This is a genomic window from Shinella zoogloeoides (assembly GCF_003574625.1).
GTDB classification, from domain to species: Bacteria; Pseudomonadota; Alphaproteobacteria; order Rhizobiales; family Rhizobiaceae; genus Shinella; species Shinella zoogloeoides_A.
The window spans coordinates 167,076-277,959 of the sequence record NZ_QNUJ01000009.1 but is presented as its reverse complement, the minus strand read 5'-3'; the positions used below and the strand labels follow the sequence as shown (position 1 = coordinate 277,959).

Genomic DNA, 110,884 nt, shown 5'->3' with positions numbered 1-110,884 from the left:
GGCCCAATTCTCACCAGCTTCTCAAGGAAACCCTAGAGCGAGTTCGTCGGCCGCCAGAAGCGCCGCCGCTCTCGTTCGATGAGCGGCGTTATAGGCCCAACGTTTCAGGCCGTCAACAGGCATAATCACAAAAATGCAAAAAACATTCAAGATATTGAAATTCAACGGATATCTTCGCTGTCAGCTGCTTTGATGGCTTGAATAGCTCAGGAAATCCATCGAAAATCTTGTCCAGGTGGTAAAATTGACCGTCCGGATCGTTTTACGTGTCCTCGCCGCCGCATAGAGACCCTCCGCCCCTTCTCTCGGCTATCGGAGCCGGCTATTCAGGCGGAGGAAACAGAAGCGGAGAAATCCATGTCCAGCCTTGCAGAAGGCACCTTCCTCACCGATCGATGCATGCAATGACGGTATCTCTTATAGACCGCCTGCCGCGCCTGCCCGTTTCGGAGGCTCTCCCTTCCCTGGGCAAAGCGCTTCATGTGGGCACGCGCGTGGTGCTTTCCGCGCCGCCCGGCGCGGGCAAGACGACGCTGGTGCCGCTCTTCCTGCTCGACGCCACCTGGCGGGGTGACGGGAAGCTCATCCTTCTCGAGCCGCGCCGGCTTGCCGCCCGCGCGGCGGCGGGCCGCATGGCGGAGCTGCTGGGTGAAAAGGTGGGTGAGACGGTCGGCTACCGCATGCGTCTCGATAACCGCGTCTCGGCGAAGACCCGTATAGAAGTCGTGACGGAAGGCGTCTTCGCCCGGATGATCCTCGACGATCCCGAACTGTCGGGCGTTGCCGCCGTGCTCTTCGACGAATTCCACGAGCGTTCGCTGGATGCGGATTTCGGTCTCGCGCTGGCGCTGGACGTGCAGGCGGCTCTCCGGGACGATCTTCGCCTGCTCGTCATGTCGGCAACGCTCGATGTGGAACGGGTCTCGGCGCTGCTCGACAATCCGCCGGCCATCGTCAGCGAGGGGCGGAGCTTCCCGGTGGATGTGCGCTATCAGGACCGCCCGGCGGGCGAGCGTATAGAAGCCGGCATGGCGCGTACCATTACAGAGGCGCATCGCAGCGAAAGCGGGTCGATCCTCGCCTTTCTGCCGGGGCAGGCCGAGATCACCCGGACTGCCGAGCGGCTGGAGGGCCGGTTCGGCCCGGAGACGGCGATCGTGCCGCTCTACGGCAATCTCAGCCAGAAGGAACAGGACGCCGCAATCCGCCCCGCCCCCGCCGGTACGCGGAAAATCGTGCTGGCAACTTCCATTGCCGAAACCTCCATCACCATCGACGGCGTGCGCATCGTCATCGACAGCGGCCTGCAGCGCCTGCCGGTCTTCGAGGCGGCGACCGGCATCACGCGACTGGAGACCGTGCGGGTGTCGCGCGCCTCGGCCGACCAGCGCGCCGGCCGCGCCGGGCGAACGGAACCGGGCATCGCGATCCGGCTCTGGCATGCCGGCCAGACGGCGGCGCTGCCCGCCTTCACGCCGCCGCAGATCCTTTCCAGCGACTTTTCCTCCTTCATGCTCGATCTTGCCCATTGGGGTGTGACCGATCCGGCTGACCTCCGGCTCGTCGACCAGCCGCCGGCAGCGGCGGTGGAGGAGGCACGCAACCTGCTTCGCCTGCTCGGTGCGCTGGATGAGGCGGGTGCGCTCACCCCGGCAGGCAAGCGCATTCGCGAACTGGCCTTGCCACCGCGGCTGGCCGCGATGATCCTGCACGCCGCCGGCGATGGCCAGCAGGCGGCAGCCGCGCGGCTCGCCGTGCTGCTCACCGAACAGGGTCTCGGCGGCTCGGCAGTGGATATAGAAGAACGCCTGCGGCGCTTCGCCAATGAGCGTGGCGAGCGGGCCGAAGCGGCGAAGCGATTGGCGCAGCGCATGGCGGATGGTTTCGGCAAGGCCGCCTCCCCCTCCGCGAGCACGCCGGGCGCGCTACTGCTGCACGCCTTTCCCGATCGCGTCGCCCTGCAGCGCGGCGGACGCGGGCGCTTCGTCATGGCGAACGGGCGCGGCGGCGAGTTGCCGGAGACGGAACGGCTGGCGGGCGCGGAGATGATCGTCGTTGCCGACCTTACCGGGCAAGCGGGCCGGCAACGCATTCTCGCGGCGGCGGAAATCGACCGATCCACCGTCGAGGCCGAGCTTGCCGATAAGATCGTGCGCGAGGACCAATGCGTCTTCGACCGGGCGAGCCGGCAGGTGCGGGCGCGGCGGGTCGTGCGGCTCGGCGCGATGATCCTCGAGGAAGCGCCGCTTCCGCGGCCGGGCGGGCCGAAGGCGGCGCAGGCGCTTGCCGAAGGAGTGCGCCAGCTCGGCCTGCAGGCCCTGCCCTTTTCCCGCGAGGCGGCGCAATTGCGCGACCGGATCGGCTTCCTTCACCGTTCCATCGGCGAGGCCTGGCCGGACACGAGCGACGAGGCGCTGCTTGCGCGGCTCGACGACTGGTTCGTTCCCTTCCAGGAGACGACGCGCGGCATCGACGACATTTCCTCGGGCAGCCTGCAGGAAGGGCTGCTGGCGCTGGTGCCCTATGAGGTGCAGCGCGACCTTGCACGGCTCGCGCCCACGCATTTCGAGGCGCCGACCGGCCAGCGCCATCCGATCCGCTATGACGGCGCGGAGCCGGTGCTGGCGATCCGCGTGCAGGAACTGTTCGGCTTGAAGCAGCACCCGGCCGTTGCCGGCGGACGTCTGCCGCTGCTCCTGGAGCTGCAATCGCCCGCGCACCGCCCGATCCAGACGACGCGGGACCTGCCCGGCTTCTGGGCCGGTTCCTGGCGGGACGTCAGGGCGGACATGCGCGGGCGCTATCCGAAACATCCCTGGCCGGAGGATCCGGCCGAGGCCATGCCGACGACGCGCGCCAAGCCGCGTGGCACTTGAGGGCGACGATATTCAAAGGAGACGAAGCATGACAGGCTATCAGGATATCGATTTCGAGGGCTCCGGCCGGCGGCTTCGCCTCGAAACGCTCATTCGCCTGCGCTGGCTGGCGGTGGCCGGCCAGACGATCAGCGTCGTCGTCATCGCGCTGTGGCTGAAATTCCCGCTGCCGCTGCTGCCGGCCCTCGTGCTGATCGCTCTGCTGGCGGCGGTGAACTTCTTCCTGGCCGTGCGCTTTGCGCCGGCCCATCGCCTGACGCCGCCGTCCGCCTTCCTGCTGCTCGCCTTCGACCTTTGCCAGCTGACGGCACTGCTCTTCATCACCGGCGGCCTTGCCAACCCCTTCGCGCCGCTCGTCTGCGTGCCGGTCATCATCTCCTCCTCGCTCCAGCCGGTGCGCTTCAGCCTGACGCTCGGCGGGCTCGCCGTCGCCGGCATCACGGCGCTCGCCTTCACACCCTTCCCGCTGCCCTGGTATCCGGGCACGCTGCTGGTCGTGCCGCCGGTGCTGACGGCCGGCTTCTGGTTCGCCATCGTCTCGACCACCGCTTTCGCGGCCTTCTACTCCTACCGGGTATCGCGCGAGGCGGGTGAGCTTTCCGATGCGCTGGCAGCGACGGAACTCATCCTCCAGCGCGAAAAGCACCTTTCCCAGCTCGACGGACTGGCGGCGGCGGCGGCCCACGAACTCGGCACGCCGCTCGCCACGATCAGCGTGGTCGCCCGCGAGATGGAACGGGAGCTCGGCACCGACGACCGCTTCAGGGAAGACGTGCAGCTCCTGCGCAGCCAGAGCGAGCGCTGCCGCGACATCCTGCGCCGGCTGACGACGCTTTCCACCGAGGACGAGGCGCATATGCGCGTTCTGCCGCTCTCCTCCCTCATGGAGGAGGTGCTGGCGCCGCACCGCGAATTCGGCATCAGGCTCAATCTCGTCGAGAACGGCGAGCGGGAAAGCGAGCCGGTCGGCAACCGCAATCCCGGCATTCTCTACGGCCTCGGCAATCTGCTCGAAAACGCCGTCGACCATGCCCGCGAGGAGGTCACCGTCACCGTCAGCCACACGCCGGAGCGGGTGACCATCGTCATCGAGGACGACGGCGACGGCTATGCGGCGGATATCCTCCAGCGCATCGGCGACCCCTATGTCACCAAGCGGCAGAAGGACGAGCGGGCCGGCGGGCTGGGGCTCGGGCTCTTCATCGCCAAGACGCTGCTGGAGCGCTCGGGCGCGAGGCTCACCTTCGGCAACCGCACGGGCGACCGGCCGGGCGCGCGCGTCTCGGTCGATTGGCCGCGGGCGCGGATGGAGGCGAAGGGTGCGAAATGACTTTACCCGCACCATCTTACAGGTGATAAGCTGACCGCGATCAAGAATGGACGAAAATCGGCCACGGAAGACGAAAATGGCAGAAAACACCGAACCGCAGACCGCAGCCGACGATATCGGCCCCGATCCCTCGCTCCTCCTGGTCGATGACGACGCACCGTTCCTGCGCCGGCTCGCCCGCGCCATGGAAACGCGCGGCTTTGCCGTCGATACCGCCGAATCGGTGGCCGAGGGCATCGCCAAGGCCAAGACGAGCCCGCCGAAATACGCGGTCGTCGACCTTCGCCTCGGTGACGGCAGCGGCCTCGACGTCATCGCCGCCATCCGCCAGCGCCGCGACGACACGCGCATCATCATGCTGACCGGCTACGGCAATATCGCGACGGCCGTGAACGCGGTGAAGCTCGGCGCGGTCGACTATCTCGCCAAGCCCGCCGATGCCGACGACATCTTCGCCGCGCTGACGCAGCGCCCTGGGGAAAAGGTCGAACTGCCGGAAAACCCGATGTCGGCCGACCGCGTGCGCTGGGAGCATATCCAGCGCGTCTACGAGATGTGCGACCGCAACGTCTCCGAAACGGCCCGCCGCCTCAACATGCACCGCCGCACGCTCCAGCGCATCCTCGCCAAGCGCGCGCCGAAGTAATCAGGCCGGCTCGTCCCGGCGTCCGGAGACGATGGCCGAGATGTCCGGCCCGTCCCGCCGGGCATCCATGGAGAATTCCGCAAGCAGCAGCCGGCCCGCGGCGACGCGGGCGAAGGCGAAGGTCACGGCCTTGCGCGTCGGGGCGGAGAGCCTGTGCTCCGGCGCCTCGCGCAGCATATGCGCGCCGTAGCCGTCGGAAAGGATGAGGCCGCACTCCTCCGGGAAGATGTCGAGCGGCACGTCCTTGTGGGTGGCAAAGAACAGCCGGTCGCAATGGCGGCGGTAGTCCGGCCATTTGCGGTCGACGCGAAAGTCCTCGATCGACGTCTTGATCTCGATGATCCAGATCTCGCCCTTGTCGGACAGGCTGATGAGGTCGGCGCGCCGGCCGCTCGCCAGCGTCAGCTCGGGCAGGACCGCATGGCGCATGTCCATCAGCATGCGCTGGACACCCCGGCGCACCATCATGGCGCGGTCGGACTGGCGGCCGTCGAGCAGCGGATTGTCGTTGTGCAGCGAAACGATCGTCATGGGGTTCCTCGGCGAATCGCAGTCTAGCGCGAATCGCCCGGCCTGAAAAAGTTAAGAGAGGGCCGCCGCCGGATCATGCAGCAAGGCTTCGTTAACCGCGCGAAAAGGTTCCTGTGCGATGACGGGTCAGCCGGCGGAATGACCGTTGAACGGCGCGTGAAGGCGTGCTTGGCAAGGAGCCGGGGCCAGCGAAAGCGGCAGTCGACCGGCATTGTTGTTGCAAAAAAACACTTCTCCGGTTTTTTGCTTGCGCGCGAGCCCGCACCATGCCGCACAGACTTGCATTGACCGGTTTAATCGAAAATAAACCATAGTCGATAAAAGTTCTGCGTCTCGGAACTTCTTAATTCCTGATCCTAAGAGAATCACATGCGCTTCCGCAATGCCCTCCTTCTGTGCGGCCTGGCAGCGGCCGTCACCCTCGCTGGTTGCTCCACCGCCCCGTCCGACTCCGCGCCGGGCGAAAAGGTGGCGACAAATGCCATCTTCACATCGGATTATGGCCCTGTTGAGGACAACGGCTACGCCCTGCCGGCGATTCCGATCAACAAGGTGAACACCAAGTTCCACCGCCAGATCGTCGATTACGCCACCAGCGAGAAGCCGGGCACGATCATCGTCAACACGCCGAACCGCTTCCTCTACTACGTGCTGCCGGGCGGCAAGGCCGTTCGCTACGGCATCGGCGTCGGCAAGCAGGGCTTTGCCTGGCAGGGCGAGGCCTATGTCGCCTGGAAGCAGGAATGGCCGACCTGGCATCCGCCGAAGGAAATGGCGGACCGCAAGCCCGACGTCGCCCGCTACGTCAAGGACGGCATGGGTCCGGGCCTGAAGAACCCGCTCGGCGCCCGCGCGCTCTACCTCTTCAACGAGAAGGGCCAGGACACGCTGTTCCGCCTGCACGGCACGCCGGAATGGGCCTCCATCGGCACCGCCGCCTCGTCAGGCTGCATCCGCCTGATGAACCAGGACATTATCGACCTCTACAAGCGCGTCCGCCCCGGCCACAGCGCCCGCGTCGTCGTCCAGCAGTAAGCGCAGGACACCGCATTCATGAAAAAGGCCGCCGGTCATCCCGGCGGCCTTTTTCTTTGCGGCGTTGCCCCTCATCCGCCTGCCGGCACCTTCTCCCCGTAGACGGGGAGAAGGGATATGCCGCACCGTTTTCCGCATTACGGGAAGCCTTTGCCTCCTTCGCCTTCTCCCCGCTTGTGGGGAGAAGGTCGCGGCAGCGGGATAAGGGGCGAAGCGGTAGGGAACTTCCCCGCCGTCACATTCTCAGGCGTCCGCAGCCTTCAGCTCCAGTCGGCGGCGATGGAGGACCGGCTCGGTATAGCCGTTCGGCTGCTCGCGGCCCTTCAGGACGAGGTCGAGCGCGGCCTTGAAGGCGATCGAGGTGTCGAAATGGCCGGCCATCGGGCGGTAGAGCGGGTCGCCGGCATTCTGTCCGTCGACGACCGCGGCCATGCGCTTCATCGTCTCGAGGATCTGCGCCTCGGTGACCACGCCGTGGTGCAGCCAGTTCGCCATGTGCTGGGCGGAGATGCGCAGCGTGGCGCGGTCTTCCATCAGGCCGACATTGTTGATGTCCGGCACCTTGGAGCAGCCGACGCCCTGGTCGATCCAGCGTACGACATAGCCGAGGATGCCCTGGGCATTGTTGTCGAGCTCGCGCTGGATCTCCTCCGGCGTCCAGTTCGGGCGAACCGCGACCGGGACGGAGAGGATATCGGAGAGCTTTGCACGCGGACGCGAATGCAGCGAAGCCTGCACATCGGCGACATCGACCTTGTGGTAGTGCGTCGCATGGAGCGTCGCGGCCGTCGGCGAGGGAACCCAGGCGGTGTTGGCGCCGGCCTTCGGATGGGCGATCTTCTGCTCCAGCATCGCCGCCATCAGGTCCGGCATGGCCCACATGCCCTTGCCGATCTGCGCATGGCCGGACAGGCCGCATTCGAGGCCGATATCGACGTTCCAATTCTCGTAGGCGCCGATCCAGGCGGCCTGCTTCATGTCGCCCTTGCGGATCATCGGGCCCGCTTCCATCGAGGTATGGATCTCGTCGCCGGTGCGGTCGAGGAAGCCGGTATTGATGAAGACGACGCGGTCCTTGGCGGCGCGGATCGCCTCCTTGAGGTTGACCGTCGTGCGGCGCTCCTCATCCATGATGCCCATCTTCATCGTGTTCGGGGCCATGCCGACGGCGGCCTCGACGCGGGCGAAGAGCTTCGAGGCGAAAGCGACCTCTTCCGGCCCGTGCATTTTCGGCTTGACGACATACATCGAGCCGGCGCGCGAATTCTGACGGCGGCCGTTCGGACCGACGTCGTAGAGCGCGATCAGCGCGGTGACCATGGCGTCCATGATGCCTTCCGGCACCTCGTTGCCGTCGCGGTCGCGGATCGCCGGATTGGTCATGAGGTGGCCGACATTGCGCACCAGCATCAGCGAACGGCCGGGCAGCGTCAGGGTCGAGCCGTCGGGCGCGGTATAGACGCGGTCGGGGTTGAGCCGGCGGGTGAAGGTCTTGCCGCCCTTGACGACCTCTTCGGAAAGGTCGCCCTTCATCAGGCCCAGCCAGTTGCGATAGACGACGACCTTGTCCTCGGCATCGACGGCGGCGATGGAATCCTCGCAGTCCATGATCGTGGTCAGCGCCGATTCGATGACGACGTCGGCGATATGCGCCGCATCGTCCTTGCCGGTCGGCGTGGAGGCGTCGATGCCGATATCGATATGCAGGCCGTTGTTGCTCAGGAGGACATGGGTCGGGGCGGAGGCATCGCCGACATAGCCGGCGAACTTGTTCCCGTCGGCAAGACCCGTCTTGCCGCCGCCGGTCAGCGCGACGACGAGCTTGCCGCCCTCGACCGCAAAGCCCGCCGCATCGCGCCAGGAGGCGCCGGCGAGCGGCGCGCTTTCATCGAGGAAGCCGCGCGCCCAGGCGATGACCTTCGCGCCGCGCACCGGATTGTAGCCCTTGCCCTTTTCCGCGCCGTCCGTTTCCGGGATCGCGTCCGTGCCGTAGAGCGCATCATAGAGCGAGCCCCAGCGCGCATTGGCGGCGTTCAGCGCATAGCGTGCGTTCATGACGGGTACGACGAGCTGCGGGCCGGCAAGGCTCGCGATCTCCGGATCGACATTCTCCGTCGTCACCTTGAACGCGCCGCCCTCGGGCAGCAGATAGCCGATCTCGCGCAGGAAGGCCTCGTAGGCGGCCATGTCGCTCGGCGCGCCGTTCTCGCGGTACCAGGCATCGAGCTTTTCCTGCAGCGCGTCGCGCGTCTTCAGCAGCGCGCGGTTTTCTGGCGCGAGGTCATGCACGATGGCGGAGAAGTCGGCGAAGTAGCGCTCTGCGTCCACGCCCGTACCCGGCAGGGCCTCGTCGACGAGGAAATCATAAAGCGCGCTGTCGATCGAAAGACCGGCTTTTTCGGTAAAAGGCATCTGAAAAACTCCGAATGACGGGACGAAGGGGGAGTATCCCGAATGGTGTCACTTTCAGGAGCTTTCATTCATAGTCAATTCGGCAACAGCATAAAGAATTTATTCCGCTCCGGATAAAATCATATTTTTGCCGGCGCGGGACGGTTGCGGAAATGGCCGGAAACCTTTTCAAAACAGAGCCGCAATGGTGTTATGTCGCGCCCATGCCGAAGAACGAGGAACCGCCCGTGATCGCCCTTTCCCCGCCGCAACGCCCTTCGGGCCGGAAGCCGTTTTCGGCGAGCCTTCTTCTCGCCGCCGCCCTCCTCCTTGCCGGCAGCCTGCCGGCGGGCGCGCAGGAAGAGGACGAAGGCCAGTACCGGGCGCAGATCCCCGATGTCGCGATCTACAAGGCGATGCTGGACGCCAACAAGCAGACGGGCTGGGTGCAGTTCCGCGAATTCGCCGGCCAGCAGCTCATCTATTTCACGGCCTTGCAGACCATGCATTGCCGGCTGAAGGAAGTGCGCTACTCGATCAATTCCGACGCGCTCGACAAGACCTTCCCGATGGCGGAATGCGATCCGGAGCTGCCCTTCAACCTGCCGTCGGACGACAGCCAAAACTGGCTCTACCTGAACCTCAAGCCCGGCGAGGCCGAGACCATCGCCGTGCAGGCCGTCTGGGACGACGGCAGCGGCAGCGAGATCGTCGTCTACCAGCCCTGCAAGAACCCGGAGGCGACCTGCGCCTCAATCAAGACGATCAAGAAGGCGAAGAAGCGCTCCGACGAGCCGTCACCCTCAACGCCAGCCCGTTAGCCGGCTGCGTCGTCAGGCGCTGCACCGGCCAGGGCTTTGTCTGCGCCGTCATGTCGAAGCGGAAGCGATGCATCAGCACGCCGAGCGCGATGATCGCCTCCTGCATGGCGAAGGTCGCGCCGATGCAGATGCGCGGCCCGGCGCCGAAGGGCAGATACTGGAAGCGGTGGATCGCCTCGCGGTTCTCCGGCAGGAAGCGCTCGGGCATATAGGCACGCGGCCTCTGCCACAGCAGCTCGTGGCGGTGCAGCGTCCAGGGCATGACGAGGATGGTAACACCCTTGGGGATTTCCACCGCCTCGCCGGAGAAGCTGGTCCACACATCGTCGGCGATCGCCTCGCGGTTGATCGAGGGCGCGGGCGGATAGAGCCGCATCGCCTCCTCGAAGGCGGCGCGGGTCCAGGGCATCCGCTCCAGCCAGTCGACGGGATCGGCGCCGCTTGCCACGACACGGTCGATCTCCTCCTCCATCGCGTCCCGCACATGCGGGGAATTGGCGAGGCAATAGAGCGTCCAGGCGAGCGCCCGGGCCGTCGTCTCGTGGCCGGCGCCGATGAAGGTGAGGATATTGTCCTCCACCTCCTCCATGGTCAGGCCCTCCGGCCCCGCCGCGCGCAGCAGCAGCGTCAGGAAATCGCTCGGCACCGTCTCGCCGTCCGCCGCTATGCGCTTGAGGCGCAGCTCCATCGTGTCGCGCACGATGCGGCGGAACTTGCCGAGCACCTTCAGGCCGCCGATCCGGGTCACCCGCGGCACCCATGACGGCGCGCGCAACAGATCCATCGGGTCGACGCGGCCCATGGAGTGGAGGAGATCGTCCACGTCGTCGGCGAAATTGTCCGAGGAGGTGACGATCTCGCCGGAAAACAGCGTGTCGGAAAGCACGGCGAAGGCGAGCTCGGTCATGTCGTTGCCGATATCGAAGACCGCGCCCTCCGCGCCCTCGTATTTCTGCGCGTAAAGCTCCGACTGCGCCAGCATCTGCGTGGCAAAGCCCCTGGCGTGGCGCGGCGTGAAGATCGGCGCGACGGCCTTGCGCGAGCGGCGCCAGACCGCGCCCTCGGCCGTCAGCAGCCCGTCGCGCAGGATCGGGCGCAGCACGAGCTGGCGGACGGTCGCCATCCTGTAGTTCTGGGCATTGTCGACGAGGAGATGTTTGATGAGGCCAGGATCGTTGACGATCAGCGTCTTCTCGCCGAAGAAGCTCGTCATGATCCAGGGCAGCGTATAGGAGGGCACGCCCCACAGTTCCAATGGATTGCGGAAGACGGTCCGGATGATCTCGATCTTCGAGGGCGGCACCGTGCGGGGAACGGGCGCGGGCGGTTCGAACGGCTCGGGACGCATGTCCATCGTCTTCTTCCTTTCAATCGGCTTGCCCGGAGTGTGGGCCGAGAGCGAGGCAGAAATCAGGGCAGGCCCCGCAAAAGCGCGCGGCGCCCTTCCGGCCGGACCTGCGGAAAGCTAGAGCAGGCCGCGCAGTTCCGCCAGCTTGTCGTTGATCAGCCAGCCGTAATAGTTCTCTTCCGGCCAGGTCGCCTCGCCGGCCGCGCGGCGCGCGGCGAAGGCCGCGGCGCGGGCATCGGGATTGCCGATATTATAGAGCGTCGCCGTCAGGCCGGGATTTTTCGAAATGTCGACGCCGGCGGTCTTCCTGTAGGCGTCGATGGAGCGGCGGATCGCGGCGGCCATGTAGGCGAGCGAGGTGTCCGGGTCCATGATCGCCTGGTAGACGCCGGCCGCGTCGTTCTCGTCGAGCCTGTCATAGCCGGAGATGCGGGCGACGTCGTCGGTGAGCGTCAGGGCCGTCAGCGGGTTGATCTGGCCGAGGCCGAAGGTCTGGCCCGCATAGAAGGGCTGGAAGAACACCGCGCTGAAGCGGTTGTTCGGATAGGATGTGCCGCCGACCGTCCGGCCCTTGAAGGTCTTGTTCCAGACGCCCTCGCGGCAGGTCCAGAGCGCATAGGAGCCCTTCTTCGACGCGCATTGGGCGAATTCCGGCCGGGCGATGAAGTCGCCGACCGTCTCGCCGTCATAGGCGAAGCGGAAGTTGCCGGTATAGGACGCGGCCTTCACATAGTAGCTCTGCAGCCGGTCATAGGCGTCGACATTATAGGTATGCTCGCCGACGATGGCGCCGACCATGTGGATCGGGTCGATGCCGTATTTCGCGGCGGTCGACTTGATCTTGCCGGTGAGCTGGCGGTCGTTGGCGATGAGGTCGCGCACCTTCTCGTACTTGGCGTCGAAGGAGGTCTTGCCGGCCTTGGTGCGGCGCGTGGAGGCGCCCGGAATGGCCGGCTGCTCGGCATTGCGGTTGCCGGGCGGAACCACGTCGATGGCCAGCGCCGTTGTCTGGCTCTGGACAAAAAGGGCGGCTGCAAGGGCAAGCACAGGCAAGAACTGTCGCACGATTCCGTTTCCCGTCTGGTCAAATCTGTCGGCGGATGGCGGCGACCGATGCACGACGAACATGTCGGAATGATGCCAAGCGCGGCCAAGGCGTAAGGCGGGAGCGCCCCTTCTGTCGAGAGGTCCCGCCTTCAAAAATGCGGCACCGGCGACCCGCTAATGGATCACCGGTGCCGAAACGTCACAGGATGTAGCGCGACAGGTCCGTATTGGCCGCCAGCGTGCCGACATGCTTGCGCACATAGTCGGCGTCGATGACGAGGCTGTTGCCGCCCTTGTCCGGCGCTTCGAAGGAGATCTCGTCGAGCACCCGTTCCATCACCGTCTGGAGACGCCGCGCGCCGATATTCTCGACGCTGGCGTTGAGCTGCACGGCGACGTCCGCCAGCGCATCGATGCCGTCCTCGGTGAAATCGAGCGTGACGTCTTCGGTCTGCATCAGCGCCTTGTACTGGCGGATGAGGCTGGCTTCCGTTTCCGTAAGGATGCGGCGGAAGTCCTCCTTGGTGAGGGCGCGCAGCTCGACGCGGATCGGCAAACGGCCCTGAAGCTCCGGCAGCAGATCCGACGGCTTGGAGACGTGGAACGCGCCGGATGCGATGAAGAGGATATGGTCTGTCTTCACCGGCCCGTATTTCGTCGCGACCGTCGTGCCTTCGACAAGCGGCAGCAGGTCGCGCTGCACGCCCTCGCGGGAGACGCCCGCGCCCATGCCGCCGTCGCGCGCGGCGATCTTGTCGATCTCGTCGATGAAGACGATGCCATCGTTCTCCGCCGAGCGGATGGCCTCGCGCTGGATCTGCTCGTTGTCGAGCAGCTTGTCGGATTCGTCGTCGATCAGGACCTTGTACGAGTCCTTGACCGTCGTCTTGACCTTCTTGGTGCGCCCGCCCATCGCCTTGCCGAACATTTCGGAAAGGTTCAGCACGCCGATATTGGCGCCCGGCATGCCGGGGATCTCGAGGCCGCCGGGCATGCCGCCGGTATCGGCGATGTCGATCTCGATCTCCTTGTCGTCCAGCTCGTTGTTGCGCAGTTTTTTGCGGAAGCTATCGCGCGTCGCCGGCGAGGCGGTCGCGCCGACGAGGGCGTCGAGCACCCGTTCCTCGGCATTCATATGGGCCTTGGCCGTCACCTCGGCGCGCTTCTTCTCGCGCACCAGGCCGATGCCGACCTCCACGAGGTCGCGCACGATCTGCTCGACATCGCGGCCGACATAGCCGACCTCGGTGAACTTGGTCGCCTCGACCTTGACGAAGGGCGCGCCGGCGAGTTTCGCGAGGCGACGGGAAATCTCCGTCTTGCCGACGCCGGTCGGGCCGATCATCAGGATGTTCTTCGGCATGACCTCGTCGCGCAGATCAGGCTCGAGCTGGTGGCGGCGCCAGCGGTTGCGAAGCGCGATGGCCACGGCGCGCTTGGCGTCGTGCTGGCCGATAATGAAGCGGTCGAGTTCGGAAACGATCTCGCGGGGCGAAAAATTGGACATGGGCTTTTCCGTTTCTAGCAACGGTCCCGGGCCATCATCAGCGCCGGGCCGTCCTCAGTCATGCGTTGATCGAAAGCATGGAATCCGGCCTTTTCATAGGCCCGGATGGCATGCGCATTGTCCGGGTGGGGATCGAGCACGATCCGCTCCACACCCTCGTCGAAGACCTTGGCCGCGAAGGCGTCGATCATTGCCGGGCCGTGGCCGATGCCGACCATATCGGCAAGGCCGATGAACTGGTCGATGCCGACAGTGCGGTCCGGCCGGTCGCCGAAGGAGAAATCATCGGCCGCAATCCGGTAGGATTGCAGGTAGGCGAAGGGCATCCCGGCATGGAGAACGATGAAGGACGCCATTGCCGGATCGTCGAAATCCTCGGCGATGCCGGCGACTTCCTTTGCCGGCTCGCCCCACCAGCGCCGGACATGCGGCGCGTTCAGCCAGCGTTCCAGCATCGGCAGGTCGTCCGCCGTCACCGGCCGGAAGGCGTAGAGGTCAGCGGTCGGCATCCAGCGTTTCCACCACGACATTGTGGTTGGTGTAGACGCAGATGTCGCCGGCGATCTGCATGGCGCGGCGCGCGATCTCCTCGGCCGACTTGTCGGTGTCCATCAGCGCGCGGGCGGCTGCATAGGCATAGTTGCCGCCCGAGCCGATCGCCATGGTGCCGTGTTCCGGCTCCAGCACGTCGCCATTGCCGGTCAGCGCCAGCGTAACGGACTTGTCGGCGACCAGCATCATGGCTTCGAGACGGCGCAGGTAGCGGTCGGTGCGCCAATCCTTGGCGAGTTCCACGGCGGCGCGCATCAGCTGGTCGGGGTACTGTTCGAGCTTGGCTTCGAGCCGCTCGAGCAGCGTGAAGGCATCGGCGGTTGCGCCGGCGAAACCGGCAATGACGTCACCCTTGGCAAGCCGGCGCACCTTGCGCGCATTGCCCTTCATGACAGTCTGGCCAAGGCTCACCTGGCCGTCGCCCGCCATCACCACCTTGCCGTCCTTGCGGACGGTGATGATCGTCGTGGCGTGCATGGAAGCGTAGGGGTCGTGTTCACTCATGGATGGACCTTTCGGGCCCGGATACCGGGCGGGGCACCGCCGACGAGGCGGCTTCGTTGTCATCTATGTAAGCAGCGGCTCGGCAATTGCAAACGGAGCAAGCGGCGGGTGATAGCGAGGACCTTTCGTCCTGCGCCGAAGGCCTGTGAAAGACTGGCGTTTTCGTGACAGCCCTGTTAAGGAGCGGCGGTAAAATCACCGGAGAAACCCATGAGCCGCACAGCCAGCGTTTCGCGCAAGACGAACGAGACCTCCGTTTCGGTCACCGTCGATATCGACGGCACCGGCACGTCGACCATTTCGACGGGCGTGGGCTTCTTCGATCATATGCTCGACCAGCTGTCGCGCCATTCGCTCATCGACATGGAGATCAAGACCGAAGGGGACCTGCATGTCGACGACCATCACACGGTCGAGGACACGGGCATCGCCATCGGCCAGGCTATCGCCAAGGCGCTCGGCGACCGGCGCGGCATCACGCGCTACGCCTCGCTCGACCTTGCCATGGACGAGACGATGACGCGCGCCGCCGTGGACGTCTCCGGCCGTCCCTTCCTCGTGTGGAACGTGAATTTCTCCGCCCCGAAGATCGGCACCTTCGACACCGAGCTGGTGCGCGAATTCTTCAACGCGCTCGCCCAGCACGCCGGCATCACGCTGCATATCCAGAACATCTACGGCGCGAACAACCATCATATCTCGGAGACGTGCTTCAAGGCCGTCGCGCGCGTGCTGCGCACCGCGACCGAGATCGATCCCCGCCAGGCGGGCCGCGTTCCCTCGACGAAGGGTTCGCTGGCCTGACCGAAGGCACAGTTGGAGGCCTCCCATGGCCACGTTCCTCGTTCTGATACCGCCGGGCGCCAAGTCCCAAGACGAAAGAGCCCGCATCGTCCGCGACCGTTTCTCCTGGCTCGCGCTTTTCCTGCCGGTGATCTGGCTGCTCTGGCACAGGGCATGGCTCGCCGCCGCCCTCGCCTTCGCGGTGCAGGCGCTCGGCTCGGCCGTTGCCGATCATCCCGTCTTCGGCCTTGCCGGCCTCGGCCTTTGCCTTGCGACCAACCTTCTCGTCGCACTCGAAGGCCCCTCCATGGTCGTCGCCGGCCTCGAACGGCGCGGCTGGACGGTCGATACGGCGATCTCCGCCGATGACCGGGAAACGGCCGAAGCGATCTACTACATGGAAACCCCGGCCGGCGAGGCGGAGACGCGCGACAGCGTTTCCCTGCCGGCCTCCGGAACCTCCGCGCGCCGGCACGCTCCCATGCTCGGCCTCGTCGGTTTCAAGGAAGGACGCTGACATGCGCGTTGCGATCATCGACTACGGCTCGGGCAACCTGCGCTCGGCCACCAAGGCCTTCGAGCGGGCGGCGCGCGAAGCCGGCATCGCGGCGGAAATCGACCTCACCGACAAGGCCGAGCGCGTCGCCTCCGCCGACCGCATCGTGCTGCCCGGCGTCGGCGCCTATGCCGATTGCCGCCGCGGCCTCGATGCCGTGCCCGGCATGGTGGAGGCGCTGCGCGACGTGGTCGAGAACAGGGCTCACCCCTTCCTCGGCATATGCGTCGGCATGCAGCTCATGTCCTCGCGCGGCCTCGAAAAAACCGTGACCCAGGGCCTCGGCTGGATCAGGGGCGACGTCGTGAAGATGACGCCCTCCGATCCGGAGCTGAAGATCCCGCAGATCGGCTGGAACACGCTCGACCGCAGGCACCCGCACCCGCTCTTCGATAGCATCCCGGAAACGCTGCACGCCTATTTCGTGCATTCCTACCATCTTGCCGCGGAAAACCGGGAAGACGTGGTCGCGACCGTCGATTACGGCGGGCCGATGACCGCCTTCGTCGCCAACGGCAACAAAGCCGGCGCGCAGTTCCATCCGGAAAAGAGCCAGACGCTCGGCCTTGCCCTCATCACCAATTTCCTGCGCTGGAAACCCTGACATGATCCTCTTTCCCGCCATCGACCTGAAAGACGGCCAGTGCGTTCGCCTCAAGCTCGGCGACATGGACCAGGCCACCGTCTACAATCCCGACCCGGCCGCGCAGGCGAAAGCCTTCGAGGACCAGGGTTTTGAATGGCTGCATGTCGTCGACCTCAACGGCGCCTTCGCGGGAGAAAGCGTCAACGGCGCGGCTGTCGACGCCATCCTGAAGGCCACGAAGAATCCGGTGCAGCTCGGCGGCGGCATCCGCACGCTCGATCATATCGAAAGCTGGCTGTCGCGCGGCCTGTCGCGCGTCATCCTCGGCACCGTCGCCGTGCGCGATCCGGCGCTCGTCATCGAGGCCTGCAAGCAATTCCCCGGCAAGGTCGCCGTCGGCATCGATGCCAAGGGCGGCAAGGTGGCCGTCGAGGGCTGGGCGGAAGCCTCCGAGCTCGGCGTGATCGAGCTTGCGAGGAAGTTCGAGGGCGCGGGCGTCGCCGCAATCATCTATACCGACATCGACCGCGACGGCATCCTGACGGGCATCAACTGGGCCTCGACGCTGGAGCTGGCCGAGGCCGTCTCCATTCCCGTCATCGCCTCAGGCGGTCTTGCCTCAATGGACGACATAAGCCGCCTCGTCGCCGCTGACGCCCGCAAGCTGGAAGGCGCGATCTCCGGCCGGGCGCTCTATGACGGGCGCATCGATCCGGCGGAAGCGCTGGCGCTGATCCGCGAAGCACGAGGAGAAGCGGCATGACTTTGAAAGCGCGCGTCATCCCCTGCCTCGACGTCAAGGACGGCCGTGTCGTCAAGGGCGTCAGCTTCGTCAACCTCATCGATGCCGGCGATCCCGTGGAATCGGCCAAGGCCTATGATGCGGCCGGTGCCGACGAGCTCTGCTTCCTCGACATCACTGCCTCGTCCGACAACCGCGACACGATCTTCGACGTCGTGGCGCGCACGGCGGACCATTGCTTCATGCCGCTCACCGTCGGCGGCGGCGTGCGCACGGTGGCCGATATCCGCAAGCTGCTGCTCGCCGGAGCCGACAAGGTGTCGATCAATTCGGCCGCCGTCTCCAACCCCGATTTCGTGGCCGAGGCCGCCGACAAGTTCGGCAACCAGTGCATCGTCGTCTCGATCGATTCGAAGAAGGTTTCGGCGGAAGGCGAAGAGGATCGCTGGGAAATCTTCACCCATGGCGGGCGCAAGCCGACCGGCATCGACGCCGTCGCCTTCGCCGAGAAGATGGTGGAGCGCGGCGCGGGCGAGCTGCTGCTCACCTCCATGGACCGCGACGGCCAGAAGGGCGGCTACGACATCGCGCTGACACGGACGATTGCCGACCGCGTCTCCGTGCCGGTCATCGCGTCCGGTGGCGTCGGCACGCTCGACCATCTCGTCGAGGGCGTGCGCGACGGCCATGCGACGGCGGTGCTCGCCGCCTCGATCTTCCACTTCGGCACCTACACGGTGGGCGAGGCCAAGCGCTACATGGCCGAGCATGGCATCGCCATGCGGCTCGACTGAGGAGCATCTCATGAGCACCTTCACCCTCGCCGATCTCGAAGCCATCGTCGCGGCCCGCGCCGCGGCCGACCCGTCGGAGAGCTGGACGGCGAAGCTGGTTGCGGCCGGGCAGCAGAAAGCGGCGAAAAAGCTCGGGGAAGAGGCCGTCGAGACCGTCATCGCGGCCATCGAGGGCAAAAAGGCCGAATTGACGAGCGAAACCGCCGATTTGCTCTATCATCTCATGGTCGTATTGAAAATCGGCGGCGTGCCGCTACAAGATGTCATGGGGGAGCTGGAGAGGCGCACGGGCCAGTCCGGCCTTGCGGAAAAGGCCAGCCGGAAGAGCTGATGATCCAGGCAGCGCGCGACAAGGACCAGGCGGACATACCGGACGATTTCGGCAACCGCGACTATTCTCCCTACCGTTTCTTCCCGGCGGAGGAATGGGCGCGGTTCCGGGCCGATACGCCCCTGACGCTGACCGCCGACGAGGTCCAGCGCCTGCGCTCCCTCGGCGACCCCATCGACCTCGACGAGGTCCGGCGCATCTATCTCTCGCTCTCGCGCCTGCTGTCGGCCCATGTCGAATCCTCGCAGATGCTCTTCGAGCAGCGCAAGCAGTTCCTCAGCCTCTCCGACGAGGCGAAGACGCCCTTCGTGATCGGCATTGCCGGGTCCGTGGCGGTCGGCAAGTCGACCACCGCGCGCATCCTGATGGAGCTCCTGTCGCGCTGGCCGTCGAGCCCCAAGGTCGATCTCGTGACGACCGACGGCTTCCTCTATCCGAACGCCGTGCTCCAGCGCGAGAACATGATGGACCGGAAGGGTTTTCCGGAGAGCTACGACACCGGCGCGCTGCTGCGCTTCCTCTCGGCGATCAAGGCCGGCAAGAAGGACGTCAAGGCGCCGATGTATTCGCACCTCACCTATGACGTGCTGCCGAACAGCTTCCGCACCGTCGACCGGCCGGATATCCTGATCTTCGAGGGGATCAACGTGCTGCAGTCGCGCAATCTGCCGGCAGACGGCAAGATCGTGCCGATGGTCTCGGACTTCTTCGACTTCTCCATCTATATCGACGCGGAGGAGAAGCTGATCCACACCTGGTATGTAGAACGCTTCATGCGCCTGCGCGAAACGGCCTTCAAGAACCCGGATTCCTACTTCCACCGCTATGCGACGATCAGCGAGGACGAGGCGCTGGCCATCGCCGAGGGCCTCTGGCGCAACATCAACCTGAAGAACCTGCACCAGAACATCCTGCCGACGCGCCCGCGCGCTGACCTGATCCTGCAGAAGGGCAGGAACCACCTCATCGAGACGGTTGCGCTGCGCAAATTGTAAGCTGGCTACAGTATTTCCGCATTTCCGAACGCAAAACCGCTTCGCACTTTTGCTGGAAATTCTCTAGGGATTGACCCGGCGAAGCGTCAGATTGATGCGCCCATCCTTCTTCAGGAGCGTGGAGGTGCCCGGATAGATTCGGTCGACGCCGTGGAAGATCAGCCGGCTTTCGCCACCGAAGACGAAGACGTCACCGCTCGACAGCCGGAAGGAGCGCGTCGGATCGCTGCGTGAAACGCCGCCGACGCGGAACAGGCACTCATCGCCGAGCGAGACCGAGACGACCGGGGCGGAGAAGTCGCTCTCGTCGCGATCCTGGTGCAGACCCATCTTCGCATCAGGATCGTAGAAATTGACGAGGCAAGCTTCCGGCGGCCCGGGGAAGCCGGAAACCTCGTTCCACAAGGCCAGAAGCATGTCCGGAATGGCCGGCCAAGGACGGCCGGTCTCGGGATGCGCGGACTGGTAGCGGTAGCCGTGCTCCCTGTCCGTCACCCAGCCGAGCGATCCGCAATTGGTCATGCGGACCGACATCGGCTTTCCCGTCTTCGGCATGCGCGGGACGAAGAGCGGAGCCTCGGCCACGACCTGCCTGATGGCAGCGACGAGCGCTTCCTGCGCCGTCCGGTCGAAACGGTCGGGGAGATAGCGCAGCCCCGGAGCGAGGCCGCGCTCGGCCGTCACGGCTCAGGCTTCCGCGAGATCGGGAATGCGCAGCACCTGGCCGGGATAGATCTTGTCCGGATGCGACAGCATCGGGCGATTGGCGTCGAAGATCACCGTGTGCTTGGCGCCCTTGCCCTTGCCGTACTGGGCCTCGGCGATCTTCCAGAGGTTGTCGCCCTTCTTCACCGTGTAGAAGACCGGCTCCTTGGCCGGAGCGGCCGCCACGGCGAGCGCCTCGGTATCGACCTTGGAAACGCCGAGCGTGTTGCCGACGGCGACGATCGCCTTTTCGAAGACGGTCTGGTCCGCGACGCTGCCCTTCAGCACGACCTTGTCGTCGACCACCTCGACCTGCACCTGATCGGTGCCGAGGCCGTGCGATTCCAGTTCCTTCTTGACCGCCTCGGCATCCGGCGCCTCGTCGTCGCCGCCGATCCCGAGCTTCTTGCCGGCGTTCTTGATAAAGCTGAAGAGACCCATGTCCATCCTCCTGTTTTTCCCGACTTAAGCAGACCTTGTCCGCAAAGGGAAGGCGTCGTTTCCTTTCCACGCATAAACGGCCAAGTTGCGGCGATCATTCGCCCGAGGGCTTCGCCCGCATGCGTTTCACGTCCGACCGGCCGGACTTCGCCTTGAGCCGGCGTTCGACCGAGCCCTTCGTCGGCTTGGTCTTGCGGCGCGGCGGGGGCGGCGGTTCGGCGGCCTTGAGGATCAGTTCCTTCAGCCGTTCGCGCGCATCCTCCCGGTTGCGTTCCTGGCTGCGGAAGCGGCTGGCCTCGATCATCAGCACGCCGTCCTTGGAGACCTTGCGGCCGGCGAGCTTTTCCGCATTCTCTTTCACCCGCTCGCTCAGCGAGGGCGAGTTGCGCAGGTCGAAGAAGAGCTGGACCGCAGTCGAGACCTTGTTGACGTTCTGCCCGCCCGGACCGCCGGCCAGCACGAACTGCTCGGTCAGTTCCCAACCGGCAATCGTGATCGAACGGCTGATATAGAGGGGGTCGCTGGCCATGGATGTTCCTTTCCAGGCCGTTGTAGCGGGCGGCGGGGTGAACGGGAAGCCGCCTGCAGAGACGAAAAACCCGGCCTTGCGGGCCGGGTTTCACGTGAATCATCGCCGAGACCTTACTCGGCGGCAACCTTCAGGCCCGGCGCCGCGTCGCGAACGCTGCCGTCGACCTGGTCCTCGAACTTCCCGAAGTTCGCGATGAACATGTCGACGAGCTTGCGGGCCTGCCTGTCATAGGCGGCGCCGTTCGCCCAGGTCGAGCGCGGGTCGAGGATCTTCGTGTCGACATCCGGCACCGAGACCGGCACCTGGAAGCCGAAATTGTCGTCGCGGCGGAAGAGCGCGTTCTTCAGCGAGCCGTCAAGGGCGGCGGCGAGCAGGGTGCGGGTCGCCTTGATCGGCATGCGGCGACCTTCGCCGTAAGCGCCGCCCGTCCAGCCGGTATTGACCAGCCAGCAATCGACGCCGTGCTCGGCGATGAGCTCCTTCAGGAGGTTGCCGTAGACCGTCGGGTGACGCGGCATGAAGGGCGCGCCGAAGCAGGTCGAGAAGGTGGCTTCCGGCTCGGTCACGCCGCGCTCCGTGCCGGCAACCTTGGCGGTGTAGCCGGAGAGGAAGTGGTACATGGCCTGGTCGGGCGTCAGCTTGGCGATCGGCGGCATCACGCCGAAGGCATCGGCCGTCAGCATGATGATCGTCTTGGGATGCGGCGCGCGGCCGGTCTCGCTGGCATTCGGGATGAAGTGCAGCGGATAGGCGCAACGGGTGTTTTCCGTCAGCGAGCCGTCGTTGAAGTCCGGAACGCCCTGCGCATCGAGCACGACGTTTTCGAGGACGGTGCCGAAACGCTGGGTCGTGGCGTAGATTTCCGGCTCGGCCTCGGCCGAAAGACGGATCGTCTTGGCGTAGCAGCCGCCTTCGAAGTTGAAGATGCCGTTCTCGCCCCAGCCGTGCTCGTCGTCACCGATCAGCGTGCGGTTCGGGTCGGCGGAAAGCGTCGTCTTGCCGGTGCCGGACAGGCCGAAGAACACGGCAGCATCGCCAGCCGGGCCAACATTGGCCGAGCAGTGCATCGGCATGACCTTTTCCGACGGCAGCAGCCAGTTGAGCACGGTGAAGACCGACTTTTTCATTTCGCCGGCATAGTAGGTGCCGGCGATCAGCACGATGCCGCGCGTCAGGTCGCAGGCGATCATGGTCTCGGTGCGCGCGCCGTGGCGGACCGGATCGGCCTTGAAGGTCGGCAGATCGATGATCGTCAGCTTCGGCGCGAAGGCCGCAAGATCCTTCTCTTCCGGGCGGATGAGCAGGTTGCGGATGAACAGCGAATGCCAGGCGAGTTCCGTGACGACGCGGGTCGGCAGGGCGTATTCCGCATCGGCACCGCCGACGAGATCCTGCACGAAGAGATCGCGGCCGCCGGCATGGGCCAGCATGTCGGCATGCAGCGCGTCGAAGTGCTCGCGCGATACGGCCTTGTTGTTGTCCCACCAGATGGCGTCCTCGGTGTTTTCGTCGCGCACGACGAACTTGTCCTTGGGCGAGCGGCCGGTGTGCTGGCCGGTGAGTGCGCGCAGGGCGCCATGGGCCGTCCTGACCGCTTCGCCGCGGCCGAGGGCCTCTTCATAAAGGGCCTCTGCTGCAAAGTTGTACCGGACCGTGCCGCTGGTGTTGATACCCATCGCGGTGAGCCCCAGAGCGGGGTTGCGAACGCCGAGTTCCTGCATGGTCCAGATTTCCTCCGTGGACGAAGAGCCAGGTGAATTTCCGGGGAAGCTAATCCGCGATTGTCACAAAAACAAGAGTGAAATCGAAATTAGGCAATAATATCAAACTATTAATCGATTTAAATATTTGTCCTACTTTTTTAATCGTTTGAATAATCGATTTAAAAAGGAGTGGAAAATACGGCCCGGAACGTCTCCCTTTATCTTTGCCACAATTTGTTCCACCTTTACCCCCAGACAGGCGCTTCATTCGTCCAGGACAGGAACTCGATCCGAGGTCGGGCCGAGGTCGGGAAAGGCGCCCATGAATATGGAGACAAGCAGGATGCAGACGATCGCACTCGTAGACGACGACCGGAATATCCTTACATCCGTGTCGATCGCCCTGGAGGCGGAAGGCTACAAGGTCGAGACCTATACGGACGGCGCGTCCGCGCTCGACGGCCTTCTTGCCCGCCCGCCGCAGCTTGCGATCTTCGACATCAAGATGCCGCGCATGGACGGCATGGAGCTTCTGCGGCGCCTGCGCCAGAAGTCGGACATCCCCGTCATCTTCCTCACCTCCAAGGACGAGGAGATCGACGAGCTGTTCGGCCTCAAGATGGGCGCGGACGACTTCATCACCAAGCCGTTCTCGCAGCGTCTGCTGGTGGAGCGCGTCAAGGCGATCCTGCGCCGTGCCTCGAGCCGCGAGGCGGCCGCCTCGGCGGGTGCGGCCGGCACCGCAAAGCCCGGCGAGATCACGGCCCGCTCGCTGGAGCGCGGCCAGCTCGTCATGGACCAGGAGCGCCATACCTGCACCTGGAAGGGCGAGCCGGTGACGCTGACCGTCACGGAATTCCTCATCCTGCATTCGCTCGCCCAACGCCCCGGCGTGGTGAAGAGCCGCGATTCGCTGATGGACGCCGCCTATGACGAGCAGGTCTATGTCGACGACCGCACCATCGACAGCCACATCAAGCGGCTTCGCAAGAAGTTCAAGATGGTCGACACCGACTTCGACATGATCGAAACGCTCTACGGCGTCGGCTACCGCTTCCGCGAAACCGCCTGAGGCGGATTTTGCTTGCATCGACCGCGGCAGCGATGGCATGCCGCGGTTGGCGGCGTTGCGCCGCATGAAGGATCACCCGCTTGTCGCAGACCGTGCTGGAAAGGGATGGAGAGGACGCCGAAGGCCGGCCCGCGCCGCGCGCCGGACGCCGCTGGACCCATCCCTTCACGCTGGCCCGCCGCATCTTCGGCAATGCCGTCTTCTCGAGCCTCACGCGGCGCATCCTCTTCTTCAACCTCGTCGCGCTGGTCGTGCTCGTCGCGGGCATCCTCTATCTCAACCAGTTCCGCGAGGGCCTGATCGACGCCCGCGTCGAGAGCCTGCTGACCCAGGGCGAGATCATCGCCGGCGCGATCTCCGCCTCCGCCACGGTCGACACCAACTCGATCACCATCGACCCTGAAAAGCTGCTGGAACTGCAGGCGGGCCAGAGCATCACGCCCCTGCCGGGCGACGACGATCTCGAATTCCCGATCAATCCCGAGCGCATCGCCCCGGTCCTCCGGCGGCTGATCTCGCCGACCCGCACACGCGCGCGCATCTACGACACCGACGCCAACCTGCTGCTCGATTCGCGCCATCTCTATACGCAGGGCCAGGTGCTGCGCTTCGACCTGCCGCCCGTGGAGCCGGAGACCCCGAGCCTGCTCGATCAGCTCAACGTCTGGTTCAACCGCATTCTCCAGCCGAGCAACCTGCCGCAATACAAGGAAGCGCCGGGCGGCGACGGCTCGATCTATCCCGAAGTGATGAACGCGCTGACCGGCGTGCGCGGCGCCGTCGTGCGCGTCAACGACAAGGGCGAGCTGATCGTCTCGGTCGCCGTGCCGGTGCAGCGTTTTCGCGCGGTGCTCGGCGTGCTGCTGCTCTCGACGCAGGCGGGCGACATCGACAAGATCGTCCATGCCGAGCGCCTCGCCATCATGCGCGTCGCCGGCGTCGCCGGCCTCGTCAACATCGCCCTGTCGCTGCTCCTCTCCAGCACCATCGCCAACCCGCTGCGCCGGCTTTCGGCGGCGGCGATCCGCGTCCGTCGCGGGGCGAAGGAGCGCGAGGAAATCCCCGACTTCTCCGTGCGCCAAGACGAGATCGGCAATCTTTCCATCGCGCTGCGCCAGATGACGACGGCGCTCTACGACCGCATCGACGCCATCGAGAGCTTCGCCGCCGATGTCAGCCACGAGCTGAAGAACCCGCTGACCTCGCTGCGCAGCGCCGTCGAGACCCTGCCGCTCGCCCGCACGGACGATTCGAAGAAGCGGCTGATGGACATCATCCAGCACGATGTGCGCCGCCTCGACCGCCTGATCAGCGACATTTCCGACGCCTCGCGGCTCGATGCGGAACTGGCGCGCAGCGACGCCCGCAGCATCGACCTCGAAAAGCTGCTCGGCGACCTCATCGACATCTCCCGCCAGGTCAATACGCGCAAGAAGCCCGTCACGCTCGACTTCGTCGTCGACCGCAAGGACAATCCGAAAGCGCGCTTCGAGGTCAGCGGCTACGAGCTGCGCATCGGCCAGATCGTCACGAACCTCATCGAGAACGCGCGCTCCTTCGTGCCGGATCCCGGCGGGCGCATCGTCGTGCGGCTTTCGCGCGGGCGGAACGACCGCTGCATCATCCAGGTCGAGGACAATGGTCCCGGCATCCAGGCGGAAGATATCGACCGCATCTTCGAACGCTTCTACACGGACCGCCCGGCAAGCGAGGGCTTCGGCCAGAATTCCGGCCTCGGCCTCTCCATTTCCCGCCAGATCGCCGAGGCGCATGGCGGCACGCTGAAAGCCGACAACATCGTCGACAAGGCGACCGGCGAAAAGCACGGCGCCCGTTTCACCCTCTCTCTCCCCGCCGACCCGAAGAAATGAGCGGCGCGGTCAACGTGCACGGAACGGCCATCGTGATCGGCGCGACGGGGCTCCTCTTCGTCGGCCCCTCCGGCGCGGGCAAGAGCGCGGCCGCCCTCCAATGCATTCACGAGGCTCGCGGGCGGGGGCTGTCCGCCGCGCTCGTCAGCGACGACCAGGTTCTCGTCCACGAGGAGAAGGGCCGGCTCATTGCGCGGGCGCCCGCCAGCATCGCCGGGCTGATCGAGGTGCGCGGCGCGGCGATAGTCCGGATGGAGACGGTTAGCGAGGCCGTGCTGCACCGGGCCGTGCGGCCCATCGCCCCGCCCTTTGCCGAGCGCCTGCCCCCGGACGGGGAAACGGCGGAGATCCTTCCCGGGCGTTTCCTGCCGCTGACGCGGCTGCCGCTCCTTGCCGGCTGCACGGCTTTCTCGGTATTGGCGACGCTGCACCCGGAAATCCTCCGGGATTGACCGCAAAAGCCCCGGCAAAACGCCAGAACGGGCATTTAGGGCTTGCACTCGGGCTTTTCATTGACATGATGGCCACCCCAACGGTGGACGGAATTGTTGCATTGCGGTAATGGGCCGTCCGTTTGTGTCGGGAAACTGGAGCGACTGCTGATGATCGGACTGGTGCTTGTCACCCATGGCAAGCTGGCGGAGGAATTCCGTCACGCCCTTGAACATGTTGTCGGTCCGCAAAAGGCCATCGAGACGGTCTGCATCGGCCCCGAGGACGACATGGACCAGCGCCGCCAGGATATCCTGGAGGCGGTCAACCGCGCAGACCAGGGCCATGGCGTGATCATCCTCACCGACATGTTCGGCGGCACCCCGTCGAACCTTGCGATCTCCGTGATGACCGGCGAGGGCATCGAGGTGATCGCCGGCGTCAACCTGCCCATGCTGATCAAGCTCGCCGGCATCCGCGGCGAGAACAACATGGAAAAGGCGCTGATCGACGCGTCGGAAGCCGGCCGCAAATATATCAACGTGGCAAGCCGCGTCCTCAGCGGCAAGTAAGGTTCCCTGCCGCCCATGACCGTCTCGAAAGAGCTTCTCATCATCAACAAGCGCGGCTTGCACGCCCGCGCCTCGGCAAAATTCGTCCAGACCGTCGACGGCTACGACGCGGAAGTGACCGTCTCCAAGGACGGCATGACGGTGGGCGGCACCTCGATCATGGGCCTGATGATGCTGGCCGCCAGCCCCGGCTGCAGCGTGCTCGTCACCGCGACGGGCAGCCAGGCCCGCGAGGTGCTCGACGCGCTGGACGCGCTGATTGCCGACCGCTTCGGCGAGGAAATGTAAACCACGCGTCGACATAAGGATATAAAGACTTCTTTATGTCCGGTTGCTCCAGTCGCCGTTTCCTGATAGGAAGCGCCATCACGACTGGAGATTTTTGATGACTACCACGCAGGACTACCACGTCGCCGATATCGGGCTCGCCGATTTCGGCCGCAAGGAAATTCAGATCGCCGAGACGGAAATGCCGGGCCTGATGGCCTGCCGCGAAGAGTTCGGCGCCTCCAAGCCGCTCAAGGGCGCGCGCATCACCGGCTCGCTGCACATGACCATCCAGACCGCCGTCCTCATCGAGACGCTGGTCGCGCTCGGCGCCGACGTCCGCTGGGCCTCGTGCAACATCTTCTCCACGCAGGACCACGCCGCCGCCGCCATCGCCGCCGCCGGCATCCCGGTCTATGCCGTCAAGGGCGAGAGCCTCACCGAATACTGGCAGTATACGGACAAGATCTTCCAGTGGGCCGACGGCGGCCTCTCCAACATGATCCTCGACGATGGCGGCGACGCCACCATGTATATCCTGCTCGGCGCGCGTGCCGAAGCCGGCGAGAACGTGCTGGTCAATCCCGGTTCGGAAGAAGAGGAAATCCTCTTCGCGCAGATCAAGCAGCGCCTTGCCGCCTCCCCGGGCTGGTTCACCAAGCAGCGCGACGCGATCAAGGGCGTGACGGAAGAGACGACCACCGGCGTCAACCGTCTCTACCAGCTCCAGCAGAAGGGCCTGCTGCCCTTCCCGGCGATCAACGTCAACGACTCGGTCACCAAGTCGAAGTTCGACAACAAGTACGGCTGCAAGGAATCGCTGGTCGACGGCATCCGCCGCGGCACCGACGTGATGATGGCCGGCAAGGTCGCCGTCGTCTGCGGCTACGGCGACGTCGGCAAGGGTTCTGCCGCATCGCTGCGCGGCGCCGGCGCCCGCGTCAAGGTCACGGAAATCGACCCGATCTGCGCCCTGCAGGCCGCCATGGACGGTTTTGAAGTCGTGCAGCTCGAGGACGTCGTGTCCTCCGCCGACATCTTCATCACCACGACCGGCAACAAGGACGTCATCCGCATCGAGCACATGCGCGAGATGAAGGACATGGCGATCGTCGGCAATATCGGCCACTTCGACAACGAGATCCAGGTCGCCGCGCTTCGCAATTTCAAGTGGACGAACATCAAGCCGCAGGTCGACATGATCGAGTTCCCGAAGGGCAACCGCATGATCCTGCTCTCGGAAGGCCGCCTGCTCAACCTCGGCAACGCGACCGGCCACCCGTCCTTCGTCATGTCCGCCTCGTTCTCGAACCAGGTGCTGGCCCAGATCGAGCTCTACACCAAGGGCGAGAACTACCAGAACGAAGTCTACATCCTGCCCAAGCAGCTCGACGAGAAGGTCGCGCGCCTGCATCTCGCCAAGCTCGGCGCTCGCCTCACGGAACTCTCCGAGGAGCAGGCCGGCTATATCGGCGTGACGCCGCAGGGTCCGTTCAAGGCCGAGCACTACAGGTACTGATCCTTACCCGGATTATCCACAACATCTAGAGGCGGCGCGCTTGACAAGGCGCGCCGCCTCTTTTTTACCCCCGTCCCTTCCCGACGATTCGTGAAACAAGTATCGTTAAAGCGTTGATTCGGCGTGGAGATGCGGACCTTGCGCGCCGGATTGGGATGTCTTGTCGATCAGGCGGCAAACGGACGGAGACATACCGGGGATGATGGCGGAACAGACACGAGGCCGTTCCGGGCAGGCTTTCAGCCTGCCGGGGCGGGATATGGCGCATAGGCTTGCGCCGCAAAATGCGAATATGGTTAACGGCTGGTTGACGGGCCGCGGCAGGCGCATCCTTGCGGCAGGCTCGGCGCTGGCGTCGCTTGCCCTTGCCAGCCCGGCGCATGCCGCCGGCCATCTCGCCACCACGGAAATCGTTACCGGATCCATGATGCTCGGCGTCCTGTCGGCGGCGATGATCTCGGCGCTCTGGATGATCCGCCAGCGCGGCCGCATGGAGGCCGAGCACCGCGAGCTGCGCGCGCATCTTTCCGACGCACGCCACACCGTTTCCCGCCTGCAGGCGCTGATCGGCGACAAGAACCGCCGCATCGTCATGTGGGACGGCCTTTCCGGCAAGCCGGAATTCCTGGGCCAGTTGCCGCCGGAAACCGGCGCGCCGCAGGCCGACCGCGATTTCCTCGCCTTCGGCCGCTGGCTGAAGCCGGCCTCCGCCGGCGAGATCGAGCGCGCCGTCGAAAAACTGCGCTCGCAAGCCCAGAGCTTCGACCTCGTCGTGGAAACGACCCGCGAGGAAGTGCTGGAAGCGCAGGGCCGTGTGTCCGGCGGACAGGCCTTCGTACGCTTCGTAGCGCTCAACAATCTGCGCGCGGAAGCCGCCGAACTGAAGCTGGAGCGCGACCGGCTGGTCGCGGCGCTGACGACGCTGCAGGGCCTGCTCGACCAGATCGACCTGCCCGTCTGGCAGCGCGCCGCGGACGGTTCGCTCGCCTGGGTGAACGAAGCCTATGCCGAGGCCGTCGAGGCGAGGGACGCTGCCGGCGCCGTCACCGAAGGCCGCGAGCTTCTACCGACCATCGCGCGTGAAAAGATCCGCTCGACCGCCACCTACGACACGCCGTTCCGCGACAAGGTCTCGACCGTCGTCCACGGCAACCGCAGCTTCTTCGACGTGGTGGACGCCCGCAGCGCGACGGGCTCCGCCGGCATCGCCGTCAACGTCTCCGATGTCGAGGCGGTGCGCGAGGAACTGGCGCGCACGCTGAAGAGCCACGCCGAAACGCTCGATCATCTCGCGACGCCCGTCGCGATCTTCGACGGCGACCAGCGCCTGCAATTCTACAACCAGGCCTTCCAGACCATGTGGGAGGTCGACACGGCCTTCCTCGAAGGCAAGCCCGGCAACGGCGAGCTGCTCGATCGCCTGCGCGCCGCAGGCAAGCTGCCGGAACAGCTCAACTGGAAACAGTGGAAGGAAACCGCGCTTTCCGTCTATCGCGCCATCGATACGCAGACCGATCTCTGGCATCTGCCGAACGGCCAGACGCTGCGCGTCTTCGCCACCGCCCGTCCGCAGGGCGGCGCCACCTGGGTCTTCGAGAACCTGACGGAAAAGGTCGATCTCGAGACGCGCTACAACACGCTGGTGCAGGTGCAGGACGAGACGATCGATCACCTCGCCGAAGGCGTCGCGGTGTTCAGCCCGGACGGGCGCATCCGCCTCTCCAACCCGGCCTTCCGGGCGCTATGGGGCATCAGCGAGGCCGAGGCGAAGTCCGGCACGCATATCCGCGCCATCGAGCAGGCCTGCGCGCCCTCCTACGACAAGCCTGACGGCTGGAAGCGCTTCGCGCACATCATCACCAGCTTCGACGACGAGCGCCCCTCCTGCCAGGGCGTGCTGGAGCTGCGCACCGGGCTCATCCTCGACTTCGCGGTCATTCCGCTCTCCAACGCCCAGACGATGCTGACCTTCGTCAACGTCACCGACAGCGTGCGCGTCAGCCGGGCGCTGACAGAGAAGAACGAGGCGTTGCGCAAGGCGGACGCGCTGAAGAACGATTTCGTGCAGCACGTCTCCTACGAGCTGCGCTCGCCGCTGACCAACATCATCGGCTTCGCCGACCTCCTGAAGACGCCGACCATGGGCGATCTCAACGACCGGCAGGCCGAATATGTCGACCATATCGCGACCTCCTCGGCGGTGCTGCTGACCATCGTCAACGACATCCTCGACCTTGCGACCGTCGATGCCGGCATCATGGAACTCGACTATACCGAGATCAACCTGACGGACCTCATCGACGACGTGTCGATGCAGTTCGCCGACCGGCTGCACGACGCGCAGGTGACGCTGGAGATTATCGCGCCCGACAATCTCGGCACCATCGTCGCGGACCAGCAGCGCCTCAAGCAGATCCTCATCAAGCTGCTCGGCAATGCCGCGAATTTCGCGCCGGCCGGCAGCGCCATCGGCTTCCGCTGCTGGCGCGAGGGCAGCGACCTCGTCTTCATGGTCTCCGACCGGGGACCGGGCATTCCGCAGGACGTGCTGAAGACCGTGTTCAACCGCTTCGAAAGCCACGGCCGCCACGGCGGCGCGGGCCTCGGCCTTTCCATCGTGGAGAGCTTCGTCAGCCTGCACCACGGCACCGTCAAGATCGACAGCCACGAGGGCCGCGGCACGGACGTCACCGTGCGCATTCCCTCGGCGACGATGACCTCGTTCGCGGCAGCGGAATAGGCGCATGGCGCTCGACATCGTCCTTGCCGACGAAGCCGCGACCATCCGCTTCGGCGAGGACATGGCCATCGCCCTGAAGCGCGGCGACTATGTCGCGCTCTCCGGCGATCTCGGCGCCGGCAAGTCGACCTTTTCGCGCGCGGTGATCCGCGCCATCGCGGACGATGCCTTTCTGGAGGTACCGAGCCCGACCTTCACGCTGGTGCAGAGCTACGATCTCAGGCTTCCCGTCGCCCATTTCGACCTCTATCGCATCGCGGATGCCGCCGAGATCGACGAACTCGGCTTCGACGAGGCGCTTGCCGACGGCATCTGCCTCGTCGAATGGCCGGAAAAGGGCGAAGGCGCCCTGCCCGCCGACGGCATCACCCTGACCTTCACGCATGAAGGCGAGGGCCGGCGCGTCATCATCGATGGCCCGGCACCGGCGCTTGCCCGCATCGAGCGGTCCCTCGCCATCCGCGCCTTCCTCGACGAAGCCGGCTACCGGGATGCGAGGCGCCGGCACCTGACGGGCGATGCGTCCGTGCGCGCCTATGAGCATGTCACGTCCGGCGGCATGCGCTATGTGCTGATGGACGCGCCGCGCCACACGCCCGGCCCGATCCTCGCCCATGGCAAATATTACCAGCAGATCGCCCATATCGCCGAGGACGTGAAGCCGTTCGTCGCAATCGGCCGGCACCTCGTTTCCCGCGGCCTTCGCGCACCCGCCATCTACGAGACGGATATAGAACAGGGCATCCTCCTGATCGAGGATCTCGGCAGCGAGGGCGTTCTCGATGCGGGGGGCGCACCGATCGCGGAGCGCTATCTGGAGAGCGCCGCCTGCCTCGCGCATATGCACGGGCAAGCTTTTGCACGCGATCTTCCGGTAGCGGATGGCATCGTCCATACCGTGCCGGATTTCGACCGGGACGCCATGCAGATCGAGGTGAGCCTCCTCACCGACTGGTACCTGCCCTGGAAACGGGGCACGCCGGCGAGCGAGGATGAGCGCCAAGAGTACATCGCCATCTGGGACGGGCTGATCGCCAGCCTTTCGGCCGCCGAGCACAATCTCCTGCTGCGCGATTTCCATTCGCCGAACATCATCTGGCGGCCGGAAGCGGCAGGCATCGACCGGGTCTGCATCATCGATTTCCAGGACGCGATGATCGGCCCGTCGGCCTATGACGTCGCCTCGCTGGTGCAGGATGCCCGCGTCGATATTCCCGATGACTTGGCGGACGGCATGCTTGCCCGCTACCTCTCGCTGCGCGAGGAACAGAGCGGCTTCGACCGGCAGCGCTTCTCACGCGACTGGCACGTCATGGCGGCGCAGCGCAATTGCAAGCTGGTCGGCATCTGGGTGCGGCTGATGCAGCGCGACGGCAAGCCCGCCTATATGCGCCATATGCCGCGTACCTTCCGCTATCTGACGCAGGCGCTTTCCCATCCCGACCTCGCCCCCTTGCGCGTCTGGTGCGAAAAGGCTGGAATCCTCGCGACCGAATCATAGCGCGAGTGCCCCGATGAAGATCGAAGACGCCATGGTGCTGGCCGCCGGCCTTGGAACGCGCCTGCGCCCCATCACCGATACCATGCCGAAACCGCTGGTGCCGATCGCCGGCAAGCCGATGATCGACTACGGGCTGGATGCGCTGGCCGAAGCGGGCGTGAAGCGCGCGGTTGTCAACGTGCATCATTTCGCCGAACAGATGACGGCGCATCTCGCCAGTCGGACGGTGCCGGAGATCGTCCTTTCCGACGAAACGGACCGGCTGATGAATTCCGGCGGCGGGCTTGCGAAGGGTCTGAAGCTGCTCGGCCGCGAACCCGTGCTCGTCATGAACGCCGATCTCTTCTGGATCGGCGAAAAACCCGGCCAGAAGACCAATCTCCAGCGGTTGGCGGAAAGCTTCGATCCCGAGACCATGGACATCCTCATGCTCTGCGTGAAGCTGGAGGATACGACCGGGCACAACGGCAAGAAGGACTTTTCGCTCGATACGGAAGGCCGCCTCACCCGCTACCGGGAAGGCAGCGACACACCCGTCGTCTATGCCGGCGCGCTCGCGCTGATGCCGGCGCTGCTCGACGATGCGCCGGACGACGCCTTCAACCTCAACATCTATTTCGACCGCGCCATCGAGACGGGCCGGCTGCGCGGCATCATGCTGGAAGGCCACTGGATCACCGTCGGCACGCCCGAGGCCATCGGCGCGGCGGAGGCCGTGATCGGCGCCTTTCGCGAGGCGGCGGCGTGAGGGCCACAGCCACAGGTCTTCCTAACCGGAGGCAATCATGACGACGCGCGGTGGCGGCCGCATCTATTCGATTCCGGCGAGCCTGCCCTTCCTGAAGACGGTCGCGCAAAGCCTCGTCGACGGGCGGCTCGTTCCCGGCTTCACCTACGATCCCGCCGATCCGCTGGCGCTGGCCGACGTCACCATCTATGTGCCGACCCGGCGCTCTGCCCGCGTCATCCGCTCGGAATTCGTCGATCTCTTCGGCGGACGCTCGGCCATCCTGCCCACCATCCGGGCGCTCGGCGAGACGGACGACGACAGCGGCTTCTTCGACGAGGTGGCCCCCGCCCTTCTCGACATGGCCGAGCCGCTTTCCGGCCCGACGCGGCTTCTCGAACTCGCCCGCCTCGTCCTCGCCTGGCGCAACCGGCTGCCGGCCGCCGTCACGTCCGTCCATGCCGACAGCCCGCTCGTCGCCCCCGCAAGCCCGGCGGATGCCGTGTGGCTTGCCCGCAACCTCGCCGAGATCATCGACGCGATGGAGACGGAGGAGCTCGACTGGTCGGCGCTGGAGAATCTCGACACTTCCAACCATGCGCTCTGGTGGCAGCTCACCGCCGAATTCCTGAAGATCGCCAGCGATTTCTGGCCGGCGCGGCTGACGGAGCTGAACCGCTCCTCGCCCTCCCTGCGGCGCAATGCGACGCTCCACGCCGAGACGGAGCGCTATCGCCATTCGCCGCCCAGTGGCCCCGTCATCATCGCCGGTTCGACGGGCTCCATTCCGGCAACGGCCGGGCTGATCGCCGCCGTCGCAGAGCTGCCGAACGGCGTCGTCATCCTGCCGGGGCTCGACCGCTTCATGTCGGAGACGGAATGGATGCTGGTCGGCCGGCAGGACGGCGCGCAGAAGCCGGATGCCGCCTCCCGCAGCCATCCGCAATACGGCCTCCACCGGCTGCTCGCCCGCATGGGCTGCACGCGCGCCGATGTGGAAACGCTGGGCGCACCGCCCGAGACGCTGGAATACCGCACGAAGATCCTCTCCAGCGCCTTCCTGCCGACGCAGGCGACGGCCGGCTGGGGCGAGGCCCGCGGCACGCTCGATGCCGGCCGGATGGCGCAAGCGTTCCGCGACGTGTCGCTCGTGGAAGCTGCGAACGAACGCGAGGAGGCGCTGGCCATCGCCATCGCGCTGCGGCTCGCGCTGGAGGATAGCGAGGACGCGCAGGCGGCGCTGATCACGCCGGACCGCAAGCTCGGCCGGCGCGTCGCTGCGGAACTCGCCCGCTTCGGCATCGAGGCGGACGATTCGGCCGGCACGCCGCTGCTCTCCACGCCGCAGGGAACGCTGCTGCGCCTCCTCACGGAGGCGGCGCTAAGGCCCGGCGATCCGGTGCCGCTCGTCGCCCTGCTGAAACATCCCCTCGCCCGCTTCGGCCTTGCCGAGACCGAGATGCGCGCGGCCGTGACCGCGCTGGAGCTGACGGCGCTGCGCGGCGGCACGGCGGAGATCGACATTTCCACGCTGGAGCCGCTGCTGGAAGCCGCGATGAAGCAGCAGGCGGAGGATCGGCACCCACCCTTCTGGCGCACGGCGCTGCCGGCGGAAGCCCTTCCGCTGGCTCGTGACCTCGCGCGCCGGATCGCCGAAGCCGCCGAGCCGCTGACCGGCCTCCTCGTACAGCAAAGCCGGACCGGGCGGCGCTTCTCTTCGAAGCTGCCGCTCTCCGACTGGGCGGAGCGGACCGGGCGGGCGCTGGAGGCGGTGGTGGCGGACGCGCGCGGCGACCTTGCCGCGCTCTGGTCCGGCGAGGCCGGCGACAGCCTTGCGAACCTCCTGAAAAGCGTCATCGAGACGGACGGGCAGATCGAGGCCGACGGGCCGCAATGGTGCGATATCATCGAGGCGCTGGCGACGAGCGAGAGCGTCAAGCCGCGCTCCATGCGCCATCCGCGCGTGTTCATCTTCGGTGCGCTCGAATCGCGCCTGCAAAGCGTCGATACCGTGGTGATCGGCGGGCTCAACGAGGGCACCTGGCCGGGACAGGCGGCGAACGACGCCTTCCTCTCCCGCATCATGAAGGTGGAGATCGGACTGGAGCCGCCGGAGCGGCGCATCGGCCAGCTCGGCCACGACCTGCAAATGGCCGCCGGCGCACCGAAACTCATCCTGACGCGGGCGCTGCGCAACGGCACCGCCCCCACCGTCGCCTCGCGCTGGCTGCAACGGCTGCTCGCCGTCGGCGGCCCCGCCCTGGCCGGCGACCTGCGCGCGCGCGGCAGAAGCTTCATCGACTGGGCGAATGCGGTGGACAGGAGCGCGCCGGTGCCGAATGCCCCGCGCCCGGCGCCACGGCCGCCGGCGGAGTTGCAGCCGAAGAAATATTCCTTCAGCCAGATCGGCCGGCTGCGGCGCGACCCATACGCGATCTATGCCCAGCATATCCTCCGGCTCGATCCCATCGCGCCCTTCAATCTCGATCCCGGTCCGGCCGAACGCGGCTCGCTCTATCACCGCATCGTCGACCGTTTCGTGCGGGAGGAGACGACCGGCGAGCCGCTTTCACTGATAAGCCGGATTCTCAAGGAGGAGTTCGACGCGGTCGCCCTGCCGCCGCATATCGACGCCGTCTGGCGACCGCGCTTTGCCGCCGTCGCCCGCGCCTTCGTGGACTGGCACTTGAAGCGGGCAGACAGCGTGCGGGAAAGCCTGACGGAAGTGCCGGCCTCGCTCGACCTCGCGCTGAGCGGCGTCCGGCTCACCGGCATTGCCGACCGCATCGATATCCTGCCGGACGGCAGCGCCGATCTTCTCGACTACAAGACCGGCAGCACGCCTTCCCTGAAGGTGGCGCGCGCGCTGCTCGACCCGCAGCTCGCGCTTGAGGCGGCGGCGATCAAGCGCGGGGCGTTTCGTGGCCCCGGCATCCGCGAGCCGGCGAACCTTCTTTATGTCCGCCTCAAACCCGGCGAACGGTTCAAGGAAGAGCAGGTCAACAACGAGCATGCGAAATCCGCCAATGCGACGCCGAAATCGGCGGCCGACCTTGCCGAGGAAGCGCTGACGGAGCTGGAGAAGCTGCTGACGGGGCTGATCGCGGGGCGCTACGGCTTCGCCTCGCGGCTGATCCCCGAGCAGGAACGGGACTATGGCGGGGAATACGACCATCTGGCGCGCGTCGCCGAATGGTCGTCCGCCGAAAACAGCGGGGAGGGCGAGGATGCTTGAGGAAGACCGGCCCGTCTCCACCGAACCCGCCGCCTGGCTGGACTGGACGACGCGGAAACAGGCGATCGCCTCTGATCCGCGCCGCTCGGCCTGGGTCTCGGCCAATGCCGGCTCCGGCAAGACGCATGTGCTGACGCAGCGCGTCATCCGCCTGCTGCTCGCCGGCTGCCGGCCATCGGCCATTCTTTGCCTGACCTATACCAAGGCTGCGGCCTCGGAAATGTCGAACCGCGTCTTCGAGCGGCTGGCGGAATGGGCGACGCTTTCCGACGAGGCGCTCTCCGACCGGGTGGCGGCCATCGAGGGCGAGCGGCCGGACCTCTTCAAGCTCGCCGAGGCGCGGCGGCTCTTCGCCCGCGCGCTCGAAACGCCGGGCGGGTTGAAGATCCAGACCATCCACGCCTTCTGCGAGGCGCTGCTGCACCAGTTCCCGCTGGAAGCCAATGTCGCCGGACATTTTTCCGTGCTCGACGACCGGGCGGCGGCCGTGCTCCTGGCGGATGCCCGGCGCACGCTGCTGACCGCGACGGCGAGCGAGGACGACCGGGCGCTCGCCGCCGCCTTCGCCACCGTGCTCGACATCGCCGACGATACGGGGCTGGAAAAGCTGATCTCCGACATCGTCGCAAGCCGTGGGCCGATCCGCGAATTCCTCGAAGCCGCCGAGAAGGCGGGCGGTGCGGAGGTGGCGCTTCGCCGGGAAATCGGGCTGGCGCCGGACGAGACAGCGGAGGACATCCTTGCCGCCTTCTGGCCGCTCGACGGCTTGCAGGGCGCGACGCTGGAGAGCTATCTCGCCGCTGCCGAAGCGCTCGGCAGTGAGACGGTGAAGGCAACCGCCGCCGGGCTGCGCGGCGTCGCACGGCTGACGGATGCCGAGGCGCGGCGCTCAACGCTGCACGACCTCTTCTTCACCGGCACCGGCACGCCGCGCAGCCTGGAGCGCTCGTTCTTCTCCAAGAAGGTAAAGGACAGCGCGCCGCATCTCGAAGCGGCGCTGCAGGCCGCGCAGGCCCATGTGATCGTCTGCGACGACCGGCTGCGGCGTTTGCGCATGTACGAGGCGACGCTTGCCGCGCTCGTCATCGCCGAGCGGCTGATCGGCGACTACGAGGACCTGAAGCGCGCACGCAGCCTGCTCGATTTCGACGACCTGATCGACCGCACCGCAGCGCTTCTGACGCGCGAGCGGGTGAGCGCCTGGGTGCATTACAAGCTCGACCAGGGCATCGACCATATCCTCGTCGACGAGGCGCAGGATACCAGCCCGCGGCAATGGCTGATCGTGAAGGCGCTGACGGACGATTTCTTCGCCGGCGAAACGGCGCGGATCGCCGGGCGCACGATCTTCGCCGTGGGGGACGAGAAGCAGTCGATCTATTCCTTCCAGGGGGCGCGGCCGGAACGGTTCGCCGAGGAGGGGCGCGAGGTCTCCCGCCGCACGCAGGTTGCGGAGGCGGCGTTCAGCCCGATCCGGCTGCTGCTTTCCTTCCGCTCGACGCGGGACGTGCTTTCGGCCGTCGACCGGGTGTTTCTCGACCCCGCCAATGCGCGCGGGCTGACGCCGGACGGCGGCGAGATCGTGCATGCCTCCAATCGTGGGCGCGAGCCGGGGGCGGTCGATATCTGGGAGGTGATCGCCGCGCCGCCGGGGCTCGACGAGGAGGACTGGACGGCGCCCTTCGACGCCGTCGCCGAGGAAGCGCCGATCAACGTGCTCGCCCGGCGCATCGCCGATACGCTGGCCGGTTGGATCGGCCGCGAGACGGTGACGGAAAAGGGCAAGGTGCGGCCGATGGAGGCCGGCGACGTGATCGTGCTGGTGCGCAAGCGCGACGCCTTCGTCAACGCGCTGACGCGCACGCTCAAGCAGCGGCACAACCTGCCTGTCGCCGGCGCGGACCGGCTGGTGCTGACGAAGCATATCGCCGTGCAGGACCTGATGGCGCTCGGCCGCTTCGCCGTGCTGCCGGAGGACGATCTTTCGCTGGCGGCGCTCTTGAAGAGCCCGCTGTTCGGGCTCGACGAGGAGACCCTGTTCGAGCTTGCCGCCCGGCGCGGCGGGAAGCAGACGCTCTGGGCGCGGCTTCGCGACGTGGCGGAGACGGATGAGAGGCTGGCGGCGCTCGTTCGCCGGCTTGAGGGCACCATCCGCGATGCGCGCGGCCAGTCCGTGCACGATTTCTATGCCCGCATCCTCGGCGCAGGCGGCGGGCGACGGGCCTTCCTCGCCCGACTCGGGGCGGAGGCGGGCGAGATCATCGACGAATTCCTGACCTTCGCGCTGGAGCAGGAGGATAACGGCCTGCCGGGCCTGCAGGCCTTCGTCTCGACGCTGGAGCTGGAGGCGCCGACCGTCAAACGCGAGCAGGACAAGGCGCGCGGCGAGATCCGTATCATGACCGTGCATGCGGCCAAGGGGCTGGAGGCGCCGGTCGTCTTCCTCGTCGACGGCGGGGCGAAGGCCTTCAGCCACAGCCACATGCCGCAGCTACGCTTCCTTGCAGCACCAAGCCTTGCCGGCGGCCTGCCGGCCTGGCTGCCGCTGAAGGACCTCGGCAACGCCATGACCGAGGCGGATGCCGAGCGGATCAAGGCGGGGGCGGAGGAGGAATATCGCCGGCTTCTCTACGTCGCGATGACGCGCGCGGCCGACCGGCTCGTCGTCTGCGGCTATCGCGGCCGGCAGGAGAACAAGGATACCTGGCACCCGATGATCGCGGCCGCGCTTTCCGCCGATGACGCGCGCTGCGTGGAGACCAACTTCGCGACCGCGAGCGAAAGCTGGCAGGGCCTCGCCTGGCGAGAAGCCGGGGCGGCGGCGGTCGGCGAGGTCATCGCGGCGGCGGCCGAGCAGAAGCCGCAGGCAGCGTTGCCGGAGGCGCTGGGACGTCCCCTGCCGCCGCAGAAATCCCTGCCGCGGCCGCTCAGCCCTTCCGGCGCGGCGGCGGTGATCGAGACGGACAAGGCGGACCTTCTGGTGCCCTCGGCGCTGTTCGGCCGGAAGGGCGGCGCTCAGGGGGCCGGGCTCGCGCTGGAGCGCGGGCGCATCCTGCACCGCTTCCTGCAAGTCCTGCCCGCCTTCGAACCTATGGAGCGCGCGGCGGCGGCGCGGCGCTATCTGGAACGGGCGGCGGCAAACTGGCCGGAAAGCGCGCGGGCCTCGCTCATCGCGGCGGCGCTGGCCGTCATCGATGACGAAAGCCTTGCCGCGATCTTTTCGCCCGCAGCGCGGGCGGAAGTGTCGATCATGGGCACGCTGGCGCTCGGCGGCCGGGACTATGCCGTTTCGGGGCGCATCGACCGCATGGCGGTGACGGAAAGCGCGGTCGAGATCGTCGATTTCAAGACGAACCGCGTGCCGCCGGGCTCGGCGGACGAGGTTCCGTTCGAGCACCGGGCGCAGCTTGCGATCTACCGCGCGATCCTTGCCCCGCTCTATCCCGGACGGGAAATCCGCTGCGGGCTGATCTATACGGAAGCGGCAAAAACCTATTGGCTGGATGCCGCCCGCATGGAGGCGAGCCTTGCCGAACTTGCCTCGAAGTGAGATACCGGAAAGGACGATCCGCCGCCCGGCCGGCCTTGAAACCGGCGGCAGGCAGCATCACATCTTATGCAACGATCACCATTCAAGGAGAGCCTCATGGCTACCGTCAAAGTCGACCAGTCCAATTTCCAGGCCGAAGTCCTCAATTCCGCAGAGCCGGTCGTCGTCGATTTCTGGGCCGAATGGTGCGGCCCCTGCAAGATGATCGCGCCCGCGCTCGAGGAAATCTCCTCGGAGCTGGCCGGCAAGGTGAAGGTCGCCAAGCTGAACATCGACGAGAACCCGGAACTCGCCGCCCAGTACGGCGTGCGCTCCATTCCGACGCTCGCCCTGTTCAAGGGCGGTGAAGTCGCCGACATCAAGGTCGGCGCCGCGCCGAAGACGGCCCTCTCCTCGTGGATTTCCAGCGCCGCCTGAACGGACCGCGATTGGACAAGATCAAGCCCGGCCTTCGTGCCGGGCTTTTTTGCGGCGTTCAACAAATCCGCCCCCCCCCCCCCTCTCCTCCGCCATGCTCGGGCCTGTCCCGAGCATCTGCGACGTCTCGATTTTCCGATGCGTTGGCAGATTCTCAGCATGAGGCCGAGGATAACGAGCAGAAATGGGCTTTCCGTGTTCAGGCCGGCGGCGTGCCGTTGTCGGCGAGGACATCGCCGACGAGATAGAGCGAGCCGCCGATGAGGATGCGCGGGGGGACGGAGTCCTCAGCGGTGATGCGGGCGATTTCGGCGAGCGCCTCTGCGACCGTCGAGAGCGGCGCAGCGTCGAGGCCGGCGCGGGCGGCGTCATCGGCGAGCGAGACCGGGTCGAGACCGGCATCGGAGCCGCGAATCGGCACCGTGAAGACACGCTCGGCAAGGCCGCCGAAGGGTTCGAAATAACCGACCGGGTCCTTGGTGTTGATCATGCCGGTGACGAGGAAGAGCGGGCGCGCCTCGCGCTCCTCGAAATTCGCCATGGTCTCGGAAATCACCTGGCCGGCGCCCGGATTGTGGCCGCCGTCGACCCAGATCTCGCTGCCACGCGGGGCAAGCCGAAGCAGCGCGCCATCCGGCAGCCGCTGCAGCCGGCCCGGCCATTCGACGCGGGCAAGGCCGATTTCCATGGCATGTTCCGAAACCGCAAGGCCCGCCGCCTTGACGGCGCGGATGGCGGCGGCGGCATTGGCATATTGGTGGCGGCCCGGCAGGCGCGGCAACGGCAGGTCGGCAAGGCCGAACTCGTCCTGGTAGACGAGGCGGCCATATTCCTCATGCGCCATGAAATCCTGGCCGTAGACGGCATAGGGGCAGCCGAGCCGCTCGGCGGTCTCGATCAGCACGTCGCGGGCCGCCTCTTCGCTCTGGAAGCCGATGACGACGGGCGCCCCGCGCTTCATGATGCCAGCCTTTTCGGCCGCGATCAGCTCGACGCGATCGCCGAGATAGGCCTGGTGATCGAGCGAGATCGGCATGATGACCGAGACGGCGGGATGCTGAATGACATTGGTCGCGTCGAAGCGGCCGCCGAGGCCGACCTCGATGATCGCGACGTCCGCCGGGTGCTCGGAAAACAGCAGGAAGGTGACGGCCGTCAGGATTTCGAAGACGGTGATCTTCTCGCCGCCATTGGCCTCTGCGACGCGGCGCACCGCATCGGCAAGGACGGCGTCTTCGACGAAGCGGCCACGCCCGCCCTTGACGCCGAGGCGATAGCGCTCGTGCCAGTTGACGAGATGGGGCGAGGTGTGGACGTGGACGGAAAGGCCCTCGGCCTCCAGGATCGAACGGCAGAAGGCCGTGACCGAGCCCTTGCCGTTGGTGCCGGCCACATGGATGACCGGCGGCAGTTTCAGGTGCGGATTACCGAGCGCGGCGAGCAGCCGCGTGATGCGGTCCAGCGAAAGATCGAACCCCTTGGGATGGAGACCGAGAAGCTTCTCGATCTCCACTGCCGCCTCGCTGGCCACCACGCCGGTCATGTCACTGGGCCGCGATGGCGAGGGCGCCGTTCGCTGCCGAGGATGCAGCCGGCTTCTTCATCAGGATTTTCAGAAGGCGGGCGAGCGTATCGGGAATGTCATGACGCTTGACGACCATGTCGACCATGCCGTGGTCGAGCAGGTATTCCGAGGTCTGGAAGCCTTCCGGCAGCTTCTCGCGGATGGTCTGCTCGATGACACGCTTGCCGGCGAAGCAGATTTCCGCGCCCGGCTCGGCAAGATGAATATCGCCCAGCATGGCGTAGGAAGCCGTCACGCCGCCCGTCGTCGGGTTGGTGAGCACGACGATATAGGGCAGGCCCGCTTCCTTCAGCATCTCCACGGCGACCGTGGTGCGGGGAAGCTGCATCAGCGAGAGGATGCCTTCCTGCATGCGCGCGCCGCCGGAGGCAGGGAACATGACGAGCGGGCACTTTTCCGCGATGGCGCGCTCGAAGGCCTTGATGATCGCCTCACCGGCGGCAATGCCGAGCGAGCCGCCCATGAAGGCGAATTCGTGCACGACGGCGACGAGCTTGACGCCGCGCACCTTGCCGACGCCGGCAAGGATCGTGTCTTCCAACTCGGTCTTGGCGCGGCTGTCCTTCAGGCGGTCGGTGTATTTCTTGGAATCGCGGAACTTCAGCGGGTCCTGCGCGACCTTCGGCTGCTGCAGGGACTCGTAGACGCCCTCGTCGAAGAGGTCCTTCAGGCGGGCCTTGGCCGGCATCTTCATGTGGTAGCCCGATGCCGGGATGACCCACTTGTTCTCCTCGAGATCGCGGTGGAACACCATCTCGCCGGTTTCCGGGCACTTGATCCAGAGATTTTCCGGTACATCCCGGTCAGGGCGGCCAAGCATCGAGTTGATCTTCGGCCGAACGTAATTCGTGATCCAGTTCACGGTCTAGCTCCCGTTACAATGGTTCCCATGTGGGAACTTTACTCCGCCGCCGCAAGGCGCGATGCGCGCACGCCCGATGCGAGGCTCATGACCAGCGTCTCGACACCGGCGACGGTGGCGGCGCTTGCCGTGCCTTCCGCCGTGAGGCTGGAGGCGATCTGGTTGACGATGGCGGTGCCGACGACGACGCCGTCCGCCGACGCGCCGATGGCGCGGGCGTGCTCGGCCGTCTTGACGCCGAAGCCGACGCAGACCGGCAGCTTCGTATGCGCCTTGATGCGACCGACCGCGCCGCCGATGAGAGAGGGATCGGGCAGGGCCGAGCCGGTGATGCCGTTCATCGAGACATAGTAGACAAAGCCCGACGTGTTCTTCAGGACGGCCGGCAGGCGCTTCTCGTCCGTGGTCGGGGTCGCGAGGCGGATGAAGTTGATGCCCCTGGCGAGCGCCGGGGTGCAGAGCTCGTCATCCATTTCCGGCGGCAGATCGACGACGATGAGGCCGTCAATGCCGGCTTCCAGCGCGTCGTTCAGGAAACGCTCGACGCCGTAGATATAGATCGGGTTGTAGTAGCCCATCAGCACGATCGGCGTCGCGTCGTCCTCCTTGCGGAAGTCACGGGCCATCTGCAGCGTCTTGGCGAGCGTCTGGCCGCCCTTCAGCGCGCGCTGGCCGGCGAGCTGGATCGCCGGGCCGTCGGCCATCGGATCGGAGAAGGGCATGCCGAGCTCGATGACGTCGGAGCCGGCCTTCGGCAGCGCCTTCATGATCTCCAGCGAGCTCGCATAATCCGGATCGCCGCCCATGAAATAGGTGACGAGGGCCGGGCGGCCTTCCGCCGCGAGATCCGCGAAGCGTTTGTCCATGCGTGCGGTCATCTTAGAGCTCCATGCCGAGGATCTTGCCGACGGTGAAGATATCCTTGTCGCCGCGGCCGGAGAGGTTCATCAGGATGATCTGGTCCTTGCCCATCTTCGGCGCGCGCTTGATCACCTCGGCGACGGCATGGCTCGGCTCCAGCGCCGGGATGATGCCTTCGAGCTTCGTCAGAAGCTGGAAGGCCTCCAGCGCTTCGTCGTCCATGATCGGAACGTATTCAGCGCGGCCGATCTCGTGCAGCCAGGCATGCTCCGGGCCGATGCCGGGATAGTCGAGGCCGGCGGAGATCGAATGGCCTTCCTTGATCTGGCCGTCGGCATCCTGCAGCAGATAGGTACGGTTGCCGTGCAGGACGCCCGGCGAGCCGGCCGTCAGCGAGGCGCAGTGCTCCTCGCCGTCGAGGCCCTTGCCGCCGGCTTCGACGCCGACGATCTGGACGTTCTTGTCGTCGAGGAAGGGATGGAAGAGGCCGATCGCATTGGAGCCACCGCCGACGGCGGCGACGACCATGTCCGGCAGGCGGCCTTCGGCGGCGAGCATCTGCTCGCGCGCTTCCACGCCGATGACGGCCTGGAAATCGCGCACCAGCTCCGGATAGGGATGCGGGCCGGCGGCGGTGCCGATCAGGTAATAGGTATCATCGACATTGGTGACCCAGTCGCGCAGCGCCTCGTTCATGGCATCCTTCAGCGTGCCATGGCCGGCCGTGACGGGACGCACTTCCGCGCCAAGCAGCTTCATGCGGAAGACGTTCGGCGCCTGACGCTCGACATCCGTCGCGCCCATATAGACGACGCAGGGGAAGCCGAAGCGCGCGGCGACGGTGGCCGAGGCGACGCCATGCTGGCCGGCGCCGGTCTCGGCGATGATGCGCGTCTTGCCCATGCGCTTGGCAAGCAGGATCTGGCCGATGCAATTGTTGATCTTGTGCGAGCCGGTGTGGTTCAGCTCCTCGCGCTTGAAGTAGATCTTCGCGCCGCCGAGATGCTGCGTCAGGCGCTCGGCATAATAGAGCGGGCTCGGGCGGCCGATATAGTGGGCGCCGAGGTCCTTCAGCTCCGCCTGGAAGGCCGGGTCGGTCTTGGCCTTGTTCCACTCTTCCTGAAGATCGAGGATCAGCGGCATCAGGGTCTCGGCGACGAAGCGCCCGCCGAAGATGCCGAAGCGGCCGTCCTCGTCCGGACCCTCGCGGTAGGAATTCAGGTTGGGTGACTGGTTCACTTGCCTCTCCCTGCGGCGGCGGTTTCGCGTTCCGCCTGTCGTGCCGCTTCAAAAAACGCTTCCATCAGGCCGAGGTCCTTGACGCCGGGCGCGCTCTCGACGCCGGAACTTGCGTCGATGCCGGGCGCGCCGGTCATCCGGATGGCCTCGGCGAGGTTATCCTTGTTCAGCCCACCCGAAAGCATGTAATCGACGCCGCCGTCAAGCAGATGCATGAGGTTCCAGTCGAAGGAGACGCCGTTGCCGCCCGGAAGCTCGGAGCCCGCCGGCGGTTTGGCATCGAAGAGGAAGCGGTCGGCGATGCCGATATAGGGGTCGATCTTCTTGAGATCGTCCGCCTCGCGCACGGAAAAGGCCTTCATCACCGGCAGGCCATAGACCGCCTTGACGGTCAGCACCCGCTCCGGGCTTTCATTACCGTGGAGCTGTAGAATATCAGGCGAAAGCTGGTCGACGATCTCGTCCAGCGTGTCGCTGTCGGCATTGACGGTGACGGCGACGATCTTCGCGCGCCCGCGCGCCCGCTCCGCCAGCCGGCCGGCATCGGCGGGCTCGATGTTGCGCGGGCTCTTGGGGAAGAAGATGAAGCCGATATGGCTGGCGCCGAGCGCAACCGCCCTGTCGACGGCCTCTTCGGTCTTCAGCCCGCAGATTTTGATGTCGAGTGTCATGGTCGAGGGAGTCGCACGAATCACCAGAAGAGTCGAGCCGAAAGACGGCGGCAAAAGGGCCGGGACCGGCGCCCTTGCATGGGCGGCCAGCGCGCCCATATTGAGAAGAGACCAAGACCGGAGACGACCATGCGGCTCATCATCGCCATCCTCCTGCCCTTTCTGGTGTTCTTCACCATCGGGCGGCCGATTGCCGGCATCATCTGCCTCATCCTGCAGGTGACGCTGATCGGCTGGCTGCCGGCCGCGATCTGGGCGGTCTATGCGCTGGGGCAGTACAATACGGACAGGAAAATCCGCGAGGCGCTGGCCGATCGTCGCTGAAACCTAGCCGAAATCCACCGCGTGCAGCAGACTGCCGTTGCGCTTGAGCCAGCGCTTGGCCTCCTCCGTCGCGGGGCAGAGCTGCGCGCAGAGCGACCAGAAGGCGGGGCTGTGGTTCATCTCGCGAAGATGGGCCACCTCATGGGCGGCGAGATAATCGATGACATGCGGCGGGGCCATGGCGATGCGCCAGGAGAAGCTGAGCGCGCCGTCGGCCGAGCAGGAGCCCCAGCGGCTGCGGGTATCGCGCAGCGTCAATGACTTCACGCGCTTGCCGATGCGCCCGGCATGGACGGCGACCAGCCTGTCCAGCTCCAGACGCGCCTCCTTCTTCAGGAAATCGCTGATCCGGCGGGGAATGCTCTCCTCCATGCCGCCGACGCGCAGCACGGCCTCGTCATCGACGATGACGGCCTCCGTCAGCCCGCGCAACCTGCCCGTCGCCTCGATGCGGTGGGCGATGCCGCGGATCATGACATAGCCACCGTCTTCGAGCTCGTTACTGGAGCGGAATTTAGCCAGCTTCGTCATCAGCCAGCCCTGATGGCGGGCGAGGAACTCGCGGATGTCGCGCTCGGCGATGCCGTTCGGCACCGTCATGCGCAGGGCGCGCCCGCCGGGCTCGATGCGCAGCGTCAGTCGCGTGGCGCGCAGGTCGCGTTTGATGGTGAGCGGCAGGGCCCGGCCATTGACGTCGATCTCGCGCCGTTCCGGCGGAGGCGGGGCCTTCAGGGCCTTGCGGGGCTTGCGAGCCAAGGGAAACATGCTGCCTTTCATAGCCGATTCGGTGGCGGCTGAAACGCCTCGACGAAAAACCGGCGCACGCGGCGCCGGTCGATTTTCAACGGTGGGTCACTTTTCCTCTCCATCCTCAGTTCGAGTCTGGCTCGAGGAGGACGGGAGGACGGGAACGGACTGCCCAGGCGTCCTTACGTGGCCGGAAAACCCGGGACGTCGCTCTGGCCCCTGGCGCGGCGTTCGCGCATGAAGCGGTCGAACTCCTCCTGGTCCTTGGCGCGGCGCAGTTCGCGGCTGTAGGCGTCGAACTCCTCGCGCATCTCGTCGAGCTTGCGGCGCTCCTCGTCGAGGCGGGCGAGCTCGGCGTCACGCCAGTCGTCGAAGGCGGCATTGCCGGTGGCGCTGCGGAAGGCATGGCCACGGTTGCGGCCACCGCGGAACTTGCCGCGGCAGGAGGCGAACATGCCGTCCACGGTGTCGTTGGCGTCTTTCTTGAAGTTTTTCAGGCGGTCGCCGAAGATGATGTAGGCAAGCATGGCAAGGCCGAGCGGCCAGAACACCACGAAGCCGAGCACCATCAGGGCGATGGTCGCAGGCGTCCAGTCCGGACGAATCAGTGCTGACTGGTTCATGTGCAATCTTCCTCACGATCGGCGGAAACCACTCCGGCTTCCGGTGATTCCGATGTGGGCAGACCGGCCCGGGCGTTCAAGGCAATGCCCGGGAGATTCGGGCAAGTGCCTGAAACGAGCCCGGAAAATCAGGCGGCGTCGCCGGATTTCCCGCCCTTGATGACGCGCGGCACCGTCTTTGCCTTTTCGCCCCGGCCATGCGCGGCGATGAAGGAGAGGATGCGCGGCGCGATCTCCCTGCGGAAGCGCGAGCCGTTGAAGACGCCGTAGTGACCGACATCCGGCTGGACATAATGCATCCGCATATGATCCGGGATATTGGTGCAGATGGTCTGCGCCGCCTCGGTCTGGCCGACGCCGGAAATATCGTCGTTCTCGCCCTCGACGGTGAGCAGCGCCACCTTGCGGATCGCCGTCGTGTCGACGGGCCGCGTCCGGTGCATCATCTCGCCCTTCGGCAGGGCGTGCTTCATGAAGACCGTTTCCACCGTCTGCAGATAGAATTCGGCCGTCAGGTCCATGACGGCGAGATATTCATCGTAGAAGTCGCGGTGCTTTTCCGCGGCATCGCCATCGTTCTTCACGAGATGGGCGAAAAATTCCTTGTGCGCGATGACATGGCGGTCGAGGTTCATCGACATGAAGCCGGAAAGCTGCAGGAAACCCGGATAGACCATGCGCATGAAGCCCGGCTGCGGCCACGGCACCGGCATGACGACATTGTCGCGGAACCACTCGATCGGCTTTTCCTCGGCGAGCTTGTTCACGGCGGTCGGGTTGATGCGCGTGTCGATCGGCCCGCCCATCAGCGTCATGGTGGCGGGCGAGAGCGGATCGTCCTCGGCCTCCATCACGGCCACGGCCGCCAGAACCGGCACGGCCGGCTGGCAGACGGCGATGACATGGGTATCCGGCCCCAGCGCATGCAACATCTGGATGACGTAATCGATATAGTCGTCGAGATCGAAGGTGCCCTCGGAGAGCGGCACCATGCGCGCGTCGATCCAGTCGGTGATGTGCACTTCCGCATGGGGCAGCATCGCCTCGACGGTACCGCGCAGCAGCGTTGCATAGTGGCCCGACATCGGCGCGACGATCAGGATCTTCGGATCCTTGCGATGGCCGGCGGGCAGACAGCGCTCGAAATGGATGAGGTTGCAGAAGGGGCGCTGCCAGACGACCTTTTCATGCACGGAGACGGGCTTGCCCTCGATGACCGTGGTATCGAGGCCGAAAGCCGGCTTGCCGTAGCGCCGGGTGGTACGCTCGAGCACCTCGAAGCCGGCGGCCATGGTGCGGCCGAAATAGGTGTGGGAGAGCGGGTTGAGCGGATTGCGGAAGGCAATGCGCATCTGGTCCGCCGCGGCGCGCCAGGGCGCCATCATCGCATGATTGAGTTCGTAGAGCTGGTAGTACATCTGCGCGTTATCCCATTTCCCGGCGGGGACTCATGCCCCGCCGTCTCACCCGGTTTCCGCAATTGCGAAAACACTAACAGGTTTTCGCTGCGTGGCAACATTCCACGGGGAGCATCCTACGCCCGCGAACCTTTCGCCAGAATGAACGGGATTCAGCCGGTCCAGCCGCCGTCGATGACATAGGCCTGGCCGGTCGTGTAGGTGGCGCCGGCAAGGTGCACCGCAAGATCGGCGATCTCCTCGGGCGTGCCGATCCGCCCCATCGGCTGGCGGGCGATGAAGGCGGCGCGGGCGGCGTCATAGTCTCCCCCGGCGCGCATCCGGTCCTGCAGGGAGGGGCTTTCCACCGTGCCGGGGCAGATGGCGTTGCAGCGGATGCCCTTGCCGACATAATCGGCGGCGACCGCCTTGGTAAGGCCGATGACGGCGGCCTTGGTGACGCCATAGGCGAAGCGGTTCGGCACACCCTTCACGCTGGAAGCGACCGAGGCCATGTTGACGATGGCGCCGTCGCCGCGTTCCAGCATGCCCGGCAACACGGCACGGATGGTGCGCACCATGGCGAGCACGTTGAGGTTCCAGGCGAAGGCGAGGTCGTCCTCCTTCATCTCCAGGATCGTGCCGCCATGCACCACGCCGGCGCAATTGAAGAGCACGTCGATGCGGCCGATATCGGCGACAACGGCGGAAACGGCAGCATCGTCGAGAACGTTGAGGAGGCGCGTTGCCATGCCGCTCTCATCCGCAAGGCTGGAGAGCGTTTCCGGGTTGACGTCCGTGGCGATCACCGTCGCGCCCGCGCGCTGGAAGGCCAGCGCCGACGCACGCCCGATGCCCTGCCCCGCCGCCGTCACCAGCACGGTCCTGCCCTGAAGATTGCTCATGGATTCCATTCCTTCCTATGCGGCAGCGCGCACGATGGCCTTGATGCGGCTGGATTTTTCCGTCGCCCGCAGGCAAGGTCAAGAGGGAAGCGGCCGTCACGGATGCTCGAAATCGGCTCCGGGCGCATTGCGACTGCCAATATGGTCGAAAGGGTTCTGCTAGACCCGGTAGACCTCATGCGGATGCACGACGCCCTTCTTCAGGATGATATTGCCGTAAAGGCGGAATTCCGTGGTGGCGACGATATAGGCCGCCTTCTTCGCCATCTCGTAGAAGGCGAAGCGCTCGACGGCGTGTACCGTGAAATCGCCGGCGAGGCGGTTCACGAGGCTCTGGAAGGTCGCGCAGACCTCCGGCACCGCGGCCGGATCGCCCACCACCTCCATGCGCCAGGCGGCCTCGGGAACGAAGGTGTCGAGCGGCATATGCGCCAGAATGGCCTCCGTGATCGCCACCGCATCGACGCCGTCGGCCCGGATGACCTTCGGACCGAGGAAGCTGGAGGGGAAATTGGCGTCCGCGATGACGATGTCGTCTCCATGCCCCATCGTGCGGATGGCATGCAGGAGATCGGGACCGAGCAGCGGGTGAATGCCTTTCAACATGGATTTCGATCCTCCTCGATCGAATGTTATTCGCGGACGGGCTCGAGCCCCAGCTCGGGCGCCACCAGCGTATGAGGCTCGAAAGCCGGGTAAATATCCTTCGGCAGGTCCATGCGCGCCAGCGCCATGTTGCGGCGCAGGCTTTCCGGCTTCGCGGTGCCGAGCAGGACCGAGGTGACAGCGGGGCGGCGCAGCGGAAACTGCAGGGCTGCTGCCGCGAGCGGCACGCCGCGTTCCGCGGCGATCCCCATCATCGCGCCGACCTTTTCCGCGACCTCCGGCGTTGCCGGCATATAGTCGAAATGCGCGCCCTCGACCGGACCCGTCGCCAGGATGCCTGAATTGAAGACGCCACCGACCACCAGCGAGGTCCCCTTCCTCCCGCAGAGCGGCAGCAGTTCCTCCACGGCGGAGCGGTCGAGCAGCGTGTAGCGGCCGGCAAGCAGAATGCAGTCGAGATCGGCCTCGCGCAGGATATCGAGGCAGACGGGCACCTCGTTCACGCCGAGGCCGAAAGCCTTGATGGTGCCGGAGGATTTCAGCTCGGAGAGCGCCTTGAGGCCGGAATCGAGGAGCTGGCGCAGATAGACCGCATTGCGCTCCGCGCCATGCGTATAGACGCCGATATCGTGCACATAGAGGATATCGATCCGGTTGAGGCCGAGCCGGGTATAGCTCAGCTCGAGGCAGCGCATGATGCCGTCATAGCTGTAGTCGTAGCGCGCACCGAAGGGCAGCGGATCGACGAAGCCATAATTCGGCACCGTATCGCCCTCGGCCGGCTGCATGACGCGGCCGACCTTCGTCGACAGCACATAGCTTCCCTTCGGCTTGTCGCGCAGGAAATCGCCGACATAGCGCTCCGCAAGGCCGAAGCCGTACCAGGGGGCGGTGTCGTAGTAGCGCAGGCCCTCCTGCCAGGCGGTTTCCAGCGTCGCCATCGCGACGTCGCGCGGGCAGGCCCGGTAGAGCCCGCCGAGCGGCGCCGTACCGAAGCCGAATTCGGTCACGGCAAGATCCGTCCTGCCGATGGTCCGCGTCTGCATGATGCCTCCCGGCCGGCGTCCTCCCGCCAGCTTGTTTCGTCTTTATCGACAATGGACGGATTGCCGTCAATCGCCGCCTCCGGAGCCCGGTTTCAGTAACCGCCGCCGCGCTTTTCCGTCACGGTCTCGCCGAGGAAGGTGCGGCGCAGGGTCTCGACGGCCGAGACGAGGCAATTGACGTCGGTGCCGATCGCCATGAAGTCCGCGCCGAGATCCCGGTAGACCTCCGCCTGCTGCAACGAGACCGTCATGATGCCGCGCGCCTTGCCATGGGCCTTGGTGCGCTCGAAGATCTTGCCGATCGTCGCCAGCACTTCCGGCGCGCCGGGATCGCCGAGGAGGCCCATATCCGCGGCAAGGTCGGAAGGACCGATGAAGACGCCATCGACCCCTTCGACCGCGGCGATATCGTCGATGGCGGCAAAGCCCGCCCGGCTTTCCACCTGCACGATCAGGCAGACCTCGTCATTGGCCGTCGCCAGATAATCGGGCGTGCGGTTGAAATCGCTGGCGCGGCCGAGGCCGGCGCCGACGCCGCGGATGCCGTGCGGCGGATAGCGCAGCGCGCGCACCAGCGCCTTCGCCTGCTCGGCCGATTCGACCATGGGGATGAGGAAGGTCTGGGCGCCCTGGTCGAGGAGCTGCTTGAGCAGCCAGGCCTCGCCCATCGGCGGGCGCACCATGGCATGAGTCGGCGAATGGCGCAGCGCGCCGATCTGCGCGCTGATCATCGGCATGTCATTCGGGCCGTGCTCGCCGTCGATCAGCAGCCAGTCGTAGCCGCTGGTGGAAAGGATCTCCGCCGCATAGGGACTGCCGACCGCCGCCCACAGGCCAAGCTGGAACCGGCCTTCGCGAAGCGCGGCCTTGAAGGCGTTTTTCGGTGCTGCCACGATATATTCCTCTTCAAAAACCAAACCGGCCGGACGATGCCGGCCGGAAAACAGGATGAAGGCTATTTTCAGCCGATGCCGCCGAGGCAGACATATTTCATCTCGGTGAACTCCTCGATGCCGTATTTCGAGCCCTCGCGGCCGAGGCCGGAGAGCTTGACGCCGCCGAACGGCGCCTCCGCCGTCGAGATGAGGCCGGTATTGACGCCGACCATGCCGTATTCCAGCGCCTCGGCAACGCGGAAGACGCGCGACAGGTCCTTGGCGTAGAAATAAGAGGCGAGGCCAAATTCCGTGTCGTTGGCCTGCGCGATGACATCGTCCTCGTCCGTGAAGCGGAAGAGCGGGGCGACGGGGCCGAAGGTCTCTTCGCGCGCAACCGCCATGTCCGGCGTCACGTCGGCAAGGACGGTCGCCTCGTAGAAGGTGCCGCCGAGCGCATGGCGCTTGCCGCCCTGCACGACCCGGCCGCCCTTCTTCACGGCGTCGGCGACATGCTCTTCCACCTTTTCCAGCGCGGCATTGTCGATCAGCGGACCGAGCACCACGCCCTCGTCGAAGCCGTTGCCGGTCTTCAGCCTGCCGACGGCGGCGGCGAGCTTTTCGGAGAAGGCATCATAGACGGCGTCCTGCACATAGAGCCGGTTGGCGCACACGCAGGTCTGGCCGTTGTTGCGGAACTTGGCGATCAGCGCGCCTTCGACCGCCGCATCGAGATCGGCGTCGTCGAAGACGATGAAAGGCGCGTTGCCGCCGAGCTCCAGGCCGAGCTTCTTGATGGTCGGCGCGCACTGCTTGTAGAGCTCGGCGCCGATTTCCGTCGAGCCGGTGAAGGTGAGCTTGCGGACGGTCGGGTTGGCGGTCATCTCGGCGCCGATCTCGCGCGCCGAGCCGGTGATGACGGAGAAGAGGCCGGCGGGAAGGCCCGCGCGCTCGGCAAGGATCGCAAGGGCGATCGCCGAGAAGGGCGTCTGCGAGGCGGGCTTCAGCACCATGGCGCAGCCGGCGGCGAAGGCGGGGCCGGCCTTGCGGGTGATCATGGCATTCGGGAAGTTCCAGGGCGTGATCGCCGCGACGACGCCGATCGGCTGCTTCATCACGAGGATGCGCTTGTCCTTCTGGTGGCCGGGCATGATGTCGCCATAGACGCGGCGGGCCTCCTCGGCGAACCATTCGACGAAGCTGGCGCCATAGACGATCTCGCCGGTGGCTTCGGCGAGCGGCTTGCCCTGTTCCATCGTCAGGATGCGGCCGAGATCGTCCTTGTTCTCGATCATCAGGTCGAACCACTTGCGCAGCACGGCCGAGCGTTCCTTGGCGGTACGGGCGGCCCAGGCCTTCTGGGCCTCTGCCGCCGCGTCGATCGCTTCCTTCGTTTCCTTCGCGCCGAGCTTCGGCACATGGCCGACGAGCTCGCCCGTCGCCGGGTTCTTCACCGCAATGCCGCTCGCATCCGCTTCGATCCAGCGCGTGCCGACAAGGGCTGCCTGGCGAAGCAGGCTCGGGTCTTTGAGGCTCATCGGATATCTCCCATTTCGCGATGCCGTCTGACGTGTCGCAACGGTTATATTGCGTCCCACCCGGTTTCGACAATGCGACGGGACGGGATTTTCACCTTCGGCCGGCCATCGGCACGTTTCCAATCCGCCGGCTTATTTCATATGCTTGCCGTCGCAAAAACGCTGCGCAACGGGCCGGACTGCTTTAGGTTCAGGCCGCTGATTTGAACATTCGAGGCTTTGCAATGACCCATCCCACCGGCCGCACCGCGGACCACGCCATCGACCCCGTCTTCCTCGACCGCTGGTCGCCCCGCGCCTTCACCGGCGAGGCCATGCCGCACGAGACGCTGCTTTCGCTGTTCGAGGCGGCGCGCTGGGCACCGTCGGCCGCCAACGGCCAGCCCTGGCGCTTCATCTACGGCCACCGCGGCAGCGCGGCCTTCGACGCGATCTACAGCACGCTGGACGAGGGCAACCGGCGCTGGGCGGACAAGGCCTCGGTGCTTGTGGTCATCGTCTCGCAGACCCACCGCAAGGGCGCCGACGGCGAGATGCGCCCGGCCTATACCCACGCCTTCGACACCGGCGCGGCCTGGGCCTATCTCGCCCTGCAGGCGACCCATGCCGGCTACCATGCCCACGGCATGGGCGGCATCGACCGCGCGGAGGCGATGGAGGTTCTTGGCATCCCCGAGGGCTTCCGCGTCGAGGCGGCGGTCGCCATCGGCAGGATCGCGCCGAAGGAGACGCTGCCGGAAGACCTGATGAAGCGCGAGGTGCCGAGCACGCGCAAGCCGGTGGCGGAATTCGTCTCGGAAGGTCGGTTCACGGCCTGAGTGACGGGCGTCTTCCCGCCTTTACTGCGGCAGGCCCACCACGCCATCCTCGGGCTTGCCCGAGGATCACCCCCCGGACGTGGATGGTCGGGTCGGGCCCGACCATGACGGCGGAGAGGGCGGTGCGAAGTGAAGGTGGAGGCGAGGGTCGGTTCAGACCGGCGCAGGCAGAAGAAAGCCGCCTTTCGGCGGCTTTCCTGATCAGATGTCGAGGTTGGCGACGCTGAGGGCGTTTTCCTGGATGAAGTCGCGCCGCGGCTCCACCTCGTCGCCCATCAGGCGGGCGAAGAGGCCGTCGGCATCGGTCGCATCGTTGACCTTCACCTGCAGCAGCGAGCGGACGTTCGGATCGAGCGTCGTTTCCCAGAGCTGCTCGGCGTTCATCTCGCCGAGGCCCTTGTAGCGCTGCATGGAAAGGCCCTTGCGGCCGGCGGCGAAGATCGCGTCGAGCAGGGCGCGCGGGCCGGAAATCTCGACCTGCCCGTCCTTTCGGCGCAGCACCGGCGGCACCATGTAGGTCTCCTTCAGGCGGGCCGAGAGCTGGTCGATATGACGCGCGTCGGACGAGCCGATCAGCGCCATGTCGAGATGGGCGAATTCCTTGACGCCGCGCACCATGCGCTCGAAGCGCAGGCCCCCGTCGGAGGCGACGGAGCCTTCCCAGCCGCGTTCCGTCTCCTCGGCGATGAGGTCGAGACGGCGGGCGACATCCTGAGCCTTCGCGGCATAGGCATCGCGGTCATGGCTGAGCTCGAGGTTCAGTGCACCGGCGATCGCCGCCTGTTCGACGATGGCACGGTTGTAGCGCGAATGCAGGCCGTCGAGCAGCGCGCGCAGGCGCAGCGCGTCCTGGATGAGTTCCAGGATATCCTGACCGGCGCGCACTTCGCCGGAGGAAAGCTCCAGCGCCGCGTCGTCGAGGCCGGAGCCGATCAGGTAATCCTCCAGCGCCTTTTCGTTCTTCAGGTACTGGCCGGACTTGCCGCGCGCCACCTTATAGAGCGGCGGCTGGGCGATATAGAGATGGCCGCGCTCGATCAGCTCCGGCATCTGGCGGAAGAAGAAGGTGAGCAGCAGGGTGCGGATATGGGCGCCGTCGACGTCGGCGTCCGTCATGATGATGATCTTGTGGTAGCGCAGCTTGTCGGCGTTGAACTCGTCCTTGCCGATGGAGGTGCCGAGCGCGGTGATCAGCGTGCCGATTTCCTGGCTCGACAGCATCTTGTCGAAGCGCGCGCGCTCGACATTGAGAATCTTGCCGCGCAGCGGGAGGATGGCCTGGTTCTCGCGCGAACGGCCCTGCTTGGCGGAGCCGCCGGCCGAATCGCCCTCGACGAGGAAGAGCTCGGACTTCGCCGGATCGCGCTCGGAGCAGTCGGCGAGCTTGCCGGGCAGCGAGGAGATATCGAGCGCGCCCTTGCGCCGCGTCAGCTCGCGCGCCTTGCGGGCGGCTTCGCGGGCGGCGGCGGCCTCGACCACCTTGCCGATCAGGGTCTTGGCGTCGGTCGGATGCTCTTCCATCCAGATGCTCAGCGCCTCGTTGACGAGGCTTTCGACGACCGGGCGGACTTCCGAAGAAACCAGCTTGTCCTTGGTCTGCGAGGAGAATTTCGGATCCGGCACCTTCACGGAGAGAACGGCGGTGAGGCCCTCGCGGCAGTCATCGCCCGTCAGCGTCACCTTTTCCTTCTTCATGATGCCGGAGCCTTCGGCATAGGAGACGACCTGGCGGGTCAGCGCGCCGCGGAAGCCGGCCATATGCGTGCCGCCGTCGCGCTGCGGGATGTTGTTGGTGAAGCAGAGCACGTTCTCGTGGTAGCTGTCGTTCCACCACATGGCGACTTCGACGGTGATGCCGTCCTTTTCGCCCCTGATGGCAATCGGCTTGTCGACCAGCGGCTTCTTGGCGCGGTCGAGATAGATGACGAAGGCTTCGAGGCCGCCCTCGTACATCAGCTCGTCCTGTTTGACGTCCGAATGGCGGCGGTCGGTGAGGAGAATGCGCACGCCGGAATTGAGGAAGGCGAGCTCGCGCAGGCGGTGTTCCAGCGTCGAATAGTTGAACTCGATGTTCGAGAAGGTCTGGGGCGACGGCAGGAAGGTGACTTCCGTGCCCGTCTCGTCGCCGGCCTCGCCCGTTACCTTCAGCGGGCCGTCGGCAACGCCATGGGTGAAGCTCATCTCGTGGATCTTGCCGGAGCGGCGGATCTTCAGCTTCAGCGAGACGGAAAGCGCGTTCACCACGGAAACGCCCACGCCATGCAGACCGCCGGAAACCTTGTAGGAGTTCTGGTCGAATTTGCCGCCGGCATGGAGCTGGGTCATGATGACCTCGGCCGCCGAGACGCCCTCTTCCTTGTGGATGTCGGTCGGGATGCCGCGGCCGTTGTCCGTCACCGTCACCGAGCCGTCCGCGTTGAGCGTCACCGTCACGATGTCGGCATGGCCGGCCAGCGCCTCGTCGATGGCGTTGTCGACCACCTCGTAGACCATATGATGCAGGCCCGAGCCGTCGTCGGTGTCGCCGATATACATGCCCGGGCGCTTGCGCACGGCATCGAGTCCCTTGAGGACCTTGATCGAATCTGCGCCATACTCGGCCGGGCCGTTTTCGGTCTCGGGTGTGTCAGTCATTCAAGCGTCTTTCCAGAGGTTTCGCGCCAAAGGTTTCGCGGGTCGGCGGGAGCGCGGCGAATCACCGCTTTCCAAGTCATGGAATATAGGGATTTTGACCCCAAGTTCCAAACCAGAGAGCGGCCAAACACGGCAGAAATCAGGGGATCACCCCGGTTTTACCCGTGAATTGCATGCTTTTTCGAGAATGCCGGCAAGGCGGCGCACGGTCTCGGGCGGCAGGCCGGCGATTTCGGCCGCGAGCCGGTTGGCGAAGGCCGTGTATTCCGGCGGAAGACCGGCCGTGTCGACCACCACGCGGGGGTCTGAAATCTCGGCGATACGGAAGAGTTCCTCGGCCTCGTCCCAGATGACGTTGAAGTAGCCGGCGACGCGCTGGAGGAAATCGAAGCTCGGCATGCCGCGCTTGCCGTGCTCCAGCGCCGAGAGATAGGCGGGGCTGACGCCGAGCGCCAGCGCCATCTCCTTCTGCGAGACGCCCTTGCGGTCACGCAGGTGCCGCACGGCCTTGCCGAAGGGCGTCGTCATCGCTTTTCCCCCGGCAGGCGGGCGAGGCGGACATAGAGCGCGCCCTCGCCGCCATGGTTGCGGGCGGCCGGCTCGTAGGAGGAGATCAGCGGCCGGAACTCCGGCAGCGAGAACCACAGCGGCACCGCCCGCTTCAGCGCGCCGTCGCTGCCGAGCGAGGTGCCCTTGCCGGTGATGACGAGGACATGGCGCAGCCCTCGCTCATGCGCCTTGATGAGGAAGCCGAGCAGGAAGCCGTGCGCCTCGCTCTGGATCATGCCGTGCAGGTCGATGCGCGCCTCGAGAGCGAGGCGGCCCTTGGCGATCTTGCGCTTGACGGGGCGCTCCAGCGGGTGATGGCGGGTATCCCTGCCGCGGCCGATGGTGAGCGCGATGCCTTCCACCGGCTTTTCGGCCTTTGCCGCCTTCGGGGCGGGTTCCGGTTCCTGCTCCACCACCTTCTCGGCGAAGGCCTCTTCGAATTCCGTCAGGGCATCGAGCTTTCCCGGCAGGGCGCGCGTGCTGCGCGCCACCTTGCCCCAGAGAATGCGGTCCTCGCCGGAAAGCGCCTTATCCTTCGGCATGGAGGTAGCGCTCCGCCGCCGCCCTGGGGATGAGGATGTGGAAGGTCGCGGCATTGCGCACATGGCCGGCGAGCGCACCGGCCGTATCGCCCGAGCCGGTGAAGATATCGCCGCGCGCCGGGCCGACGATGGCCGTTCCCGTGTCGAGCGCCAGCATCAGCCGCCGGAAGGGTTTCCCGCCGTCCATATGGGTGAGGCTGTCGCTCGTAATGAAGAAGGGCAGGCCGAAGGTGTGGATCAGCCGGTCGACCGCGAGCGAGCGGCCGGCGACCAGCGGTACCTTGGCGGCGGCGATGGGGCCGAGCGCGGCATCGTCCACCGCCGCTTCCTTGAAGAAGATGAAGGAACGATTGTGCCAGAGCACTGCGTCCACCTGGTCCTCGTGCCGTGCCAGCCAGTCGCGGATCGACGCCATTGAGACGGTTGCTGCATCGATCTCGCCGCGGTCGATCAGGAGCTTGCCGATAGCCGAGAACGGGTGGCCGGACTTGGCCGCATAGGTGATGCGCTTCATCGCTCCGTCGGGATAGACGAGCCGCGCGGCGCCCTGAACATGGGCGAAGAACACATCCACCTTCGAGCGTGCATAGGCGATTTCCAGCCCGCGGCCCTTCAGACAGCCGCGCTCGATCTCGCCGCGGTCCGGATGCTCGACGACGACGCCGTCCTTAGCAAGGCCGAAGGCGTAGCCCGCCGGGAGGCCGGCTGGGCGATTAGCGTCGTCGATGTCGACCAGATCATCGGGCCGGCGGTAGAAGGGATAGCGATAGTCGGCATCCGGCTCGGCCTTCACGGCGACCTCGGGCTCGTAAAAGGCGGTGACGAAGCCGGCAGTGCCATCCGCCTTCTCGATGCGGAAGGGCACGCAATGGGTTTCGAAGAAGGCGCGCACGGCGGCGGCGCCCTCGGGCTTTTCATCCGCGGCGGCATCCAGAAGCGCCAGAAGCTCGCCGGCGGTGATGCCAAGCGAGCCTGTCTTGTAGGGCTTTACAGTGCGGATATGATCGCGGCAGCGGCCCATGGCCGCAAGCAAGGGGGTCGGATCGTCCTCGTCCCAGCCGGGAAGCGCCGAAAACCGGGCCGGGACCAGACGGTAATCCATTGGAGCCTCGCTCAGCCTTCCGACTCGGTTGCGATCAGCTTCCAGTTCGGGTCGCGCGAGCGGATGTCGCGGGCGAAGGTCCACAGGTCGTTGACCTCGGCCACCGTTTCCGCATCGCCCTCGACCAGCGCGCCGGCCTTGTCATAGGTGGCGGAAATCAGCTGGCTGACGATGCGCAGCGTGATGTTGGCCTCGCTGTCCTTGACCTCGGCGGAGACGATGTCGGCCTTCTCGATGCCGACGAAGCTGGAGCGCACGACCTCGCCCTTGGCCTCGCGCTCGGAGATGGCGGCGTCGAAGCCCTCGAAGACCTCGCGTGACAGGAGGTTCTTCAGCGTCTTGCGGTCGCCGTCGGCAAAGGCGACGACGATCATCTCGTAGGCCATGCGGGCGCCGGCGACGAATTCCTTCGGGTTGAAGGCGGGGTCCGTCTTGACGAGAGCGCGCAACTGATCGTTGAGCGGCGTTCCCGGCGCGGCGAAGCTGTCGACGGCGGCGTAGGGATTTTCCTCCTCGTCGACATCGCGGCGCGGCAGCGTGACGACCTTGCCGCGGTCGGGCGAATCAGTCTCGCCCACGGTCTCGCGCTTCGAATAAGGATCGAAGGGCGGACGCTCGCTGCCGGTGCGGCGGCCAAGCACGCTGCGCAATTGCAGGAAGATGACCACCGCAGCCACGAGGAAGAAAATCGTTACAAAGTCGAATGAGCCCATTATCGATCCGCTGCCGGTTCCTATTTTTTATTCCTTTTCCATATAGTCCGCAAAGACGGATCATTCAAATGGCTATGACGTGAATGCGGCGAAGACGCGCGGATATGCAGGCCACGGTATCGGCCCGGGAAAATCTGTGCGAGATTGGACACCATGTCGCGACGTCTCATTCCCCTTATCCTTCTTCTGCTGCCGCTGGCGGAAATCGCCTGTTTCATCCTCGTCGGGCGGCGGATCGGTCTCTTCCCGACCCTGTCGCTGGTCGTGCTCTCGGCCGTCGCCGGCATCGTGCTGATGCGGGTGCAGGGCTTCGCCGTCATCGCCCGGCTCCGGCAATCCGGCCAGGAAGGCCGCGCGCCCGGCAAGGAGATGCTCGATGCGGCGATGATCATGATCGCCGGGATCCTGCTCTTCATTCCGGGCTTCCTCACCGACATTCTCGGCCTTGCGCTCTTCCTGCCGCCGGTGCGCAATTTTCTCTGGAACCGGCTGATCCGCAATGTCGTTGTGGTCGATATCGGCGGAACGGGTCCAAGCCCACGCCCCGAGACGGGGCCGCGCCGCACGATCGACCTCGACGAAGGCGACTTCCATCGCGACGAACCGCGCTGAGCCCAGGGTTGTAAGCCTTTTGCCGAAATGCTAGATGGCCTGACTTTCCAGAGTCCCGAGGATACTCCCATGACCGACGCAGCCACCGACAACAACGCCGCGAGCCCCTCGCTCAACATTCTGGCGCAGTATGTGAAGGACTTCTCCTTCGAGAACCCGGGTGCTCCGCGTTCGCTGCAGGCCCGTGACAAGGCGCCGGCGATCAATATCAGCGTCAACGTCAATGCCAACCCGCTCGCCGAATCGGACTTCGACGTCATCCTTTCGCTGAACGCGGAAGCCAAGGACGGCGACAAGGTGCTGTTCAATGCCGAACTCGCCTATGGCGGCGTCTTCCGCATCACGGGCTTCCCACAGGAGCACATGCTGCCGGTCCTCTTCATCGAGTGCCCGCGCCTGCTCTTCCCCTTCGCCCGCCAGATCATCGCCGACGCCACGCGCAATGGCGGCTTCCCGCCGCTGATGATCGATCCGATCGATTTCGCACAGATGTTCGCCCAGCGCATGGCCGAAGAACAGGTCAAGGCGAAGGTCCAGGCCAACTAAGGCCGCCATTCCCCTAAACGAAACGCCCGGCCGCATCGCAGCCGGGCGTTTTTGTTTCTGGAGATCGTGAGCCGGATTTAGGCGCTGTATTTCACCCAGATCGCCTTGGCGCCCATCTTCTCCACCATGGCCGCATGGGCCGCGCGCTCTTCTTCCGAAATGCGCGGCGGAAGCGGGCGCGGGCGGACGCCGAGCGGAAGGACGACCTCGTCTTCCGCATCGACAAGCGTCTGGCGGCCCATTTCCGCCGAGCCGAGACCGAGCGCCGCCTGCCGGCCGCCGATCATCTCGATATAGACTTCGGCCAGCAGCTCGGAGTCGAGAAGCGCGCCGTGCTTGGTGCGGTGCGAATTGTCGATGCCGTAGCGCCGGCACAGCGCGTCGAGCGAGTTCGGACCCATCGGATGCTTGCGGCGGGCGAGCGCCAGCGTGTCCGTCACCCGGTCGGAGGCGACGGGCGGCAGGCCGATCCGGTCGAACTCGGCATTGATGAAGCCCATGTCGAAATTGGCATTGTGCGCCACCCAGCGGGCATCGCCGAAGAAATCGACGATCTCCTGCGCGACCTCGGCAAAGGGGCGCTTGTCCTGCAGGAACTCGTCGGTGATGCCGTGGACGGCAAGCGCGTCCGGATGGACCTTGCGGTCGCCGGGATTGATGAAGATGTGCAGCGTGCGGCCGGTCGGGAAATGGTTCTCCAGCTCTATACCGCCGATTTCGATGACACGGTCGAGCTTGTTGTCGAGGCCGGTCGTTTCCGTATCGAAGATGATCTCGCGCATCAGTTCCGCCGTTCCGTCAGTCTTGCGATTATCTCTTCCACCTGTTCGCGCGCCGCTTCAAGCCCCCGGCCCGTATCGATGATGAAATCGGCCCGCCGCCGCTTTTCCGCATCCGACATCTGGCGCGAGAGGATGAGCTGGAATTTCTCCTCCGTCATGCCCGGCCGCGCAAGGACGCGCTGCCGCTGCACCTGCGGATCGCAGGTGACGACGACGACCTTGTCCACCCGCTTTTCACCGCCCGTTTCGTAGAGGAGCGGGATATCGAGTAGCACGAGCGGCGCGCCATTCCGGCGCTCGGCATCGAGAAAGGCCGTTTCCCGTGCCCGGACAAGCGGATGGATGACTGCCTCCAGTTCGCCGAACCGTTCCGGGGAACGCGCGAGAACGGCGGAAAGCGCCTTGCGGTCGATGATGCCGTTCTCCAGCGCGTCCGGAAAGAGCGCCGCCACCGGCGCCACCGCCTCGGCGCGGTAGAGATCGTGCACCGTCGCATCGGCATCGTGCACCGGCACGCCGAGATCGCGGAACATCGCGGCCGTCGTCGACTTGCCGGTCCCGATCGATCCGGTGAGGCCGAGAACGATCATCAATGTGTCTCCATGTCCGCGAGGATGAGGTTACGTAGCGCGGCATCGACCGTGGGCCGGACGCCGAACCATTTTTCGAAACCGGGCACTGCCTGATGCAGGAGCATGCCGAGGCCATCGACCGTGGCAAAGCCCTGCGCGGACGCCTGGCGAAGGATCGGCGTCACCAGCGGCACATAGACGATATCCGTAACCACCGCATCGCTTGCGAGCGGCGAGAAATCGAAGTCCGGCGCCGCCTCGCCGTCCATACCGAGCGAGGTGGTGTTGACGAAGAGGCCGGCCCCCTTTTTGACTTCGGCAAGGGCTTCCATGCCATGGGCATGCACCTTCGGCCCGAAGCGGTCGGCCAGTTCCTGCGCGCGGGCGACGGTGCGGTTCACCACATGGATCTCGCCGACGCCGCGGTCGCGCACGGCCTGGATGATCGCGCGGCTCGCGCCCCCCGCCCCGAGGATCACGGCGCGATCCGTCCGGTTCCAGCCGGGCGCCGCCGCATCGAGATTGGCGAGGAAGCCGTAGCCGTCGGTATTGGTGGCGCAAAGCCGACCATCTTCCAGCCAGAGGGTGTTCGACGCGCCGAGCTCCTCGCTGAGCGCATCCGGCCGGTCGGCCAGCCCGTAGGCCGTTTCCTTGTGGGGGATGGTGACATTGCCGCCGACGAAGCCGGATTCACCGCTCTTCAGGCGGGAAATGAAGCCGGCGAAATCTTCGGGGGAAACCTCCTGCCGCGTATAGGATCCCGCAAGCCCCAGCTTTTCCAGCCAGTGGCCATGGATCAGTGGCGAACGCGAATGCTTGACCGGATAGCCGGTGACGAAGGCATGGCGGGCGGATGTTTCACGTGAATCATCCATCGATGGCACCGAGATCGCGAAGTTTAGCCAGCAGCGGAAGAAGCGGCAGGCCGAGAATGGTGAAATAGTCGCCGTCTATCCGCTCGAAGAGCTGCACGCCCTCCCCCTCCAACTGATAGGCGCCGACGCTGGCGAGAACGCGCGTGCCGACGCGGGCAAGATGCCGGTCGATGAACCCTTCCGAAAGCGGCCGCATCGTCAGCCGCGCGATGGAGACGTGGGTCCAGAGGGTTTCACCGTCGCGCACCAGCGCGATGCCGCAGTTCAGGGCATGGGTGCGGCCCGACATCGCCATGAGGTGGGATTTCGCTTCCGCCATGTCGGCGGGCTTGTGGAAGACCCGGCCCTCGAGCGAGAGGGTCTGGTCCGAACCGATGACGAGTGCGCCCGGATTGCGGCCTGCCACGTCCTTCGCCTTCTCGATCGCCAACGCCTCAGCAACGTCCGGCGGGGTGGGATTGCGCGCGGCGAGCGCCGCTTCGGCCGCGCGCTCGTCGATCTCCGCCGCGCGCGCTTCGAAGGCAAGACCGGCATTTTCCATCAGCATGCGGCGGAAGGGGCTTTGCGAGGCAAGGATCAGCGGCGGCGTCATGAAAATCTCCTGTTGCCTTCCGGGTTAACGGAGCTTGGGGCGAAGAGCAACGATGGCGGCGGCCGTTTCCTCGATCGAGCGGCGGGTGACGTCGATCACCGGCCAGTTGTTACGCGCGCAGATGGCGCGGGCATATTTCAGCTCCTCGGAAATCTGCGCCCTATCGATATAGTCGTCGCCGCGAAACTCCTGTGTCTGGCCCAATATCCGGTTCTGCCTGACCTGGGCGATGCGGTCGGTCGTGGCGATGAGGCCGACGATCAGCGGCTTCGTCGCCGCCGACAGCCGTTCCGGCAGCGGCACGCCGAGGACGATGGGCACATTGGCGGTCTTGATGCCGCGATTGGCGAGATAGATGCTGGTCGGCGTCTTCGAGGTGCGGCTGATGCCGATAAGGATGACATCCGCCTCGTCGAGATCGGCCGGCAACTGGCCGTCATCATGGTCCATGGTGAAATTCAGCGCCTCGATGCGCGCGAAATATTCCGCGTTCATCACATGCTGCGCCCCCACCCGCCGACGCGAGGGCGCGCCGAGATAGGACTGGAAGATTTCGATCACCGGCTCCAGCACGGAAACGCAGGGCACCCCCATTTCCCGGCAGCGCTGGTCGATGATCTCCGACAATTCCCGGTCGACGACTGTATAGAGCACGATGCCCGGCGCCCCATCGATGGCATCGAGCACCGGCATCAGCTGCTTGCGATTGCGCACCAGGGGATAGACGTGCTCCAGCGCCTGGGAAGACTGGAACTGTGCCGCGGCAGCCCGCCCGGCAGCAATGAGAGTCTCGCCCGTCGAGTCCGAAATGAGGTGCAGATGAAAGTAGTTTTTGGTGCTTTCCACAATATCCTCCGGCCCCTGTTGATGAACCGGGACAAGCGTGAGCTAAAAACGGGAGGGGCACGGAGGCAAGAGGATAAGTGCCGGTTTTTCCACAATCGGCGAACAGCGGGAAACGGATTCCCCGATGCTGTGGACAAGACTCATGGCCACGTCATAGTGTCGCGCTTGTCCACAAGCTGCCCACAGGAAGGGACTTTCAGGCGCCTCTCGAATCCCTTTGATTCAAAAGCGCGAATCCGGATTTGCCGGATTTGCGCCGTAAAAGCTTTCGCGAACTTTGTGTTTTCCAACCGTTCAGCGTCGGGACGGGGATTTTGTGGACAGGATTTAATCCTTGATAGTCACCGACTCTAAGAAATAGAAACCTTTTCAAAAGAGATTATTTCATGATTGGGAGAACCCCAGCGGTGTCTGCGAAAAGCCGGAAGATCGTCGAAGTCCTGAACGGGAAGACGGTCTCCCCTCCTCCTCTCTGGCTGATGCGCCAGGCAGGCCGTTACCTGCCGGAATACCGGGCAACGCGCGCGGAGGCGGGAAGTTTCCTCGATCTCTGTTATTCGCCGGATCTGGCGACGGAAGTCACGCTCCAGCCGATCCGCCGCTATGCCTTCGATGCGGCGATCCTGTTTTCCGACATCCTCGTCATCCCCGATGCCCTGAAGCGCAATGTCCGCTTCGAGGAAGGCCATGGGCCGCGCATGGACCCGATCGACGCCGATGCCATCTTCGCTCTGAAGGAAGAAGGCGTTCAGGATCACCTCAGGCCCGTCCTGGAAGCGGTTGGCCGCATCCGGCAGGCCCTCCCCGAGGAAACGGCCCTGCTCGGCTTCTGTGGAGCGCCCTGGACGGTTGCGACCTACATGATTGCCGGCCATGGAACGCCCGACCAGGCGCCGGCTCGGCTTTTCGCCTACCGGGAGCCGAAGGCCTTCGCCCGTCTCCTTGACCTCCTGGCCGATCTTTCGGCCGATTATCTCGTGGCGCAGATCGATGCGGGCGCAGATGCGGTGCAGATCTTCGATTCTTGGGCGGGCGTGCTCGGCGAGAAGGAATTTGCCGATTACGCCGTTCGTCCGATGCGGCGCATCGTCGATGCGGTGCGCTCGCGCAGGCCCCAGGCGAAGATCATCGCCTTCGCCAAGGGGGCCGGCCTTCAGCTCATGACCTACCGGCAGGAGACGCGGGCGGATGCGATCGGCCTCGACTGGTCGGTGCCGCTGTCCTTCGCGGCCGAACTGCAGAAGGACGGGCCGGTGCAGGGCAATCTCGATCCGATGCGCGTGGTCGCCGGCGGCGCTGCGCTCGACGAAGGGGTCGACGCCATCCTGCAGGCGCTCGGCAATGGCCCGCTGATCTTCAATCTCGGCCACGGCATCACGCCGCAGGCCGATCCCGAAAACGTCACGCGGCTCGTGGCACGCGTGCGCGGGCAAGCGCGATGAGCGAGCGGCAGACCAGCGAGAGCGCCGGACGCCGCGCCCGTTTGCGGGCCGCGGTGGCACTCGCCGTCTTCGCGCTGGTGGCGCTCCTCCTCGTCCTCCATCCGCCGGAGGATCTCTATCTCTGGATCAAGGCGCTGCACATCGTCGCCGTGATGTCCTGGATGGCGGGACTGCTTTATCTGCCGCGGCTCTTCGTCTATCACACCGATGCGCCGGTGGGTTCCGCCCAGTCGGAGACCTTCAAGGTGATGGAAGGACGGCTCTACCGGACCATCATGCAGCCTGCCATGGGCCTTTCCTGGCTGCTCGGCCTCTACCTTGCCTGGTCGGTCTACGGTTTCCAGGGCGGCTGGCTGCATGCCAAGCTCGCCTTCGTCGTTCTTCTCACCGGCGTGCACGAATATTACGGCCGCGCGGTGAAGGCTTTCGCGGAAGATCGCAACGTGAAAACCGGGCGGCAATGGCGCGTCTGGAACGAGGCGCCGGCCCTCCTGATGGTCCTCATCGTCATCATGGTCGTGGTCAAGCCGTTCTGATCGGCCGCGACAAATCGGACGAAATTGAATCGCCCCCTTGCGGGCCGGCACCGGAACCGCTATTTTCCGCGCATCTCATCTTTCGTGGCATGTGTATTCGTTCAGTGAGCTGCACCAGACCCCGCGCAGTTCGTCCCTGACCCGCACGCCTTTTCCCATCCCGATGACCTGCAGCATGGACCATTCATGGCCGAAATGAAGCTACAAGACCTCAAGAACAAGACTCCGACCGACCTCCTCGCCTTTGCCGAATCACTCGAGGTCGAGAACGCGAGCACGATGCGCAAGCAGGAGCTCATGTTTGCCATCCTCAAGATGCTGGCCTCGCAGGACGTCGAGATCATCGGCGAAGGCGTCGTGGAAGTGCTGCAGGACGGCTTCGGCTTCCTGCGCTCGGCGAACGCCAACTACCTGCCCGGCCCGGACGATATCTACATCTCGCCCTCGCAGATCCGCCGCTTCTCGCTGAAGACCGGCGATACCGTCGAAGGCCCGATCCGCGGCCCCAAGGAAGGCGAGCGCTATTTCGCCCTCCTCAAGGTCAACACGATCAATTTCGACGATCCGGAAAAGATCCGCCACAAGGTCCATTTCGACAACCTGACGCCGCTCTATCCCAACGAGCGCTTCAAGATGGAACTCGAAATCCCGACCTCGAAGGACCTTTCGCCCCGCGTCATCGACCTGGTGGCGCCGCTCGGCAAGGGCCAGCGCGCCCTGATCGTCGCGCCGCCGCGCACGGGTAAGACGGTTCTCCTGCAGAACATCGCCCATTCGATCACCGCGAACCATCCGGAATGTTATCTCATCGTCCTGCTGATCGACGAGCGTCCGGAAGAAGTGACGGACATGCAGCGCTCGGTGAAGGGCGAAGTGGTTTCCTCGACCTTCGACGAGCCGGCGACGCGCCACGTCCAGGTCGCCGAAATGGTCATCGAGAAGGCCAAGCGCCTCGTCGAGCATGGCCGCGACGTGGTCATCCTGCTCGATTCCATCACCCGCCTCGGCCGCGCCTACAACACGGTCGTTCCGTCTTCGGGCAAGGTCCTGACCGGCGGTGTCGACGCCAACGCGTTGCAGCGCCCGAAGCGCTTCTTCGGCGCCGCCCGCAACATCGAGGAAGGCGGCTCGCTGACGATCATCGCGACCGCGCTCATCGATACCGGCAGCCGCATGGACGAAGTGATCTTCGAAGAGTTCAAGGGCACCGGCAACTCGGAAATCGTGCTCGACCGCAAGGTCGCCGACAAGCGCATCTTCCCGGCGATGGACATCCTCAAGTCCGGCACGCGCAAGGAGGACCTCCTTGTGCCGCGCCAGGACCTGCAGAAGATCTTCGTCCTGCGCCGTATCCTAGCCCCGATGGGAACGACCGATGCGATCGAGTTCCTGATCGACAAGCTGAAGCAGACCAAGAACAACGGCGATTTCTTCGACTCGATGAACACCTGATCGAGGCTCGCCTTGGCAAAGACAGCCATGGTCCCGTCGCAAGACGGGGCCATTTTCGTTTGAAGACCCAGAATCGATTCTTATCCGTAACGAACCTCTTCGATTCGCATCCGGAATGTTCATGCCATGCGCGTTGCAGATACGATCTTTGCGCTTTCCAGCGGCGGATTGCCTTCCGGCGTCGCGATCATCCGTATAAGCGGCCCGGAAGCGCGCAACGCTGTCACGAGCCTGTGCGGTCACGTTCCATCCCCTCGCCGCGCCTCCCTGCTTTCGATTCGGGATCGCAACGGTGAGAAACTGGATGACGGAATCATTCTCTTTTTTCCCGGTCCGAATTCTTTCACCGGTGAAGACTGCGCCGAGCTGCAGATTCATGGCGGCCATGCCACTGTAAAAGCCGTGCTGAACTCTCTGGGCGAACTTCAGGGATTGCGCGGCGCGGAGGCGGGCGAGTTTTCCAGACGGGCTTTCGAGAATGGGCGGATGGATCTGGTCGAGGTGGAGGGATTGGCCGACCTGATCGCAGCCGAGACCGAGATGCAGCGCCGTCTGGCCGCCGAACATGCATCCGGCGGTCTCTCCCGGCTTTACGATTCGTGGGCGAAACGGTTGACGCATGCGCGGGCGATGATCGAAGCGGAGCTCGATTTTGCCGATGAGGAGGATGTACCGGGCTCTGTCGCATCGTCGATCTGGGCGGATATGCGGATTTTGGAGAAAGAGATTATTAACCATCTGGGTTCGGCCCGCGCCGGCGAAATCGTGCGCGACGGCCTCAAGGTGGTCATTGCCGGTCCGCCGAATGCCGGCAAATCGAGCCTGCTGAACCATCTGGCCAAGCGCGACGTCGCTATCGTTACGGATATTCCCGGTACGACCCGTGACATTCTGCATATCGATCTCGATCTTTCCGGCTTTGCCGTTCGGCTTTATGATACGGCCGGCCTGCGCGAGACCGAGGATATCGTCGAGCGGGAAGGAATCCGACGGACACGTCTTTCCATGGAAGAGGCGCATCTCGTCCTCCTGCTGTCGGATATGCCGACGAGCGATTGGGCGAGCTGGCTTGGTACCTATCGCGGCCCGGTCATTCGCGTTCACACGAAGGCGGACAAGACAACAGCGACTTGGCCCGATGGCGCTGTGGATGCTACGATCTCTGTTCAGACCGGCGTGGGCATGTCAGAATTGCTGGATGCGATCAGCCGATATCTCCCCGATCTCGAAGCGGGATCTTCCTTGGCGCTTCCGACCCGCCGGCGACATCTGGAGAATTTGCAGGCGGCTTGCGCCGAGATTGCATCGGCGCTTTCGATGATGGATACAGGTCTGGATATTCAAGCCGAACACTTGCGATTGGCGGGCCAGGCGCTGGGAAGGGTGACAGGCCGAGTTGATGTCGAGGATTTGCTTGACGTGATCTTCTCGGAATTCTGCATAGGCAAATGATTCACGTGAAACAATGCAACGTGTGCGAGTCGCGTGGTTTGTTTCACGTGAAACAGGTAGGTGGTATATGAAAGAGACCAGCAATTACGACGTCGTCGTTGTCGGTGGCGGTCATGCCGGCGTCGAGGCTGCTTCCGCCTCGGCTCGTCTGGGAGCAAGAACCGCCTTGGTGACGCACAAGGCGTCGACCATTGGGGTCATGTCCTGCAATCCCGCAATCGGCGGCTTGGGTAAAGGTCATCTGGTTCGCGAAGTCGATGCGCTGGACGGGCTCATGGGCCGCGTTGCCGATCGCGCCGGTATCCAGTTTCGCCTCTTGAACCGGCGAAAGGGTCCGGCTGTGCGCGGACCGCGAACGCAGGCCGACCGAAAGCTCTATCGCGAGGCAATACAGGCCGAGATCGCAGCTATCCCCAATCTCGATGTCATCGAGGGCGATGCCTTCGATCTCGATTTGGTGAATGGTCAGGTGTCGGCTGTGATCATGAAGGATGGGCGCCGCGTGATGTGCCGCTCGGTCATTATTACGACCGGTACGTTCCTCAGGGGTCTCATTCATATCGGAAACGAAAAGATTCCGGCAGGTCGTGTTGGCGAAGATCCCTCCCTGGGTCTTTCGGCCACCTTCGAGCGGCTGGGCCTCGCGCTCGGGCGCCTGAAGACCGGCACGCCAGCTCGTCTGGACGGCCGCACGATTGATTGGAATTCTATCGGGCGACAGGCAGCGGATGAGGATCCCGTTCCCTTTTCCTTCATGACGGATCGTATCACGACCCCGCAGATCGACTGCGGGGTAACGCGGACGACGCCGGCAACGCACCGGATCATTGAAGAGAATATCGGTAAATCCGCCATGTATTCGGGGCAGATCGAGGGTGTCGGCCCCCGCTACTGCCCGTCGATCGAGGACAAGATCGTCAAGTTCGGCGAGCGTGACGGGCACCAGATCTTTCTGGAGCCGGAAGGGCTGGATGACGATACGGTCTATCCCAACGGCATTTCGACCTCGCTTCCCGCGGATGTGCAGGATGCCTTCATCCGGACCATTCCCGGCCTTGAGCGCGTGATCATTCTTCAGCCGGGATATGCGATCGAATACGACCATGTCGACCCTCGCGAATTGTCGGCGACCCTGGAAGTGAAGCGGCAGCCGGGCCTTTTCCTGGCGGGCCAGATCAACGGCACGACGGGTTATGAGGAGGCCGCAGCGCAAGGTCTCGTTGCCGGCCTCAATGCGGCGCGCCGCGCTGCTGGTGCCGAGGGCCACATCTTCAGCCGAACCGACAGCTATATCGGCGTGATGATCGATGACCTCACGTCGCGGGGCGTGACCGAGCCTTACCGGATGTTCACATCGCGCGCGGAATATCGTCTTTCCCTCAGGGCGGACAATGCGGATGTTCGTCTTACACCCCTTGGCATCGATCTCGGTCTTGTACGGGCCGCACGTGAGGAAAGGTTTGCTACGTGGTCGGCCGAGATGGATGCGGCGCGAGATCGCCTCCGTAACCTCCGACTTTCGCCCAACGAAGCTGCTTCTCATGGCATCCGCATCAACCAGGACGGCGTGCGCCGCAGTGCCTATGATCTGCTGGCCTATCCCGATATAGACTATGCGCGCCTTGCGGCTGTTTGGTCCGAGGAACTGAATGTTTTTTCTGCGCGTGTTCGGGACGCTATCGAGATCGAGGCCGGCTATGCCGTCTATATGAACCGGCAGGAGACGGATATTGCCGAGGCACGGCGCGAGGAAGAGCGGCGGATTCCCGATCACTTCGATTTCAGCGCCCTACCCGGACTTTCCATGGAGCTGCGGCAGAAGCTGACCGCGGCACGTCCGGCGAATCTGGCACAGGCGGCGCGGGTCGACGGCATGACACCGGCAGCTTTGACGCTGTTGCTTGCCTATCTCAAGCGTCTTCCCGCCGAAGCAATGAACCGGACTGCAAACGCATGAATACCCTGCCTCGCGAATTGAGTGGCCTGAATGTTTCACGTGAAACTGTGGACAGGCTGCACAGCTTTGTTGCGCTTTTCAAGAAATGGGCAAAGGCCATCAATCTGGTGGCGCCGTCGACCCTGTCCGAGGCGTGGAACCGGCATATCATCGACAGTGTACAAATCTACGCCCTCTCTCCCGGGCCGCGCCAGTGGGTCGATCTCGGCAGCGGTGGCGGCTTTCCGGGCATCGTCACGGGTATTTTGCTGGCGGGTGAAGGCGATGGATGGGTTCATCTCGTGGAGAGCAACAACAAGAAGGCTGCTTTTCTGAGGACCGCCATTCTGGAAACCGGTGCGCGCGCGTCCGTCCACGCGATTCGAATCGAGGAAGCACCGGCGGCGATCGAACGCTGCGATGCCATCTCCGCCCGTGCCCTGGCGGATCTCGATCTGCTGATGGAATTCGGTTTTCCCTGGGCGGAGCGCAATCCGGATCTGCGGTTCTTCCTGCACAAAGGGCGGGATTACCAGCGGGAGATCGATAAAGCGCTTGGTCGGTGGAGATTCGATCTGGTAAAACACGCCAGTATCGTCGAGCCGGATTCGGTCGTGCTCGAACTTTCCAAGCTTTCGCGCAAACCTCAGTGACTGGCGGCGTCCATGATAGGCGAGAAGAACCGGATCATTACCATCGCGAACCAGAAGGGCGGCGTCGGCAAGACGACGACTGCCATCAATCTGGCGACCGCGCTTGCCGCAATCGGCGAGCGGGTGCTCATCGTCGATCTCGATCCGCAGGGAAATGCCAGCACGGGGCTCGGAATCGACCGTCGCAGCCGCGAATTGTCATCCTATGATCTGCTGATCGGCAGCCACAGCGTGGCTGACACCGTTCTCCAAACGGCAGTGCCGAACCTTTCGATCATTCCCTCGACCATGGACCTGCTCGGCATCGAAATGGAGATCGCCCAGCACAACGATCGGGTCTTCCGGCTCAAGCGGGCGCTGGCGGCGGCCGATGCGTTGTCTTACTCTTACGTGCTCGTCGATTGCCCACCGTCCTTCAATCTCCTGACGATGAACGCCCTGGCGGCCGCCCATTCGGTGCTCGTGCCGCTGCAATGCGAGTTCTTCGCGCTGGAAGGCCTCAGCCAGTTGCTGGAGACCGTCGACCAAGTCCGCCGGACGGTCAATCCGCGCCTCGATATCCAGGGCATCGTTCTGACCATGTTCGACTCGCGCAACAATCTGGCGCAGCAGGTGGTCAACGACGTCCGTACCCATCTCGGCGAGAAGGTCTATCACACGCTCATTCCGCGCAATGTCCGCGTTTCCGAGGCGCCCTCCTACGGCAAGCCGGCGATCCTCTACGATCTCAAATGCGCCGGAAGCCAGGCCTATCTTCAGCTCGCCTCCGAGGTGATCCAGCGGGAAAGGCAGCGCAAGGCTGCCTGAAACCAGTATCTGTGAGTGGAATCGATGAACGAAGACAACTCCAAGCGGCGCCTTGGCCGCGGCCTTGCAGCCCTGATCGGTGAAATGGACCAGCTTCCCGCCGCCGATATCGGCGCGGCGCCGGCGGTCAATCCCGATCGGCTGGTTCCTATCGAGTTCGTCGGCCGTAACCCGCGCAATCCGCGTCGCTATTTCGACGAATCGGAGCTGCAGGACCTCGCTTCGTCGATCCGCCAGCACGGCATCGTGCAGCCGGTCGTGGTGCGCACCACGGCGGACAGCCGCTATGAGATCATTGCCGGCGAGCGCCGCTGGCGCGCGGCGCAGCTCGCCGGGTTGGTCGAAATTCCGGTGATCATTCGTGACGTCGATGACCGCACGGCGCTGGAAATCGCCATCGTGGAGAACGTGCAGCGTTCGGACCTCAATCCGCTTGAAGAAGCGATGGGTTACGAGCTGCTGATCGCCGATCACGGCTATACGCAGAACGATCTTGGCGAGATCATCGGCAAGAGCCGCAGCCATGTGGCAAACAGCCTGCGCCTGTTGAAGCTGCCGGATCCGGTGCGTGAGATGCTGGCATCAGGCACGCTTTCGGCCGGCCATGCGCGCGCGTTGATTCCGACTTCCGATCCGGTTGCGCTTGCCAAGGCGGTTGTTGCCAAGGGCATGTCCGTTCGTGATGCGGAGCGGTTGGCCCAGAACGACATCAAGTCGCAAGGCGATCCGAACCATGGGCAGACGCCGCGGAAGGAAGAGAAGGACGCCGATACGATTGCGCTGGAGCGCACGCTGACGGATGTCCTGGGCCTTGAAGTGAGCGTGAACCACAAGGGCAACGGCGGGCATCTGCGCATCGCTTACAAGACGCTGGAGCAGCTTGAGGAAATCTGCCGGCTTCTCGAACGGCGCTGATTTATTTAGCCGGATTCATCGGCGCGCCGATTGCAGCACGGTTGCCAGCATGGTCTGCATGGCGATCGTATCTTCCAGCGCCGGGCGCTGGCGGCTTTGCAGGATGGCGGCCTGGAGCCGCTGGGTTTCCCGGCGAATGGCCGGCCCCGTCCAGCTTTTCAGGGCATTTTCCACGATCGGCTTGCGGCGGAAATGCAGGTGGCGGCCGAGCGTCGCCACGGCTTGGGCGGCGGGAGCGCGCTTTTCATCCATTTCGGCGCGCATCAGTTCCAGAAGCTGGAACTGGCGAAGGCATCCCTGCAGGACGAGGAAGACCGGGGTCTTCGACGAGACGATCTTCTGGATCGCATGCATGAAGCCGTCGCGGTCGCCCTTGAGAACCGCGTCGACCGCATCGTCCGTGGAGATTGCACTGGCATCGCCGACGATTTCCTCCACGTCCTGCTCCTCGACGAGAGCCTTGCCGCGGCAGTAGAGGGCAAGTTTGCGCAGTTCGTTGCGGGAAGCCAGCCGGTCGCCGCCGATGGTCTCGACGAGGCGCTCGCGCGCCGCGGGCGAGATCCGCAGCCCCTCGGCGGCAAGCTCCTGATCGATCAAAGCCTGCAGGGCGCGTCCGTCATCGGCATAGCAGGCGATGGCGACAGCTTGTGAAGAGGATTCGGCGGCCTTGCGGAGCGCGGCGCCTTTCTTCAGGTCACCGGCCTCGATGATGAGCGTGGAGGGGCCGGGGGGCATTCGGGCGAGGATATCGAGCCCGTCGGAAATGCCCTTTTCGCTGCCGGCATTGCGGATCCAGACAAGCCGGTCGCCGCCGAAAAGGCCGATGGCATTCATCTCGTCGACGAGACGGCCCGGCTGGTTGCCGACTTCGCCGGCGTCCAGCTTCACGATGGAGAAGGCATCGTCGAGATCGACACCGCTCGCGGCGGCGAGCGCCGCGGCCCGTTCGGAAACGAGGCCGCGATCCGGTCCGTAAACCAGAAAGAGCCGCACGGGCAGAGGCTTGCGTTTCACGAAAGCGTCGAACTCGTGCGACTTGACCTCAGCCATCGGCGTTTCAGCGGTGGGCGAGCGCCGAGGCGACGTCCGCTCGGATCAGTTCGGCGAGTTCCCGGGCACCACGATTTTCCGCATCGCGGATGGCACGGAGCTTGGCGAATTCCTGGGTCGGGAAATCGACCATGGCGACGGCGGAGCGCTTGCCGGAGGCGAGCGTTTCCCCGGTGTCGGCCTTGGTGAGGTTATAGTCCGCCGAGACGGTCACGCGCCCGGCGCGGGCCGTGTCGCGGGTGGCGTCGTTCAGGACGCCGACGGTGCGGATGCTGACGTCCATCTCGAGATGATAGACCGGGTTCTGTGCTTCGCCCGCGCCACCGCCGAAGAAGAAGATCAGGTCGTTGCGGACCTGCTGCTCGACGCGGGAGGTCGCCTCGGAGATCGAGACGGAGGCGAGCTTGCCTTCCGTTCCCGCCGCGGTGGAATAGAGCGGCCGCACCTGGCAGCCAGCGAGCACGCCGGCAAGGGCGACGCCGGCGAGCACCCTGGCGAGCCGCGAGAGACCGGTTCCGTCAGACAACAACATTCACGATCCTCTGCGGTACGACGATGATCTTCTTGGGGCGCTGGCCGCCGAGCGCGGCCTGGACCGCCTCGAGCGCGAGCACGGCCTCTTCGACCGCACTCTGGTCTGCGTCGCGGGCGATTGTCAAATCCGCGCGCTTCTTGCCGTTGATCTGCACCGGCAGCGTGACTTCGTTTTCCGCCACCAGCCGGTCGTCATAGGCCGGCCAGGCGGTGTCTGCGACGAGGCCTTCGCCACCGATCTCGCGCCAGCATTCTTCCGAAAGATGCGGCGTCATCGGGGCGACGATGCGGATCAGGATGCCCACGGCCTCGCGCAGTGCGGCGGCAAGCTCAGGTGATGCCTTCCCGGCGGCAGCGGTCGTCAGCGGCGCGGCGAGCACATTGACGAATTCGTAGATGCGCGCCACGGCCTTGTTGAAGGCGAGCTTGTCATAGTCGCCCTGCACGGCCTTCAGCGTCTTATGCGCGGCCTGCGAGACGGCGAGGGTCTCGCCTTGCGTGCCCGGACGGGCTTCGGCTGCCTTGAGGGCGGGAGCGGCTTCGGCGACAAGGCGCCAGACGCGCTGGACGAAGCGGTGAGCGCCTTCGACGCCGGCTTCCGACCAGATGACGTCACGGTCCGGCGGGGAATCGGAGAGGACGAAGAAGCGGGCGGTATCGGCGCCGTAGGAGGCGATGATATCGTCGGGATCGACGACGTTCTTCTTCGACTTCGACATCTTCTCGATGGAGCCGATGGCGATTTCTTCGCCGGATTCGAGATGGGTCGCGCGGCGCTTGCCGTCGACTTCATCGATGCGGATTTCCGCCGGCATCACCCATTCGCGCTTGCCGTCGATGGCGCGGCTATAGGTCTCGTGCACCACCATGCCCTGCGTGAAGAGGCCCTTGAAGGGCTCCTTCAGGTCGAGATGGCCGGCGACCTGCATGGCGCGGGTGAAGAAGCGCGAATAGAGCAGATGCAGGATCGCATGCTCGATGCCGCCGATATACTGGTCGACCGGCAGCCAGGCATTGGCGGCGGCGGGGTCCGTCGGGTTGTCTTCCCACGGTGCGGTGAAGCGGGCAAAGTACCAGGAGGAATCGACGAAGGTGTCCATCGTATCCGTCTCGCGGCGGGCGTCCTTGCCGCAATGCGGGCAGGCGACGTGGCGCCAGGTCGGATGCCGGTCGAGCGGGTTGCCCGGCTTGTCGAAGGTGACGTCGTCGGGCAGCTTCACCGGCAGGTCGGCCTTGGGGACCGGGACCACGCCGCAGTCGTCGCAATGGATGACCGGGATCGGGCAGCCCCAGTAGCGCTGGCGTGAAATGCCCCAGTCGCGCAGGCGGAAGTTCACCTTGCGCTCGCCCACCGGCGCATTGCCGAGCGTTGCAGTGATGAGGCGCTTTGCCACCTCCTCGAAGGCTTCCTCGGTGCCAAGGCCATCCAGGAAGCGCGAATTGATCATCACGCCGTCGCCGACATAGGCTTCGTCGGCAATCGCGAAAGTGGCGGCATCCGCTTCCTTCGGCATGACGACGGGTACGACGGGCAGGTCGTATTTGCGGGCGAAGTCGAGGTCGCGCTGGTCGCCGGAGGGGCAGCCGAAGATGGCGCCCGTGCCGTAGTCCATCAGTACGAAGTTCGCGATATAGACCGGCAGCTCCCAGGCGGGATCGAAGGGATGGCGGACGCGGATGCCCGTGTCCATGCCCTTCTTCTCGGCGGTCTCGAGCGCGGCAAGCGACGTGCCGGCGCGACGGCATTCCTCGCAGAAGGCCATGATCTCGGGGTTCTTCGCCGAGACTTCCCTCGCCAGCGGGTGATCGGCGGAGATCGCCAGGAACGAGGCGCCGAACAGCGTGTCGGGGCGCGTCGTATAGACGGTGACGTCCTTTTCGGTCGTCAGGCCGGCGGCGTCGGCGACTTCCCAGCGCACCAGCATGCCTTCCGAGCGGCCGATCCAGTTCTTCTGCATCAGCCGGACCTTCTCCGGCCACTGGTCGAGCGTTTCCAGCGAATCGAGCAGGTCCTGGCTGAAATCGGTGATCCGGAAGAACCACTGCGTCAGCTCGCGCTGCTCGACAAGCGCGCCCGAGCGCCAGCCGCGGCCATCGATGACCTGCTCGTTGGCGAGAACCGTGTGGTCGACCGGGTCCCAGTTCACCTTCGACTGCTTGCGGTAGACGAGGCCCTTTTCCAGGAAATCGAGGAAGAGGTGCTGCTGGCGATGATAGTATTCGACGTCGCAGGTGGCGAATTCGCGCGACCAGTCGAGCGACAGGCCCATGGACTTGAGCTGCTTGCGCATCGTCGCGATGTTTTCGTAGGTCCAGCCCTTCGGGTGGACCTTGTTCTGCATGGCGGCGTTCTCGGCGGGCATGCCGAAAGCGTCCCAGCCCATCGGGTGCAGCACGTTGTAGCCGCGCGCGCGCTTGTAGCGGGCGACCACGTCGCCCATGGCGTAGTTGCGCACATGGCCCATATGGATGCGGCCCGAGGGATAGGGGAACATCTCGAGGACGTAGTACTTCTCGCGCGGGTCGTCGTTCTTGGTGAGGAAGACGTTCTCGTCGTTCCATTTTGCCTGCCAGCGGGGCTCGGCATCGCGCGGATTGTAACGTTCGGTGGCCATGTCTTTGATGTTTCCGGGAGTCTTTTGGAGGTCTTGGCGGGCGATCCGCCCATGCGAATATGGTGCCGAGACCTTCATCATGAAACCGCCGGAGCGTCAAGTTTTCCGGGCCGCGCTTGGCAAGCGGCGCCGATTTCGCTAGGTCCGGGGCGTCATAGCCGATGGAGAGTGACCATGGACCTTCAGGATCGTCTCGAAGATGTTCGCAACCGGATGGGCAAGGCCGCAAGCGAAGCGGGCCGCAAGCCGGAAGCGGTGACGCTGGTGGCCGTGTCGAAGACCTTCGATGCCGAGGCCATCCGCCCGGCCATCGCGGCGGGTCAGCGCGTCTTCGGCGAGAACCGCGTGCAGGAAGCGCAGGGCAAGTGGCCGGAACTTCGCGCCGAGACCGCCGGCATCGAGCTGCACCTGATCGGCCCGCTGCAATCCAACAAGACGGCGGAGGCCGTGGCACTTTTCGACGTCATCGAGACGGTCGACCGGGAGAAGATCGCCCGCGCGATCGCCGAGGAGATGAAGCGGCAGGGCCGGGCGCTGCGGCTCTATGTCCAGGTCAATACAGGGTTGGAACCGCAGAAGGCCGGCATCGCGCCAGACGATACGGTCGCTTTCGTCACCTTCTGCCGCGAGGAGCTCGACCTCACCGTCGAGGGCCTGATGTGCATTCCGCCGGCCGACGAGAATCCGGGTCCGCATTTCGCCCTGCTCGCCAAGCTGGCCGGCCGGTGCAATCTCGACAAGCTTTCCATGGGCATGTCCGGCGACTACGAGGTCGCCATCGGTTTCGGTGCGACCAGCGTGCGTGTCGGCTCGGCGATTTTTGGCACGCGCTGATCCCTCCTTTTGACGAAGGGCAAGGCCGGGGTTTGCCGCCTCAGGCTTTCGTCTGGCTTTGCGGAAAGGTCGCCCTCTCCTATTCTTCCCTTCGGAGGAACCGGCCGCCCGGCGGCCGGCAAGGAGGATGCGATGCAGAAGACCTATGCCGAGATCTATCGTGCCTGGCAGGACGATCCCGAGGCCCACTGGGCCGCGCTCGCCCGGGCCATCGACTGGTTCACCGAGCCGACGGAAATCTTCGATGCCGCGCAGGGCGTCTACGGCCACTGGTTTCCCGATGCGGTGGGCAATACCTGTCACAATTGCGTGGACCGGCACGTGGCCGCCGGGCGCGGCGACCAGCCGGCGCTGATCTATGACAGCCCCGTTACCGGCCGGAAGGCGCGCTACAGCTATGGCGAGCTGCTCACCCATGTGAATGCCATGGCGGCGGTGCTCGCCGATCAGGGCGTCGTCAAGGGCGACCGCGTCATTCTCTATATGCCGATGATCCCGGAGGCGATTTTCGCCATGCTCGCCTGCGCGCGCATCGGGGCGATCCATTCGGTGGTCTTTGGCGGCTTCGCGGCGAGCGAGCTGGCCGCGCGCATCGACGATTGCGCGGCGAAGCTCATCGTTTCGGCAAGCTGCGGCATCGAGCCGAACCGGGTGGTCGCCTACAAGCCGCTGCTCGACGCGGCCATCGACCTTGCCCGGCACAAGCCGGAGCGCTGCCTCGTGCTGCAGCGGCCGGAGCTGGCGGCCGAACTGAGGGACGGCCGGGATGTGGACCTCGGCCCGGCGCTGGCGGCGACCGAGGGGCAAACGGTGCCCTGCGCTCCGCTCAAGGCGACCGATCCGCTCTATATCCTCTATACGTCCGGCACGACCGGCCAGCCGAAGGGTGTCATCCGTGACAATGGCGGCCACATGGTCGCCCTCGCCTGGTCGATGCGCGCGCTCTACGGGATCGAGCCCGGCGAGGTCTACTGGGCGGCTTCCGATATCGGCTGGGTCGTCGGGCATTCCTACATCGTCTATGCGCCGCTTCTCAACGGCAGCACGACGGTGCTCTATGAGGGCAAGCCGGTCGGCACGCCGGATGCCGGCGCCTTCTGGCGTGTCGTCGAGGACTATCGGGTATCGGTGCTTTTCACCGCGCCGACCGCCTTCCGGGCGATCCGCAAGGAGGACCCGGACGGCGCGCTCGTGAAGCGCCATGATCTCTCCAGCCTGCGGGCGCTGTTCCTTGCCGGCGAGCGGGCCGATCCGGATACGGTGCAATGGGCCGAAAAGGTGCTGGGCGTTCCCGTCATCGATCACTGGTGGCAGACGGAAACGGGCTGGGCCATCGTCGGCAATCCGCTCGGCCTCGGCCGGCTTCCCGTGAAGCACGGCTCGCCCACCGTGCCCATGCCGGGCTACGAGCTGCATGTGCTGGACGATGCCGGCCATCCGGTGCCGCCCGGCACGCTCGGCAATATCGCCATCAGGCTTCCCCTCCCCCCGGGCTGCCTGCCGACCTTCTGGAAGGCCGACGAGCGTTTTCGCGCGGCGTGTCTTTCGGAATTCCCCGGCTACTACAAGACGGCGGATGCCGGCTATGTCGACGACGACGGCTATGTCTTCGTGATGGCGCGCACGGACGATATCATCAATGTCGCCGGCCATCGCCTGTCGACGGGGGCGATGGAGGAGGTCTGCGCCAGCCATCCGGACGTCGCCGAATGCGCCGTCATCGGCGTCGCGGATGCGGTGAAGGGCCAGGTGCCGGCGGGCTTCCTCGTCCTGAAGAGCGGTGTTTCACGTGAATCATCGCTGGTCGAGGCGGAGGTCATGCGGCTCGTGCGCGAACGCATCGGGCCGGTCGCGGCCTTCAAGACGGCGATCTGCGTGAAGCGGCTGCCGAAGACACGCTCGGGCAAAATCCTGCGCGGCACCATGCAGAAGATCGCCGACGGCGAGGAATGGAAGATGCCGGCGACGATCGACGATCCGGCCATCCTCGACGAGATAGCGGCAGCGCTGACGGGCCGAAGCCCGAACCCGGCCTGATCGTTCTATCGAGGCAACAAAAAACCCGGCTGCTAAGCAGCCGGGTTCCGATAATCCCAAGGCGGGTCTTGCTCAGAAGTTGTCGTCTTCGTCCTCGTCCGGCGTGGACGACTTCAGCGACTTGAGCTTGGCGAAGACGGCATCGGCGTCGATTTCCTTCTCCTCTTCGCGGTCGGTGCTGTAGGGCAGCTTTTCGGTTTCCTGCGCCGATTCCAGCGTCGCGCCGAGTTCGGCGGCGGTCGGCAGCGGGCGGCCCTTGGAGGCGCGCTCGACTTCGAGGTCGAGGTCGATCTGCGAGCAGAGGCCGAGCGTCACCGGGTCCATCGGTGCCAGGTTCGCGGAGTTCCAGTGGGTGCGTTCGCGGATCTGCTCGATCGTCGACTTGGTGGTGCCGACGAGACGCGAGATCTGCGCATCCTTCAGTTCGGGATGGTTGCGCACGAGCCAGAGAATGGCGTTCGGGCGGTCCTGGCGCTTGGAGACCGGCGTGTAGCGCGGGCCCTTGCGCTTGGATTCCGGCACGCGGACCTTTGGTTCGGAAAGCTTCAGCTTGTGGTTCGGATTGGCTTCCGCGCGGGCGATCTCCTCGCGGGAGAGCTGGCCGGTCGAGATCGGGTCGAGACCCTTGATGCCCTGGGCCGATTCGCCGTCGGCGATGGCCTTCACTTCGAGTGGATGCAGTTTGCAGAATGTGGCGATCTGGTCGAACGACAGCGCTGTGTTGTCGACCAGCCAGACCGCGGTCGCCTTCGGCATGAGCAGCTGTTGAGCCATGGATATAGTCCTTCTGTCCGTCCGCGCCGGTGTCGCGGGCCGTGGGGTGTAACCACTATTTTCCGGGAATTCGGCCCTCTATAACGCCACTGTCGCAGAAATGCAATTCTTCAAGCGCAAATGACCTTTTGTCTAATTGCCCGAAGGCGTTGACCTGTTATGTATGCTCAAGGAGTGGCGGGGGCCGGAGGAGACTGGTTTCCCGCGCATCGCAGTCTAGGGAGGAATCCATGTCCGAAAAGACCTACCCGGTCCTGAAATCCGCAAAAAGCCGCGCGCTGATCGACAACGAAACCTATCAGAAATGGTATCGCGAGAGCGTCGATAACCCGGAGCGCTTCTGGGACAAGCACGGCATGCGCATCGACTGGTTCAAGCCCTATACAAAGGTGAAGAACACGTCCTTCACCGGCAAGGTGCCGATCAAGTGGTTCGAGGACGGCATCACCAACGTCTCCTACAATTGCATCGACCGGCATCTCAAGGCGCATGGCGACGACGTCGCCATCATCTGGGAAGGCGACAACCCGTATATCGACAAGAAGATCACCTACAACGAGCTCTACGAGCACGTCTGCCGCATGGCGAACGTGATGAAGAAGCACGGCGTTAAGAAGGGTGACCGCGTCACCATCTACATGCCGATGATCCCGGAAGCGGCCTATGCCATGCTCGCCTGCGCGCGCATCGGTGCCGTGCATTCCGTCGTCTTCGGCGGCTTCTCGCCGGATGCGCTGGCCGGCCGTATCGTCGACTGCGAATCGACCTTCGTCGTCACCTGCGACGAGGGCGTGCGCGGCGGCAAGCCGATCCCGCTCAAGGAAAACACCGACACGGCCATCGACATCGCGGCCAAGCAGCATGTCATCGTCAACAAGGTGCTCGTCGTGCGCCGCACCGGCGGCAAGACGGGCTGGGCGCCGGGCCGCGACCTCTGGTACCATCAGGAAGTGCTGACGGTGCCGCGCGATTGTCCGCCGGCCAGGATGAAGGCGGAAGACCCGCTCTTCATCCTCTACACATCCGGCTCCACCGGCAAGCCGAAGGGTGTCCTGCACACCACGGCCGGCTATCTCGTCTATGCCTCGATGACGCACAAATACGTCTTCGACTATCAGGATGGCGATGTCTATTGGTGCACGGCGGATGTCGGCTGGGTGACGGGCCATTCCTATATCGTCTACGGGCCGCTTGCCAACCGCGCGACCACGCTGATGTTCGAAGGCGTGCCGAACTTCCCCGATGCCGGCCGCTTCTGGGAAGTGATCGACAAGCACAAGGTCAATATCTTCTATACCGCCCCGACGGCGATCCGCGCGCTGATGGGCGCCGGCGACGACTTCGTGAAGCGCTCGGAGCGTTCCTCGCTTCGTCTGCTCGGCTCGGTCGGCGAGCCGATCAACCCCGAAGCCTGGGAGTGGTATTACCACGTGGTCGGCGAGGATCGTTGCCCGATCGTCGACACCTGGTGGCAGACGGAGACCGGCGGCATCCTGATCACCCCGCTGCCGGGCGCGACGGACCTCAAGCCGGGTTCGGCGACGCGGCCCTTCTTCGGCATCAAGCCCGAGCTCGTCGATAACGAGGGCAATGTGCTAGAGGGCGCTGCTGACGGCAACCTCTGCATCACTGACAGCTGGCCGGGCCAGATGCGCACGGTCTATGGCGACCACAAGCGCTTCATCGAGACCTACTTCTCCACCTACAAGGGCAAGTATTTCACCGGCGACGGCTGCCGGCGCGACGAGGACGGCTATTACTGGATCACCGGCCGCGTCGACGACGTGCTCAACATTTCCGGCCACCGCCTCGGCACGGCGGAAATCGAATCGGCCCTCGTCTCCCACCATCTGGTTTCGGAAGCGGCGGTCGTCGGCTATCCGCACAATCTCAAGGGACAGGGCATCTATTGCTACGTCTCGCTGATGGCTGGCGAAGAAGGCACCGACGCGCTGCGTCAGGACCTCGTCAAGCATGTGCGTAAGGAAATCGGCCCCATCGCGACGCCGGACAAGATCCAGTTCGCGCCCGGCCTGCCGAAAACCCGCTCCGGCAAGATCATGCGCCGCATTCTGCGCAAGATCGCCGAGGACGATTTTGGCGCGCTCGGCGACACCTCGACGCTTGCGGACCCCGCCGTTGTGGACGACCTGATCGCCAACCGGCAGAACAAGGCCGCCGGCTGATCCGGGCCGTAAGACCAAGCGAAACGGCGGCCGATGGCCGCCGTTTTCGTTTGAGGGTTGTTGCAGGAAGCCGATTCCGCCCCCTCCTCCGTCATCCTCGGGCTCGACGTGAGAATCCATATTCTCGCTGCCCCGACAGATGGCCGGGTCAAGCCCGACCACGACGGGAGAAGGGGTCGATCAGGAGTAAAATCATTCGTTCGTGAGCCGGATTCCCGCGCTCAAAAATCAATTGCCCGGCCCTTGATCTCCCAGTCGCCGAAGCGCGCGGGGTCCTCGCCGCCGCGTCCACCGATCTCTGGCGCGCGTTCGACCGGCAGGGTTGCCTTGCGCCGTTCCTCGGCTTCCTTCAGGGCGCGGAGGGCCGCGGGAGGAAGTACCTTCCGGCCGTCGGTGTGATTGTCGTTGTCGTTCTGCATGAAACGCGGCATCCTTCCCGGATATTGAAGAATTCCCTTTGGCTTACCATCATATAGGAGCGTGCCTGCGCTGTGGAAAGCGCTGATTCACGTGAAACATGCCCTTGACAGGAAGGGCCTCGAACGCGGGCGCTAGCCCGAAGGGAGCCGGAAACGCATGAACCTCGTTCGCACAGCCATGCTGCTCGCCGTGATGACGGCGCTTTTCATGGGCGTGGGCCTGTTGATCGGCGGCAAGAGCGGCATGATGATCGCGCTCGTCGTCGCGATCGCCATGAACTTCTTCTCCTACTGGAATTCCGACCGGATGGTGCTGTCCATGTATGGCGCCAAGGAGGTCGACGAGCGTTCGGCGCCGGAATATTACGGTATCGTGCGGGATCTTGCCAAACGCGCCGGCCTTCCCATGCCGCGCGTCTTCGTCATCAACAGCGACCAGCCGAACGCCTTTGCCACCGGGCGCAACCCGCAGAACGCCGCCGTCGCCGCCTCGACCGGCCTGCTCCATGCACTGAGCTACGAGGAGGTGGCGGGCGTGATGGCGCATGAACTCGCCCATGTGCAGAACCGCGACACGCTGACCATGACGCTGACGGCGACGATTGCCGGCGCGATCTCCATGCTGGCCAACTTCGCCATGTTCTTCGGCGGCGGGCACAATCGCGAGAACAACAATCCGCTCGGCTTCATCGGCGTGCTGATCGCCATGATCGTCGCGCCCTTCGCCGCCATGCTGGTGCAGATGGCGATCAGCCGCACGCGCGAATATTCCGCCGACAGGCGCGGCGCGGAGATCTGCGGCAACCCGCTCTGGCTGGCCTCGGCGCTGAAGAAGATCGCGATTGCCGCCGGCCGCATTCCCAACGAAGCGGCCGAGCACAATCCGGCGACCGCGCATATGTTCATCATCAATCCGCTCTCGGGCGAGCGCATGGACAGCCTGTTTTCGACCCATCCCGACACCGAGAACCGCATCGCGGCGCTTCAGGAAATGGCTCGCGGCATGCAGGCGCGCTCGACGGAACCGGTCCGGGCTGATAATCCCGTACGCAAATCGCGCTCCGTACCGACGACTGGCTGGGGACGCGGTGGTTCCGAACCGCCCAAAGGTCCCTGGTCTTGAACGACGATAGACGAAAAAACAAAGCTCATCCGAAACGACATGGCGGCAAGGGGCGGACGCCCGCCGATGCTGCCGCGGCCGCCCCGGAAAAGCCCGGCCTGCGCGCCCGGCAGGCCGCGGCCAAGATCCTTGCCGCCGTCATCGATCGCCGCACGCCGCTCGACGGCATGCTCGATCTGGAGAACGGCAATATCGCCTATCGCCAGCTCGGCGATGCCGACCGGGCGCTGGTGCGCGCCATCCTCAACACGGCGCTGCGCCACCTTCCCCGCATCGAGGCGATCCTCGACACGCTGGTCGGCACGCCCCTGCCGGAAGGCGCGCGGGCGCTGCACCATGTTCTGACGGTCGCCGCCGCGCAGATCCTCTATCTCGACGTGCCGGATCATTCCGCGGTCGACCTTGCCGTCGAGCAGGCGCAGCTCGATCCGCGCAACCGCCGCTTCGCCAGCCTCACCAATGCGGTGCTGCGCCGGCTTTCCCGCGAAAAGGCCTCGCATCTGACGGCCACCCGCGCGGTTTCCGTCATTCCCGCCTGGTTCCACGAGCGGCTTATCGCCGTCTACGGCAAGGAGCACGCCGCGCGCATCGGCGAAGCGCTGCTGGAGCCTTCTGCCATAGACCTGACGGTGAAATCCGATCCGGAAGGCTGGGCGGCGAAGCTCGGCGGCCGCGTGCTGCCGACCGGCTCCGTGCGCCTTCCTGCCGCGTCCGGCGCAATCCCGGCCCTTGAAGGCTTCGAGGCGGGGCAATGGTGGGTGCAGGATGCGGCGGCGAGCCTGCCTGCGAAACTTTTCCGCGATCTTGCCGGCAAGCGCGTCGCCGATCTGTGCGCCGCCCCGGGCGGCAAGACGGCGCAGCTTGCGCTTGCCGGGGCCAAGGTGACGGCGCTCGACCAGTCGGGCAACCGCCTGAAGCGGCTCATCGGCAATCTCGAACGGCTCGACCTGTCGGTCGAGGCCGTCGAGGCCAACATGGCGGACTACCGGCCCGACGAGCTTTTCGATGCCGTCCTGCTCGATGCGCCCTGCTCCTCCACCGGCACGATCCGCCGCCATCCGGATGTGCTCTGGACCAAGGGACCGGAGGATATCGACAAGCTCGCCCGCCTGCAGGAGCGTCTGCTGCGCCACGCGCTGACGCTGGTCAGGCCCGGCGGCGAACTGGTCTTTTCCAATTGCTCGCTCGATCCGGGTGAGGGCGAGGACATGGTGGCGCGCGTGCTGGCCGACAATCCCGACTGGCGGATCGAACCCGTCGAGCCCGCCGACTGGCCGGGCCTTGAATCCGCGGTTTCACCGCGCGGCGAGTTCCGCACCACGCCGGCCATGCTGCCGGCGACCGATAGCCATGCCGGCGGGGTGGATGGCTTTTACGCCGTCCTCCTGCGCAGGAACAATTGAGGCCCGTCATCGTCATCAACAGTCCATCAGCGGTCGATGAATTGACGCCGCTCTCCTCCTCGGCCTACCTATAGGTGAGGAGGCATTCGTTAACCATGCAGCTTTCCGACCGGCAGCGGCTTTCCTATCTGTATATGCGTGAGGGTTGGCGCCGCTTCTCGCGGAGGCTCGCGCTTGGCCGGATCAGCGCCATGCGGTTTTCCGGCAGCGCGCCGGACCGGCTGATCGTCGCGCCGACGGACCTCCACCCGGCCGATTCCTTTGCCGGCGAAGAAATTACCGCCGGGCGCTTCCCGCTCGCGGGCCGCGTTCTCGAATGCGACGGCGAATCGCCCTTCGCGCTGGAGCTTCCATCCGAGGAATTCGCCAACCGGCTGCATTCCTTCGGCTGGCTCCGGCACATGCGGCTGGTCGATCCCGAAAAGGCGGCGCTGACGACGCGCTTCATCGTCGGCGACTGGCTTCAGAGCCATGGACGGGTCATCGGCGGGCTCGCCTGGCGGCCCGATGTGACGGCGCAGCGCATCATCGCCTGGCTTTCCCATTCCCCGGTGGTGCTGAAGGATGCCGATTATCCCTTCTACCGCCGCTTCCTGAAAAGCCTCGCCTTCCAGGTGCGCTACCTGCGCCATGTCGCCGATACGACGCGGGATGGCGAGCCGCGGCTGCGCGTGCGGATCGCCCTTGCCATGGCCTCCATCGCCATGCCGACCTCCGCGTCCAAGATGCGTAAGGCCGCCCGCAACCTCGACGAGGAACTGGACCGGCAGATCTTGCCGGACGGCGGGCATTGCTCGCGCAATCCGCGGGCGGCGCTCGACCTGCTGCTCGACCTGCTGCCGCTGCGCCAGACCTATGTCAATCTCGGTCACGACATGCCCTCGCAGCTCATTCCCTGCATCGACCGCATCTTTCCGGCCCTGCGCTTCTTCCGCCACCAGGGCGGCGAACTCGCCCTCTTCAACGGGGCGACCTATACGCTGGCGAACGAGCTGATGTCGGTGCTGCGCTACGACGAGACCGGCGGCGCGCCCTTCAAGGCCCTCCCCTCGATCAATTACGATCGGCTGGCGGTGAAGGAGACGGTGGTGCTGATGGATACCGGCGTTCCGAAATCCGTCGATCTTTCCGCGACGGCGGCGGCCGGCACGCTTTCCATCGAGATGTCGTCCGGCCGGAACCGCTTCATCGTCAATTCCGGGCGGCCGCGCTTTGCCGGCGATGCCATGCGGCAGATGGCGCGGATGACGGCCGCCCATTCCGTGGCAACGCTGAACGACACCTCCTCCTCGCGCATCTCCTCCTCCCGCTTCCTGGGGCCGATCATCATCGGCGGCGTGGGCAAGGTCGAGGTGTCGCGCAGCGAGCGGGAGTCGGGCGCCGACGGCATCACGGCGAGCCATGACGGCTATCTCAAGCGTTTCGGCCTTCTCTACGAGCGCGACATCTTCGTCGCCGCCTCCGGCAACGAGATCCGCGGGCGAGAGCGCTTCTTCAGGGCGGGCCATCCGGGCGTGCCGGTCGAGCGAGGCGTGGCGGTCGTGCGCTTCCATATCCATCCGTCCATCCAGCTCTACAATGCCTCGGAAAACGAGACGCGGCTCGTGGCGCCGGACGGCGAGGCCTGGGCGCTGACCTGCCTCGACGTCGCGGTGGAGGAAGAGGACGACGTCTTCTTCGCCGATCCTTCCGGCGTGCGTGCGTCCCGCCAGCTCACCCTCACCATGCCGCTTGCCGAGGTGCCCGAGGTTCAGTGGTCGCTCGTCCGCCGGCGATAGCGCCGGCCTCGAAAGCTGCGGCATCGGCGGTTTTCCGCCCTTTCGCGGTTTTCTCGGGACGGCGCCTGTGTTAACGGGGCGCATGACCATCCGGCCCTCCTCCCGGGCCGTCAGAACGGAGCGTCCCATGGCCGTCATTTCCAAGAAAATCCCCGCCCCTGATCGCGTCGCCGTCCGCACGGCTCTGCTGTCCGTGTCCGACAAGACCGGCATCGTGGAGCTCGCCCGGGCGCTTGCCGGAAAGGGCGTGCGGCTGCTTTCGACCGGTGGCACGCACAAGGCGCTGTCCGATGCCGGCCTTGCGGTGACGGATGTCTCGGAGGTCACCGGCTTTCCGGAAATCATGGACGGCCGCGTCAAGACGCTGCATCCTTCGGTGCATGGCGGCCTGCTCGCCATTCGCGACGATGCGGAGCATGTCGAGGCGATGAAGGCGCATGGCATCGGCGCGATCGACCTTGCCGTCATCAATCTCTATCCGTTCGAGGACGTGCGCGCCAAGGGCGGCGACTATCCGACCACGGTCGAGAACATCGATATCGGTGGCCCGGCGATGATCCGCGCCTCGGCCAAGAACCACGCCTATGTGACCATCGTCACGGACCCTGCCGACTACTCCGCCCTGCTCGAAGAGCTTGCCGACGGTTCGACCACCTATGCCTTCCGCCAGAAGATGGCCGCCAAGGCCTATGCCCGCACGGCCGCCTATGATGCGGCGATTTCCAACTGGTTCGCCGAGGCGCTCGACATCTCCATGCCGCGCCACCGCGTCCTCGGCGGCGTGCTGAAGGAAGAGATGCGCTACGGCGAGAACCCGCACCAGAAGGCGGGCTTCTACGTCACCGGCGAGAACCGCCCCGGCGTCGCGACGGCGACGCTGCTACAGGGCAAGCAGCTTTCCTATAACAATATCAACGACACGGACGCCGCCTTCGAGCTGGTCGCCGAGTTCCTGCCGGAGAACGGCCCGGCCTGCGCGATCATCAAGCATGCCAATCCCTGCGGCGTCGCCACCGGCAGGACGCTGAAGGAGGCCTATGCGCGGGCGCTCGCCTGCGACCCGGTCTCGGCCTTCGGCGGCATCATCGCGCTCAATTCGACGCTCGATGGCGAGACGGCGGAGGAGATCGTCAAGCTCTTCACCGAGGTCATCATCGCGCCCGACGCCGACGAGACCGCGCGCGCCATCATCGCCGGCAAGCCGAACCTGCGCCTCCTGGTGACGGGCGCCCTGCCCGATCCGCGCGTGCCGGGCCTTTCCGCCAAGACCGTTTCCGGTGGCCTCCTCGTCCAGAGCCGCGATAACGGCATGGTCGAGGATCTGGAGCTGAAGGTCGTCACCAGGCGCGCGCCGACCGCGCAGGAGCTGGAAGACATGAAGTTCGCCTTCAAGATCGCCAAGCATGTGAAGTCGAATGCCGTGGTCTATGCCAAGGACGGCCAGACGGCGGGCATCGGCGCCGGCCAGATGAGCCGCGTCGATTCCGCCCGCATTGCCGGCCTCAAGGCCGAGGAAGCCGCGAAGGCCATGGGCCTTGCCGAGCCGCTGACGCGTGGTTCTGCGGTCGCCTCCGAGGCGTTCCTCCCCTTCGCCGACGGCCTGCTCTCGGCCATCGCCGCCGGGGCGACGGCGGTGATCCAGCCGGGCGGCTCGATGCGCGATGCGGAGGTCATCGCGGCTGCCGATGAGGCGGGCGTCGCGATGGTCTTCACCGGCATGCGGCATTTCCGGCACTGAGCCGGATTCATCGACGGGTCCAAGCAGATCGACGCCCCGTTCGCGGGGCGTCTTGCGTTTCAGCCCTCGACCTTTGCGGCCGGATAGGGCGTGCGCAGGAGGAGCAGGAAGCCGGCGACGAGGAAGACGATGAGCGCCATCATGCCGAGGCGCGCCGAGCCCGTGGCGGTGGTGAGGATGCCCACCGAGAGCGGCGCGAGGAAGGACGTCGCGCGGCCGGAGAGGGCATAGAGGCCGAAATAGCGGCCGGCCTCGTCCGGATGGACGCTTTGAGCGAGATAGGAGCGGGCCGACGCCTGTACCGGGCCGAAGGTCAGGCCGACGAGCAGGCCGTAGAGGATATAGGCCTTTTCCGCCGCGGTGCCGAAGAGGCCGCCGCTGTCGGCCGTCGGCAGCGGGATAAGGCCGAAGAGCGTGAAGCCGGGGCCGGTGGAGACGATGCCGACGGTCGCGACGGTGAGGCAGAGGAGGCTCATCACGACGACGGCCTTGGAGCCGAGGCGCCTGTCGAGGCGGCTGGCATAGAGGCAGCCGCCGATCGCCACGACATTGAGGATGATGCCGTAGATGCCGAGCTCGAAGGTCTGCCAGGCGAACATGCCGGCGGCGAAGGTGCCGCCGAGTGCAAGCAGGCCGTTGACGCCATCCTGGTAGATCATGCGGGCGATAAGGAAGCGCAGGATGCCGGGCTTCTTCCTGAGATCACGCAGCGCGGTGGAAAGATCGGCAAAGCCGGTGCGGACGGCCGCGGCGATCGGCAGGCCGCGGCTCTGGTCCGGCGTGATGAAGAACATCGGCAGGATGAAGACGAAGTACCACAGCGCCGAGATCGGGCCGGTGATGCGCGCATCCTCGCCTGCCGCCGGGTCGAGGCCGAAGAGCGGCGCGATGCCGATGGCGGTTTTCCCGGTCTCGGGATTGGCGGCGAGCAGCGCCACGACGGCGATCAGCACGATCATGCCGCCGAGATAGCCGAGGCCCCAGGCGATGTTGGAGATGCGGCCGGTGTCTTCCGGGCGCACGAGCCGCGGCATCATGGAATCGTTGAAGACGATGGAGAATTCCGCCGCGACGGTGGCGAGCACGATCAACGCCATGGCAAAAGCGAGGCTGCTGCCCGGCACGGCCAGCCAGAGGGCGGAAAGCGACAGGATCTTCACCACCGCGAAGGCGGCGATCCACGGCTTTCGCGCGCCGGAGGCATCGGCGATGGAGCCCATGACGGGCGCGAGCAGCGCGATGGCGATGCCGGCGACGGTGAGCGTGTAGCTCCAGGCCGCCTGCCCTGCGACGGGGTCCGCGGTCAGGCGCGAGACGAGATAGGGGCCGAAGATAAAGGTGGTGATGACCGTGAAAAAAGGTTGGGCGGCCCAGTCGAACAGCATCCAGCCCGCAATGCCGAGGCGGCTTGCGCGCGGCTCCCGGCTTTCCGTTGCGATCGTCATCGCCCCTCCTCTGTTGCGGGGGCGACGACCGCGCCCGTCCTCAAGCCGGCTAACGGAGAATTGGCCCCGTCAGCCGGCAGGGGACTGTCTCATTTCGCCCTTTCCTGTGCAAGGTCGCTCAGGATGCCCGCGGCGACGCTGACCTTGGCGAGCGTGGCCTCGCCCGTCTCCGTCAGCGCCGAGAGGTTCGCCGTCACGCGGGCGAGACGCTCCTTTTCGGCGTTCTGCCAGGCGGCGAGCGGCGCCTTGTCGCCCTTGTGGCGGGCGAGCACGGCGGTCGAAAGATCGCGGCGGGCATTGGCGATGTCGGTGAGGCTGCGCTGGAGGGCGAGGGCCTCGTAGAGATCGCCGGTCGGAATGCGGCCGGCCGCGGAAAGCAGACGGCCGATATTCAGCGCGGAGCTGATACCGGCGAAGGTCTGCGCCGTCTTGCCGAGGGTATCGCCGGTGGCGCCCGCGATCAGCATGACCTCCGGCACGAAGGTCAGCATGGAAAGCGTGGCGATCTCTTCCGCCAGCTCCTCCGGCACGCCTTCGTCCTCATAGGCATGGGCTTTGCGGCGGACCTCGTCGGCCGCTGCTTCCGAGACGAGCGTCGCAAGGTTCGGCCGAAGCTGTTTCAGCGCCTGCTTCAGCTTGTGCACAGCCTGGTCCAGCGGACCGGAGACGGCGCCGGTGGTCAGCAGCAGGCCCGTGACGGAGGCGTAGATGCGGCCGATCTCCTCGTAGAGGTCGTTCTGGACGGAGCCGGAGACCACATTGTCCAGCGCATCGACGCCGGCATAGAGCGCCGGAAGGCCGTAGCCGTCGCGGGCGATGACCGCGGCCTTCACCGCATCGGCCGGGCCGAAGCCGGTGCCGTCGGTGAGGCCGTTGATGAAGGCCGGGCCGCCGCGGTTGATCACCTCGTTGGCGAGAATCGTCGCGATGATCTCGCGGCGCAGGCGATGCGAGCGGATATCGTCCGCATAGGCCTTCTGCATCTTCGCCGGGAAGTAGCCCGTCAGCGTCGGCTCGAAATAGGGTTCGTCCGGCAGGCTGGTGTGGATCAGCTCGTCGAACAGCACCAGCTTGGCATAGGAGAGCAGCACGCCGATCTCCGGCCGCGTCAGCGGCTTGCCGGCCTGGTAGCGCTCGGCGACGGTGCGGTCGTCGGGCAGCGTCTCGACCTTGCGGTTGAGCTGGCCGGCGGCTTCCAGACGATCCATCAGGCGGGTCAGCGGCGCGCGGTTGGCAAGGCCCTGCCGCTCCGTCAGCGAGATCGCCAGCGATTGCAGGTAGTTGTTGCGCAGCACGAGATGGGCCACCTCGTCCGTCATCGAGGCGAGCAGCACGTTGCGCTTGGCGCGCGGCAGCCGCTCGTCGCGCATGGCCGAGGCGAGCGCGATCTTGATGTTCACCTCGACGTCCGACGAGTTCACGCCGGCCGAGTTGTCGATGGCGTCGGAATTGTTGCGTCCGCCCTTGAGGCCGAAGGCGATGCGGCCGCGCTGGGTGACGCCGAGATTCGCGCCCTCGCCGATCACCTTGGCGCGCACATCCTCGCCGACGATGCGGATCGGGTCGTTGGCGCGGTCGCCCACTTCCGCGTCCGTCTCGTTCTGGCCGCGGATATAGGTGCCGATGCCGCCGAACCACAGGAGATCGACGGGGGCCTTCAGGATCGCCGTCATGATCTCGAAGGGCGTCGCCTTGGCTTTGTCGAGGCCGATCACGGCCTGGGCTTCCGGCGTCAGCGTCACGGATTTCTCCGTGCGCGGAATGATCATCGCGCCCTTGGAGAGCACCGAGCGGTCATAGTCCTGCCAGCTCGAGCGCGGCAGGTTGAACATGCGGCGGCGCTCGGCGAAGGACGTGTCGGTGTCCGGCGAAGGATCGATGAAGATGTCGCGATGGTCGAAGGCCGCGACGAGGCGGATCTTGCGCGACAGCAGCATGCCGTTGCCGAAGACGTCGCCCGACATGTCGCCGACGCCGGCGACGGTGAAGGGTGTCTTCTGGATGTCTATGTTCATCTCGCGGAAGTGGCGCTTGACGGTTTCCCACGCGCCGCGGGCGGTGATGCCCATCTTCTTGTGGTCATAGCCCGCCGAGCCGCCGGAGGCGAAGGCGTCGTCGAGCCAGAAGCCGGCTTCCTGGGCAAGCCCGTTCGCCGTGTCGGAGAAGGTCGCCGTGCCCTTGTCGGCCGCGACGACGAAATAGGGATCGTCCCCGTCGATGCGGACCGTATCGGCCGGCGGCACGACGTCCTGGCCGACGATGTTGTCGGTGACGGAGAGCAGCGTGCGGATATAGGTCTTGTAAGCCTCGGTGCCGGCCTTGAAGACGGCGTCGCGGCTGCCGCCGGCGGGAAGCTGCTTGGGATAGAAGCCGCCCTTGGCGCCGACCGGCACGATGACCGCGTTCTTCACCTGCTGCGCCTTGACGAGGCCGAGCACTTCCGTGCGGTAGTCCTGCGCGCGGTCGGACCAGCGAAGGCCGCCGCGGGCGACCTTGCCGAAGCGCAGGTGCACGCCCTCCACTTCCGCGCCGTAGACGAAGATCTCGCGGAAGGGGCGCGGTTCCGGCAGGCCGTCGAGGGCCTTCGGATCGAGCTTGATCGCCAGCGTCTTGCGCGGCCTGCCGTCCGGATCCTTCTGGAAATAGTTCGTGCGCAGCGTCGCCTCTATGGCGTTGACGTAGCGCCGCAACATCCGGTCCTCGTCGAGGCTCGGCACGGCGGCCAGCGCCTCCTCGATTGCGGCGGCGACCTCCGCCGACTTCTTCTCGCGCTGGCGGTCCGAGAGCTTCGGATCGAGGCGGGTCTCGAACAGGCGGAAGAGGTTGGCGGCAATGGCTGGATACTTGTTGAGCGTATCGGCGATATAGCCCTGCGAATAGGCGATGCCGGTCTGGCGCAGGTAGCGCGAATAGGTGCGCAGCGCCATGATCTCGCGGGCGGAAAGGCCGGCGGTGAGGATCAGGCGGTTCAGCGCGTCGTCATCGACCTCGCCGTGCCAGGCCGCGAGGAAGGCTTCCTCCAGCATCGGGCTGAGTCTGGCGAGGTTCACCTCCTGACCGTCACGCTGCCGCAGCTCCATGTCGTGCAGGATGACGCGGCGCTCTTCGCCGTCGAGGCCGGCGACAGTCAGGTCGTGCGTCTGCTCGCTGACCACGCTGAAGCCGAGGTTTTCGAGGAGCGGCACGCGCCTGGAGAGCGAAACCGGCTCGCCGGCATGGAATATCTTCAGCTCGACGGAGGCGAGGTCCGTGTTCCATGCCTTGCGGTAGAAGGCGATGCGGATCGGGTTTTCCGGCGTTGCCGTGGTGATCAGGGCAAGGTCGGCATGGGCCTCGGCCGGGGTGAAGTCCTCCTGGTAGCTGCGGTCCGTGACGAGCTGCAGGCCGTCGGCGCCGGAAAGCGCCTCGAAGCGGTCGGTCCAGCGCGTGGCGATCTCGCGCACGGCCTGTTCGAGCTTGTTCTGCGGAATGCGCGGCGTCTTGCCGCCGGAGCGGCCGATGATGAAGTGGACGCGGGCGAGGCCGCCTTCCGGGAAGGCCGGGTAATAGGCGGAGACGCGGCCGTCATAGGCCGATTTCAGATAGTTGCCGATCTTCTCGCGGACATCCGAATCGTATTGCTCGCGCGGCACGTAGACGATGACCGAGACGAAGCGGTCGAAACGGTCGATGCGCGGCAGGACGCGGATGCGCGGCCGGTCGGAAAGCTCGTTGATCTGCTCGCAGAAGGTGGCGAGCAGGCCGGGATCGATCTGGAAGAGATCGTCGCGCGGATAGGATTCCAGCGTGTTGATCAGCATCTTGCCGGAATGGCTCTTCGGGTCGTAGCCGAAATGCTCGATGACCGTCTCCACCTTGGAGCGCAGCAGCGGGATCTGGCCGGCGGCATGCGTATAGGCGGTGGAGGTGAAGAGGCCGACGATGCGCAGCTCCCCGATGACCTTGCCCTTCTCGTCGAAGCGCTTGAGGCCGACATAGTCCATATAGGCACGGCGGTGGACGAGCGACTTCACATTGGCCTTGGTGACGATGAGGAAATCCGGGCCTTCGAGGAATTCGAGGATTTCCGGCGTCGTCGTCACCGCGTCCTTGCCGAGGCGCAGCACGCGCACGTCGGGATCGGAAAGGATGCCGAGGCCTTCGCCGCCGCGCTCGACGGTCGCCGCCTCGCCCTTGCCGGAATAGGTGTATTCCCGCATGCCGAGGAAGGTGAAGTTGTTGCCGCGCAGCCAGTCGAGGAAGGCGAGCGCCTCGTCCTTGCCGGGCTTGGCCTTGGCATAGCGCTCCATGTCCGCCATGGCGCTGTCGAGCTTCTGCAGCATCGCCGGCCAGTCCTCGACGGCAAGGTGCACCTGCGCGAGCACGGTCTTCACACGCTCGGCGAGTGCGGCGGCCTCGCCGGGCGAGAGTTCGGGCAGGTGGATCTCGATATGGCTGACCCGCTGCCCGGGATCGCTCTCCTCGTCCGGCGAGAAGAGCTTCGGCGCCTCGCCCGGCGCGACGACCAGGATCGGGTGGACGGCAAGGTGGATGTCGCGATGCGTGCTCGTCACCTCGGCCATGACCGAATCGTAGAGGAACGGCTGGTTATGGTCGGTGACGGAGAGGACGGAGACGGGCTCGCCGGCCGGCGTGACGTCCGGCAGCGTCGTCACGGTGACGCGCGGCAAGGTGCCGTCGAAGGCCTCGATCTCGGCCATGGCATGGGCGGCGGCAACGGCCAGCATCTCGCCCGTATAGTGCTCCAGATCATCCTTGCTGGCACGTCCGAAAAGGATGTCCGGCTGGAGCGTCTTTGCGCCGAGGGCGGCTGCTGCGGCCTTTGCGGCCTCGATATGTTTTTCTCGCTTCACGTTGGTCCTGGCACCCATGGAATGCTCCCTCGAATCCGATGCCGGGACGTTAGCAGAAGAAAAAATACCTGCGATGAAATTTGTCGATTTGCGAGAAAATTCAATCGATTTTGTCCAAAACAGGTCAGTTATGCTGTCGTTTTGACGCGAAAACCGGCCTTTTCCGTCGAAAAGCAGCCCAAAACCGGCCGAAGCCGTTCAATGCGGCCATTCCGCCCAACGGGTTTTTCGGCGGCGCCGTTGACAGGCCGAAACCCCCTTGCCATCACTCGGCGAAAGGAAAGGGAGCCGGCTATGGACGAGAGCGAAAAGGGCACGGTCATCGTGATTTCGAGCCATGTGGTGCGCGGCACGGTCGGCAACCGCGCGGCGGTCTTCGCACTCGAAACGCTCGGCCATCCGGTCTGGGCCCTGCCCACGGTCATCCTGCCCTGGCATCCCGGCCATGGGCGCGCGACGCGCGTCCCGATCTCCGCGGAGGACTTCGACGCCATTATCTCCGATCTCATCCGCGCGCCCTGGCGCGGCGAGGTCAAGGCCGTGCTGTCCGGCTATCTCGGCAGCGCGGCGCAGGCCCGGTCCGTCGCGCGGCTCGTCGAGAGCCTTCGTGCGGACAATCCCGACCTCTTCTATATGTGCGATCCGGTCTGCGGCGACGACCGCGGGCTCTATGTCCCGGAAGAAACGGCCGTGGCGATCCGCGACAGCCTGATCCCGCTCGCCTCGGTGGCGACGCCGAACCGCTTCGAGCTATCCTGGCTCGCCGGCACGCCGCTGGAGACGAACGGGGCGATCATCGAGGCGGCGCTTTCGCTCGGCCCGCCGCGCATGCTCGTCACCTCTGCGCTGCCGATGATGGCCGGCAGCACGGGCAATCTCTATCTTTCCGGCCGCGACGCGCTCCTTGCCGAGCACCGGCTCGTGCCGAACCCGCCGAACGGAACGGGCGATCTCCTTTCGGCGATCTTCCTCTCGCGCCTGATGGAGGGCCTGCCGGAAGAGCGGGCGCTGTCGATGGCGACGGCCAGCGTCTTCGAGATCGTCACGCGCACCGCCAAGCGCGGGGCGGACGAGCTGACGCTGGAGCAGGACGCCTCCAGCATCGCGACGCCCATGGCCATGGTGCATATGCGCCGCCTGATGCATCCCACCCAGATGCGCCGTCCGTAAATCGGCCCTTGCGCGGCTCCTTTCAGAGTGGTTTATGCAAAACCGGATGCGGTCTCATCCGGTAGAGATCGCCGGCACGGGAGTATTCCGACACCATGAACCGCTTTCCCGATCGTCTTCTGAACGGCTACCGCAATTTCATGTCGGGCCGCTATTCCGAGCAGTCCGCGCGCTACAGGGCGCTCGCCGAAACGGGCCAGAAGCCCAAGACGCTCGTCATCGCCTGTTGCGACTCCCGCGCCGCGCCGGAGACGATCTTCGACAGCGGGCCGGGCGAGCTCTTCGTGATACGCAATGTCGCCAATCTCGTGCCGCCCTACGAGCCGGACGGCCAGTTCCACGCGACTTCCGCCGCGCTTGAATTCGCCGTGCAGTCGCTGAAGGTCAGCGACATCCTCGTGATGGGCCACGGCCGCTGCGGCGGCATCTCGGCCGCGCTCGATCCGGATGCCGAGCCGCTTTCGCCCGGGGACTTCATCGGCAAGTGGATGGGCATGCTCAAGCCCGTCGCCGAGCAGATCCAGGGCGCGGAGAGCCTGACGCAGGGCGAACGCCAGCGCGCGTTGGAGCGCGTCTCGATCCGCAATTCGCTCGCCAATCTCCGCACCTTCCCCTGCGTGCGCATCCTCGAGGAAAAGGGGCGCATCCAGCTCCATGGCGCCTGGTTCGACATCTCGACCGGCGAACTCTGGATCATGGATGCCACGACGGGCGACTTCAAACGGCCGAGCGCATAAAAAACCCGGCGCGGGGGTCCGCGCCAGGCTCTTTTCCGGATTTCCCAAGCGCCGGCCTACAGGCCGGTCTTCAGGTCAGTTGCCGTCGATTTCCGCGCCGATGATGGCGATCGCGCGCTGGTAGACGCTGGCGGCGTTCCAGCCCTGCAGGGCGCCGAAGTTCGGCTCGCCCGGCTGGTAGCCCGCGCCGGCGCTCCAGCCGTGGCCGCGCAGGAAGTTCGCCGTCGAGGCAAGCGCGTCGGCCTTGGAGCCGACGAGGTCGATGCGGCCGTTGCCGTCGCCGTCGACGCCGTATTTCAGTACGTTCACCGGCAGGAACTGCGTCTGGCCGATTTCGCCATGCGCCGCGCCGCGCGCCGTCGTGCTCAGTGTGCCGTTCTGCACGAGCTGCAGGGCGGCATAGAGCTGGTTGGTGAAATATTCCGGACGGCGGCAGTCATAGGCGAGCGTCGCCACGGCCGAGAGCGTGTGCTCCTTGCCGAGGAAGCCGCCGAAGCCGGTTTCCATGCCCCAGATCGCCAGCAGCGGGCCGGCCGGCACGCCGTAGCGTGCTTCGATGCGCTGGAAGAGCGCGGCATTCTGCTTCTTCAGGCCCTTGCCGCGGCGGATGATCGCCTGGCCGCCGCGCTTCTGCATGAACTGCTCGAGCGAGAGCTTGAAGCTCTTCTGGCCGCGGTCGGCGCGGATCGTTGCGCGGGCATAGTCGACATTGGAAAAGGCCTTGTCCAGCGTCGAGCGGCTGATGCCGCGGCTGGCCGCCTCGCCCTTGAATGCCTCGACCCAGGCCGGAAAACCGCCCGCATCCTTGCCGCACTGGGCGGCTTCGGCCGCCGCCGGCACTGCCGCCGTGGCGATCATTGCGGCCAGCACCTTGGCCACGCTCTTTGTCATGCCCATGAAAAACCCCGTGATCTCTCGTCAAATCCGCTGCGGGAGCATGGCATGCTCCCCGGTTCCTGTCACCGCACCCTGCTTCGGACCGTTCCGGCTCAAAGCAAAGTCCCGATTGTTCTCAAACGGAACAACCGGGACTTTTATTTAAACTTGCTTAACGGAACGTTGCCACTTTTCACCGAAATGCGGAAAGGCACCGTTCCGTCGCTCTTGCGCTATCAGGCGGCCTGCTTCTTCGCCTTGATCAGGCCGCGGGCCACGAGCAGTTCGGCGATCTGGATGGCGTTGAGGGCGGCACCCTTGCGCAGGTTGTCGGAGACGACCCACAGGTTGAGGCCGTTCTCGACCGTCGCGTCCTCGCGGATGCGCGAGATGTAGGTGGCGTCTTCACCAGCCGATTCGTAAGGGGTGATGTAGCCGCCGTTCTCGTGCTTGTCGATGACCTGGCAACCCGGCGCCTCGCGCAGGATCTCGCGGGCTTCGTCCGCCGTGATTTCCTTCTCGAACTCGATGTTGACCGATTCGGAATGGCCGATGAAGACCGGGACGCGCACCGCCGTGCAGGTCACCTTGATCTTCGGATCGAGCATCTTCTTGGTCTCGGCGAGAACCTTCCACTCTTCCTTCGTGTAGCCGTCTTCCATGAAGCTATCGATATGCGGGATGACGTTGAAGGCGATGCGCTTGGTGAACTTCTTCGATTCGATCGGATCGGCGACGAAGACGGCGCGCGTCTGATTGAAGAGCTCGTCCATGCCGTCCTTGCCGGCGCCGGAGACGGACTGGTAGGTCGAGACGACGACGCGCTTGATGGTGGCGCGGTCATGCAGCGGCTTCAGCGCGACGACGAGCTGGGCGGTCGAGCAATTCGGGTTGGCGATGATATTCTTACGGGTGAACCCCGCGATGGCGTCCGGGTTCACTTCCGGAACGATCAGCGGCACGTCGGCGTCGTAGCGCCAGGCCGAGGAATTGTCGATGACGACGCAGCCCTGCGCGCCGATCTTCGGCGAATACTTCTGCGAGACGGTACCGCCGGCTGACATCAGGCAGATGTCAGTGTCGGAGAAATCGTAGTTCTCGAGGTTCTGCACCTTCAGCGTCTTGTCGCCGAAGGAGACTTCGGTGCCCTGCGAGCGGGCGGAAGCGAGCGCCACCACCTCATCGGCCGGGAAACCGCGCTCGGAAAGGATGTTCAGCATCTCGCGGCCGACATTGCCGGTCGCGCCGGCGACTGCGATCTTGAAACCCATGACTAAAGCTCTCTTTCTCTGTCTCTCCGCGGGTCAGGAGGGGAAACCCGCCGGCCGTGACGCGGGTTTCGGTCCCCGGCCATACCGGGGAGAGAGCGGTGGGCCAGAGACGTCAGACGGTTTTCGTCGTCGTTTTGGCCGTTGTTTTGGAAATCGATACGCAATGACGAACCCGTCCGGCGTTGAAGGCCGGAGCGATCATGCGGGCGATGGACAGTCCAAAGCGGTACATGGCGGTTCCCTTGCGTGCGTGCTGAATACGCTCATCTGCCGAAGAGTCAAGTGTTGCATGCGGTCCGGCGCATTTCACCGCCCGCCTCCACTTTAGTCTTACGCCGAAAGTCATAAGCCCAAAGCAGCGCTGATATGACAATTGGTTTTCTGCCATCCTTCCATCAGGCGCACCCTGTCCGGGGTTTGAGGGAGAAACACCGGACCGCATAGGGGCTGCCCCGATACGCCGTTTTGTGGAGGACAAACAAATGGCCAATGTTTCGACCGTGGGCAACGCCAAGGCGTCGTCCATGACGGGCGAGCAGAAGAAGGTGATCTTCGCCTCTTCGCTCGGCACCGTCTTCGAGTGGTACGATTTCTATCTTTACGGTTCGCTGGCGATCTATATCGGCGCAACCTTCTTCAGCCAGTATCCGGAGACGACGCGCAACATCTTCGCGCTGCTCGCCTTCGCCGCCGGCTTCCTCGTGCGCCCGTTCGGCGCGCTGGTCTTCGGCCGCCTCGGCGATCTCGTCGGCCGCAAATATACCTTCCTCGTGACCATCCTGATCATGGGTTTCTCGACCTTCGTCGTGGGCCTCTTGCCCGGCGCCGCCTCGATCGGTATCGCCGCGCCGATCATCCTGATCGCGCTGCGCATGCTGCAGGGCCTGGCGCTCGGCGGTGAGTATGGCGGTGCCGCGACCTATGTCGCCGAGCATGCACCGGACGGCCGGCGCGGCTACTTCACCTCCTGGATCCAGACCACGGCGACGCTCGGCCTGTTCCTGTCGCTGATCGTCATCCTGGCGGTGCAGTTCATCGTTGGCAAGGAGGCTTTCGCGGCCTGGGGCTGGCGCATTCCGTTCCTCGTCTCGGTCGTTCTGCTCGGCGTTTCCGTCTGGATCCGCATGAAGATGAACGAATCGCCCGCCTTCGCGAAGATGAAGGAAGAGGGCAAGGGTTCCAAGGCGCCGCTGACGGAAGCCTTCGGCCAGTGGCGCAATGCCAAGATCGCGCTGCTGGCGCTGTTCGGCGCCGTCGTCGGCCAGGCCGTCGTCTGGTATTCCGGCCAGTTCTACGCCCTGTTCTTCCTGACGGGCGTGCTCAAGGTCGACGGCCAGTCCGCCAACATCATGGTGGCGGTCGCGCTGCTCATCGGCTCCGGCTTCTTCGTCTTCTTCGGCTGGCTGTCGGACAAGATCGGCCGCAAGCCGATCATCATGGCCGGCCTGTTGCTCGCCATGCTGACCTACTTCCCGCTGTTCAAGGCCATGACCTGGGCCGGCAACCCGGCACTGGCGGAAGCCCAGGCGACGATCCGCGCCACGGTCACCGCCGCCCCGGGCGACTGCAAGTTCCAGTTCAACCCGACCGGCACGGCGAAGTTCACCACCTCGTGCGATATCGCCACCTCGTTCCTGACGCAGAACTCCGTTCCCTATGACGTCGTCACCACGGCGCCGGCCGGAACGGCCGCCACGGTCAAGATCGGCGAAGAGACGATCACCAGCTACGACGCCGTTGCTTCGGGCGACGACGCCAAGGCGCACGAGGCGGCCTTCCGCAAGGGCATCAACATCGCGCTTCACGATGCGGGCTATCCGCTGGTTCGCGGCGCGGCGAAGGTTCCGGACTCCAAGCTGGACGCCTTCATCGCGGCCAACCCGGAACTCGGCCTTGATGCGGCTGCCGTTCGCGGCGGCGAGAAGGCCACCATGTCTTCGGCCGATCTCGTTGCCGGCAAGCTGCTGACGGCGGAAGAAGCCGCCGGGGCCGCCGACATGCCGGTCTATACGATCGACAAGGGCGGCGCCTTCACCATGGTCGCCGATCCGGCGCAGGTGAACTGGGTCATGACCATCGCCGTGCTGACCGTCCTCGTGATCTACGTCACGATGGTCTACGGCCCGATCGCCGCCCTGTTGGTCGAGCTCTTCCCGACCCGCATCCGCTACACCGGCATGTCGCTGCCCTACCATATCGGCAACGGCTGGTTCGGCGGTCTGCTTCCGGCGATGGCCTTCGCGATGAGCGCGGCCAAGGGCGACATCTACTACGGCCTCTGGTACCCGATCATCTTCGCGGGCATCACGCTGGTCATCGGCCTTCTCTTCCTGCCGGAAACGAAGGACCGCGACATCCACGCCATGGATTGATCACCCCCCTTCCGATCCGTTCATGGCGAGCCGGCCCGTGGCGACACGGGCCGGCTTTTCATTGGCCTTTCGGCGGCGTCGCGGATTTCGGCAGGGGCCAGCCGCGCGCGTCGAAGCGGAAGAGCCAGTTTGCGCGGGCGAAGAGATAGGCCGTGGCGATGGCCGTCCAGAGGCCGAGCAGCAGGCCGGCGGCCACGTCGCTCGGATAATGCGCGCCGACGACAACGCGCGAGACGCCGATCGCCAGCGCGCCGAGGAGGAAGAGCGGACGCAGGCGCGGCACCAGCATCGAGAAGGCGCCGAAGAAGGCGCCGACGGCCGCCGAGTGGCCGGAGGGAAAGCTGGAATAGAGATCGTCATAGGCAAAGGGCGTGAGGCTGTAGGCGCCGTATTCGGCGAAAAGCGCCGGCCGCGCCCGCCCCACGATCAGCTTGACGAGATGGACGAGCGCGCTCGTCGCGCCGATCGTCAGGAAGAAGTAGAGCGACAGCCGCCCGCCGGTCCTCGCCCGCCCTGCTCTAGTCTCGTCGGCGCTTGCCCGGCCGACGACATAGGTGAGGATGACGAGAAAACCGGAGCCGTAGATCATCCAGCGGAAGGTGCCGAAATCGGTGATGCGCTCGTTGAAGGCGACCACGCCGCGCGGCAGCCCCTGGGCGCGTTCCGACAGCAGCGGATCGAAAGGAACAAGGGCCGCGACGAGGATGGCGGTGGTGGCGAGGATCCAGAGCGAGGAGGTCGCAAGCGATCGGTTCATGGTCATCCCTTGTAACGGCGTTGTTTCCATGTGTTGGCCGCCGCCGGCAATTCAAGGGAGGCAAACGAAAAAGGCTCCCGCTGCGCGTGCAACGGGAGCCTTTTCAGTAATCTGCGAAGGCTCAGGCCGAGAGCTTCCTGAAGGCGGCGAGGATGGCGTCGCCCATCTCGGCGGTGCCGACCTTGCGGCAGCCTTCGGCCATGATGTCGCCGGTGCGGGTGCCGCTGTCGAGGACTTCGGCGATGGCCTTTTCCAGGTTGTCGGCGTCCGCGACCATGTTGAACGAGTAGCGCAGGCACATGGCGAAGGAGGCGATCATGGCGATCGGGTTGGCGATGCCCTTGCCGGCGATATCGGGCGCCGAGCCGTGCACGGGCTCGTAGAGGGCCTTGCGCTTGCCGGTCTTGGCGTCCGGCGCGCCGAGCGAGGCGGAGGGCAGCATGCCGAGCGAGCCGGTCAGCATCGCCGCGACGTCGGAGAGCATGTCGCCGAAGAGGTTGTCCGTGACGATGACGTCGAACTGCTTGGGGGCACGCACGAGCTGCATGCCGCCGGCATCGGCGAGCATGTGCTCGAGCTGCACGTCGGAGTAGCTGCGCTTGTGCGTTTCCGTCACGACCTGGTTCCAGAGCACGCCGGACTTCATGACGTTACGCTTTTCCATCGAGCAGACGCGGTTGCCGCGCGTGCGGGCCAGCTCGAAGGCGACGCCGGCGATGCGCTCGATCTCGTAGGTGTCGTAGACCTGCGTGTCGATGCCGCGCTTCTGGCCGTTGCCGAGGTCGATGATTTCCTTCGGCTCGCCGAAATAGACGCCGCCCGTCAGCTCGCGCACGATGAGAATGTCGAGGCCCTCGACGAGTTCCGGCTTCAGCGAAGAGGCATTGGCGAGCGCCGGATAGCAGATGGCCGGGCGCAGGTTCGCGAAGAGCTTCAGGTCCTTGCGCAGGCGCAGCAGGCCGGCTTCGGGGCGCACCTCGTAAGGAACGGCATCCCACTTCGGGCCGCCGACGGCGCCGAAGAGCACGGCGTCGGCCGCAAGCGCCTTCTCCATGTCGCCTTCCGAGATCGCCGCGCCATGGGCGTCATAGGCCGAGCCGCCGACGAGGCCTTCGTCGGTCTCGAAGCCCGCGCCACGCTCGGCGTTCATATAGGCGATGATCTTGCGGACTTCCGCCATGGCTTCCGGGCCGATGCCGTCGCCGGGCAGAAGGAGGAGGGTACGCGCTGTCATGGGATGTTCCTTGATGTCACGGAAGGGTTGGGCGCTTCTTAGCGCAACTTCCATTCAAGGAAAATCGCCGAAAGGAAAGATTTTTGCGCGGAGGACTCAGCCTCGGCGGAGTGCCGTGACCTCGATCTCGATCCGCATTTCCGGGCGGATCAGATCGCAGACGATCATGGTGGCGGCGGGGCGAATGGCGCCGAACGTCTCGCCGAGGATCGGGAAGACGCGGTCGGCAAAGGCCGCTTCGGTCACGTAGTAGTGGCAGCGTACCACATCGGCGAAGGAGAAGCCGGCGTCTTCGAGAACCCTGCCGATGGTGGAAAGGCAGTTGCGCGTCTGGTCCTCGACGCTTTCGGGCATGGTCATGGTGGCATAGTCGTAGCCGGTCGTGCCGGAAACGAAGCACCAGTTGCCCTCCACGACGGCGCGCGAATAGCCCGCCGTCGTTTCGAAGGGGGAGCCGGACGAGATCAGCCGGCGCACCGGATCACGCCCAGGGGCGCGAAGCTGCGGTCTGCTTCTCGAAGCTGTCGATGGCGGGCGCCTTCTCCAGCGTCAGGCCGATGTCATCGAGGCCGTTCAGGAGGCAATGGCGGCGGAAGGCGTCGATCTCGAAGCCGATGCGGCCGCCGTCGGGGCCGGTGATTTCCTGGGCTTCCAGGTCGACCGTCAGGATGGCGTTGGAGCCGCGGCTGGCGTCGTCCATCAGCTTGTCCAGGTCTTCCTGGCTGACGACGATCGGCAGGATGCCGTTCTTGAAACAGTTGTTGTAGAAGATGTCGGCGAAGCTCGTGGAGATCACGCAGCGGATGCCGAAGTCGAGCAGCGCCCAGGGGGCATGCTCACGCGAGGAGCCGCAGCCGAAATTGTCGCCGGCGACCAGGATCGTCGCGTTCTGATAGGCGGGCTTGTTCAGCACGAAGCTTTCGTTGACGCTGCCGTCCTCGTTATAGCGCGCTTCGGCGAAGAGGCCCTTGCCGAGGCCGGTGCGCTTGATCGTCTTCAGGTAGTCCTTCGGAATGATCATGTCCGTGTCGATATTGACGACGGGGAGCGGCGCGGCGACGCCGGTCAGCTTGACGAACTTGTCCATGCGGAAACCCTCGAAATGCGGTGATGTCGGTTGGCCAAGCGTTTAGATCAGTTTCCCCGGAATTTGAAGGAGAATCTTGATCGCCGGCCGCAAACGCAAAGACCGGGCGTGCGCGACGCCCGGTATCCTGCCGGAAGAAGGCTTCCTCAGAGGTCGATGATCGTGCCCCGGCCGTCGTTCCAGATGCGCGGTTCGCGCTGGCCGGGTGCCCTGCGGTCGTTGCGCGCGGTGGCGCGGACGGGGGCCGGCTGGAGCTTGTTCGCGAGCATGGAGCCGAGCATCAGCACGGTGACGATGCCGGCGATGGCAAGGCCGATGGAGGCCGCGAACAGGAAGGTCGCGCCGGCGACCAGCATGGCGAAGACGGTGAAGACGATGGAGCGGATGCGCTGCATTGATTTGCCCTTTCTATGACAGCAATGTGGGGGGTGATTTTGTTCATTGCAAGGCCGAACCTGCAGGCGCTTGCGGGCTGCGACAAAGCGCGGCAAAAAGGACGGATGAACAGGACACCGCACCATCATCCGCTTCGCCTGCGCCGCTCGGTACTGAGCGTTCCCGCCGTCAATCCGCGGGCGCTCGCCAAGTCCGCCTCGCTCGATTGCGATGCGATCATCTTCGACCTCGAGGATTCCGTGCTGCCGGAGAAGAAGGCCGAGGCGCGCGCGGCGTTGGTCGCGCATTTTTCGACGCTCGACCGATCGGGCGGCCGGGAGCATGTCATCCGCATCAATCCGCTCGACGGCCCGGACGGCGTGCTGGACCTCGAAGCGGTGCTCGACTGCATGCCCGATGCGGTGCTGCTGCCCAAGGTCAGCGAGCCGCAGGACGTGCTCACCGTCGCCGACTGGCTTTCCGAGGCGGGCGTCGACGACGGCCCGCGCCTCTGGGCGATGATCGAGACGGCGGCCGCGCTCCTCAACCTTGCGGCCATCGCCGAGACGGGGCGCACCCATGGCGGCCGGCTCGACTGCTTCGTCGTCGGGCTCAACGACCTGCGCAGGGAAACCGGCATCGCCGATATTCCGGGCCGCCCCTTCCTCGTGCCGCTGCTGCTGCAGGCGGTCGTCGCGGCGCGCGCCTGCGGGCTTGATGTCATCGACAGCGTCTTCAACGATTTTGCCGACGAGGACGGGTTCGCGGCGGAATGCCGGCAGGGACGCCAGATGGGTTTTGATGGCAAGATGCTCATCCATCCGACGCAGATCGCCGGGGCCAATGCGGCCTATGGCGTGACGGAGGCGGAGGCCGCCGAGGCTCTTGCCATCGTCGCCGCCTTCGGTGCGCCCGACAATGCGGGCAAGGCCGTCGTCAATATCGCCGGCCGCATGGTGGAAAAGCTCCATGCCGAGCAGGCCGAGCGCCTTCTCGCCAAGGCCGACCTCATCAACGAGAGAAAGAAGAACGCATGAAAGTCTACCGCTTCCTGACCGGCCCCGACGATGCCTCCTTCTGCCACAAGGTCACGCTGGCGCTGAACAAGGGCTGGGAGCTGCACGGCTCGCCGAGCTACGCCTACAATGCGGAGGCGAAGATCATGCAATGCGGCCAGGCTGTGGTGAAGGACGTGCCCGGCAAGGAGTATACGCCGGATATCAAGCTTTCGGAGCAGTAAGAGACGCTGCGGAACAGCGGACTGTACGCTGTCAGAGTCGGTCGCCTTCCTCTCCATTGTCATCCTCGGGCTTGACCCGAGGATCCACGCGGCATCCGCGGTATGGATGGTCGGGTCAGGTCCGATCATGACGATAGAGAGGTAGCAGGCTTTTCGATACGGGCGGGTTTCGTACGGCCGCCCTACCCTGCCGCGATCTCCGCGCTCGCCTCGATGCGCTCCATGTCGTCGTCCGACAGGCCGAAATGGTGGCCGATCTCGTGGATGAGGACATGGGTGATGATGTCGCCGAGCGTTTCCTCGTTCTCCGCCCAGTAATCGAGGATCGGGCGGCGGTAGAGGGTGATGCGGTTCGGCATCTCGCCGGTCTCGACCGTGAAGCGCTCGCTGATGCCGCGGCCCTCGAAGAGGCCGAGCAGGTCGAAGGGCGTTTCCAGCGCCATGTCCTCGAAGACGTCGTCGCTCGGGAATTCGGCGATCTCGATGATGAGGTTGCCCGTCAGCGCGCGGAACTCCTCCGGCAGGTGGCCGTAAGCCTCCAGCGCCAGGGATTCGAAGGTGCTGATGGTCGGGGCGTGGCGGGTCTGCCAATCCTCGGTCTGGTCGATGCGGGCCATGGGCACTCCTTTGCCCGTCATATAGACGATTTTCAGCGTTTTTCGAGGGGCGAATTTGGGTGTGCCGTGTTGCGCGCTGCGAAGGCTCTTGCCGACGGTCGTCTGCAACAAAACGTGATCGGTCAGTTTGCCGCAGCAAGCCCGGGGTCTGCATTCGATGAAAATCCGTAACCGACTGAAAAGGCGATATCTTTTGTCAAGATTAGAACAGCTCTAAACGAATCGGGCGGCGAGACTGCCCGGTTCATTCTTGACAACGAATATCCTCTTTTGCTTAATCCCCGGAAATTCAGGACTTTGCGTATAGCAGGCAAGACGAAATGCTGGTTTGCAGCTGCAACTTCATCACCGAAAAAGAAATCGTCGACGTGATCAACGGCCTTCTCGACGAGGACTGTTGGCAGCTCATCGTGCCTGCAAAGGTCTATCACGCCATGCAGAAGCGCGGCCGTTGCTGCGGCTGCTTCCCCAACGTGGTCGATATCATCATTCGGACGACCGAAGCGTATCACGCCCGTCGTGACTCGACGGATGCCGAGATATTTGATTTCATGACCCGCCTCAAACAATTCCATGAAGAGAACAGGAGAGCGGATCTTGAAAGGCGACAAAAAGGTCATCGAGCAGCTTAACGAAGCGCTCTATCTCGAGCTGGGTGCTGTCAACCAGTACTGGCTCCACTACCGCCTTCTCGAGGACTGGGGTTACACGCTTCTCGCCAAGAAGGAGCGTGCCGAGTCCATCGAAGAGATGCAGCACGCCGACAAGCTCGTCGCCCGCATCATCTTCCTCGAAGGCCACCCGAACCTGCAGACCGTCGCACCGCTGCGCATCGGCCAGAACGTCAAGGAAGTCCTGGAAGCCGACCTTGCCGGCGAATACGACGCCCGCGCGGCCTACAAGAAGTCGCGCGACATCTGTCACGCGGCCGGCGACTATGTCACCATGAAGCTGTTCGAAGAATTGCTGATCGACGAGGAAGGCCATATCGACTTCCTCGAAACCCAGCTCGAACTGCTCGGCAAGCTCGGCGAGGAAAAATACGGCCAGCTCAACGCAGCGCCGGCCAACGAAGCCGAATAGGCTTTCAATTCCCGCAGATATGGAAAACCCCGGCTTTGCCGGGGTTTTTTGTTGCCGGTGGCGCGGCGGCTTGCCTCTTGGCCCCGATCAGGGCGCCAGATGCGCGAAGGTCGAGACGACCTCCTCGTAGACCTTGCGCTTGAAGGGCACGATCAGCTCCGGCAGGTCGCGCATCGCCTTCCATTCCCAGGCGTCGAACTCGGCCTCGTGGCCGCCGGGCGGCGGGTTGATGGCGATCTCGCTTTCGCCGCCTTCGAAGCGGAAGGCGAACCAGCGCTGCGTCTGGCCGCGATACTTGCCCTTGAGGCCGATCCCGATCAGGTGGGTGGGCAGGTCGTAGTTGATCCAGCGCCCGGCGTCGGCGAGGAGCGACACGCTCTTCATGCCGGTCTCCTCGTAGAGTTCGCGGTAGGCGGCCTCCAGCGGGTCCTCGCCCTTGTCGATGCCGCCCTGCGGCATCTGCCAGAGCTGCGGCGAGCCGTCATATTCGGAATTGCCGACAGCCAGGCGCCGGCCGGCCCAGACCCTGTTTTCGGCGTTCAGCACCATGATGCCGACGCAGGGGCGATACGGCAGGTCCTCGGCCCGAACCACCTTGTCCTTATCCTTGCCCATTGAGATGTCCTATTTTCTGGCGGGAACGGCTGCGAGCGACGCGACGCCGACGATCTCGATGCCGCGGGTCTCCGCTTCCTCGCACCATTTGCCGATGGCGTCCACACTTTCGTCGAAGGCCGAGGCGATGCCGATCGCCGTGCCGTTGCGGCGAGCGATGCGCTCCAGCTCGTCGAGCTTCTTCAGCACCGCCTCGCGGGAAAGGTCGGCGTCGAGCTGGAGGTCGGCGAAGGCGTGCGGAGCCTCCACCGCCCCGGCGATCGTGCCGGAAAGCGACTGGGCGGAGCTGCCGTCGTCGAGGAAGAGCAGGCCGCGGCTGGCCACATCGCGGATCACCGGCTCCAGCG

100 protein-coding genes and 2 pseudogenes (1 of these 102 running past the window's edge) are annotated in these 110,884 nt (G+C 65.2%); 50 read left to right on the top strand and 52 right to left on the bottom strand.

Annotation, left to right across the window (positions count from 1 at the left end):
* Positions 1-404 precede the first annotated feature (404 nt).
* The 3 genes from hrpB (at position 405) to DSD28_RS19085 (ending at position 4,852) form a co-directional block, all read left to right on the top strand.
* On the top strand, positions 405-2,876 hold the full coding sequence (gene hrpB, locus DSD28_RS19095; RefSeq protein WP_162911461.1) for an ATP-dependent helicase HrpB: 2,472 nt from the start codon (positions 405-407) through the stop codon (positions 2,874-2,876).
* Positions 2,877-2,904: 28 nt separating this feature from the next.
* Complete coding sequence (locus tag DSD28_RS19090) at positions 2,905-4,206, top strand: ActS/PrrB/RegB family redox-sensitive histidine kinase (RefSeq protein ID WP_119258001.1); 1,302 nt, start codon at positions 2,905-2,907, stop codon at positions 4,204-4,206.
* A gap of 76 nt (positions 4,207-4,282) precedes the next feature.
* Positions 4,283-4,852, top strand: coding sequence for an ActR/PrrA/RegA family redox response regulator transcription factor (locus tag DSD28_RS19085; RefSeq protein WP_119258000.1), 570 nt, complete (start codon positions 4,283-4,285; stop codon positions 4,850-4,852).
* Here the strand turns inward: DSD28_RS19085 and DSD28_RS19080 are convergent, their stop codons facing one another.
* Positions 4,853-5,383 carry an MmcB family DNA repair protein gene (locus tag DSD28_RS19080; RefSeq protein ID WP_119257999.1) on the bottom strand — a complete coding sequence of 177 codons (531 nt, stop codon included), beginning with the start codon at positions 5,381-5,383 and terminating at the stop codon, positions 4,853-4,855.
* A gap of 369 nt (positions 5,384-5,752) precedes the next feature.
* Here DSD28_RS19080 and DSD28_RS19075 point away from each other — a divergent pair, with 369 nt between their 5' ends.
* On the top strand, positions 5,753-6,418 hold the full coding sequence (locus DSD28_RS19075; RefSeq protein WP_119257998.1) for a L,D-transpeptidase: 666 nt from the start codon (positions 5,753-5,755) through the stop codon (positions 6,416-6,418).
* A gap of 243 nt (positions 6,419-6,661) precedes the next feature.
* Here the strand turns inward: DSD28_RS19075 and DSD28_RS19070 are convergent, their stop codons facing one another.
* Positions 6,662-8,830: a malate synthase G gene (locus DSD28_RS19070; protein WP_119257997.1), complete on the bottom strand. Its 2,169-nt coding sequence runs from the start codon at positions 8,828-8,830 to the stop codon at positions 6,662-6,664.
* A 227-nt stretch (positions 8,831-9,057) separates the two neighbouring features.
* Here DSD28_RS19070 and DSD28_RS19065 point away from each other — a divergent pair, with 227 nt between their 5' ends.
* Entirely contained in the window at positions 9,058-9,630 is a 573-nt protein-coding gene (locus DSD28_RS19065) for a hypothetical protein (protein WP_162911460.1), read from the top strand.
* On the opposite strand, the gene DSD28_RS19060 is transcribed toward DSD28_RS19065, so the two are convergent.
* The 5 genes from DSD28_RS19060 to hslV all read right to left on the bottom strand — a co-directional run bounded on the left by DSD28_RS19060 (position 9,575) and on the right by hslV (position 14,588).
* Positions 9,575-10,984 (bottom strand): cytochrome P450, encoded by a 1,410-nt coding sequence (locus DSD28_RS19060; protein WP_119257995.1) that lies wholly within the window; start codon positions 10,982-10,984, stop codon positions 9,575-9,577. The genes DSD28_RS19065 and DSD28_RS19060 overlap by 56 nt on opposite strands.
* 111 nt (positions 10,985-11,095) lie before the next feature.
* Positions 11,096-12,043, bottom strand: a complete 948-nt coding sequence (locus tag DSD28_RS19055) for a DUF1402 family protein (protein WP_245424873.1) — start codon at positions 12,041-12,043, stop codon at positions 11,096-11,098.
* Between the two features lie 181 nt (positions 12,044-12,224).
* The gene (gene hslU, locus DSD28_RS19050) at positions 12,225-13,532 is read right to left on the bottom strand and encodes an ATP-dependent protease ATPase subunit HslU (protein WP_119257993.1); all 1,308 of its coding nucleotides are present in this window, start codon (positions 13,530-13,532) and stop codon (positions 12,225-12,227) included.
* A gap of 14 nt (positions 13,533-13,546) precedes the next feature.
* Entirely contained in the window at positions 13,547-14,041 is a 495-nt protein-coding gene (locus DSD28_RS19045; protein WP_119257992.1) for a GNAT family N-acetyltransferase, read from the bottom strand.
* Positions 14,028-14,588: an ATP-dependent protease subunit HslV gene (gene hslV / locus DSD28_RS19040; protein WP_119257991.1), complete on the bottom strand. Its 561-nt coding sequence runs from the start codon at positions 14,586-14,588 to the stop codon at positions 14,028-14,030. Before hslV ends, DSD28_RS19045 begins: the two co-directional genes overlap by 14 nt.
* 210 nt (positions 14,589-14,798) lie before the next feature.
* On the opposite strand from hslV, the gene hisB reads away from it, so the two are divergent.
* From hisB to coaA, 7 genes are read left to right on the top strand one after another with little or no spacing between them, the layout of a single operon-like run.
* Positions 14,799-15,392, top strand: a complete 594-nt coding sequence (hisB, locus tag DSD28_RS19035; protein WP_119257990.1) for an imidazoleglycerol-phosphate dehydratase HisB — start codon at positions 14,799-14,801, stop codon at positions 15,390-15,392.
* Between the two features lie 25 nt (positions 15,393-15,417).
* A complete protein-coding gene (locus DSD28_RS19030; protein WP_119257989.1) occupies positions 15,418-15,888 on the top strand; it encodes a DUF2628 domain-containing protein in 471 nt (156 codons plus the stop codon).
* A 1-nt stretch (position 15,889) separates the two neighbouring features.
* A complete protein-coding gene (gene hisH, locus DSD28_RS19025; RefSeq protein WP_119257988.1) occupies positions 15,890-16,531 on the top strand; it encodes an imidazole glycerol phosphate synthase subunit HisH in 642 nt (213 codons plus the stop codon).
* Between the two features lies 1 nt (position 16,532).
* On the top strand, positions 16,533-17,276 hold the full coding sequence (gene hisA / locus DSD28_RS19020) for a 1-(5-phosphoribosyl)-5-[(5-phosphoribosylamino)methylideneamino]imidazole-4-carboxamide isomerase (RefSeq protein WP_119257987.1): 744 nt from the start codon (positions 16,533-16,535) through the stop codon (positions 17,274-17,276).
* Positions 17,273-18,049, top strand: a complete 777-nt coding sequence (hisF, locus tag DSD28_RS19015; protein ID WP_119257986.1) for an imidazole glycerol phosphate synthase subunit HisF — start codon at positions 17,273-17,275, stop codon at positions 18,047-18,049. Before hisA ends, hisF begins: the two co-directional genes overlap by 4 nt.
* 10 nt (positions 18,050-18,059) lie before the next feature.
* Positions 18,060-18,380 (top strand): phosphoribosyl-ATP diphosphatase, encoded by a 321-nt coding sequence (locus DSD28_RS19010; RefSeq protein ID WP_119257985.1) that lies wholly within the window; start codon positions 18,060-18,062, stop codon positions 18,378-18,380.
* Positions 18,380-19,375, top strand: coding sequence for a type I pantothenate kinase (gene coaA, locus DSD28_RS19005; protein ID WP_119257984.1), 996 nt, complete (start codon positions 18,380-18,382; stop codon positions 19,373-19,375). The genes DSD28_RS19010 and coaA overlap by 1 nt, the downstream gene beginning before the upstream one ends.
* A 63-nt stretch (positions 19,376-19,438) precedes the next feature.
* Here coaA and DSD28_RS19000 read toward each other — a convergent pair whose 3' ends face one another.
* The 4 genes from DSD28_RS19000 to DSD28_RS18985 form a co-directional block, all read right to left on the bottom strand.
* Positions 19,439-20,059 carry an alpha-ketoglutarate-dependent dioxygenase AlkB family protein gene (locus DSD28_RS19000; RefSeq protein ID WP_119257983.1) on the bottom strand — a complete coding sequence of 207 codons (621 nt, stop codon included), beginning with the start codon at positions 20,057-20,059 and terminating at the stop codon, positions 19,439-19,441.
* Positions 20,060-20,062: 3 nt separating this feature from the next.
* Positions 20,063-20,521 carry a peptidoglycan-binding protein LysM gene (gene lysM, locus DSD28_RS18995; RefSeq protein ID WP_119258027.1) on the bottom strand — a complete coding sequence of 153 codons (459 nt, stop codon included), beginning with the start codon at positions 20,519-20,521 and terminating at the stop codon, positions 20,063-20,065.
* 94 nt (positions 20,522-20,615) lie between these two features.
* Positions 20,616-21,050 carry an alternative ribosome rescue aminoacyl-tRNA hydrolase ArfB gene (gene arfB, locus DSD28_RS18990; RefSeq protein ID WP_119257982.1) on the bottom strand — a complete coding sequence of 145 codons (435 nt, stop codon included), beginning with the start codon at positions 21,048-21,050 and terminating at the stop codon, positions 20,616-20,618.
* A gap of 113 nt (positions 21,051-21,163) precedes the next feature.
* Positions 21,164-22,774 carry a phosphoenolpyruvate carboxykinase gene (locus tag DSD28_RS18985; RefSeq protein ID WP_119257981.1) on the bottom strand — a complete coding sequence of 537 codons (1,611 nt, stop codon included), beginning with the start codon at positions 22,772-22,774 and terminating at the stop codon, positions 21,164-21,166.
* 325 nt (positions 22,775-23,099) lie between these two features.
* On the opposite strand from DSD28_RS18985, the gene DSD28_RS18980 reads away from it, so the two are divergent.
* From DSD28_RS18980 to trxA, 12 genes are all read left to right on the top strand, one after another.
* A complete protein-coding gene (locus DSD28_RS18980; RefSeq protein WP_119258026.1) occupies positions 23,100-23,828 on the top strand; it encodes a response regulator transcription factor in 729 nt (242 codons plus the stop codon).
* A 92-nt stretch (positions 23,829-23,920) separates the two neighbouring features.
* The gene (locus tag DSD28_RS18975) at positions 23,921-25,699 is read left to right on the top strand and encodes a sensor histidine kinase (RefSeq protein ID WP_119258025.1); all 1,779 of its coding nucleotides are present in this window, start codon (positions 23,921-23,923) and stop codon (positions 25,697-25,699) included.
* Positions 25,696-26,151: an HPr kinase/phosphorylase gene (locus DSD28_RS18970; protein ID WP_119257980.1), complete on the top strand. Its 456-nt coding sequence runs from the start codon at positions 25,696-25,698 to the stop codon at positions 26,149-26,151. The genes DSD28_RS18975 and DSD28_RS18970 overlap by 4 nt, the downstream gene beginning before the upstream one ends.
* Before the next feature lie 150 nt (positions 26,152-26,301).
* Complete coding sequence (locus tag DSD28_RS18965) at positions 26,302-26,703, top strand: PTS sugar transporter subunit IIA (protein ID WP_119257979.1); 402 nt, start codon at positions 26,302-26,304, stop codon at positions 26,701-26,703.
* Between the two features lie 15 nt (positions 26,704-26,718).
* A complete protein-coding gene (locus DSD28_RS18960; RefSeq protein WP_119257978.1) occupies positions 26,719-26,991 on the top strand; it encodes an HPr family phosphocarrier protein in 273 nt (90 codons plus the stop codon).
* Positions 26,992-27,088: 97 nt separating this feature from the next.
* On the top strand, positions 27,089-28,489 hold the full coding sequence (ahcY, locus tag DSD28_RS18955; protein WP_119257977.1) for an adenosylhomocysteinase: 1,401 nt from the start codon (positions 27,089-27,091) through the stop codon (positions 28,487-28,489).
* Positions 28,490-28,781: 292 nt separating this feature from the next.
* Positions 28,782-31,229, top strand: a complete 2,448-nt coding sequence (locus DSD28_RS18950) for a sensor histidine kinase (RefSeq protein ID WP_245424879.1) — start codon at positions 28,782-28,784, stop codon at positions 31,227-31,229.
* A 4-nt stretch (positions 31,230-31,233) separates the two neighbouring features.
* Positions 31,234-32,730, top strand: a complete 1,497-nt coding sequence (gene tsaE, locus DSD28_RS18945; protein WP_119257976.1) for a tRNA (adenosine(37)-N6)-threonylcarbamoyltransferase complex ATPase subunit type 1 TsaE — start codon at positions 31,234-31,236, stop codon at positions 32,728-32,730.
* 13 nt (positions 32,731-32,743) lie between these two features.
* Positions 32,744-33,478, top strand: coding sequence for a nucleotidyltransferase family protein (locus tag DSD28_RS18940; protein WP_119257975.1), 735 nt, complete (start codon positions 32,744-32,746; stop codon positions 33,476-33,478).
* Positions 33,479-33,515: 37 nt separating this feature from the next.
* Positions 33,516-36,692 (top strand): double-strand break repair protein AddB, encoded by a 3,177-nt coding sequence (gene addB / locus DSD28_RS18935; RefSeq protein ID WP_119257974.1) that lies wholly within the window; start codon positions 33,516-33,518, stop codon positions 36,690-36,692.
* Complete coding sequence (gene addA, locus DSD28_RS18930) at positions 36,685-40,242, top strand: double-strand break repair helicase AddA (protein WP_119257973.1); 3,558 nt, start codon at positions 36,685-36,687, stop codon at positions 40,240-40,242. The genes addB and addA overlap by 8 nt, the downstream gene beginning before the upstream one ends.
* Before the next feature lie 96 nt (positions 40,243-40,338).
* Entirely contained in the window at positions 40,339-40,659 is a 321-nt protein-coding gene (gene trxA / locus DSD28_RS18925) for a thioredoxin (RefSeq protein WP_119257972.1), read from the top strand.
* A gap of 199 nt (positions 40,660-40,858) precedes the next feature.
* Here the strand turns inward: trxA and DSD28_RS18920 are convergent, their stop codons facing one another.
* From DSD28_RS18920 to DSD28_RS18900, 5 genes are read right to left on the bottom strand one after another with little or no spacing between them, the layout of a single operon-like run.
* Positions 40,859-42,202, bottom strand: coding sequence for a bifunctional folylpolyglutamate synthase/dihydrofolate synthase (locus tag DSD28_RS18920; protein WP_119257971.1), 1,344 nt, complete (start codon positions 42,200-42,202; stop codon positions 40,859-40,861).
* A gap of 1 nt (position 42,203) precedes the next feature.
* Positions 42,204-43,106 (bottom strand): acetyl-CoA carboxylase, carboxyltransferase subunit beta, encoded by a 903-nt coding sequence (gene accD, locus DSD28_RS18915; RefSeq protein ID WP_119257970.1) that lies wholly within the window; start codon positions 43,104-43,106, stop codon positions 42,204-42,206.
* 38 nt (positions 43,107-43,144) lie between these two features.
* Positions 43,145-43,984: a tryptophan synthase subunit alpha gene (trpA, locus tag DSD28_RS18910; protein ID WP_119257969.1), complete on the bottom strand. Its 840-nt coding sequence runs from the start codon at positions 43,982-43,984 to the stop codon at positions 43,145-43,147.
* A 1-nt stretch (position 43,985) separates the two neighbouring features.
* On the bottom strand, positions 43,986-45,206 hold the full coding sequence (gene trpB, locus DSD28_RS18905; RefSeq protein WP_119257968.1) for a tryptophan synthase subunit beta: 1,221 nt from the start codon (positions 45,204-45,206) through the stop codon (positions 43,986-43,988).
* On the bottom strand, positions 45,203-45,877 hold the full coding sequence (locus DSD28_RS18900; RefSeq protein ID WP_119258023.1) for a phosphoribosylanthranilate isomerase: 675 nt from the start codon (positions 45,875-45,877) through the stop codon (positions 45,203-45,205). Before DSD28_RS18900 ends, trpB begins: the two co-directional genes overlap by 4 nt.
* A 129-nt stretch (positions 45,878-46,006) precedes the next feature.
* Between DSD28_RS18900 and DSD28_RS18895 the strand changes: the two genes are divergently transcribed.
* Complete coding sequence (locus DSD28_RS18895) at positions 46,007-46,201, top strand: YqaE/Pmp3 family membrane protein (protein ID WP_119257967.1); 195 nt, start codon at positions 46,007-46,009, stop codon at positions 46,199-46,201.
* Between the two features lie 3 nt (positions 46,202-46,204).
* Here the strand turns inward: DSD28_RS18895 and DSD28_RS18890 are convergent, their stop codons facing one another.
* The 8 genes from DSD28_RS18890 to gabD form a co-directional block, all read right to left on the bottom strand.
* On the bottom strand, positions 46,205-46,966 hold the full coding sequence (locus tag DSD28_RS18890; RefSeq protein ID WP_119257966.1) for a M48 family metallopeptidase: 762 nt from the start codon (positions 46,964-46,966) through the stop codon (positions 46,205-46,207).
* 164 nt (positions 46,967-47,130) lie between these two features.
* Positions 47,131-47,571, bottom strand: coding sequence for a DUF2852 domain-containing protein (locus tag DSD28_RS18885; RefSeq protein ID WP_119257965.1), 441 nt, complete (start codon positions 47,569-47,571; stop codon positions 47,131-47,133).
* A gap of 128 nt (positions 47,572-47,699) precedes the next feature.
* Complete coding sequence (gene phaZ / locus DSD28_RS18880) at positions 47,700-48,989, bottom strand: polyhydroxyalkanoate depolymerase (RefSeq protein WP_119257964.1); 1,290 nt, start codon at positions 48,987-48,989, stop codon at positions 47,700-47,702.
* A gap of 152 nt (positions 48,990-49,141) precedes the next feature.
* Complete coding sequence (locus DSD28_RS18875; protein WP_119258022.1) at positions 49,142-49,873, bottom strand: SDR family oxidoreductase; 732 nt, start codon at positions 49,871-49,873, stop codon at positions 49,142-49,144.
* A gap of 159 nt (positions 49,874-50,032) precedes the next feature.
* Positions 50,033-50,479, bottom strand: a complete 447-nt coding sequence (locus DSD28_RS18870) for an RbsD/FucU family protein (protein WP_119257963.1) — start codon at positions 50,477-50,479, stop codon at positions 50,033-50,035.
* 26 nt (positions 50,480-50,505) lie between these two features.
* A complete protein-coding gene (locus DSD28_RS18865) occupies positions 50,506-51,525 on the bottom strand; it encodes an aldo/keto reductase (protein WP_119257962.1) in 1,020 nt (339 codons plus the stop codon).
* A gap of 92 nt (positions 51,526-51,617) precedes the next feature.
* Entirely contained in the window at positions 51,618-52,418 is an 801-nt protein-coding gene (locus DSD28_RS18860; RefSeq protein WP_119257961.1) for an HpcH/HpaI aldolase family protein, read from the bottom strand.
* A gap of 68 nt (positions 52,419-52,486) precedes the next feature.
* On the bottom strand, positions 52,487-53,938 hold the full coding sequence (gene gabD / locus DSD28_RS18855; RefSeq protein ID WP_119257960.1) for an NADP-dependent succinate-semialdehyde dehydrogenase: 1,452 nt from the start codon (positions 53,936-53,938) through the stop codon (positions 52,487-52,489).
* 224 nt (positions 53,939-54,162) lie between these two features.
* Here gabD and DSD28_RS18850 point away from each other — a divergent pair, with 224 nt between their 5' ends.
* Positions 54,163-54,756: a nitroreductase family protein gene (locus DSD28_RS18850; protein ID WP_119257959.1), complete on the top strand. Its 594-nt coding sequence runs from the start codon at positions 54,163-54,165 to the stop codon at positions 54,754-54,756.
* A 201-nt stretch (positions 54,757-54,957) separates the two neighbouring features.
* Here DSD28_RS18850 and gyrB read toward each other — a convergent pair whose 3' ends face one another.
* From gyrB to DSD28_RS18825, 6 genes and pseudogenes are all read right to left on the bottom strand, one after another.
* Entirely contained in the window at positions 54,958-57,390 is a 2,433-nt protein-coding gene (gyrB, locus tag DSD28_RS18845) for a DNA topoisomerase (ATP-hydrolyzing) subunit B (RefSeq protein WP_119257958.1), read from the bottom strand.
* Between the two features lie 147 nt (positions 57,391-57,537).
* Positions 57,538-57,918 (bottom strand): helix-turn-helix domain-containing protein, encoded by a 381-nt coding sequence (locus DSD28_RS18840; RefSeq protein ID WP_119257957.1) that lies wholly within the window; start codon positions 57,916-57,918, stop codon positions 57,538-57,540.
* Positions 57,915-58,259 (bottom strand): annotated as a pseudogene (locus DSD28_RS26505) (Smr/MutS family protein); the annotation flags it as partial. The pseudogene DSD28_RS26505 and the gene DSD28_RS18840, both read right to left, overlap by 4 nt.
* A 119-nt stretch (positions 58,260-58,378) precedes the next feature.
* A pseudogene (locus DSD28_RS26500) lies at positions 58,379-58,481 on the bottom strand (Smr/MutS family protein); the annotation flags it as partial.
* Positions 58,468-59,583: a murein transglycosylase A gene (gene mltA, locus DSD28_RS18830; protein WP_119257955.1), complete on the bottom strand. Its 1,116-nt coding sequence runs from the start codon at positions 59,581-59,583 to the stop codon at positions 58,468-58,470. The pseudogene DSD28_RS26500 and the gene mltA, both read right to left, overlap by 14 nt.
* A gap of 11 nt (positions 59,584-59,594) precedes the next feature.
* The gene (locus DSD28_RS18825; protein WP_119257954.1) at positions 59,595-60,296 is read right to left on the bottom strand and encodes a Tim44/TimA family putative adaptor protein; all 702 of its coding nucleotides are present in this window, start codon (positions 60,294-60,296) and stop codon (positions 59,595-59,597) included.
* 153 nt (positions 60,297-60,449) lie between these two features.
* Here DSD28_RS18825 and DSD28_RS18820 point away from each other — a divergent pair, with 153 nt between their 5' ends.
* Positions 60,450-60,908, top strand: a complete 459-nt coding sequence (locus tag DSD28_RS18820) for an FxsA family protein (RefSeq protein ID WP_119257953.1) — start codon at positions 60,450-60,452, stop codon at positions 60,906-60,908.
* Between the two features lie 69 nt (positions 60,909-60,977).
* The gene (secB, locus tag DSD28_RS18815) at positions 60,978-61,454 is read left to right on the top strand and encodes a protein-export chaperone SecB (RefSeq protein ID WP_119257952.1); all 477 of its coding nucleotides are present in this window, start codon (positions 60,978-60,980) and stop codon (positions 61,452-61,454) included.
* A gap of 77 nt (positions 61,455-61,531) precedes the next feature.
* Here secB and dnaQ read toward each other — a convergent pair whose 3' ends face one another.
* The 5 genes from dnaQ to DSD28_RS18790 are packed head-to-tail and all read right to left on the bottom strand — an operon-like array spanning position 61,532 to position 65,121.
* A complete protein-coding gene (dnaQ, locus tag DSD28_RS18810) occupies positions 61,532-62,236 on the bottom strand; it encodes a DNA polymerase III subunit epsilon (protein WP_119257951.1) in 705 nt (234 codons plus the stop codon).
* On the bottom strand, positions 62,236-62,826 hold the full coding sequence (gene coaE, locus DSD28_RS18805) for a dephospho-CoA kinase (RefSeq protein ID WP_119257950.1): 591 nt from the start codon (positions 62,824-62,826) through the stop codon (positions 62,236-62,238). The genes dnaQ and coaE overlap by 1 nt, the downstream gene beginning before the upstream one ends.
* A complete protein-coding gene (locus tag DSD28_RS18800; protein WP_119257949.1) occupies positions 62,826-63,683 on the bottom strand; it encodes a shikimate dehydrogenase in 858 nt (285 codons plus the stop codon). Before DSD28_RS18800 ends, coaE begins: the two co-directional genes overlap by 1 nt.
* Entirely contained in the window at positions 63,676-64,275 is a 600-nt protein-coding gene (locus tag DSD28_RS18795; protein WP_119257948.1) for a Maf-like protein, read from the bottom strand. Before DSD28_RS18795 ends, DSD28_RS18800 begins: the two co-directional genes overlap by 8 nt.
* 24 nt (positions 64,276-64,299) lie before the next feature.
* On the bottom strand, positions 64,300-65,121 hold the full coding sequence (locus tag DSD28_RS18790; RefSeq protein WP_119257947.1) for a pyruvate, water dikinase regulatory protein: 822 nt from the start codon (positions 65,119-65,121) through the stop codon (positions 64,300-64,302).
* Between the two features lie 407 nt (positions 65,122-65,528).
* Here DSD28_RS18790 and hemE point away from each other — a divergent pair, with 407 nt between their 5' ends.
* From hemE to DSD28_RS18750, 8 genes are all read left to right on the top strand, one after another.
* Entirely contained in the window at positions 65,529-66,563 is a 1,035-nt protein-coding gene (gene hemE / locus DSD28_RS18785) for a uroporphyrinogen decarboxylase (protein WP_119257946.1), read from the top strand.
* Complete coding sequence (gene hemJ, locus DSD28_RS18780; protein ID WP_119257945.1) at positions 66,560-67,099, top strand: protoporphyrinogen oxidase HemJ; 540 nt, start codon at positions 66,560-66,562, stop codon at positions 67,097-67,099. The genes hemE and hemJ overlap by 4 nt, the downstream gene beginning before the upstream one ends.
* Before the next feature lie 186 nt (positions 67,100-67,285).
* A complete protein-coding gene (rho, locus tag DSD28_RS18775) occupies positions 67,286-68,551 on the top strand; it encodes a transcription termination factor Rho (protein WP_119257944.1) in 1,266 nt (421 codons plus the stop codon).
* A gap of 126 nt (positions 68,552-68,677) precedes the next feature.
* On the top strand, positions 68,678-70,003 hold the full coding sequence (mnmE, locus tag DSD28_RS18770) for a tRNA uridine-5-carboxymethylaminomethyl(34) synthesis GTPase MnmE (RefSeq protein WP_119257943.1): 1,326 nt from the start codon (positions 68,678-68,680) through the stop codon (positions 70,001-70,003).
* 67 nt (positions 70,004-70,070) lie between these two features.
* Complete coding sequence (gene mnmG, locus DSD28_RS18765) at positions 70,071-71,960, top strand: tRNA uridine-5-carboxymethylaminomethyl(34) synthesis enzyme MnmG (RefSeq protein ID WP_119257942.1); 1,890 nt, start codon at positions 70,071-70,073, stop codon at positions 71,958-71,960.
* Positions 71,957-72,592, top strand: a complete 636-nt coding sequence (rsmG, locus tag DSD28_RS18760; RefSeq protein ID WP_119257941.1) for a 16S rRNA (guanine(527)-N(7))-methyltransferase RsmG — start codon at positions 71,957-71,959, stop codon at positions 72,590-72,592. The genes mnmG and rsmG overlap by 4 nt, the downstream gene beginning before the upstream one ends.
* Before the next feature lie 12 nt (positions 72,593-72,604).
* Complete coding sequence (locus DSD28_RS18755) at positions 72,605-73,399, top strand: ParA family protein (protein ID WP_119257940.1); 795 nt, start codon at positions 72,605-72,607, stop codon at positions 73,397-73,399.
* Positions 73,400-73,423: 24 nt separating this feature from the next.
* Positions 73,424-74,314 carry a ParB/RepB/Spo0J family partition protein gene (locus DSD28_RS18750; protein ID WP_119258021.1) on the top strand — a complete coding sequence of 297 codons (891 nt, stop codon included), beginning with the start codon at positions 73,424-73,426 and terminating at the stop codon, positions 74,312-74,314.
* A 15-nt stretch (positions 74,315-74,329) separates the two neighbouring features.
* Here DSD28_RS18750 and holA read toward each other — a convergent pair whose 3' ends face one another.
* The 3 genes from holA to leuS are packed head-to-tail and all read right to left on the bottom strand — an operon-like array spanning position 74,330 to position 78,513.
* Positions 74,330-75,364 carry a DNA polymerase III subunit delta gene (gene holA / locus DSD28_RS18745; protein ID WP_119257939.1) on the bottom strand — a complete coding sequence of 345 codons (1,035 nt, stop codon included), beginning with the start codon at positions 75,362-75,364 and terminating at the stop codon, positions 74,330-74,332.
* 7 nt (positions 75,365-75,371) lie between these two features.
* On the bottom strand, positions 75,372-75,896 hold the full coding sequence (gene lptE, locus DSD28_RS18740) for an LPS assembly lipoprotein LptE (protein WP_119257938.1): 525 nt from the start codon (positions 75,894-75,896) through the stop codon (positions 75,372-75,374).
* Positions 75,883-78,513 (bottom strand): leucine--tRNA ligase, encoded by a 2,631-nt coding sequence (gene leuS, locus DSD28_RS18735; protein ID WP_119258020.1) that lies wholly within the window; start codon positions 78,511-78,513, stop codon positions 75,883-75,885. The genes lptE and leuS overlap by 14 nt, the downstream gene beginning before the upstream one ends.
* Positions 78,514-78,687: 174 nt before the next feature.
* On the opposite strand from leuS, the gene DSD28_RS18730 reads away from it, so the two are divergent.
* Positions 78,688-79,347 (top strand): YggS family pyridoxal phosphate-dependent enzyme, encoded by a 660-nt coding sequence (locus tag DSD28_RS18730; RefSeq protein ID WP_119257937.1) that lies wholly within the window; start codon positions 78,688-78,690, stop codon positions 79,345-79,347.
* Positions 79,348-79,479: 132 nt separating this feature from the next.
* Entirely contained in the window at positions 79,480-81,384 is a 1,905-nt protein-coding gene (locus tag DSD28_RS18725; protein WP_119257936.1) for a propionyl-CoA synthetase, read from the top strand.
* A 72-nt stretch (positions 81,385-81,456) separates the two neighbouring features.
* On the opposite strand, the gene DSD28_RS18720 is transcribed toward DSD28_RS18725, so the two are convergent.
* Positions 81,457-82,158, bottom strand: a complete 702-nt coding sequence (locus tag DSD28_RS18720; protein WP_119257935.1) for a DUF1013 domain-containing protein — start codon at positions 82,156-82,158, stop codon at positions 81,457-81,459.
* Between the two features lie 230 nt (positions 82,159-82,388).
* Here DSD28_RS18720 and acs point away from each other — a divergent pair, with 230 nt between their 5' ends.
* Positions 82,389-84,344, top strand: a complete 1,956-nt coding sequence (gene acs, locus DSD28_RS18715) for an acetate--CoA ligase (protein WP_119257934.1) — start codon at positions 82,389-82,391, stop codon at positions 84,342-84,344.
* Positions 84,345-84,565: 221 nt separating this feature from the next.
* Here acs and DSD28_RS18710 read toward each other — a convergent pair whose 3' ends face one another.
* Positions 84,566-84,763: a DUF1674 domain-containing protein gene (locus DSD28_RS18710; protein WP_119258019.1), complete on the bottom strand. Its 198-nt coding sequence runs from the start codon at positions 84,761-84,763 to the stop codon at positions 84,566-84,568.
* A 157-nt stretch (positions 84,764-84,920) separates the two neighbouring features.
* Here DSD28_RS18710 and htpX point away from each other — a divergent pair, with 157 nt between their 5' ends.
* The 4 genes from htpX to purH all read left to right on the top strand — a co-directional run bounded on the left by htpX (position 84,921) and on the right by purH (position 90,805).
* Complete coding sequence (htpX, locus tag DSD28_RS18705) at positions 84,921-85,886, top strand: zinc metalloprotease HtpX (protein WP_119257933.1); 966 nt, start codon at positions 84,921-84,923, stop codon at positions 85,884-85,886.
* Positions 85,883-87,289: an RsmB/NOP family class I SAM-dependent RNA methyltransferase gene (locus DSD28_RS18700; protein WP_119257932.1), complete on the top strand. Its 1,407-nt coding sequence runs from the start codon at positions 85,883-85,885 to the stop codon at positions 87,287-87,289. The genes htpX and DSD28_RS18700 overlap by 4 nt, the downstream gene beginning before the upstream one ends.
* 95 nt (positions 87,290-87,384) lie before the next feature.
* A complete protein-coding gene (locus DSD28_RS18695) occupies positions 87,385-89,067 on the top strand; it encodes a heparinase II/III family protein (RefSeq protein WP_119257931.1) in 1,683 nt (560 codons plus the stop codon).
* Between the two features lie 127 nt (positions 89,068-89,194).
* Complete coding sequence (gene purH / locus DSD28_RS18690; protein WP_119257930.1) at positions 89,195-90,805, top strand: bifunctional phosphoribosylaminoimidazolecarboxamide formyltransferase/IMP cyclohydrolase; 1,611 nt, start codon at positions 89,195-89,197, stop codon at positions 90,803-90,805.
* A 59-nt stretch (positions 90,806-90,864) separates the two neighbouring features.
* Here the strand turns inward: purH and DSD28_RS18685 are convergent, their stop codons facing one another.
* Positions 90,865-92,250, bottom strand: a complete 1,386-nt coding sequence (locus tag DSD28_RS18685) for an MFS transporter (RefSeq protein ID WP_119257929.1) — start codon at positions 92,248-92,250, stop codon at positions 90,865-90,867.
* An 89-nt stretch (positions 92,251-92,339) separates the two neighbouring features.
* Positions 92,340-97,121: an NAD-glutamate dehydrogenase gene (locus DSD28_RS18680; RefSeq protein ID WP_119257928.1), complete on the bottom strand. Its 4,782-nt coding sequence runs from the start codon at positions 97,119-97,121 to the stop codon at positions 92,340-92,342.
* A gap of 276 nt (positions 97,122-97,397) precedes the next feature.
* On the opposite strand from DSD28_RS18680, the gene pdxY reads away from it, so the two are divergent.
* Together pdxY and DSD28_RS18670 are read left to right on the top strand one after the other, a co-directional pair.
* A complete protein-coding gene (gene pdxY / locus DSD28_RS18675) occupies positions 97,398-98,273 on the top strand; it encodes a pyridoxal kinase PdxY (RefSeq protein WP_119257927.1) in 876 nt (291 codons plus the stop codon).
* 95 nt (positions 98,274-98,368) lie between these two features.
* Positions 98,369-99,010 carry a carbonic anhydrase gene (locus DSD28_RS18670; RefSeq protein WP_119257926.1) on the top strand — a complete coding sequence of 214 codons (642 nt, stop codon included), beginning with the start codon at positions 98,369-98,371 and terminating at the stop codon, positions 99,008-99,010.
* A 75-nt stretch (positions 99,011-99,085) separates the two neighbouring features.
* Here the strand turns inward: DSD28_RS18670 and DSD28_RS18665 are convergent, their stop codons facing one another.
* A complete protein-coding gene (locus DSD28_RS18665) occupies positions 99,086-99,907 on the bottom strand; it encodes a lytic murein transglycosylase (RefSeq protein ID WP_119257925.1) in 822 nt (273 codons plus the stop codon).
* A gap of 215 nt (positions 99,908-100,122) precedes the next feature.
* On the bottom strand, positions 100,123-101,157 hold the full coding sequence (locus DSD28_RS18660) for an aspartate-semialdehyde dehydrogenase (RefSeq protein WP_119257924.1): 1,035 nt from the start codon (positions 101,155-101,157) through the stop codon (positions 100,123-100,125).
* Positions 101,158-101,639: 482 nt separating this feature from the next.
* Between DSD28_RS18660 and DSD28_RS18655 the strand changes: the two genes are divergently transcribed.
* On the top strand, positions 101,640-103,529 hold the full coding sequence (locus DSD28_RS18655; RefSeq protein ID WP_119257923.1) for an MFS transporter: 1,890 nt from the start codon (positions 101,640-101,642) through the stop codon (positions 103,527-103,529).
* A 58-nt stretch (positions 103,530-103,587) separates the two neighbouring features.
* Here the strand turns inward: DSD28_RS18655 and DSD28_RS18650 are convergent, their stop codons facing one another.
* The 5 genes from DSD28_RS18650 to DSD28_RS18630 all read right to left on the bottom strand — a co-directional run bounded on the left by DSD28_RS18650 (position 103,588) and on the right by DSD28_RS18630 (position 107,002).
* The gene (locus tag DSD28_RS18650) at positions 103,588-104,286 is read right to left on the bottom strand and encodes a phosphatase PAP2 family protein (RefSeq protein ID WP_119258018.1); all 699 of its coding nucleotides are present in this window, start codon (positions 104,284-104,286) and stop codon (positions 103,588-103,590) included.
* 121 nt (positions 104,287-104,407) lie between these two features.
* A complete protein-coding gene (gene leuB / locus DSD28_RS18645; protein WP_119257922.1) occupies positions 104,408-105,520 on the bottom strand; it encodes a 3-isopropylmalate dehydrogenase in 1,113 nt (370 codons plus the stop codon).
* A 96-nt stretch (positions 105,521-105,616) separates the two neighbouring features.
* The gene (locus DSD28_RS18640; protein WP_119257921.1) at positions 105,617-105,997 is read right to left on the bottom strand and encodes a RidA family protein; all 381 of its coding nucleotides are present in this window, start codon (positions 105,995-105,997) and stop codon (positions 105,617-105,619) included.
* Positions 105,998-106,001: 4 nt separating this feature from the next.
* Positions 106,002-106,607, bottom strand: a complete 606-nt coding sequence (gene leuD / locus DSD28_RS18635) for a 3-isopropylmalate dehydratase small subunit (protein ID WP_119257920.1) — start codon at positions 106,605-106,607, stop codon at positions 106,002-106,004.
* Between the two features lie 146 nt (positions 106,608-106,753).
* Positions 106,754-107,002 carry a hypothetical protein gene (locus DSD28_RS18630; protein ID WP_119257919.1) on the bottom strand — a complete coding sequence of 83 codons (249 nt, stop codon included), beginning with the start codon at positions 107,000-107,002 and terminating at the stop codon, positions 106,754-106,756.
* Between the two features lie 105 nt (positions 107,003-107,107).
* Between DSD28_RS18630 and DSD28_RS18625 the strand changes: the two genes are divergently transcribed.
* Positions 107,108-108,019 (top strand): HpcH/HpaI aldolase/citrate lyase family protein, encoded by a 912-nt coding sequence (locus tag DSD28_RS18625; protein WP_119257918.1) that lies wholly within the window; start codon positions 107,108-107,110, stop codon positions 108,017-108,019.
* Positions 108,016-108,222: a DUF1737 domain-containing protein gene (locus DSD28_RS18620; RefSeq protein ID WP_119257917.1), complete on the top strand. Its 207-nt coding sequence runs from the start codon at positions 108,016-108,018 to the stop codon at positions 108,220-108,222. Before DSD28_RS18625 ends, DSD28_RS18620 begins: the two co-directional genes overlap by 4 nt.
* Before the next feature lie 182 nt (positions 108,223-108,404).
* On the opposite strand, the gene DSD28_RS18615 is transcribed toward DSD28_RS18620, so the two are convergent.
* A complete protein-coding gene (locus DSD28_RS18615) occupies positions 108,405-108,839 on the bottom strand; it encodes a metallopeptidase family protein (RefSeq protein WP_119257916.1) in 435 nt (144 codons plus the stop codon).
* 320 nt (positions 108,840-109,159) lie between these two features.
* Between DSD28_RS18615 and DSD28_RS18610 the strand changes: the two genes are divergently transcribed.
* A complete protein-coding gene (locus tag DSD28_RS18610; protein ID WP_119257915.1) occupies positions 109,160-109,471 on the top strand; it encodes a (2Fe-2S)-binding protein in 312 nt (103 codons plus the stop codon).
* Positions 109,437-109,922 (top strand): bacterioferritin, encoded by a 486-nt coding sequence (gene bfr, locus DSD28_RS18605; protein WP_119257914.1) that lies wholly within the window; start codon positions 109,437-109,439, stop codon positions 109,920-109,922. The genes DSD28_RS18610 and bfr overlap by 35 nt, the downstream gene beginning before the upstream one ends.
* A gap of 87 nt (positions 109,923-110,009) precedes the next feature.
* On the opposite strand, the gene DSD28_RS18600 is transcribed toward bfr, so the two are convergent.
* Together DSD28_RS18600 and DSD28_RS18595 are read right to left on the bottom strand one after the other, a co-directional pair.
* Positions 110,010-110,537 carry an RNA pyrophosphohydrolase gene (locus tag DSD28_RS18600; protein ID WP_119257913.1) on the bottom strand — a complete coding sequence of 176 codons (528 nt, stop codon included), beginning with the start codon at positions 110,535-110,537 and terminating at the stop codon, positions 110,010-110,012.
* Between the two features lie 9 nt (positions 110,538-110,546).
* Positions 110,547-110,884, bottom strand: the 3' portion of a protein-coding gene (locus DSD28_RS18595; protein WP_119257912.1) for a divergent polysaccharide deacetylase family protein. It continues 856 nt past the right edge of the window; the window shows 338 of its 1,194 coding nt (coding positions 857-1,194); its start codon lies beyond the right edge, outside the window; it ends in the stop codon at positions 110,547-110,549.

Coding starts and splice junctions, on each gene's coding strand:
- DSD28_RS18725 (WP_119257936.1), top strand. CDS start 79,480: ATGCAGAAGACCTATGCCGAGATCTATCGTGCCTGGCAGGACGATCCC.
- DSD28_RS18885 (WP_119257965.1), bottom strand. CDS start 47,571: ATGAACCAGTCAGCACTGATTCGTCCGGACTGGACGCCTGCGACCATC.
- DSD28_RS19010 (WP_119257985.1), top strand. CDS start 18,060: ATGAGCACCTTCACCCTCGCCGATCTCGAAGCCATCGTCGCGGCCCGC.
- htpX (WP_119257933.1), top strand. CDS start 84,921: ATGAACCTCGTTCGCACAGCCATGCTGCTCGCCGTGATGACGGCGCTT.
- dnaQ (WP_119257951.1), bottom strand. CDS start 62,236: ATGCGCGAGATCATCTTCGATACGGAAACGACCGGCCTCGACAACAAG.
- rho (WP_119257944.1), top strand. CDS start 67,286: ATGGCCGAAATGAAGCTACAAGACCTCAAGAACAAGACTCCGACCGAC.
- DSD28_RS18850 (WP_119257959.1), top strand. CDS start 54,163: ATGACCCATCCCACCGGCCGCACCGCGGACCACGCCATCGACCCCGTC.
- hslU (WP_119257993.1), bottom strand. CDS start 13,532: ATGTCCAATTTTTCGCCCCGCGAGATCGTTTCCGAACTCGACCGCTTC.
- DSD28_RS18660 (WP_119257924.1), bottom strand. CDS start 101,157: ATGGGTTTCAAGATCGCAGTCGCCGGCGCGACCGGCAATGTCGGCCGC.
- leuS (WP_119258020.1), bottom strand. CDS start 78,513: ATGGCCACCGAACGTTACAATCCGCGCGATGCCGAGCCCCGCTGGCAG.
- DSD28_RS18665 (WP_119257925.1), bottom strand. CDS start 99,907: ATGGGCATGACAAAGAGCGTGGCCAAGGTGCTGGCCGCAATGATCGCC.
- DSD28_RS18890 (WP_119257966.1), bottom strand. CDS start 46,966: ATGTTTCCCTTGGCTCGCAAGCCCCGCAAGGCCCTGAAGGCCCCGCCT.
- DSD28_RS18625 (WP_119257918.1), top strand. CDS start 107,108: ATGAACAGGACACCGCACCATCATCCGCTTCGCCTGCGCCGCTCGGTA.
- DSD28_RS18695 (WP_119257931.1), top strand. CDS start 87,385: ATGCAGCTTTCCGACCGGCAGCGGCTTTCCTATCTGTATATGCGTGAG.
- DSD28_RS18600 (WP_119257913.1), bottom strand. CDS start 110,537: ATGGGCAAGGATAAGGACAAGGTGGTTCGGGCCGAGGACCTGCCGTAT.
- hisF (WP_119257986.1), top strand. CDS start 17,273: ATGACTTTGAAAGCGCGCGTCATCCCCTGCCTCGACGTCAAGGACGGC.
- DSD28_RS18960 (WP_119257978.1), top strand. CDS start 26,719: ATGACCGTCTCGAAAGAGCTTCTCATCATCAACAAGCGCGGCTTGCAC.
- hisA (WP_119257987.1), top strand. CDS start 16,533: ATGATCCTCTTTCCCGCCATCGACCTGAAAGACGGCCAGTGCGTTCGC.
- DSD28_RS18965 (WP_119257979.1), top strand. CDS start 26,302: ATGATCGGACTGGTGCTTGTCACCCATGGCAAGCTGGCGGAGGAATTC.
- DSD28_RS18840 (WP_119257957.1), bottom strand. CDS start 57,918: ATGACGACGCCCTTCGGCAAGGCCGTGCGGCACCTGCGTGACCGCAAG.
- lptE (WP_119257938.1), bottom strand. CDS start 75,896: ATGTTGTTGTCTGACGGAACCGGTCTCTCGCGGCTCGCCAGGGTGCTC.
- coaA (WP_119257984.1), top strand. CDS start 18,380: ATGATCCAGGCAGCGCGCGACAAGGACCAGGCGGACATACCGGACGAT.
- gyrB (WP_119257958.1), bottom strand. CDS start 57,390: ATGACTGACACACCCGAGACCGAAAACGGCCCGGCCGAGTATGGCGCA.
- DSD28_RS18710 (WP_119258019.1), bottom strand. CDS start 84,763: ATGCAGAACGACAACGACAATCACACCGACGGCCGGAAGGTACTTCCT.
- addA (WP_119257973.1), top strand. CDS start 36,685: ATGCTTGAGGAAGACCGGCCCGTCTCCACCGAACCCGCCGCCTGGCTG.
- trxA (WP_119257972.1), top strand. CDS start 40,339: ATGGCTACCGTCAAAGTCGACCAGTCCAATTTCCAGGCCGAAGTCCTC.
- DSD28_RS19075 (WP_119257998.1), top strand. CDS start 5,753: ATGCGCTTCCGCAATGCCCTCCTTCTGTGCGGCCTGGCAGCGGCCGTC.
- DSD28_RS18615 (WP_119257916.1), bottom strand. CDS start 108,839: ATGGCCCGCATCGACCAGACCGAGGATTGGCAGACCCGCCACGCCCCG.
- ahcY (WP_119257977.1), top strand. CDS start 27,089: ATGACTACCACGCAGGACTACCACGTCGCCGATATCGGGCTCGCCGAT.
- hslV (WP_119257991.1), bottom strand. CDS start 14,588: ATGAGTGAACACGACCCCTACGCTTCCATGCACGCCACGACGATCATC.
- DSD28_RS19080 (WP_119257999.1), bottom strand. CDS start 5,383: ATGACGATCGTTTCGCTGCACAACGACAATCCGCTGCTCGACGGCCGC.
- DSD28_RS19090 (WP_119258001.1), top strand. CDS start 2,905: ATGACAGGCTATCAGGATATCGATTTCGAGGGCTCCGGCCGGCGGCTT.
- DSD28_RS18900 (WP_119258023.1), bottom strand. CDS start 45,877: ATGACACTCGACATCAAAATCTGCGGGCTGAAGACCGAAGAGGCCGTC.
- phaZ (WP_119257964.1), bottom strand. CDS start 48,989: ATGTACTACCAGCTCTACGAACTCAATCATGCGATGATGGCGCCCTGG.
- secB (WP_119257952.1), top strand. CDS start 60,978: ATGACCGACGCAGCCACCGACAACAACGCCGCGAGCCCCTCGCTCAAC.
- arfB (WP_119257982.1), bottom strand. CDS start 21,050: ATGGCCAGCGACCCCCTCTATATCAGCCGTTCGATCACGATTGCCGGT.
- DSD28_RS18655 (WP_119257923.1), top strand. CDS start 101,640: ATGGCCAATGTTTCGACCGTGGGCAACGCCAAGGCGTCGTCCATGACG.
- DSD28_RS18920 (WP_119257971.1), bottom strand. CDS start 42,202: ATGACCGGCGTGGTGGCCAGCGAGGCGGCAGTGGAGATCGAGAAGCTT.
- DSD28_RS18680 (WP_119257928.1), bottom strand. CDS start 97,121: ATGGGTGCCAGGACCAACGTGAAGCGAGAAAAACATATCGAGGCCGCA.
- hrpB (WP_162911461.1), top strand. CDS start 405: ATGACGGTATCTCTTATAGACCGCCTGCCGCGCCTGCCCGTTTCGGAG.
- DSD28_RS18950 (WP_245424879.1), top strand. CDS start 28,782: ATGGTTAACGGCTGGTTGACGGGCCGCGGCAGGCGCATCCTTGCGGCA.
- DSD28_RS18730 (WP_119257937.1), top strand. CDS start 78,688: ATGGACCTTCAGGATCGTCTCGAAGATGTTCGCAACCGGATGGGCAAG.
- coaE (WP_119257950.1), bottom strand. CDS start 62,826: ATGATCGTTCTCGGCCTCACCGGATCGATCGGGACCGGCAAGTCGACG.
- tsaE (WP_119257976.1), top strand. CDS start 31,234: ATGGCGCTCGACATCGTCCTTGCCGACGAAGCCGCGACCATCCGCTTC.
- DSD28_RS18820 (WP_119257953.1), top strand. CDS start 60,450: ATGTCGCGACGTCTCATTCCCCTTATCCTTCTTCTGCTGCCGCTGGCG.
- DSD28_RS18800 (WP_119257949.1), bottom strand. CDS start 63,683: ATGGATGATTCACGTGAAACATCCGCCCGCCATGCCTTCGTCACCGGC.
- trpA (WP_119257969.1), bottom strand. CDS start 43,984: ATGACCGCACGCATGGACAAACGCTTCGCGGATCTCGCGGCGGAAGGC.
- DSD28_RS19060 (WP_119257995.1), bottom strand. CDS start 10,984: ATGGACATGCGTCCCGAGCCGTTCGAACCGCCCGCGCCCGTTCCCCGC.
- DSD28_RS19030 (WP_119257989.1), top strand. CDS start 15,418: ATGGCCACGTTCCTCGTTCTGATACCGCCGGGCGCCAAGTCCCAAGAC.
- DSD28_RS18755 (WP_119257940.1), top strand. CDS start 72,605: ATGATAGGCGAGAAGAACCGGATCATTACCATCGCGAACCAGAAGGGC.
- DSD28_RS18610 (WP_119257915.1), top strand. CDS start 109,160: ATGCTGGTTTGCAGCTGCAACTTCATCACCGAAAAAGAAATCGTCGAC.
- DSD28_RS18670 (WP_119257926.1), top strand. CDS start 98,369: ATGAACCGCTTTCCCGATCGTCTTCTGAACGGCTACCGCAATTTCATG.
- DSD28_RS18620 (WP_119257917.1), top strand. CDS start 108,016: ATGAAAGTCTACCGCTTCCTGACCGGCCCCGACGATGCCTCCTTCTGC.
- DSD28_RS18750 (WP_119258021.1), top strand. CDS start 73,424: ATGAACGAAGACAACTCCAAGCGGCGCCTTGGCCGCGGCCTTGCAGCC.
- DSD28_RS18870 (WP_119257963.1), bottom strand. CDS start 50,479: ATGTTGAAAGGCATTCACCCGCTGCTCGGTCCCGATCTCCTGCATGCC.
- lysM (WP_119258027.1), bottom strand. CDS start 20,521: ATGGGTCTCTTCAGCTTTATCAAGAACGCCGGCAAGAAGCTCGGGATC.
- DSD28_RS19070 (WP_119257997.1), bottom strand. CDS start 8,830: ATGCCTTTTACCGAAAAAGCCGGTCTTTCGATCGACAGCGCGCTTTAT.
- DSD28_RS18940 (WP_119257975.1), top strand. CDS start 32,744: ATGAAGATCGAAGACGCCATGGTGCTGGCCGCCGGCCTTGGAACGCGC.
- acs (WP_119257934.1), top strand. CDS start 82,389: ATGTCCGAAAAGACCTACCCGGTCCTGAAATCCGCAAAAAGCCGCGCG.
- leuD (WP_119257920.1), bottom strand. CDS start 106,607: ATGGACAAGTTCGTCAAGCTGACCGGCGTCGCCGCGCCGCTCCCCGTC.
- leuB (WP_119257922.1), bottom strand. CDS start 105,520: ATGACAGCGCGTACCCTCCTCCTTCTGCCCGGCGACGGCATCGGCCCG.
- DSD28_RS18795 (WP_119257948.1), bottom strand. CDS start 64,275: ATGACGCCGCCGCTGATCCTTGCCTCGCAAAGCCCCTTCCGCCGCATG.
- hisH (WP_119257988.1), top strand. CDS start 15,890: ATGCGCGTTGCGATCATCGACTACGGCTCGGGCAACCTGCGCTCGGCC.
- DSD28_RS18980 (WP_119258026.1), top strand. CDS start 23,100: ATGCAGACGATCGCACTCGTAGACGACGACCGGAATATCCTTACATCC.
- gabD (WP_119257960.1), bottom strand. CDS start 53,938: ATGAGCCTCAAAGACCCGAGCCTGCTTCGCCAGGCAGCCCTTGTCGGC.
- mnmE (WP_119257943.1), top strand. CDS start 68,678: ATGCGCGTTGCAGATACGATCTTTGCGCTTTCCAGCGGCGGATTGCCT.
- DSD28_RS18970 (WP_119257980.1), top strand. CDS start 25,696: ATGAGCGGCGCGGTCAACGTGCACGGAACGGCCATCGTGATCGGCGCG.
- DSD28_RS19045 (WP_119257992.1), bottom strand. CDS start 14,041: ATGCCGACCGCTGACCTCTACGCCTTCCGGCCGGTGACGGCGGACGAC.
- DSD28_RS18985 (WP_119257981.1), bottom strand. CDS start 22,774: ATGCAGGAACTCGGCGTTCGCAACCCCGCTCTGGGGCTCACCGCGATG.
- mnmG (WP_119257942.1), top strand. CDS start 70,071: ATGAAAGAGACCAGCAATTACGACGTCGTCGTTGTCGGTGGCGGTCAT.
- pdxY (WP_119257927.1), top strand. CDS start 97,398: ATGGACGAGAGCGAAAAGGGCACGGTCATCGTGATTTCGAGCCATGTG.
- DSD28_RS18685 (WP_119257929.1), bottom strand. CDS start 92,250: ATGACGATCGCAACGGAAAGCCGGGAGCCGCGCGCAAGCCGCCTCGGC.
- addB (WP_119257974.1), top strand. CDS start 33,516: ATGACGACGCGCGGTGGCGGCCGCATCTATTCGATTCCGGCGAGCCTG.
- hisB (WP_119257990.1), top strand. CDS start 14,799: ATGAGCCGCACAGCCAGCGTTTCGCGCAAGACGAACGAGACCTCCGTT.
- DSD28_RS18895 (WP_119257967.1), top strand. CDS start 46,007: ATGCGGCTCATCATCGCCATCCTCCTGCCCTTTCTGGTGTTCTTCACC.
- DSD28_RS18875 (WP_119258022.1), bottom strand. CDS start 49,873: ATGAGCAATCTTCAGGGCAGGACCGTGCTGGTGACGGCGGCGGGGCAG.
- DSD28_RS18650 (WP_119258018.1), bottom strand. CDS start 104,286: ATGAACCGATCGCTTGCGACCTCCTCGCTCTGGATCCTCGCCACCACC.
- rsmG (WP_119257941.1), top strand. CDS start 71,957: ATGAATACCCTGCCTCGCGAATTGAGTGGCCTGAATGTTTCACGTGAA.
- DSD28_RS18630 (WP_119257919.1), bottom strand. CDS start 107,002: ATGCAGCGCATCCGCTCCATCGTCTTCACCGTCTTCGCCATGCTGGTC.
- hemJ (WP_119257945.1), top strand. CDS start 66,560: ATGAGCGAGCGGCAGACCAGCGAGAGCGCCGGACGCCGCGCCCGTTTG.
- holA (WP_119257939.1), bottom strand. CDS start 75,364: ATGGCTGAGGTCAAGTCGCACGAGTTCGACGCTTTCGTGAAACGCAAG.
- DSD28_RS18720 (WP_119257935.1), bottom strand. CDS start 82,158: ATGGCTCAACAGCTGCTCATGCCGAAGGCGACCGCGGTCTGGCTGGTC.
- DSD28_RS19085 (WP_119258000.1), top strand. CDS start 4,283: ATGGCAGAAAACACCGAACCGCAGACCGCAGCCGACGATATCGGCCCC.
- mltA (WP_119257955.1), bottom strand. CDS start 59,583: ATGGATTACCGTCTGGTCCCGGCCCGGTTTTCGGCGCTTCCCGGCTGG.
- DSD28_RS18825 (WP_119257954.1), bottom strand. CDS start 60,296: ATGGGCTCATTCGACTTTGTAACGATTTTCTTCCTCGTGGCTGCGGTG.
- purH (WP_119257930.1), top strand. CDS start 89,195: ATGGCCGTCATTTCCAAGAAAATCCCCGCCCCTGATCGCGTCGCCGTC.
- DSD28_RS18865 (WP_119257962.1), bottom strand. CDS start 51,525: ATGCAGACGCGGACCATCGGCAGGACGGATCTTGCCGTGACCGAATTC.